At 41.7% G+C, this 115,343-nt stretch carries 112 protein-coding genes, 8 pseudogenes and 1 riboswitch; of the genes and pseudogenes, 86 read left to right on the top strand and 34 right to left on the bottom strand.

All coding sequences use genetic code 11. The features are described from left to right. Positions 1 to 929 precede the first annotated feature (929 nt). The gene (locus QFZ78_RS04870; protein WP_307545891.1) at positions 930 to 1,796 is read right to left on the bottom strand and encodes an AraC family transcriptional regulator; all 867 of its coding nucleotides are present in this window, start codon (positions 1,794 to 1,796) and stop codon (positions 930 to 932) included. Between the two features lie 193 nt (positions 1,797 to 1,989). Here QFZ78_RS04870 and QFZ78_RS04865 point away from each other — a divergent pair, with 193 nt between their 5' ends. Then, on the top strand, positions 1,990 to 4,737 hold the full coding sequence (locus tag QFZ78_RS04865) for a family 78 glycoside hydrolase catalytic domain (protein ID WP_307545890.1): 2,748 nt from the start codon (positions 1,990 to 1,992) through the stop codon (positions 4,735 to 4,737). Between the two features lie 163 nt (positions 4,738 to 4,900). On the opposite strand, the gene QFZ78_RS04860 is transcribed toward QFZ78_RS04865, so the two are convergent. Then, complete coding sequence (locus tag QFZ78_RS04860; RefSeq protein WP_307545888.1) at positions 4,901 to 5,983, bottom strand: stalk domain-containing protein; 1,083 nt, start codon at positions 5,981 to 5,983, stop codon at positions 4,901 to 4,903. 277 nt (positions 5,984 to 6,260) lie between these two features. On the opposite strand from QFZ78_RS04860, the gene QFZ78_RS04855 reads away from it, so the two are divergent. The 10 genes from QFZ78_RS04855 to QFZ78_RS04815 all read left to right on the top strand — a co-directional run bounded on the left by QFZ78_RS04855 (position 6,261) and on the right by QFZ78_RS04815 (position 15,906). Then, on the top strand, positions 6,261 to 6,464 hold the full coding sequence (locus QFZ78_RS04855) for a hypothetical protein (protein WP_307545886.1): 204 nt from the start codon (positions 6,261 to 6,263) through the stop codon (positions 6,462 to 6,464). A 117-nt stretch (positions 6,465 to 6,581) separates the two neighbouring features. Then, a riboswitch (cyclic di-AMP (ydaO/yuaA leader) is annotated at positions 6,582 to 6,718 on the top strand. A 689-nt stretch (positions 6,719 to 7,407) separates the two neighbouring features. Next, positions 7,408 to 7,992, top strand: a complete 585-nt coding sequence (locus QFZ78_RS04850) for a GNAT family N-acetyltransferase (RefSeq protein WP_307545884.1) — start codon at positions 7,408 to 7,410, stop codon at positions 7,990 to 7,992. A gap of 314 nt (positions 7,993 to 8,306) precedes the next feature. Beyond that, positions 8,307 to 9,299, top strand: a complete 993-nt coding sequence (locus QFZ78_RS04845) for a S41 family peptidase (RefSeq protein WP_307545882.1) — start codon at positions 8,307 to 8,309, stop codon at positions 9,297 to 9,299. Between the two features lie 232 nt (positions 9,300 to 9,531). Beyond that, positions 9,532 to 9,936: an NUDIX hydrolase gene (locus tag QFZ78_RS04840; RefSeq protein ID WP_307545880.1), complete on the top strand. Its 405-nt coding sequence runs from the start codon at positions 9,532 to 9,534 to the stop codon at positions 9,934 to 9,936. Between the two features lie 91 nt (positions 9,937 to 10,027). Then, positions 10,028 to 10,567 (top strand): reverse transcriptase domain-containing protein, encoded by a 540-nt coding sequence (locus QFZ78_RS38395; protein ID WP_373461101.1) that lies wholly within the window; start codon positions 10,028 to 10,030, stop codon positions 10,565 to 10,567. Beyond that, positions 10,489 to 10,845: a group II intron maturase-specific domain-containing protein gene (locus tag QFZ78_RS04835; protein ID WP_307555486.1), complete on the top strand. Its 357-nt coding sequence runs from the start codon at positions 10,489 to 10,491 to the stop codon at positions 10,843 to 10,845. Before QFZ78_RS38395 ends, QFZ78_RS04835 begins: the two co-directional genes overlap by 79 nt. A 331-nt stretch (positions 10,846 to 11,176) precedes the next feature. Then, positions 11,177 to 12,556, top strand: coding sequence for an ABC transporter substrate-binding protein (locus QFZ78_RS04830; RefSeq protein ID WP_307545878.1), 1,380 nt, complete (start codon positions 11,177 to 11,179; stop codon positions 12,554 to 12,556). 69 nt (positions 12,557 to 12,625) lie between these two features. Next, a complete protein-coding gene (locus QFZ78_RS04825) occupies positions 12,626 to 13,507 on the top strand; it encodes a carbohydrate ABC transporter permease (RefSeq protein ID WP_307545876.1) in 882 nt (293 codons plus the stop codon). A 16-nt stretch (positions 13,508 to 13,523) separates the two neighbouring features. After that, positions 13,524 to 14,369 carry a carbohydrate ABC transporter permease gene (locus QFZ78_RS04820; RefSeq protein WP_307545873.1) on the top strand — a complete coding sequence of 282 codons (846 nt, stop codon included), beginning with the start codon at positions 13,524 to 13,526 and terminating at the stop codon, positions 14,367 to 14,369. Positions 14,370 to 14,406: 37 nt separating this feature from the next. Continuing rightward, positions 14,407 to 15,906, top strand: coding sequence for a glycoside hydrolase family 32 protein (locus QFZ78_RS04815; protein WP_307545871.1), 1,500 nt, complete (start codon positions 14,407 to 14,409; stop codon positions 15,904 to 15,906). Positions 15,907 to 15,981: 75 nt separating this feature from the next. On the opposite strand, the gene QFZ78_RS38390 is transcribed toward QFZ78_RS04815, so the two are convergent. After that, entirely contained in the window at positions 15,982 to 16,134 is a 153-nt protein-coding gene (locus QFZ78_RS38390; protein ID WP_373460998.1) for a helix-turn-helix domain-containing protein, read from the bottom strand. 202 nt (positions 16,135 to 16,336) lie between these two features. Between QFZ78_RS38390 and QFZ78_RS04810 the strand changes: the two are divergent. Both QFZ78_RS04810 and QFZ78_RS04805 read left to right on the top strand, forming a co-directional pair. Beyond that, a pseudogene (locus QFZ78_RS04810) lies at positions 16,337 to 16,537 on the top strand (fructokinase); the annotation flags it as partial. Between the two features lie 322 nt (positions 16,538 to 16,859). After that, complete coding sequence (locus QFZ78_RS04805; RefSeq protein WP_307545869.1) at positions 16,860 to 18,203, top strand: NosD domain-containing protein; 1,344 nt, start codon at positions 16,860 to 16,862, stop codon at positions 18,201 to 18,203. Positions 18,204 to 18,352: 149 nt separating this feature from the next. Here the strand turns inward: QFZ78_RS04805 and QFZ78_RS04800 are convergent, their stop codons facing one another. Continuing rightward, positions 18,353 to 18,577 (bottom strand): integrase core domain-containing protein, encoded by a 225-nt coding sequence (locus QFZ78_RS04800; RefSeq protein ID WP_373460087.1) that lies wholly within the window; start codon positions 18,575 to 18,577, stop codon positions 18,353 to 18,355. A gap of 220 nt (positions 18,578 to 18,797) precedes the next feature. Here QFZ78_RS04800 and QFZ78_RS04795 point away from each other — a divergent pair, with 220 nt between their 5' ends. The 3 genes from QFZ78_RS04795 to QFZ78_RS04785 all read left to right on the top strand — a co-directional run bounded on the left by QFZ78_RS04795 (position 18,798) and on the right by QFZ78_RS04785 (position 20,923). Continuing rightward, positions 18,798 to 19,373 (top strand): dihydrofolate reductase family protein, encoded by a 576-nt coding sequence (locus tag QFZ78_RS04795; protein ID WP_307545868.1) that lies wholly within the window; start codon positions 18,798 to 18,800, stop codon positions 19,371 to 19,373. Between the two features lie 178 nt (positions 19,374 to 19,551). Beyond that, positions 19,552 to 20,142 (top strand): hypothetical protein, encoded by a 591-nt coding sequence (locus QFZ78_RS04790; RefSeq protein ID WP_307545866.1) that lies wholly within the window; start codon positions 19,552 to 19,554, stop codon positions 20,140 to 20,142. A 211-nt stretch (positions 20,143 to 20,353) separates the two neighbouring features. Then, positions 20,354 to 20,923, top strand: a complete 570-nt coding sequence (locus tag QFZ78_RS04785) for an RDD family protein (protein ID WP_307545864.1) — start codon at positions 20,354 to 20,356, stop codon at positions 20,921 to 20,923. A gap of 4 nt (positions 20,924 to 20,927) precedes the next feature. Here QFZ78_RS04785 and QFZ78_RS04780 read toward each other — a convergent pair whose 3' ends face one another. After that, positions 20,928 to 21,311, bottom strand: coding sequence for an alpha/beta fold hydrolase (locus QFZ78_RS04780; RefSeq protein ID WP_307545862.1), 384 nt, complete (start codon positions 21,309 to 21,311; stop codon positions 20,928 to 20,930). A 149-nt stretch (positions 21,312 to 21,460) separates the two neighbouring features. Between QFZ78_RS04780 and QFZ78_RS04775 the strand changes: the two genes are divergently transcribed. The 5 genes from QFZ78_RS04775 (at position 21,461) to QFZ78_RS04755 (ending at position 25,347) form a co-directional block, all read left to right on the top strand. Next, entirely contained in the window at positions 21,461 to 21,760 is a 300-nt protein-coding gene (locus QFZ78_RS04775) for an Lrp/AsnC family transcriptional regulator (RefSeq protein WP_307545860.1), read from the top strand. A 179-nt stretch (positions 21,761 to 21,939) separates the two neighbouring features. Beyond that, entirely contained in the window at positions 21,940 to 22,446 is a 507-nt protein-coding gene (locus QFZ78_RS04770; protein WP_307545858.1) for a GrpB family protein, read from the top strand. A 520-nt stretch (positions 22,447 to 22,966) separates the two neighbouring features. Further along, the gene (locus QFZ78_RS04765) at positions 22,967 to 23,752 is read left to right on the top strand and encodes an RNA polymerase sigma factor (protein ID WP_307545856.1); all 786 of its coding nucleotides are present in this window, start codon (positions 22,967 to 22,969) and stop codon (positions 23,750 to 23,752) included. Positions 23,753 to 23,761: 9 nt separating this feature from the next. After that, on the top strand, positions 23,762 to 24,745 hold the full coding sequence (locus QFZ78_RS04760) for a lysozyme family protein (RefSeq protein ID WP_307545854.1): 984 nt from the start codon (positions 23,762 to 23,764) through the stop codon (positions 24,743 to 24,745). 263 nt (positions 24,746 to 25,008) lie between these two features. Continuing rightward, positions 25,009 to 25,347 carry a hypothetical protein gene (locus QFZ78_RS04755; protein ID WP_307545852.1) on the top strand — a complete coding sequence of 113 codons (339 nt, stop codon included), beginning with the start codon at positions 25,009 to 25,011 and terminating at the stop codon, positions 25,345 to 25,347. A gap of 486 nt (positions 25,348 to 25,833) precedes the next feature. Here QFZ78_RS04755 and QFZ78_RS04750 read toward each other — a convergent pair whose 3' ends face one another. Next, entirely contained in the window at positions 25,834 to 26,151 is a 318-nt protein-coding gene (locus tag QFZ78_RS04750; RefSeq protein WP_307545850.1) for a hypothetical protein, read from the bottom strand. Between the two features lie 645 nt (positions 26,152 to 26,796). Here QFZ78_RS04750 and ltrA (QFZ78_RS04745) point away from each other — a divergent pair. The 7 genes and pseudogenes from ltrA (QFZ78_RS04745) (at position 26,797) to QFZ78_RS04715 (ending at position 35,270) form a co-directional block, all read left to right on the top strand. Beyond that, entirely contained in the window at positions 26,797 to 28,125 is a 1,329-nt protein-coding gene (gene ltrA / locus QFZ78_RS04745; protein ID WP_307545848.1) for a group II intron reverse transcriptase/maturase, read from the top strand. Positions 28,126 to 28,323: 198 nt separating this feature from the next. Continuing rightward, entirely contained in the window at positions 28,324 to 29,277 is a 954-nt protein-coding gene (locus tag QFZ78_RS04740) for a prenyltransferase/squalene oxidase repeat-containing protein (RefSeq protein ID WP_307545846.1), read from the top strand. Positions 29,278 to 29,488: 211 nt separating this feature from the next. Next, complete coding sequence (locus QFZ78_RS04735; protein WP_307545845.1) at positions 29,489 to 29,938, top strand: GNAT family N-acetyltransferase; 450 nt, start codon at positions 29,489 to 29,491, stop codon at positions 29,936 to 29,938. A gap of 506 nt (positions 29,939 to 30,444) precedes the next feature. Beyond that, complete coding sequence (locus QFZ78_RS04730) at positions 30,445 to 31,935, top strand: glycoside hydrolase family 43 protein (RefSeq protein WP_307545842.1); 1,491 nt, start codon at positions 30,445 to 30,447, stop codon at positions 31,933 to 31,935. Between the two features lie 373 nt (positions 31,936 to 32,308). Then, positions 32,309 to 33,172, top strand: coding sequence for an SH3 domain-containing protein (locus QFZ78_RS04725; RefSeq protein ID WP_307545840.1), 864 nt, complete (start codon positions 32,309 to 32,311; stop codon positions 33,170 to 33,172). Positions 33,173 to 33,396: 224 nt separating this feature from the next. After that, positions 33,397 to 34,149 (top strand): hypothetical protein, encoded by a 753-nt coding sequence (locus tag QFZ78_RS04720; protein ID WP_307545838.1) that lies wholly within the window; start codon positions 33,397 to 33,399, stop codon positions 34,147 to 34,149. Positions 34,150 to 34,912: 763 nt separating this feature from the next. After that, a pseudogene (locus QFZ78_RS04715) lies at positions 34,913 to 35,270 on the top strand (hypothetical protein). 178 nt (positions 35,271 to 35,448) lie between these two features. Here the strand turns inward: QFZ78_RS04715 and QFZ78_RS04710 are convergent. After that, positions 35,449 to 35,781, bottom strand: coding sequence for a YnfA family protein (locus tag QFZ78_RS04710; protein ID WP_373460997.1), 333 nt, complete (start codon positions 35,779 to 35,781; stop codon positions 35,449 to 35,451). 12 nt (positions 35,782 to 35,793) lie between these two features. Next, a complete protein-coding gene (locus QFZ78_RS04705; RefSeq protein WP_307545834.1) occupies positions 35,794 to 36,090 on the bottom strand; it encodes a MerR family DNA-binding protein in 297 nt (98 codons plus the stop codon). Positions 36,091 to 36,643: 553 nt separating this feature from the next. On the opposite strand from QFZ78_RS04705, the gene QFZ78_RS04700 reads away from it, so the two are divergent. The 5 genes from QFZ78_RS04700 to QFZ78_RS04680 all read left to right on the top strand — a co-directional run bounded on the left by QFZ78_RS04700 (position 36,644) and on the right by QFZ78_RS04680 (position 40,905). Then, positions 36,644 to 38,089: a spore germination protein gene (locus QFZ78_RS04700; protein WP_307545832.1), complete on the top strand. Its 1,446-nt coding sequence runs from the start codon at positions 36,644 to 36,646 to the stop codon at positions 38,087 to 38,089. A 12-nt stretch (positions 38,090 to 38,101) separates the two neighbouring features. Further along, positions 38,102 to 39,247, top strand: a complete 1,146-nt coding sequence (locus tag QFZ78_RS04695) for a Ger(x)C family spore germination protein (RefSeq protein WP_307545830.1) — start codon at positions 38,102 to 38,104, stop codon at positions 39,245 to 39,247. A gap of 7 nt (positions 39,248 to 39,254) precedes the next feature. Beyond that, positions 39,255 to 40,358 carry a GerAB/ArcD/ProY family transporter gene (locus QFZ78_RS04690; RefSeq protein WP_307545828.1) on the top strand — a complete coding sequence of 368 codons (1,104 nt, stop codon included), beginning with the start codon at positions 39,255 to 39,257 and terminating at the stop codon, positions 40,356 to 40,358. Further along, positions 40,355 to 40,558: a hypothetical protein gene (locus QFZ78_RS04685; protein ID WP_307545826.1), complete on the top strand. Its 204-nt coding sequence runs from the start codon at positions 40,355 to 40,357 to the stop codon at positions 40,556 to 40,558. Before QFZ78_RS04690 ends, QFZ78_RS04685 begins: the two co-directional genes overlap by 4 nt. Positions 40,559 to 40,758: 200 nt before the next feature. Then, positions 40,759 to 40,905 (top strand): hypothetical protein, encoded by a 147-nt coding sequence (locus QFZ78_RS04680; protein WP_307545824.1) that lies wholly within the window; start codon positions 40,759 to 40,761, stop codon positions 40,903 to 40,905. A gap of 524 nt (positions 40,906 to 41,429) precedes the next feature. Here QFZ78_RS04680 and QFZ78_RS38770 read toward each other — a convergent pair. Both QFZ78_RS38770 and QFZ78_RS04675 read right to left on the bottom strand, forming a co-directional pair. Continuing rightward, a pseudogene (locus QFZ78_RS38770) lies at positions 41,430 to 41,704 on the bottom strand (IS66 family transposase); the annotation flags it as partial. Continuing rightward, positions 41,656 to 42,303, bottom strand: a complete 648-nt coding sequence (locus QFZ78_RS04675) for a TetR/AcrR family transcriptional regulator (protein ID WP_307545822.1) — start codon at positions 42,301 to 42,303, stop codon at positions 41,656 to 41,658. The gene QFZ78_RS04675 and the pseudogene QFZ78_RS38770, both read right to left, overlap by 49 nt. Before the next feature lie 270 nt (positions 42,304 to 42,573). Here QFZ78_RS04675 and QFZ78_RS04670 point away from each other — a divergent pair, with 270 nt between their 5' ends. The 3 genes and pseudogenes from QFZ78_RS04670 to QFZ78_RS04660 form a co-directional block, all read left to right on the top strand. Beyond that, positions 42,574 to 42,810, top strand: a complete 237-nt coding sequence (locus QFZ78_RS04670) for a hypothetical protein (protein WP_307545820.1) — start codon at positions 42,574 to 42,576, stop codon at positions 42,808 to 42,810. A 452-nt stretch (positions 42,811 to 43,262) separates the two neighbouring features. Continuing rightward, positions 43,263 to 44,009 (top strand): SDR family NAD(P)-dependent oxidoreductase, encoded by a 747-nt coding sequence (locus QFZ78_RS04665; protein WP_307545818.1) that lies wholly within the window; start codon positions 43,263 to 43,265, stop codon positions 44,007 to 44,009. 1,091 nt (positions 44,010 to 45,100) lie between these two features. Further along, positions 45,101 to 45,536: pseudogene (locus QFZ78_RS04660) on the top strand (AAA family ATPase); the annotation flags it as partial. A gap of 411 nt (positions 45,537 to 45,947) precedes the next feature. Here the strand turns inward: QFZ78_RS04660 and QFZ78_RS04655 are convergent. Then, the gene (locus QFZ78_RS04655) at positions 45,948 to 46,424 is read right to left on the bottom strand and encodes a hypothetical protein (protein ID WP_307545816.1); all 477 of its coding nucleotides are present in this window, start codon (positions 46,422 to 46,424) and stop codon (positions 45,948 to 45,950) included. Positions 46,425 to 46,517: 93 nt separating this feature from the next. On the opposite strand from QFZ78_RS04655, the gene QFZ78_RS04650 reads away from it, so the two are divergent. The 13 genes from QFZ78_RS04650 to QFZ78_RS04595 all read left to right on the top strand — a co-directional run bounded on the left by QFZ78_RS04650 (position 46,518) and on the right by QFZ78_RS04595 (position 53,776). Further along, positions 46,518 to 47,129 (top strand): ATP-dependent DNA ligase, encoded by a 612-nt coding sequence (locus QFZ78_RS04650; protein ID WP_307545814.1) that lies wholly within the window; start codon positions 46,518 to 46,520, stop codon positions 47,127 to 47,129. Positions 47,130 to 47,136: 7 nt separating this feature from the next. Beyond that, positions 47,137 to 47,337 carry a hypothetical protein gene (locus QFZ78_RS38380; protein WP_373461099.1) on the top strand — a complete coding sequence of 67 codons (201 nt, stop codon included), beginning with the start codon at positions 47,137 to 47,139 and terminating at the stop codon, positions 47,335 to 47,337. An 11-nt stretch (positions 47,338 to 47,348) separates the two neighbouring features. After that, positions 47,349 to 47,495 (top strand): hypothetical protein, encoded by a 147-nt coding sequence (locus QFZ78_RS04645; RefSeq protein ID WP_307545812.1) that lies wholly within the window; start codon positions 47,349 to 47,351, stop codon positions 47,493 to 47,495. A 560-nt stretch (positions 47,496 to 48,055) separates the two neighbouring features. Continuing rightward, positions 48,056 to 48,529: a GNAT family N-acetyltransferase gene (locus QFZ78_RS04640; RefSeq protein ID WP_307545810.1), complete on the top strand. Its 474-nt coding sequence runs from the start codon at positions 48,056 to 48,058 to the stop codon at positions 48,527 to 48,529. A 190-nt stretch (positions 48,530 to 48,719) separates the two neighbouring features. Continuing rightward, positions 48,720 to 48,995, top strand: coding sequence for a hypothetical protein (locus QFZ78_RS04635; protein WP_307545808.1), 276 nt, complete (start codon positions 48,720 to 48,722; stop codon positions 48,993 to 48,995). 224 nt (positions 48,996 to 49,219) lie between these two features. Further along, the gene (locus QFZ78_RS04630) at positions 49,220 to 49,429 is read left to right on the top strand and encodes a hypothetical protein (protein WP_307545806.1); all 210 of its coding nucleotides are present in this window, start codon (positions 49,220 to 49,222) and stop codon (positions 49,427 to 49,429) included. A 42-nt stretch (positions 49,430 to 49,471) separates the two neighbouring features. Beyond that, positions 49,472 to 49,663, top strand: coding sequence for a hypothetical protein (locus QFZ78_RS04625; RefSeq protein ID WP_307545804.1), 192 nt, complete (start codon positions 49,472 to 49,474; stop codon positions 49,661 to 49,663). Between the two features lie 259 nt (positions 49,664 to 49,922). Beyond that, the gene (locus QFZ78_RS04620; RefSeq protein WP_307545802.1) at positions 49,923 to 50,276 is read left to right on the top strand and encodes a hypothetical protein; all 354 of its coding nucleotides are present in this window, start codon (positions 49,923 to 49,925) and stop codon (positions 50,274 to 50,276) included. Positions 50,277 to 50,462: 186 nt separating this feature from the next. Then, the gene (locus QFZ78_RS04615) at positions 50,463 to 50,921 is read left to right on the top strand and encodes a hypothetical protein (protein ID WP_307545800.1); all 459 of its coding nucleotides are present in this window, start codon (positions 50,463 to 50,465) and stop codon (positions 50,919 to 50,921) included. 207 nt (positions 50,922 to 51,128) lie between these two features. Then, positions 51,129 to 51,551, top strand: coding sequence for a hypothetical protein (locus tag QFZ78_RS04610; RefSeq protein WP_307545798.1), 423 nt, complete (start codon positions 51,129 to 51,131; stop codon positions 51,549 to 51,551). Between the two features lie 89 nt (positions 51,552 to 51,640). Continuing rightward, positions 51,641 to 51,958, top strand: a complete 318-nt coding sequence (locus QFZ78_RS04605) for a hypothetical protein (RefSeq protein WP_307545796.1) — start codon at positions 51,641 to 51,643, stop codon at positions 51,956 to 51,958. A 784-nt stretch (positions 51,959 to 52,742) separates the two neighbouring features. Then, a complete protein-coding gene (locus tag QFZ78_RS04600; RefSeq protein ID WP_307545794.1) occupies positions 52,743 to 53,168 on the top strand; it encodes an EamA family transporter in 426 nt (141 codons plus the stop codon). A 137-nt stretch (positions 53,169 to 53,305) separates the two neighbouring features. After that, positions 53,306 to 53,776 carry a hypothetical protein gene (locus QFZ78_RS04595; RefSeq protein WP_307545792.1) on the top strand — a complete coding sequence of 157 codons (471 nt, stop codon included), beginning with the start codon at positions 53,306 to 53,308 and terminating at the stop codon, positions 53,774 to 53,776. An 87-nt stretch (positions 53,777 to 53,863) separates the two neighbouring features. On the opposite strand, the gene QFZ78_RS04590 is transcribed toward QFZ78_RS04595, so the two are convergent. Then, entirely contained in the window at positions 53,864 to 54,412 is a 549-nt protein-coding gene (locus QFZ78_RS04590; RefSeq protein ID WP_307545791.1) for a CBO0543 family protein, read from the bottom strand. A gap of 1,104 nt (positions 54,413 to 55,516) precedes the next feature. Here QFZ78_RS04590 and QFZ78_RS38765 point away from each other — a divergent pair. Next, positions 55,517 to 55,732, top strand: a pseudogene (locus QFZ78_RS38765) (multicopper oxidase domain-containing protein); the annotation flags it as partial. A 313-nt stretch (positions 55,733 to 56,045) separates the two neighbouring features. Here the strand turns inward: QFZ78_RS38765 and QFZ78_RS04580 are convergent. The 3 genes from QFZ78_RS04580 to QFZ78_RS04570 all read right to left on the bottom strand — a co-directional run bounded on the left by QFZ78_RS04580 (position 56,046) and on the right by QFZ78_RS04570 (position 57,862). Beyond that, on the bottom strand, positions 56,046 to 56,615 hold the full coding sequence (locus tag QFZ78_RS04580) for a hypothetical protein (protein WP_307545788.1): 570 nt from the start codon (positions 56,613 to 56,615) through the stop codon (positions 56,046 to 56,048). Beyond that, positions 56,612 to 57,067 (bottom strand): hypothetical protein, encoded by a 456-nt coding sequence (locus QFZ78_RS04575; RefSeq protein WP_307545786.1) that lies wholly within the window; start codon positions 57,065 to 57,067, stop codon positions 56,612 to 56,614. The genes QFZ78_RS04580 and QFZ78_RS04575 overlap by 4 nt, the downstream gene beginning before the upstream one ends. Before the next feature lie 474 nt (positions 57,068 to 57,541). After that, positions 57,542 to 57,862, bottom strand: coding sequence for a CBO0543 family protein (locus tag QFZ78_RS04570; RefSeq protein ID WP_307545784.1), 321 nt, complete (start codon positions 57,860 to 57,862; stop codon positions 57,542 to 57,544). A 471-nt stretch (positions 57,863 to 58,333) separates the two neighbouring features. Here QFZ78_RS04570 and QFZ78_RS04565 point away from each other — a divergent pair. The 16 genes and pseudogenes from QFZ78_RS04565 to QFZ78_RS04490 form a co-directional block, all read left to right on the top strand. Beyond that, positions 58,334 to 58,549, top strand: a pseudogene (locus QFZ78_RS04565) (NUDIX domain-containing protein); the annotation flags it as partial. Between the two features lie 545 nt (positions 58,550 to 59,094). After that, entirely contained in the window at positions 59,095 to 59,535 is a 441-nt protein-coding gene (locus tag QFZ78_RS04560; RefSeq protein ID WP_307545781.1) for a hypothetical protein, read from the top strand. A 46-nt stretch (positions 59,536 to 59,581) separates the two neighbouring features. Then, on the top strand, positions 59,582 to 60,184 hold the full coding sequence (locus tag QFZ78_RS04555) for a GNAT family N-acetyltransferase (RefSeq protein ID WP_307545779.1): 603 nt from the start codon (positions 59,582 to 59,584) through the stop codon (positions 60,182 to 60,184). Positions 60,185 to 60,250: 66 nt separating this feature from the next. Next, entirely contained in the window at positions 60,251 to 61,048 is a 798-nt protein-coding gene (locus QFZ78_RS04550; protein ID WP_307545777.1) for an ABC transporter permease, read from the top strand. Positions 61,049 to 61,057: 9 nt separating this feature from the next. Then, positions 61,058 to 61,873 carry an ABC transporter permease gene (locus QFZ78_RS04545; RefSeq protein ID WP_307545776.1) on the top strand — a complete coding sequence of 272 codons (816 nt, stop codon included), beginning with the start codon at positions 61,058 to 61,060 and terminating at the stop codon, positions 61,871 to 61,873. A 20-nt stretch (positions 61,874 to 61,893) separates the two neighbouring features. Further along, entirely contained in the window at positions 61,894 to 62,874 is a 981-nt protein-coding gene (locus QFZ78_RS04540; protein WP_307545774.1) for an ABC transporter ATP-binding protein, read from the top strand. A 236-nt stretch (positions 62,875 to 63,110) separates the two neighbouring features. Next, complete coding sequence (locus tag QFZ78_RS04535; RefSeq protein WP_307545772.1) at positions 63,111 to 63,647, top strand: AAA family ATPase; 537 nt, start codon at positions 63,111 to 63,113, stop codon at positions 63,645 to 63,647. A gap of 457 nt (positions 63,648 to 64,104) precedes the next feature. Continuing rightward, positions 64,105 to 64,677 (top strand): beta-class carbonic anhydrase, encoded by a 573-nt coding sequence (locus QFZ78_RS04530; protein ID WP_307555484.1) that lies wholly within the window; start codon positions 64,105 to 64,107, stop codon positions 64,675 to 64,677. A gap of 253 nt (positions 64,678 to 64,930) precedes the next feature. Then, on the top strand, positions 64,931 to 65,494 hold the full coding sequence (locus QFZ78_RS04525) for a hypothetical protein (protein ID WP_307545770.1): 564 nt from the start codon (positions 64,931 to 64,933) through the stop codon (positions 65,492 to 65,494). A 521-nt stretch (positions 65,495 to 66,015) separates the two neighbouring features. Further along, complete coding sequence (locus QFZ78_RS04520; RefSeq protein WP_307545768.1) at positions 66,016 to 67,044, top strand: aminoglycoside phosphotransferase family protein; 1,029 nt, start codon at positions 66,016 to 66,018, stop codon at positions 67,042 to 67,044. Positions 67,045 to 67,414: 370 nt separating this feature from the next. Beyond that, a complete protein-coding gene (locus tag QFZ78_RS04515) occupies positions 67,415 to 67,681 on the top strand; it encodes a CD3324 family protein (protein WP_307545766.1) in 267 nt (88 codons plus the stop codon). Between the two features lie 133 nt (positions 67,682 to 67,814). Next, entirely contained in the window at positions 67,815 to 68,606 is a 792-nt protein-coding gene (locus QFZ78_RS04510) for a class I SAM-dependent methyltransferase (protein ID WP_307545763.1), read from the top strand. A 127-nt stretch (positions 68,607 to 68,733) separates the two neighbouring features. Then, the gene (locus QFZ78_RS04505) at positions 68,734 to 69,012 is read left to right on the top strand and encodes a hypothetical protein (protein ID WP_307545761.1); all 279 of its coding nucleotides are present in this window, start codon (positions 68,734 to 68,736) and stop codon (positions 69,010 to 69,012) included. Positions 69,013 to 69,269: 257 nt separating this feature from the next. Then, positions 69,270 to 69,758 carry a GNAT family N-acetyltransferase gene (locus QFZ78_RS04500; RefSeq protein ID WP_307545759.1) on the top strand — a complete coding sequence of 163 codons (489 nt, stop codon included), beginning with the start codon at positions 69,270 to 69,272 and terminating at the stop codon, positions 69,756 to 69,758. Positions 69,759 to 69,828: 70 nt separating this feature from the next. Next, the gene (locus QFZ78_RS04495; RefSeq protein ID WP_307545756.1) at positions 69,829 to 70,158 is read left to right on the top strand and encodes an NAD-dependent epimerase/dehydratase family protein; all 330 of its coding nucleotides are present in this window, start codon (positions 69,829 to 69,831) and stop codon (positions 70,156 to 70,158) included. Then, on the top strand, positions 70,155 to 70,838 hold the full coding sequence (locus QFZ78_RS04490) for an NAD-dependent epimerase/dehydratase family protein (RefSeq protein WP_307545753.1): 684 nt from the start codon (positions 70,155 to 70,157) through the stop codon (positions 70,836 to 70,838). Before QFZ78_RS04495 ends, QFZ78_RS04490 begins: the two co-directional genes overlap by 4 nt. 430 nt (positions 70,839 to 71,268) lie before the next feature. Here the strand turns inward: QFZ78_RS04490 and QFZ78_RS04485 are convergent, their stop codons facing one another. Continuing rightward, entirely contained in the window at positions 71,269 to 72,552 is a 1,284-nt protein-coding gene (locus QFZ78_RS04485) for an IS110 family RNA-guided transposase (RefSeq protein ID WP_307545751.1), read from the bottom strand. A gap of 215 nt (positions 72,553 to 72,767) precedes the next feature. On the opposite strand from QFZ78_RS04485, the pseudogene QFZ78_RS04480 reads away from it, so the two are divergent. Further along, a pseudogene (locus QFZ78_RS04480) lies at positions 72,768 to 73,298 on the top strand (IS110 family transposase); the annotation flags it as partial. Between the two features lie 286 nt (positions 73,299 to 73,584). Here QFZ78_RS04480 and QFZ78_RS04475 read toward each other — a convergent pair. Further along, entirely contained in the window at positions 73,585 to 74,850 is a 1,266-nt protein-coding gene (locus QFZ78_RS04475) for an IS110 family RNA-guided transposase (RefSeq protein WP_307545747.1), read from the bottom strand. Positions 74,851 to 75,510: 660 nt separating this feature from the next. Here QFZ78_RS04475 and QFZ78_RS04470 point away from each other — a divergent pair. The 11 genes from QFZ78_RS04470 (at position 75,511) to QFZ78_RS04420 (ending at position 90,911) form a co-directional block, all read left to right on the top strand. Continuing rightward, positions 75,511 to 77,250, top strand: coding sequence for a sensor histidine kinase (locus tag QFZ78_RS04470; protein WP_307545745.1), 1,740 nt, complete (start codon positions 75,511 to 75,513; stop codon positions 77,248 to 77,250). A gap of 17 nt (positions 77,251 to 77,267) precedes the next feature. Then, on the top strand, positions 77,268 to 78,875 hold the full coding sequence (locus tag QFZ78_RS04465) for a response regulator (RefSeq protein WP_307545743.1): 1,608 nt from the start codon (positions 77,268 to 77,270) through the stop codon (positions 78,873 to 78,875). A 142-nt stretch (positions 78,876 to 79,017) separates the two neighbouring features. After that, positions 79,018 to 80,520: an ABC transporter substrate-binding protein gene (locus tag QFZ78_RS04460; protein WP_307545741.1), complete on the top strand. Its 1,503-nt coding sequence runs from the start codon at positions 79,018 to 79,020 to the stop codon at positions 80,518 to 80,520. 103 nt (positions 80,521 to 80,623) lie between these two features. Next, positions 80,624 to 82,915 carry a glycoside hydrolase family 2 protein gene (locus tag QFZ78_RS04455; RefSeq protein WP_307545739.1) on the top strand — a complete coding sequence of 764 codons (2,292 nt, stop codon included), beginning with the start codon at positions 80,624 to 80,626 and terminating at the stop codon, positions 82,913 to 82,915. A 188-nt stretch (positions 82,916 to 83,103) separates the two neighbouring features. Beyond that, the gene (locus QFZ78_RS04450) at positions 83,104 to 84,036 is read left to right on the top strand and encodes an ABC transporter permease (protein ID WP_307545737.1); all 933 of its coding nucleotides are present in this window, start codon (positions 83,104 to 83,106) and stop codon (positions 84,034 to 84,036) included. Positions 84,037 to 84,047: 11 nt separating this feature from the next. After that, complete coding sequence (locus QFZ78_RS04445; RefSeq protein WP_307545736.1) at positions 84,048 to 84,938, top strand: carbohydrate ABC transporter permease; 891 nt, start codon at positions 84,048 to 84,050, stop codon at positions 84,936 to 84,938. Positions 84,939 to 84,962: 24 nt separating this feature from the next. Beyond that, positions 84,963 to 87,233 carry a beta-glucosidase gene (locus tag QFZ78_RS04440; RefSeq protein WP_307545734.1) on the top strand — a complete coding sequence of 757 codons (2,271 nt, stop codon included), beginning with the start codon at positions 84,963 to 84,965 and terminating at the stop codon, positions 87,231 to 87,233. A 287-nt stretch (positions 87,234 to 87,520) separates the two neighbouring features. Continuing rightward, complete coding sequence (locus QFZ78_RS04435; protein WP_307545732.1) at positions 87,521 to 87,643, top strand: hypothetical protein; 123 nt, start codon at positions 87,521 to 87,523, stop codon at positions 87,641 to 87,643. Between the two features lie 233 nt (positions 87,644 to 87,876). After that, on the top strand, positions 87,877 to 88,584 hold the full coding sequence (locus QFZ78_RS04430) for an MOSC domain-containing protein (protein ID WP_307545730.1): 708 nt from the start codon (positions 87,877 to 87,879) through the stop codon (positions 88,582 to 88,584). Between the two features lie 257 nt (positions 88,585 to 88,841). Then, a complete protein-coding gene (locus QFZ78_RS04425) occupies positions 88,842 to 89,462 on the top strand; it encodes a hypothetical protein (RefSeq protein WP_307545728.1) in 621 nt (206 codons plus the stop codon). A 246-nt stretch (positions 89,463 to 89,708) separates the two neighbouring features. Then, entirely contained in the window at positions 89,709 to 90,911 is a 1,203-nt protein-coding gene (locus tag QFZ78_RS04420; RefSeq protein ID WP_307545725.1) for an extracellular solute-binding protein, read from the top strand. Positions 90,912 to 91,089: 178 nt separating this feature from the next. Here the strand turns inward: QFZ78_RS04420 and QFZ78_RS04415 are convergent, their stop codons facing one another. Further along, complete coding sequence (locus QFZ78_RS04415) at positions 91,090 to 92,427, bottom strand: cation:dicarboxylate symporter family transporter (RefSeq protein ID WP_307545546.1); 1,338 nt, start codon at positions 92,425 to 92,427, stop codon at positions 91,090 to 91,092. Positions 92,428 to 93,701: 1,274 nt separating this feature from the next. Between QFZ78_RS04415 and QFZ78_RS04410 the strand changes: the two genes are divergently transcribed. From QFZ78_RS04410 to ltrA (QFZ78_RS04400), 3 genes are all read left to right on the top strand, one after another. Continuing rightward, positions 93,702 to 94,109 carry a hypothetical protein gene (locus QFZ78_RS04410; protein WP_307545548.1) on the top strand — a complete coding sequence of 136 codons (408 nt, stop codon included), beginning with the start codon at positions 93,702 to 93,704 and terminating at the stop codon, positions 94,107 to 94,109. 441 nt (positions 94,110 to 94,550) lie between these two features. Next, positions 94,551 to 94,883 carry a GNAT family N-acetyltransferase gene (locus tag QFZ78_RS04405; RefSeq protein WP_307545550.1) on the top strand — a complete coding sequence of 111 codons (333 nt, stop codon included), beginning with the start codon at positions 94,551 to 94,553 and terminating at the stop codon, positions 94,881 to 94,883. 686 nt (positions 94,884 to 95,569) lie between these two features. Continuing rightward, positions 95,570 to 96,970 (top strand): group II intron reverse transcriptase/maturase, encoded by a 1,401-nt coding sequence (gene ltrA / locus QFZ78_RS04400; RefSeq protein WP_307545723.1) that lies wholly within the window; start codon positions 95,570 to 95,572, stop codon positions 96,968 to 96,970. Positions 96,971 to 96,986: 16 nt separating this feature from the next. Here ltrA (QFZ78_RS04400) and QFZ78_RS04395 read toward each other — a convergent pair whose 3' ends face one another. The 4 genes from QFZ78_RS04395 to QFZ78_RS04380 are packed head-to-tail and all read right to left on the bottom strand — an operon-like array spanning position 96,987 to position 102,058. Continuing rightward, positions 96,987 to 98,291 (bottom strand): hypothetical protein, encoded by a 1,305-nt coding sequence (locus tag QFZ78_RS04395; RefSeq protein WP_307545721.1) that lies wholly within the window; start codon positions 98,289 to 98,291, stop codon positions 96,987 to 96,989. Positions 98,292 to 98,302: 11 nt separating this feature from the next. Next, positions 98,303 to 99,295: an ATP-binding protein gene (locus tag QFZ78_RS04390; protein WP_307545719.1), complete on the bottom strand. Its 993-nt coding sequence runs from the start codon at positions 99,293 to 99,295 to the stop codon at positions 98,303 to 98,305. 13 nt (positions 99,296 to 99,308) lie between these two features. Then, entirely contained in the window at positions 99,309 to 101,249 is a 1,941-nt protein-coding gene (locus QFZ78_RS04385) for a hypothetical protein (RefSeq protein WP_307545717.1), read from the bottom strand. After that, a complete protein-coding gene (locus QFZ78_RS04380; protein WP_307545715.1) occupies positions 101,231 to 102,058 on the bottom strand; it encodes a TnsA endonuclease N-terminal domain-containing protein in 828 nt (275 codons plus the stop codon). The genes QFZ78_RS04385 and QFZ78_RS04380 overlap by 19 nt, the downstream gene beginning before the upstream one ends. Before the next feature lie 714 nt (positions 102,059 to 102,772). Between QFZ78_RS04380 and QFZ78_RS04375 the strand changes: the two genes are divergently transcribed. Beyond that, complete coding sequence (locus QFZ78_RS04375; RefSeq protein WP_307545713.1) at positions 102,773 to 103,039, top strand: helix-turn-helix domain-containing protein; 267 nt, start codon at positions 102,773 to 102,775, stop codon at positions 103,037 to 103,039. Here QFZ78_RS04375 and QFZ78_RS04370 read toward each other — a convergent pair. Then, the gene (locus tag QFZ78_RS04370; protein ID WP_307545711.1) at positions 103,036 to 103,359 is read right to left on the bottom strand and encodes a hypothetical protein; all 324 of its coding nucleotides are present in this window, start codon (positions 103,357 to 103,359) and stop codon (positions 103,036 to 103,038) included. The genes QFZ78_RS04375 and QFZ78_RS04370 overlap by 4 nt on opposite strands. Before the next feature lie 153 nt (positions 103,360 to 103,512). Here QFZ78_RS04370 and QFZ78_RS04365 point away from each other — a divergent pair, with 153 nt between their 5' ends. Next, entirely contained in the window at positions 103,513 to 103,851 is a 339-nt protein-coding gene (locus tag QFZ78_RS04365) for a helix-turn-helix domain-containing protein (RefSeq protein WP_307545709.1), read from the top strand. 558 nt (positions 103,852 to 104,409) lie between these two features. Here QFZ78_RS04365 and QFZ78_RS04360 read toward each other — a convergent pair. Beyond that, complete coding sequence (locus tag QFZ78_RS04360) at positions 104,410 to 105,252, bottom strand: tyrosine-type recombinase/integrase (RefSeq protein ID WP_307545706.1); 843 nt, start codon at positions 105,250 to 105,252, stop codon at positions 104,410 to 104,412. A 260-nt stretch (positions 105,253 to 105,512) separates the two neighbouring features. Here QFZ78_RS04360 and QFZ78_RS04355 point away from each other — a divergent pair, with 260 nt between their 5' ends. Next, a complete protein-coding gene (locus QFZ78_RS04355; RefSeq protein ID WP_307545704.1) occupies positions 105,513 to 105,710 on the top strand; it encodes a hypothetical protein in 198 nt (65 codons plus the stop codon). 136 nt (positions 105,711 to 105,846) lie between these two features. On the opposite strand, the gene QFZ78_RS04350 is transcribed toward QFZ78_RS04355, so the two are convergent. From QFZ78_RS04350 to QFZ78_RS04340, 3 genes are read right to left on the bottom strand one after another with little or no spacing between them, the layout of a single operon-like run. Next, positions 105,847 to 106,500 carry a carboxylesterase family protein gene (locus tag QFZ78_RS04350; RefSeq protein WP_307545702.1) on the bottom strand — a complete coding sequence of 218 codons (654 nt, stop codon included), beginning with the start codon at positions 106,498 to 106,500 and terminating at the stop codon, positions 105,847 to 105,849. Positions 106,501 to 106,558: 58 nt separating this feature from the next. Further along, positions 106,559 to 107,026, bottom strand: coding sequence for a hypothetical protein (locus tag QFZ78_RS04345; protein ID WP_307545698.1), 468 nt, complete (start codon positions 107,024 to 107,026; stop codon positions 106,559 to 106,561). 40 nt (positions 107,027 to 107,066) lie between these two features. Then, positions 107,067 to 107,633: a hypothetical protein gene (locus QFZ78_RS04340; RefSeq protein ID WP_307545696.1), complete on the bottom strand. Its 567-nt coding sequence runs from the start codon at positions 107,631 to 107,633 to the stop codon at positions 107,067 to 107,069. A gap of 423 nt (positions 107,634 to 108,056) precedes the next feature. Here QFZ78_RS04340 and QFZ78_RS04335 point away from each other — a divergent pair, with 423 nt between their 5' ends. Beyond that, positions 108,057 to 108,326, top strand: coding sequence for a hypothetical protein (locus QFZ78_RS04335; RefSeq protein ID WP_307545694.1), 270 nt, complete (start codon positions 108,057 to 108,059; stop codon positions 108,324 to 108,326). A 45-nt stretch (positions 108,327 to 108,371) separates the two neighbouring features. On the opposite strand, the gene QFZ78_RS04330 is transcribed toward QFZ78_RS04335, so the two are convergent. From QFZ78_RS04330 to QFZ78_RS04300, 7 genes and pseudogenes are all read right to left on the bottom strand, one after another. Continuing rightward, entirely contained in the window at positions 108,372 to 108,668 is a 297-nt protein-coding gene (locus QFZ78_RS04330; RefSeq protein ID WP_307545693.1) for a hypothetical protein, read from the bottom strand. Between the two features lie 193 nt (positions 108,669 to 108,861). Next, a pseudogene (locus QFZ78_RS04325) lies at positions 108,862 to 109,137 on the bottom strand (VOC family protein); the annotation flags it as partial. A gap of 415 nt (positions 109,138 to 109,552) precedes the next feature. Further along, positions 109,553 to 110,872 (bottom strand): MFS transporter, encoded by a 1,320-nt coding sequence (locus QFZ78_RS04320; RefSeq protein WP_307545691.1) that lies wholly within the window; start codon positions 110,870 to 110,872, stop codon positions 109,553 to 109,555. Between the two features lie 963 nt (positions 110,873 to 111,835). Beyond that, positions 111,836 to 112,012: a hypothetical protein gene (locus QFZ78_RS04315; protein ID WP_307545690.1), complete on the bottom strand. Its 177-nt coding sequence runs from the start codon at positions 112,010 to 112,012 to the stop codon at positions 111,836 to 111,838. A 138-nt stretch (positions 112,013 to 112,150) separates the two neighbouring features. Further along, positions 112,151 to 113,005, bottom strand: coding sequence for an SH3 domain-containing protein (locus QFZ78_RS04310; RefSeq protein WP_307545688.1), 855 nt, complete (start codon positions 113,003 to 113,005; stop codon positions 112,151 to 112,153). Between the two features lie 273 nt (positions 113,006 to 113,278). Continuing rightward, positions 113,279 to 113,818, bottom strand: coding sequence for a GNAT family N-acetyltransferase (locus tag QFZ78_RS04305; RefSeq protein ID WP_307545686.1), 540 nt, complete (start codon positions 113,816 to 113,818; stop codon positions 113,279 to 113,281). Between the two features lie 139 nt (positions 113,819 to 113,957). Continuing rightward, on the bottom strand, positions 113,958 to 114,470 hold the full coding sequence (locus QFZ78_RS04300) for a DUF6886 family protein (protein ID WP_307545684.1): 513 nt from the start codon (positions 114,468 to 114,470) through the stop codon (positions 113,958 to 113,960). Positions 114,471 to 114,682: 212 nt separating this feature from the next. Here QFZ78_RS04300 and QFZ78_RS04295 point away from each other — a divergent pair, with 212 nt between their 5' ends. Next, entirely contained in the window at positions 114,683 to 114,952 is a 270-nt protein-coding gene (locus QFZ78_RS04295) for a transposase (protein ID WP_307545683.1), read from the top strand. The last annotated feature ends 391 nt before the right edge of the window (positions 114,953 to 115,343 follow it).

Here is a 115,343-nt window from a genome sequence, read left to right as displayed (position 1 = left end):
CTCTGTATTGTTTGGATGTTTATTTTGGGTTTTATTGTTACGCTAACGGAAAACGATAGCTGAGTAATCTGGGAGCAGATCGCTGCGGCCGGCAGCTGTTCTCTTTTTCAATGAAGTAGATACTCTGTGAGGTATTAAGCCAAAAAAAATCAAAGGTGAAAAATGAACAAGAAAAAATCAATATTTTATTTTATCTTAGCATCATTTTTATTCGGCGGAGCCATCTGTCTATTCAAGAGCTTCTTTTGGACTTTATTCTTTTTAATATTTATAGGTTTTCTATTAACAATCAAGATATCAGATGAAAGAAGAAGTTTCGGGAAACAAATGTTTAGTGCGTGTTTAGGTCTTTTCTTTTTCGGATGGCTCGCAGTTTTGGTCATTTTGCTGATTAAAATATTCATAAGCTACTTATATTACTCGTTAATCTAACGGGGAACATTAGTTTAACAAGTCGTCTGATTTCTGATTTTATTTAATTTGTCGGAAGTACTTCAAAACTAATTTGTAATTGAGGCAATTTGGCCGAAAATCCACTTCAAAACTTTATTTGTCATTTTGTTTTCACCAAAAAAGCCAGAAAACCCTTGAGTTTACTGGATTTCTGCACTTCAAAACCAATTTGTCTCCCAACAGAAGGATATCTTTTGTTGAAGGACAATAAAGTCTTGAAGTAAACAATAAAGTTTTGAAGTAATAAGGCGTTCACTCTACTGGGTGAGCGCTTTTTTTAGCAGGGTGGGGGGAGGCGATGGAAAGGATACACCATACCCTTTCTAAAGCCGAATGTCGTTCCTGGTTTTATCATGGTCTGATAAAGTGGTTGATATTAGAGAGCAATACCCACTTATTCCGATAGAAAGGAGCATCGAGATTGCTGAGCAATTAAATAAAGGTGGCGCAGTAAAGGGATAGATCGAAAGATCGATCTATCGGTAAAGCTTGCGATATGTGCTTGGTGTTTGACCAACTATTTTTTTGAAAATGGTATTGAACGAATCGATATCACGGTACCCGACTTGCTCTGCAATTACAGTGATTTTGTAATCGGAGTCTCGAAGCAGTGTACAGCTCCTTTGGACGCGACAATTTTGCAGATAGGAACCGAAGGATTGGCCGGTATGCCGCATGAATATGCGCTGCAAATTTCGACTGCTCCACTGTGATAATATCGCCAAATCAGAAAGCGTAATTGGCTCGTATAAATGGTTCTCAATGTACTGGAGTACTCTAGAAAAGTCGGCAGCTTCTGTTGTCGGCTTATCTACTTCTCCGAACTTCTGTCTGTAAACGGCAACGACTAACTGGGCTAAGAGTGTTTGAAGCATGGTAGTAGAGCCAATACAGGGAGCAGAGACTTCGCGGTAAAGCTTCATTATGATGTTTTCAAATGAATTATCGCTATCGAAGATAGAGAAATAGGTTGAAGTACCGTCCGCGAGAGAGCTGAGATGTTCCCTGATTGGAGAATCATGAAGTAGGAGATATAGATGATCCATCATTTGGGTATCAAAGAGACAATTATAGACGATCAATTGATCGCCTGAAGATTTGGGAGAGGACGGCCGAAATACATGTGACACCCCGACAGGGATCGCAAAGAGTTGACCTTTATGTACAGGAAAAGTTTCATTTTCAATATGGTGGAAGCCCTTTCCCTCAGCCACATAACAATATTCGATAAAGTCGTGAGTGTGGAAAGGAACACTAAAGTCTTCAACAAAGCGATTTACATGTAGATGTAAGTTACTCTGAACGAAACTTTCACTTTTAAAAAGTTGAACGGATTTATTCATTAAAGTTCCTCCTCTTCAACGTCATAGTCATGATTATAAAATAATAAATGGTTTGAGTCTAATGAATGTTTTTAAGAAATGGCATTATTTCAGGGTAATTATGACCGAATTGCCGGGTATTTCTTACAATCAGATAGATATAATTATGCTAGAGGACACATTTTATATATTGTTGAGAGGAAGGCATTCACAAATGAATATTACGAATATGTTGGTACAATATTTGAAAAATCCTTTAGGAATAGAAACAAAAAATCCATTATTGAGTTATACACTCGAGTCAGAAGATCAGAATCAGTTTCAAACCGCGTATTGTATTTTGGTATCTTCAACGAAAGAGTTGCTGCATAAAAACATTGGAGACTTGTGGAATTCCGGAAAAGTATCACATGAAAATAACTACGCCATTGCGTACGGTGGAGCTTTACTTTCATCAAGGCAGGAACTGTTTTGGAAGGTGAAGGTATGGGATAAGAACGATCTAGAGTCGGAATGGAGCGATATTGCTTCTTGGGAAATGGGGCTTTTAGAACAGAATGATTGGAAAGCACACTGGATTGGACAGGGAGATACGGCAGATTGCAACAAATCAGCAGCACCACAAGTAGCCAGAGATTTTCAGGTATCCGATGTGAAAAATGTTGTCAAAGCTCGTGCTTATGTGAGTGGATTGGGCTTATTTCAGGCAAGCATGAATGGCGTGCAATTAGATGATACTTTTTTTAATCCAGGTGAGAGCGATTATTCCAAAACCGTCTACTATGTCACGTATGATATAACCCAGCAGTTGAAGAGTGACACGAATGCGTTCGGTATCCTAATTGGGAATGGGCAGTATGTTAATTTTAGAGTTAACCCTACGATGATGCTGGATGAAACAACCGAGGCTCCTGAACATCGTTACCAAAAAAATGATTCAAAATACGTCAGACAAGGACTTTACGGTGAAAAGAAAGTCATCGCTCAGATCGAAGTTATCTATGAGGATGGAAGTGTAGAAATAGTTGCAGCGACAGATGATGCTTGGCAATTAACAGACAGTCCCATCACCTTTAACAACTGGTATGGCGGCGAAGATTATGATGCAAGAGCGGAGTTACGCGGTTGGAACGAGCCTCTTGCTGATCGCACAGGCTGGCAGCAGGCTGTCATCATGGAACAACCGCTGGGAAGCTTGAAAGCTAGAGAATTTATTCCTGTTCGGATCATAGAGAAATTATCAGCAGCTTCTGTCACAAGACTGGAGAATGGGAATTTGCTCGTGGATATGGGCATCAATGTTGCGGGATTCCCCGAAATCATGCTCCCTGGCATGACAGAGGCGGACAGAGGAACTGTCATTGAGATGTATCCTGCAGAGATCTTGAATGATGAAAAAACGTCCGTCGATCAGTCCTCCTGCACACAGAGCTGGAGTCAGAAATATCATTGCAGTATTAAGAATAGTTATACGGTAAAAGGAGATGGAGATGAGAGATGGCATCCTTCATTTTGCTATCAGGGATTCCGGTATGTCGAGGTTTCCGGCTTTATGTGGGATGCAACAGTCGATCAATTTTATTGCTGCATATTACGTGTTGCGAATGAGAAAACAGGGATGTTTGAAACCTCGAATCCGGTATTGAATCAAATTGATGAGATCACCAATCGTGCCATTGAAAGCAATATGTTTTTCTCATTTACGGACTGCCCGCAGATTGAGAAAATAGGTTGGCTAGAAACCACGCATTTGATGTTTCGGTCCATGTCAGCGGGATATGATATCCGTTCATGGATCCCAAAAATCGTCCAAGATATGATTGATGCTCAGACCAACGAAACAGATAACGTGAATGGGGATACCGAAGAGCTTGGCTATATGCCTGCCATTGCACCTGAATATTTTCGAATCGACGGTTTGAATCGTGACCCGAACTGGGGTGGGGCCTGTATCTTGACACCTTGGGAATATTATCAGATCTATGGCGATTGTTCCATATTACAAAAGGCTTACCAGACGATGAATAAATATATCATGTATTTAGAAACTCAAACCCAGAACGGCCTGTTAGCGGGCTACGCCCAAATGGGGGACTGGGGGCAGTTACATGAAAACACCCCAGTAACACTGGTAGAAAATTGCGCTTACTATTACTTACTGAGCACGATGGCTAAGATTGCAGCATTGACAGGGCATTTCGGGGATGTAATGAATTTCGCCGCTAAGGCTGAAAAAGTAAAGGAGCAGTTTCATCTGCATGCGGAGTGCTACCAACCGGAAAGCCGCATTTATGGTAATGGTAGTCAAGCAAGCTATGGATGTGTTCTATTCAGCGGCATCATTTTAGAAGAAAATAATGAGATTGCGGTTAATCGACTTGTAGAAGCCGTCCAAATCCGTGATTATCACCTTTCGTCAGGCGAAGTGGGCTTAAAGCAAGTGTTTGCTTCGCTTGGGAAGTATGGGAAAAACGATATTGTGTATAAAATGGTTATGAATGATACTCAGCCAAGCTATAAGTTCTTTGTTGATAATCACTTAACTACATTGCCTGAATACTGGAACTATGAGGAATTATGGATGGGTATGGTAAGATCAAGAAATCATGCCATGATGGGGCATGTAAAAGAGTGGCTTACCTCCAATGTATTAGGAATACGAATGGCAGAACCAGGGTATCGAAAGATTATAATTGAACCAACTTTGACACAGACAGTTGAAAAGGTTAAAGGATGCGTATTAAGTCAATACGGTTTGATAAGTGCGGAGTATTGCCGGAATGGTGAGGAAATAGGTTTGGAAGTAAAGATACCGGTTGGAGTTGCCGCCGATATTGGTTTGCCAATCGTAGGTTCTGGAGAGTTAACTACGAATTGTAGCGAGTATCGTATTCAGAGAAGGGGGCAGACGTATTGGATTCAGTCTGTAGGGTCGGGCAATTACACATTTACATTAAAATAGAAGTAAGCTAAGCAGAAATGCCTGTTTTCATTCGAAAACAGGTGGGGGGGCTCCTTACTATATGGGCTACAAATATGTAGTGGTCCGTTAGGGTTCTATGCCCTTAGAAAAAAAAGCCATGGAATTCAATGGAAGCTGAATTTCATGGCTAATTAGAAATCGTTTATCTTCTAGCGTTAAAGCCGATAAAAGCTTTTGTGTTGAAATCGAATACGACTGTCAACGGTCCAAGCAGCTCATCTTGGTCTGTGCTGTAAGTAACCGTCACGAAATTGCCGTTCGCAGCTTGAACGTCTGCGAGCAATTTCTTCTGCTCGTCTGTGGAAGCCAATACGCCTACCTCATTAGAGGAGACGATTTGAACGGCTGCTTCGTCTTGCTTCGTTGTAATATGGGACGCTTGCTCCTTCACTTGCGCCCATGCCAAGTTTCGGTATCCCTGCGCTGTCTCAGGCGACATTTTCGGAGTGCCTGTTACAGGCGCTTGAGCCTGAACAACGAGGAGGAACACAGGGCTTTGCGGAGGTAGGCTTTTCGTTTCAAATGGACCGTAGTAGGCTTTTACTTTCGTGCCGGCTTTCAGGTCCTCCCATTTCACGGATTCGCCTTGAGACGTCATGACGCGAGTTTCTTTACCGCCGTTAAGTACCAAATTGTCGCCTAATTGAACTTGCCAGCCATCATCCGTATGTTTTACTTCTTTGATTGTATCTTCTTTGACTGAGCGGTCTGCGTGAACGTTAATGCTTACAGCTTGCGCTTGGCCCGGATAGCTCATCGCCATTGCTGGTCCGAACTCGGCGTCGATTTGAGTACCGGCTTTAAGATCGGCTGCAGTTAGCGTTTTACCGTCTAGGCTCTTGATGGCAGTCGATTTGTCTACGGTTAAAATGACCCATGTGCTGCCAAGCAGCTCGATGCGGGTATTACCGTCTTCCTTAGCCTGTACGCTTACGATCACACCGGATGCAGGCATCAGGTCAGCCGCTTCGTCCAGCTCGATCTCTTTGTTCGCTTCATCGTAATTTACCGTATATCCAAGCTGAGTCGCAGCGTCGCGTACTGGGAGGTACGCTTTTCCATCGATGTAGACAGGCGTTAGCTTGCTGTCTTGTCCATTAACAAGAATCTTTACGTCTTTTTGTAAGTAACCTGTAACCTTTTCTAGCAAATCCTCAGCTCCGACTGCAGCTGTTGTGCCGAGTATCCCAGCCAAAGTTAATATTACAGTTAGTTTCTTCTTCATATCATAAAGCTCCTTCCGATGTTTGAAATTTAGCGTCAATCATGTTGACAATCCATCAGACGGAGATCGGTTCGAATAGGTTGCAGTTGTCCAAAATTATGTTGTAATATTTACTCACTCTGGAGCTGTAAGGCTGCACATCTCCATTTTCCATCCCCATGATCTCGCCTGGCCACTCAATCATTAGTTTGATAGGCTGATCAGCCTGTAAACGGGATTTCCGAAAAGGTCGGTAATCTGAATTTCTTGAACTCGAGACGAACGAATTCGCGTTGCGGTGGTTGAAGATCCCGTTGGGCTATGGAAGCAATATGATCGTCAAGTACCAGTACTGGATGTATGCAGGGATGCTTCCGCTTCTGATTTATTAGTTGTTACTAATCCGTGTGTGACGGCGATTCGAGACGGAAGAATTCTCATGATTTTATTGGCGATGGCGATTCTTTCCTCGGAAGAACGCATCGCGAGCTGCTTTCATTAATAAATCAGTTAACCACAGTAAAATTGAACTATTAGTTGAAAATAGACATAATAATTATAAGTAAATATTACTATTGTTTCTATATATGTATTGGGGTAAATTGATAAAATAAGAATGAATCATACTACGCTTAATTCTTTAGATTAAAGAAGCGGGGGAACCAAGTTTTCTGGGGTGAGTACACTTTGTAAGTGTTAGGGTTAACTTTCAACCCGAATCCGTCAGCTAACTTCGTCAGCGTAGAAAGAAAATGAAAGAAACATTAAATGGGTTCTTTATTTTTAGGGCTCTATTCCCTCGCTTCCTTTTTTCGTTCAAGAGAAAAAAGGAGGAATTAAACATGCTTTCGAAAAGATCAAACATTACAACGTCAAGAAGAGATTCTTCACTTAAAGCGACGGCTGGAGGAGTTCGACATTCAATTTTCCAATTTGGTGTATCGGCCATCAGGCTTCGAAACACAGACTTTATTGGAAATAAGCAAAACGGTCGGACAAAACAATGACTAAACCAACTAAGTTTGGAAAGGGAATTAGCGGTTCAACAATTACTAGCCAATCGCATCGGTATTTCCAAAAAAAAATTGAAGGAACATCACAAATTTATCGTAACAATGGCTCATATTTTTGGTTGTCCGTATCCTTGCCTCAGAGAGTACATTAGAAGCAGTATTTTATGAGCTTCGTTGAAGGATAAAGCTATTTTTCGGTTTAATTCTACATTAAGCCCATCATAACCAACTTTTTGATCGTATGTTATGGAAGTCCTTCACATTTACTTCTTAATTCAACTAACAGAAAATGATACTTGAAATACGGCAAGCAGCTAAGGTAGCCTGCTTTTTTCATTGAACTAAAGGATAGGTTAATATTATGATCGGCCTTGCAGAGAAAAATGGTGGCTTATATAATTAAAATATGTTTAGGGGGGGATGTTTAATAGTATGAATCTTCCAATACAGGGAAGTAGACTTCTTTTACGCGATCTCACGGAGCAAGACATAGAGCGTATATATTATTGGGATTATTTAGCTGAAGATCGAGAACATTTAAATTGGAATGGTCCCTATAAGCCGTTGGAACCTCTAACACTTGAGGACTACTACGAGAAGTATAAACGCGATCTTGGTATTACCCAAACTGGAGAGCCCCGCTATCGATTAGTCATTGAGATTGATGGAGAATTAAAAGGAATAACGGGGCGTTATTGGGTTGATGAGAGCACCAATTGGTTCGAAATAGGAATTGCGATATTTGATTCTCGATATTGGTCCGGTGGTTACGGAACGGAAGTTTTTCAAATGTGGATCGACTACCTTTTTACTCAATTAAAGACGGTAAGATTAGGAATTGGCACTTGGTCAGGGAATGAACGGATGATTCGCTTAGCTGCAAAATGCGGCATGATTGAAGAAGCTCGTGTTCGAAAGGCGCGTATAGTTCGGGGGGAATATTACGATGCAATTAAAATGGGTATTCTTCGTGAGGAATGGGAACATCGAAAGCATTCATTGGACACTATAATTTGAAAACAGGCACCATTTATTAAACTAACGAGGAACGATAGTGAAGGAGCTTGCCTGGCGGCAGCTCTTTTTTTTTGTCCATTCAAGTAACGGGCAAGTTATGCGTGGCGATATTACCTTTTGGTCTAATCAGGCTGTATCTGTTATATAAAATTTCTTATCTGTTTCATTGCACATTATCAATAAAAGCGTAGTATTTAGGGAGATTTTTTAAAACTGTTATATACATTATATTTTTCTGTATTATATAATAAAAAAGGTAGATATTGGCGTTAATAGTACTTCATAAACTGCCGCTGCGGAAAGGAAGATGCGGGTTGACTACAATTAAACTGGATGATGGTTTTATTAATAATACTGTTGAATCTCTTGCAGTCCTGTTGCTTGATTATTATGTTTTCCCAAACACTGCTGAAATCACGAAGACGGTTCTGCTTGAAAAGCTTTCTGAAGGTGACTTTTACAAGGTGGAGAGCGGCTTAGCCTTATCGCAGAAGATTACGGGTTATATGCAAAAAATAAGTAATGACAAACATTTGGGTCTTCACTTTAGTGAACTTCCGTTACCTCTTCAATTGCACGAATCAATCGCTAATGATGACATCAAATTACGCCAAAAACTTAATAACTACGGCTTCGAAAGGGTAGAGAGATTACCAGGTAATATAGGTTATCTCGTTATTAATGAATTCGTTTATCCAGAGCTTGCAGGTGAAACGGCAGCACACGCTATGAGTTTTTTAGCGAATACAGACGGGTTAATCATTGATCTCCGAAATAATAACGGCGGCTCTTCATTTATGGTGACGTTAATCGCCAGTTATTTGTTGGATGGTTCCCCACCAGTGCATTTAAATGATCTTTATTGGCGATTTTACGATGCCACACAATCATTTTGGAGTTTGCCCTTTGTGCCAGGGAAAAGATTCGGCTCGAGTAAGCCTGTTTATCTTCTGACCAGTCAAAAAACAGGGTCCGGCGCTGAAGAATTCGCCTATAGTCTACAAGCAATTAAAAGAGTTAAGATTGTTGGCGAAAAGACTGGCGGAAAAGCAAATCCAGGCAGTATCCATCGCATAAATGACCATTTTCAGGTCTTTATCCCCAATGGACGTGCGATTAACCCGATAACCAAAGATAACTGGGAGGGCATAGGAGTTTTACCGGATATCGAGAGCAACAGTGATGAAACTTATGAGAAGGCATATCAATTGCTCCTCCAACATATATTGCAACACTTTAGCGAGAATTCGGAACCTGGACGAGAGCAGTTAATGGCCGATATCAAAAAAATATTGAACCTTAGATAGGTTAAAGTCCTGCTATTAAAGATCAAGAATAGTTGGTGGATAGCACCCTGATACACAGGTTTTTGTCCAGTTCATTGCGTTAACGGTGAACGATAGTTCAAGTTCAATAGATAATACTAAGAACGGCAGTCATTATATGAACTGCCTTTTCTGTATTAACAGTCTGATTAGTTTGATGCTGCTAAAATGGGAAATGCGGTAAATAATTATTAAATTGAGGTGGGTAATACAATTGGGATTTAATGATACTTTTAGGTTTGGCGTTCATGCAATAGTATCTAACTCAGAAGGTCATGTACTTATATTAAAGCGAACATATGGAAATATGGGTTGGAGTTTACCTGGTGGTGGTGTCGACCCTGGTGAAACCATTCATCAAGCGTTACTTCGTGAGTGTCATGAGGAACTCGGGATAGAAGTTCAGAACGTAGTATTAACAGGATTTTATTATCATAGTAGTATCAATGCACAAGTTGGAATATTTCGCTGTTACATACCAGAGAATGAGGAGATCAAACTTAGTTCTGAGCATTCCGAATATAAATGGTCACACTTATCTGAATTAAGTGAGGTTCAGAGGATACGGGCTATAGATGCTTTGGAATATCAAGGACAAGTAATAAGTCGTGCCTTTTGAATTATATGTATATAATTGATTAACCTACCGAGAAACGAGAGTTAAGTAATTGTAACAAAATTGAAATCTTATATTCATGCATCATTAATGAATCAAGCCTATAATAAAACTTAACCCCCTTTTAAATATATATACTCAGACCTTCAGCCCATTGCTGTGGGTCTCTTTTTTACTAGCTGGCGTGATGAAGGAAGGGATTTGGCACAAAGCGGAAATCGGAAGTCCGCAGGGCGGAGTGATATCTTCGTTACTCGCCAATATCTATCTGAACTACCTTGATACAATTTGGGAAAAGCGGTTTTCTCATCTTGGAAAACTAGTTAGGTATGCTGATGATCTAGTCATTCTATGCAGGTTGAAACCGCAGGCACTCGAATCAATTCGAATCCTTAAGTCCATCTTTGGGAAACTGGAACTAACCATAAATACTAGCAAGTCGAAGTTAGTACGTCTTTGGAAGAACGAAGACGGGTTTGACTTCCTTGGTTTTCACCATCGAAAAATGCCGTATCTTCATAAAAACGGAGTTATGTATAGGCTTCGAAGTTTTCCATCAAAGAAAGCGATGAAGAAGATGCGTCTGCGCGTGAAGAAGAGACGTCTCCAAGAGGCCGACTCCAATGGTCACTAAAATTGATGGAGGAAAAACTTAATCCGATGATTCAGGGATGGCGTAACTATTACGCTCATCTGGATGTCGATCGGAAGAAGACCAATGGCTTCCTAGCCAAGGTAGACTGGTACATCCTTAGGAGAATGAGGCTTTTCTGGAATAAGAAGCACAAGAAGCACAGGCTAATTTGGAGTGAGATGCATCTGCTGCTTCAGCGTTCAGGCTTGAAAACTGTAAGTACATCATGGGAAATCCGTACTGCCCTGGGTGAAGAACTGTGTATGTTCAAGTATTAACCTCCAACCAAAATATTTGACAAATTAATCATAATTTAAGCCAACGACAATGTTTCATTATTAGTATATCATTGGTTTTGTGGAAAAGAAAACGTTTAACTGAGAAAAGAAAACGTTTTTCTGCGAAAATCAAACGATTTTCGAGAAACACAATTTTGGATAATCTTTTCTGTTTACTTGGGGGGATTGCCTGGGGATATTTGAGGGTATTGGAAAGCATAATGACAAAACAAATGAAAATGATGGAGGAACTTACTATGAACGCTTGGCAACCTAATAGTCCTTTAGGGGGACTACCATTTGTTAAATAATAATGAGGGGGTAACTTTTTATGAAATTAAAAGGTAAATTATTATCTGGTGTTCTTGTACTATGCATGTCTTTTTCAGCGATTTTGGTTGGATGTTCTAGTAATGAAAAGAACCCTGAAAGCTCTGCGTCCAATAAAGGACAACAAACTTCTGAGAAAGGAGCGTCTAACTCGTCGGATAAATCCATTACGGTTCTGGTTGAGGGAGGAAGTCCGGCTAATACGGTCGCCACCCAGACGGCGGAAGAATTCAAACAAAAAACCGGATATGATGTGAAAATTGAGACGGTTCCCTACATCGGTGTCTACGACAAATTAAACATAGAAATGAAAGCGAATTCAGGAGCGTATGATGTCGCCACGATTGATATCCTGTGGTTTCCTGCTCTTGCTAAAAACTTGGTAGCCATGGATGACATCATGACGGACGAGGTCAAAAATGATTTTGTGCCAAATGTAGTCGACGGCGGTAAAGTAAACGGTAAGATTTTGGGTATGCCGCTGTGGACGAATTCAAAAATTTTATTGTATCGAACGGATCTGTTTAATGATCCGAAGGAGCAAGAGGCATTTAAGGCTAAATATGGATATGATTTGAAGCCGCCTACGAATTGGCAGCAATACAGGGATGTCGCTAAGTTCTTTACTCGTGATACAGATAATGATGGGAAAATTGAACAATATGGTACAGGCATATTAGGAATGAATAACGGTGATTCGGTTGCCAGTTGGTTGGACCATGCAGCGCAAGCAGGAGCCAAACCGCTCGTTGTAGGCAAAGATAATAAAGCCTTAGTTAACTCGGAGCCATATGTAAAAGCGCTGGAATTTGAAACAAAGATTTTGCGGGAAGATAAATCTGCGCCAGAAGGTGCTCTGAACATGGCCTCTTCTGAAATTTCTGAAATGTTTTGGAATGGAAAAATGGCGATGATGTTAGAGTGGGCTCATTTCTTTATCCCTTCTAACGATCCAGGTAAATCAAAAGTAGCGGGGAAAGTGGGAGCGGCGCCAATGATAGCCGGAGATTCCGGGGTAGGGGTAGTACCTGGGCCTTGGTATCAAGTGATCCCGAGCACGTCCACAAAACAAGATATCGCCAAACAATACGTGAAATTTATTTATGAAAAAAATGAATTGTTTATGAAAGCATTAGGAGTGGCTGCACGAAAATCGGTCTTTGAGAATTACGGCCAAAAACCTGAATATGCACACTTGAAAGCGCTTGAAACTACACTGGCTGCCAGTCAGACACAGAATCGTCCAATATTGCCTCATTGGAACGAAATCGAAAATGAAGCATTAGTCACTGCGATTCAAGTAGCTCTCTCAGGAAAGGAAACACCGCAAGCAGCATTAAACAGAGCAGCAGCAATAATTAACGAGATACAAGGCAGATAAGCGGAATAAGGGGCTGAGGTTCAAGTCCCTTTTTTAACCGCATTCAATTCTCGCAGAAGGATGATGGATATGTCTTCAAGGGATCAGAAGCTTTCTTTCCTATTTTTTTTACCGGCTTTCGTTTTCATGATCTTGTTTTTTGTTTATCCGATGCTGTTGCTTTTTAAAGACAGTTTTTTTGACGATGACGACCCTTCCAAATTTATAGGTTTACAGCATTATACGAAGGCACTTACTTCGGATACCTTCTATCAATCCTTGTCTAATACGATCGAATATGTGATTGGTGCAGTAGCCATTGAGTTGATATTGGGCATGATCCTTGCGCTTTTGCTGAGTACAGGGTTTAAAGGCGCCAACATCATTCGTACTTTACTATTGAGTCCGTTAATGATCTCGCCTTTAGTTTGCGGGTTAATATGGAAGTTTATGTTGAACGACCAATTTGGCATTTTAAATGTCATTTTATACAAAATCGGTTTGATCAAGAATCCTCAAAGTATCTTATGGTTATCTGACAGCAAGTACGCGTTAATCTCCTGTATGATTGCCGACGTATGGCTTACCACACCCTTTATGATGTTGATATTATTAGCGGGTATACAAGGAATTCCTGAAAGTTTATATGAAGCGGCGCGCATTGACGGAGCCAATAAGTTTCAGAACTTCTTGCATATCACGCTGCCGAGTTTAAAACCGGTCATTGTCGTTGCCGTTATCATACGTATTATTGATGCCGCAAAATCATTTGACATTATTTGGGTTATGACACAAGGTGGTCCTAGCGGATCCTCTTCGTTAGTAAGTACATTAATTTACAAATCGGTAGCCAGATACAATCAAGAAGGTTATGCAAGCGCAATGGCTGTAATCTTTATGATTATTTTGCTGGCAATCTGTTCATTCTTTTTTAAACAATTCTGGAATCCAAATAAGAAAGCGGTTCGATAGAAAGGAGATCAGCAAGATGGTTATAACCATGAGTAGACAAAAATCCAGAGTTGCCGGGTTATTTGCCCTCATCATCTCATGTATCTTTTTGATAGTTACTTTATTCCCTTATGCGTACCTTGTGTTGTCTTCATTGAAACCGCCAAGGGAAGTGATCTCCACAAACCCGTCGTTGTTGCCTTCTGTATTTACTTTAGCCAATTATAATGCCCTGTTTCATCAACTGACCATCGGCAAATATTTTGTTAACAGTCTTTTAACCGCATTGGCAGGTACATTGTTGAGTGTTTTTCTGGGATCATTAGCTGCTTATGGCTTAACCAGGTTTTCATCAAAACTCGGGAATATGTTTCTGTTGTTTACTTTAGTGGTTCGCATGACGCCTCTGATCAGCGTTGCAATACCCATGTACCGTATTATTGGGCAATTAGGTTTAATGGATACAAAAATAGCACTTGTATTAGTCTACACCAGCATTAACATACCGTTTGTCATTTGGATGATGATTGGTTTTTTCGACAATTTGCCCAAAGAGCTTGATGAATCCGGGCGTGTCGACGGATGCGGGATGTTTGGAACATTTATGCGTATTATTTTGCCGATCTCGCTGCCTGGATTAGCAACTACCGCAATTTTTAGCTTTATGCTTTCTTGGAATGATTTCTTGTTCGCATTACTTTTAACAAGCACTTCGGCTAAGACGGTGCCAGTGGGAATTTCAGAGTTTTTAACAGCATACGGTTTGGATCTAGGCCCCATGACGGCTGCGGCGACCCTATTTAGTGTGCCTGTCATGCTGTTTTCTTTCGTCATGCAGAAATACATTGTTAGCGGAATGACGATGGGTGCCGTTAAAGAATAGAGACTAAATACTGCAAAAAAGAGTGGAGGAAAGACGGATGCTTTACGATCACCATACGTTTCATAATCTTATGCTGGCTAAAGCCGAACAATCGGCTGCAAATATGAATGACCATGTGGGTAAAGACCCATTGCGCTTAAAATTTCATTTTATGCCGCCTGCTTATTGGATGAACGATCCTAACGGACTCATCTATTATCGCGGAGAATTTCATATGTTTTACCAGTTTCACCCGTATTCGGCCGAGTGGGGGCCGATGCATTGGGGCCATGCAAAAAGTAAAGATTTGGTTCACTGGGAACACCTTCCTATTGCACTTGCGCCAAGTGAAGTCTATGATCTTGACCAAAAAGGCGGATGTTTTTCCGGAAGCGCCGTCGATGACAACGGGATATTGACTTTGATCTACACCGGCACGATTATGAAGGAAGGGCGTGTCATTCAAACCCAATGTTTAGCTTCCAGTACCGATAGCGTGACATTTCAAAAATATGTAGGAAATCCGGTTATCTCTGTTCCTCCAGAAGGGAGTTCCTCTGATTTCAGGGATCCGAAAGTATGGAAACACGAAGATAAATGGTATATGGTCGTAGGTTCAAGTAAAGATGGAAAAGGAAGAGCTTTGCTTTATCGCTCGAATGACCTGTATGTATGGGAGTATGTAAGTGTATTGGCTGAGAGTGACGGTACGATGGGTACGATGTGGGAATGTCCGGATATTTTTCAGCTTGGCGATCGTTATGTACTAATGTTCTCCCCAATGGGAATGGGTGAAAAAAAAGCGAGTTATTTAACTGGTTCATTAGATTATAGTAGTGGGAAATTTACTTGGGATTATTGTGGAGAAGTGGATTGCGGGTTCGAGTACTATGCTCCTCAATCTTTCCTTGATGATAATGGAAGACGAATTATTATAGGTTGGTTGAACGCTTGGGATTGGATGCCGTGGTTTAAGTCGTTCGGTCCGACAAAAGCAAACTATTGGTGCGGGGCCATGTCTCTTCCGAGAAAGGTTGAATTGGATACAGGCGGACGTTTGAAGTTTCTTCCGGTTGAACAATTGCAAACTTTGCGTAAAGAGCATTACGTAGTAGAGAATGTGTTGGTTGAGGAAGGACGAAGACCCGTTCCCAAAGAAATGAATGGCGATTGTTTGGAGATCATGGTGAAGTTTTCATTGGAAGATTGCGATGCGGAAGAATTCGGATTGCGATTGAGATGTTCTGAAGACGGTAAAGAAACCTTGATATCCTACGATGTCAACTCCAAGGTACTCCGGTTTGATAGATCCCGTTCAGATTCGTTTAGTGAAGGCGTGCGAACGTGCACGCTCGAGACAACGGCTAATGGTTTGGTAGCATTGCAAATTTTTGTTGATACTACATGTATAGAAATCTATGCAAATGAAGGGCGCTCCGTGATGTCAAACAATATCTATCCTGATCCAGCGAGTACGGGGATTGATATTTTTTGCCGTGGAGGAAAGGTTAAAATGCTTTCATTAAACGTTTGGAAACTCGAATCGATTTGGCGGTGATCATAAGTAGTATGATGTGTATGGAATTCTTCTGATCCCAATGTGAGACAGCTTTTATGGGATGTTAGCGAACACCTAACTACGGTAGAAGGATGGGGTTGTTCCTTCTACCATTTTAAAAAATCTGCTGCTGAATGCATGAATGCTTGGAAAGCCCATCTTCTCGGCGATGATGGTAAGCGGGTCGGTGGTAAATTGGATCAAATGGCGTGCTGCATGCACACGCATGGTATTGAATCGGACTCATACTAAACGCTTTTTGAAAGAGACGAACCAAGTAATGTTTGCTAATTTAGATGGCCGTGTAATCTTTGTGGAAACTGGTTACAGCCGGATTTAATAAAGCTGCAAGCCGAAGGCGTTCAAACCCGGATTTTCGTCTGCTTCGAACGGCCATTGATGCACCGAAGAAAAATACTTACACACTTTTGGCGGAGGCGTTATGCAACAGAAGCAACTGCTTCCGATGATACGAACCGAGGTGCAGAGAAATTTAAACGGATACGTTAGTGCGGAAGCCATTCTTACGAATATCGATAAATACATCCTTCCTCCGGGATTAGGGGATAATGCCGGACTGTGCGGGGCGTTGGCGCTTGGTTTGAAGGCGTTGAAAACATCTAATGAATAAACCGAAGGGCCTATTGTTTCTGTGAAAGTAAGAAAATCGCCTCATCCTGCCTTCTTGGCAAGGATATTAGCGATCTTTTTGACCATATAAGAATTTATAACTTTCCGAGTCTACGGAATCGACCAATAAACCGAAACGTTCTTCCAAGGATAGTTCATTCATTCGTGGATCTTGAAGCTGCCGTAAGTAAGCGTCGGCTAGGCCCTGCAAGCGCAGTTTGCGTAGGCAGGAAAAGCACGAATTCGTAAGGCTTTACTTCCAGCTATATCAAGGAAAAAGTAGTTTATGAACAAACACACTAAATTGATAGGAGAATTTATTTATGGCTAGTAAAAATTATTATGACGTAACAGAGTGGCCTGTCGGTAATCCGTATGAGGATATTGGTGAGGTAATCAATAGCATTATAGCAGATATTAAAAGTAGGCAAACGGACACTGATGTGAATAAAGGCGGAAAGCCGGGTGCGGTTATCTATATTCCACCGGGAGATTATTATCTTGGCAGTCAAGTAGTTATAGACATCAGTTATCTTAAAATTATGGGTTCTGGACACGGGTTTACATCTTCGAGTATTCGTTTTAATACTTCTGAGAATGAATGGGCGGATTTGCATGAATTGTGGCCGGGAGGAAGTCGCATACTCGTAGATATTCTCCTAGAAGTAAATGACGAGGAATATAAAGGAGCTGCATTTTATGTTGAACGAAGTGGAAATCCCCGAATAAGTTCGGTAGAGTTTTCTGACTTTTGTATTGATGGTTTGCATTTTATTGAAGATGGTTCAGGAGAAACAAATCCGGAAAACACATACACTAACGGGAAAACGGGTATTTATGTTGCAAGTGCTTGTGACTCATTTCGGATTACAGGCATGGGGTTTGTGTATTTAGAGCATGGAATTACTATTTATCATGCAGATGCACTGACTATACATGATAATTTCATAGCTGAATGTGGTAACTGTATAGAACTACGAGGTTGGGGACAGGCTTCAAAAATAACCGATAACTTGATAGGAGCCGGTTTTAAAGGATATTCAATTTACGCTCAAAATTTTGGTGGACTTTTGATTACAGCGAATAATGTTTTTCCACGAGGTGCGAGCAGTATCTATTTTGATGGTGTGACACGTTCCAGTATCACAAATAATAGACTTCATTCATTTTATCCAGGAATGGTGGTATTCAGGGAAAATTGTTCGGAAAACTTGGTTTCTTCAAATCACTTTTTACGTGACCATGAACCTTGGACCCCTTTTCTGGGAATAGACAATGGTTTAGATGATTTGTATGGTCTCCTATATATCAGTGGCAATAATAATTCTGTAATTGCTAATCATTTTTCTGAAGGAATTAATACTCAGAACATCAAGCCGGTAGGTGCAACACCTGTAATCATACGTATTGTTTCGGGTAATGGAAATTATATTTCTAATAATCATGTTGTTGCCACGGAGGTTCATGCCAAGATAAGTGATTCTTGTTTCTCTGCGCAAGTAGACGCTTTGTTGACTACCGAAGCATCAGAGCCGCTTACCGTAACAACAGTATTGGTAGAAAAAGAATCGCTTCAAAATACGATTCTTGATTCGGGAAGTGATGCACAGGTTGTTATGGACAAGATTGTAAATGCATTCAGAGCCACTCCAACGCCAGGAGCATAAATAATATATTCAACTATGTTTTTGTGGTAGTTTTTGTTCCAAAGTTTCTAATTTTTGGGGTGCTTCCTAGCGATGGAAGTGCCTCTTTTATAGTGTTTACCATATTTGGATAAATGCCAATAAAGTAGACAGAAAAAAGGAATGTTTCTTTAGGAAGACTGCCAGAAAATGTATTCTTTTATGTTTGGAGAAAGCATGACAATGGCAGAATGAGGTCTTCTAGGAGTATAAAACCCTTCAATATATTCGAAACAAGCCAGTTTTACTTCTTTTAACGAAGTACGATTCAGTTCTTCTTTCTTCATATATTTGAAAAAAGGTTCTATTACTGCATTATCCCAGGGATAAGCGAGCTTTGAGACGTGATAGTTCAATCAATAAAACTAGCATGAAGGCAGCCGGCAAAACGAAGGCTGCCTTTTTGATGTCGGGTGACAAGAACTTTATCTCATTCCCGACAGATGACCTAGAAAGGATACCTATGATTGAACTAACGGGCAGTTTAGCTTAGCAATCCATAAGAAACAATCCAAGCTGTAATGTGCTAAACTGTAACTAATGTAGACATCCCTCATGAACAAAGGAGCACTGAAAATGAGAAAACTCGTTCTATTTTTGCACGCATCGCTTGACGGTTTTGTAGAAGGGCCAAACGGTGCAATGGACATTGGCTGGATTTCCTACGATGGTGATTTAGAGAAATACGCGAAAGAAATTCTAAGTACTGCCGACACCGTCATTTGGGGACGAGGGACTTATCAATTAATGCACGGTTATTGGCCATCTGTGCCTTCGAACCCATCAGCTTCGCAGCATGAACGGAATCATGCCGAGTGGATCGATAAGACAGCCAAAATCGTTTTTTCCACGACGCTGGACAAAGTCGAATGGAACAATTCCAGACTGGTGAAAGAAGATGTCGAGGAAGAGATCAAGAACCTCAAACAGCAGCCAGGCAGGGATATGGTCATCCTCGGCAGTCCTAGGATCGCACACCACCTTATGCAGCTTGATTTAATCGATGAGTATAAAATTACGGTTTCTCCCGTCCTGATCGGCAGCGGGTTGCCGTTATTCCAAGGTCTCAAGGAGAAGGTCAATCTTAAACTTATCGAAAACAAGACCTTTGATTCTGGAGCCATAGGTCTCGTTTACCAGTCGGTTAGATGACCTTTGTCTCCTAAAATAGATTACGCTAACGGGTAACGATAGTTCCATACCGAAAGGGCTGCCGCGTGGCAGTCCTTTGTTCCGTTAACGGGCAGTTTTGTTACAAATAAAGGAAGATCAAGTTTGGTGACGAATTAAATGTATCGACAGAAACACTGTAATTCATCAGGGGGAATCCATGATGCTTAAATGGTTTAGAAAGAAAACAACTACTGTTGCATTTGATAATCAATTAAATACGCTTTACGAAATAGGTATTAAATTAAAGCCTTCACTTAATAGGAAACATTTATTTGAGCATTTCTCTCAAGAAGAAATGGAACTGGATCCCTATATTATGCTACTGGTTACTCTTGGTTCCGAAGTAGAAATGGATAATAAATTTGACTTCATCTCCGACGATATCTGTCACTTAGACACAGAGTGTATAGAAGATCATGGAGACTATCAAAGAATAGTGCAAAGACTTGTCCAATTAACTAAGGGATCATTTAAGATTACAGAAATTAAGGACTATATCGATATAGATAATGAAGAAGTTTGGATATCTTTCAATGCAGACGGCGAATTATTTAAACATGACCTTAGAGTTGAAGATGATTGGCTAGATCTTTCCATATTGAGCATTTTAAATTCAATAGTTGCGAAGCAAAATCTTGAAAAAAAATATTATTATGCAGTGTTAGGACAGGATGTTTTAATAGGGTTTTATACTGAGGAGCAGGTTATAAAACTAAACAAGCTTATAACAAAGATTCATTTTGAATGAAATGGGTTAAGGAGTTTGTTCCACTAACGGCGAATAATAGTTGAGGGGCTTGCTTCGAGGCAGCTCTTCTTTTGTTTATTAAAGTAACGCGCAGGATAGTTCAACGATTTCACGAATACTTCAAGAATTGAATATTATCGAAATTCGCAAAAAAGACGCAAGAGGAAATAACTTGAAATAAATATATTAATAAATATTGGGGGACTATTGCATGGAAGATGAAGTCAAAATACAATATGTTGGATTTGGGACACGTATTTTAGTGAATATTATTGATTTTATTTTGCTTATTCCTATTATTTTTGTTTATCAATTTATAATGAAATTATCTTTAGAGAGTCCAAGCGTACTACCAATTACCATATATTATATAATCCTTTATTTATATTTAATATTTATGGTAGTTAGGTTTGGGGGAACTCCAGGTAGACTGATATTAAAGACTAAGATTATTAATGTTAACGGAGAAAAATTATCAGTGATGCAAGCTGTCTTAAGATTAATAACTTATACACCAAGTTCAATTGCATTTATTTTATCAATTCAAATAGTCATAAACCAAATCAATATTGAGGGATTACAAGGAAAAGAAATAGTGGAATTTTATAAACTTAATAAAGAGAGTAATATATTTAATTCTGTTGGAAGTGTACTACTTTTAATTGATATATTTTGGATTTTGTTTAATAAGAAGAAGAGGGCATTACACGATTATTTAGCTGGAAGTTATGTGGTCTACAAGAATAAAACTACAGATAAGAAACAAATTAATTTTTGTTAAAAATTCAAGAAGTAGCGTAGATGCCGAGCCATTGTCCGATGGCACCGCCTAGCGACAGACCAAGGAAATGCACACGGTCGATATGAAGTGCGTTGAGCAGTTCGATTACATCCCGTCCCAGTCTGTCGAACGAATACGGACCGGCGGGCGTATCCGAATCGCCATGCCCTCGGTAGTCGTAGCGAAGCACGCGGAAATGCCGAGAAAGTACAGTTAGCTGGCCATCCCACATGTTCATCGAGGTGGCGATGGAGTTCGCAAGCATTAATACCGGCTTGTCGGCTGATCCATCGATTCGATAAGCAATCCGAACTCCATCACCGGTAGTGAAAAATTTTAACCCATCAGTCGCTCTATTTTCATTTAATGTCATTGTCATCGTTCTCATTCTCCCTCGTTGGTTATTAGTGACATTTTACTGGAATTGGCCTACAATTTAAATGAGATTATTAAGGAGTTTGGGTCCTAAAAACACAGCCGGCTGTAACGGAACGACTTCGGAAGCTGGAGGAGCAGGGGATCATAACTGGCTATCGGGTGGAGCTTTCCACATCTAAGCTTGGCAAGCATACAACCGCGTTTGTACTGTTTAAATCGAATAACTGCAAGGAGTTCGAAGCTTTCGTTGGAGCGGCCCCTGAGATAGTCGATTTTTACAGAACCAGCGGAGAGTATAATTATTTATTAAAGGTTGTAACCGAAACAAGTGAAACCTTGGAAACCTTCCTTGAAACTTGCAACATATTCGGATTTTCATCGACCCACGTTGTTCTCTCCACGCGATTCGAGGATAGAAGTCTTATCGCAAGTATGATGGACTTGTATAAATCAAACTGAGAATGCATCACATTAGATAGTTGTATTTTAAAAGACTAAAGAATGTAGCGGAATATTTACTGTGTTACGCAGAACGATAGTTGAACACCGAAAGGGCTCCGCGTGGTAGCCCTTCGTTACGCTAACGGTCTCCTACGAATTGATATGTAACCATGTTGTTACAGTCAGGAGGAGTTTTAATGGGTTCAAGTGTAATAGTACGTGAATATGACCCTAGTTGGGTTCAGTTGTTTGAACAGTTACGAGGCTTCGTACTTCCTGTTTTAAGCGATTTTGTAGTCACAATAGAACACGTTGGAAGTACATCCGTTCCAGGGTTAGCAGCGAAGCCGATTGTTGATATCGACGTGGTGGTGTCTACGCAGTCTGATGTCATACTGGCTATTCAAAGGCTAGCCACCATTGGCTACGTTCATGAAGGCGATTTAGGAACTACGGGACGAGAGGCTTTTATTCCTCCCGCTGATGTAACTTGGCATCACCTATACGTCTGCACCATTGAAAACGCCGAATATAAACGTCATATCCTCTTTCGAGATTATTTGAGAAACTATCCAGAGGATGCCAAACAATATGGTGAATTAAAGTTGGAACTTGCACAACGATTCCAGAATGACCGTTTGGCATACACGAATGCTAAGGGAGACTTTGTTAGAGAGATACTACAACGTGCAGGTTGGAAATGATGTGTATTTTCAGCCTGTGTTATTACGCTAACGGAAACGAGAGTTCGATAAGGGGGAAGATGATACTCTTGAATGATCTTGCTCATTTTATATTGTTTGTAACTTTCGGAATCCCAATAATTGCTTTAGCAATTGTTCTATTGAGTATGTCAGGTAGAAATAAAAGATGAAGTTCATGTGAAAGGTAGCAACTTTGATACAGTTCAGAATTTCATTCGGTGGATAGACTCTGGCAATCAATACCTTCGTTATGCTAACGGAAACTATAGTTGAACAAACCTAGAAAGGCTGCCACGTGCAGCCTTTTGTCAACTGGCAGTTTTGCTCAGGAGGTTATCGATCGGATCTATCGAAATAAATGAAAACAAGATACAATTGCCGGCGGAGTATCCGGTTACATAGAGTAAAATTGAGGATAATCATCATAAAAACTTTGTAACAACATTTTTTTTTGGATGTTCGATAGAAATTGGTTGTCATTGGCATCTAGATTAAAGAACCGGGAAAGGGAGCGAGCGATTTGCAGGCAAGAAGAGAATCCGCAGGGTTTGCGCTGCCGATGGGGCATCAGGTGCAAGATGAGCCAATTGAGGCTTCTGCTAGCGAGTCGGAACTAATCGACAGAGCGCGAACAGGTGATCCGGATGCATTTGGCGAGTTAGTCCGTAGAAACCGCGCTAAGGCGTTGGGTCTTGCTTACACAGTAACTCAAGACCGTCATATGGCGGAGGACGTTGTACAAGAAGCGCTTGTGCGCGCGTTTCTTCATCGCGGTACGCTGCTGGACGCCAATCGATTCCGGCAGTGGCTGGCGAGAATCGTGCGGAACGAAGCCTACATGAAGATGCGGCGCGGAGGGCCGCATCGTAAGGAACGCCCTCTCACTAGTTGGGAAAGTATGTACGGCGGCCATGAGAGGAACGATCGGCATGATATCGATATCGTCCTCTTCAACCTGAGCAAATCGTCGAATGAACAGCTGAAGCAGATGCAAGATCCTTCGCAAGCGCTGTTGCAGAAAGAGCTGGTCGACGGTATTCGTAGCCTGCTGTGCTGTTTAAGCGCGCGCGAGAAACGGGTTTTTGAGGCTTATTTCTTCGACCAGCTTCCTCCGCAAAACATCGCTGTATTGCTCGATACTTCTGTTGCAAATGTATATAACTGCATCTCACGCGCCCGCATCAAGATTCAACAACAGCGAATACATGTTCATGTCAGCCTATACGTCGAGCAACGGAAGAAGTCTGGTAAACCGACCAAAAAGCTGCTCGCTCCGCCGGTATTTAAGCCAAACTGGATGGAATGAGGAACAAAAATGGGAAAACGGAAGTCAAGCGAACTAACATGGAGCCACAATTCGGATACGACAGCGATTCATTCGATCTTGCAGTATACCGATAGGGTCGGCTTAACATTAATTGAAGTGATGGGATACACGGCGCATGCGTTTCGTATGATTATCGATCGCCAAGAGGTAGAAGTCGGCAGCTATTCTTTCTTCGATTGGAAGTCGAATCATGCCGCAGCGTTCAGCAATCTCGGCTTGACGGTTAAATCCACCGGACAACAAACGAATGAGCCGCCGACGCCGGAGGAGTGGGAGGAAGGTCTGCATTTTATTCAAGAGAGTATCGACAAGGGAGTCCCTGCGCTCAGTTGGGATTTGTTCATTCCAGAATGGGGCGTTATTTATGGATACGATGACGACAAGAAACTGCTTCGCTGCAGAGACGTCCGTAAAGACGGCGAGTTGCCATACGAGAAACTCGGGCGCGGGGAAGTGACTGAATTATACGTGATGACCGTTACGGGGAGTCGGCCGGTCGATCGCAAAACGATGCTGTCCGGAGCTTTGCGGATGGCTGTCGACCATGCGCGAAATCAGGCTTTTCCTTCGCAGAACTCGCATCGCAATGGGCTTGCAGCATACGACGCTTGGACCGAAGCATTTACGAACCGATCCGTGAACGCATTCGGTAATTGCGTGAACGCTGGCAAAATAAGCGATTCGAGAGAATTCGCTTCTGCCTTCCTTGCGCACATCGTTTCCGGGTGGGAAGGTAATTCGTTAGCCGACCAAGAGCTTCGTGCGGCGGCTCAGGAGGCATCCTATCATTACGGGAAGGTCGCCGACCGGCTTTGCGAGGTGTTTACGATGTTCCCGTTCCCGCGCGGGGGCGAACCTAACGTTGACGAACAGGCTAATCAGGCGCTTACGCTGCTGAGAGAAGCGAAATCGGAGGAAGAGCAAGGCGTCCGAATCTTGGAGCGGATGTTGGAGCTGTTGGAACAAGCATAAGGTGGGAGCACTTACTTGCGGTTGCATTCTTTTCTTGGTTTCGATCATAAGGATGGTATTAGAATTGACATGCTAACTGAGCATATATTTAACCGGCAGATGCCCCTTATGATTGGATCCTTTACTAAACTAACGAGGAACGATAGCTCAATTAACCATTTAAATGAAGCTACGCTGTGTGTGGAATCTTTATTACGATAAGATACCGGGCTGTATTACTTTAGATGTTGAACGGCAGGAAATGCTATGTAAGGAAGCAAAGGTTGAGTGAGGATAAAATGAAACTAATCAAGAAATTGCTCATTGAAGCTGGAATAATCGCAGCTCTAACAACGGCAGCTATTTGCCTATTCATCAATATTGACGGGGTTCCTCCTGTCTCTACAATTGAACAAGTAGAAGTGCAAACCCAGCCATTGCAGCAACTCGATGTAGAAAGGCTAACTGATACGGATGGCCATGCCGAACTTATGTGGGTAAAGCCACTAAATTGGCCGAAAATCATAATGACCTTTTTTTGCGTATTTTCGATTTATTTACTCGTTCGGTTAGTTATTGTTTGGTTGTTGTTTAGGAACCGAGTAAAATTACCTCGAGAATGAAAATAATGAAGACTGAAATGACTGGTCGTCAAAAACTACATATGTTTTAAGTTAACGCAGAACGATAGTGGAGCAGCTTGCTTCGTGGAAGTACCAGGACGAGGCGGCCAGCATGGAACGGCAACCTCGTTGAGCTAACGGGAGACTAGAGTTCGATAAGGGAGAAGATGATACTCTTGAATGATCTTGCTCATTTTATATTGTTTGTAACTTTCGGAATCCCAATAATTGCTTTAGCAATTGTTCTATTGAGTATGTCAGGTAGAAATAAAAGATGAAGTTCATGTGGAAGGTAGCAACTTTGACACAGTTCAGAATTTCATTCGGGGGATAGACTCTGGCAATCAATACCTTCATTACGCTAGCGGAAACGATAGTATAACAAGTCAAGTCAGGCTGCCGGTCAGCTGTAGCCTTGCTGTATTTACGAGCAGAGTAGTATTTGATCAATATCGACAATCGGATTGTTGTAGGTAGTTTTCCATTTCAATTGGATGAAGAATTATCTTCAGATAAAGCCTGTTGTTTGTAAAATGATTTATAGTATTGCTGAACCTTGCTATCATAATAACGACTGACTTCGCAATCAGGTATCCAAATTCCCTTTTGCTCAATTGCAATTAAAGTCTCCTGTAATATCCGTTCGCGCTCTGGACGTTTTAATTGTCGTTGATGCTCGAGCATCAGAGAGATCGTTTTACTTCTGAGTAAGGAAGCGATCCACTCTTTTTGTCTCAGCTTTAAAGCGGAAAACTTCTTGTTGGTTTGAAGCAATCTTCCATTTACTCGTATATGATTTTTCAACACTTCAACCCCCCAGTTTTTTGATGTTCATGGTCTGAATCAACGATACCATGACTTTTTTCTATTATAACTGACATTTCGACCACGGCAAATGGAGAAGAGCTATTCTACGCTAACGAAGACTCCAGCCAGTGACCCGTGATGCCGTTAAACGATTGGGCAGGATAGTTTAAGTGCGTCAAGTTAAGTCATGTCATTTAGCAGGTGGAAATCCTGCTTGGAAAGACTCTAGCCAAGTCACCAATAGCGAGTCTTGGAGCGGTAAGGGTAACCTTGCGGTTTAAGCGTAGACAGCCAGATAGTAGGCCGTGTGATTGAGCCTCGAAAGAACTGCAAAGATGGGAAGGTCGACGGATTTTAAACTCTCGGAAGACCATAGGACAAACAACGTTACTGGCGAGTTGCATGCCCCTTCCCCGGGGTTTTAGAGAGCAGGGCATGCTAGACAATGATGACATGGGATCTTGAGAGATCCTATCGGTTCTGCGGCAGACGAGTACTTGTTAGGAAAGGAACCGCAGTATGAACAAACAACCCGGAAAGGAAGGATGTTCAAACGACACGATAGGAAGTCGGATAACTTCATAGTACAAATTATCACTCTCGCTAAGGAAACATGAACTACACACAGGGGTAGGTGCAAACATGGAAACAAAATTAGCAAGAATAGCTGAAATTGCGAAAAGACAACCCAGAGTACAATTCACATCGATGTACCATCTGCTAAATAAGGAATTGTTGCGACAGTGTCATGGAGAACTAGATCCGAACAAAGCGACTGGGGTGGACCAAGTGACTAAGGCAAAGTATGCCGAACAGCTGGAAGAAAACCTCGAGGATTTGGTAGGACGACTCAAGCGGAAAGGATATCGACCGCAACCCGCGCGCCGAATGTACATCCCGAAGGATGAGAAAAGCAAACGACCGTTAGGCATAGCAGCATACGAAGATAAAATCGTGCAATCGGCGTTAAATAAGCTGCTGCAGCAAATCTATGAGCAAGATTTCTTAGACTGCTCTTATGGATTTCGCCCGCAGCGAAGCTGCCATAGAGCCCTAATCCATTTAGATCAGATCATTGATAAACAATCGATTCAATTCATCGTGGATGCGGACATCTCCGGTTTCTTCAATTATGTAGATCACGAGTGGCTCCTAAAGTTCCTGAAACTTCGCATTGGGGATCCAAACATCCTCCATCTCATCAGCCGAATGTTAAAAGCGGGTGTACAAGAAGAAGGACGCCTGGAGCCGACGGAGGAAGGAACTCCGCAGGGTTCGATTATCTCTCCACTGCTTGCGAACATTTATCTACACTATGTACTCGATCTATGGTTCGAGAAACGAGTGAAGCGGCAAAGCCGTGGAAAAGCATTCATGGTACGATATGCTGATGATTTTGTTTGCTGCTTTCAATACGAGACGGATGCGAGGGAATTCTACGAGGCATTGATCCAACGATTAAAAGAGTTCAACCTGAGCATTGCGGAAGAGAAAACAAAGATCATGCGTTTTGGAAGCAATGCGGAAGATTGGTACAAAAGAAATGGTGGCGGAAGACCATCAACTTTTGACTTCCTAGGCTTTACTCATTATTGCAGCAAGAATGCAAAGGGGACATCCTTCCGGGTAAAGCGCAAAACAAGCGCGAAGAAATACAAGAACAAGATCAAGGCATTCGGAAATTGGATGAAGCAGCACCGACATGAAAAGTTGGAAATCTTGATGGCAACGATTCGCAGGAAATTAATCGGGCATTACCAATATTATGGGATCACGGATAATCACCCGAATCTAGTCAAATTCAAGAGAGAAACGGAAAAGGCGTTGATGAAATGGTTAAACCGAAGAAGCCAGAAACAAAGCTTCAATTGGGAAAGCTTTAACCAATTCCTTAAACGAAATCCTTTACCAGAACCCCGCATTTATGTGAATATCTATGGAAAACGCAAGGCTAAGGCCGGTTTTCAGTAAGATGATTTGAAGAGCCGTATGCCTTAATTGGGCACGTACGGATCTGTGAGGGCTTGCAGGTCAAACCTTCTAAACGGTAGGCCTGCATTCTACTCGACTTACGTCGCGAATACAAAATTATAAATATTTAGCGATGGTCGAAAACAACCAAGAAGGATACGTGGAATGAACTTGACCAAAGTAAGGAGGAACTATTAGATGACAACCAAAAATCCCGAATGGCAAATTCCGAAGCCAAAGAAATCAGTATTAGAATGGCTGCTTGACGGCGACCCTGCGTTCCGTTGGCAGGTGATGCGTGACCTAACCAAAGATCCAGACGACTGCGTTGCCGCAGAGCGTTCGCGGATTGCCTCGGAAGGTTGGGGTGCCCGGGTCCTCGGCCTGCAATCTTCCGGGGGCAACTGGGGTGGTGACGCCGACGCTCGGAACTGGTTATGCACGAGCTACACCTTGCTGCTTTTGAAGGACCTAGGCTTGGATCCATCGGGTGAGGAAGCCCGCAGATCGATCGGCCTAGTACGTGACCACATCACCTGGCCGCAGCAAATGGGTGGCCAGCCCTACTTCGACGGCGAGACCGAGCCATGTGTCAATGGTTGGATCCTTGGAGTGGGTGCCTACTTCGGAGAGGCGAGCGATCGGCTAGTCGACCGACTCCTCGGTGAGCAGCTTGAGGACGGAGGTTGGAATTGCGACACCCCTCAAAGTCGACGATCCTCTTTCCACAGCACCATCTGCATCCTGGAAGGACTATTAGAGTACGAGAAGGCTAAGGGTGAAACTGCTGCGGTGACGGAAGCCCGCGTCCGGGCACAAGAGTACCTTTTGGAGCGTCGCATGTTAAGGTCCCTATCATCCGGCGAGGTGATCGATCCAAATTGGACGCGGTTGTCGTTCCCGACCACGTGGCATTACGACGTGCTGCGGGGTCTGGATTATTTACGCAGCGCCGGTGTCGAACCCGATGAACGGGTCACCGAGGCCGTCGGTCTGGTGGCGGAGAAACAAGACCAAAACGGAAAATGGCCGCTCGAGAACTCTCACCCCGATCGAGTTCACTTCGACATGGAAGGTGTGGAAGGCGAGCCTAGCCGCTGGAACACTCTCCGCGCCTTACGAGTACTGGACTGGTATTCTACACGACACTAATGCATCCGATGGAAGAGGACTCGCAACTTGGTTTCGGAATGTATTTTATCTCATGAAGCATTAAGCTCTAACGGAGAACGATAGTGAGGAGCTGCACAAGGACAGCTCCTTTTTGATGTTCGTTAAACTAACAGGGCAGGATAGTTGAAAAGGAACTAGAACAAATTTGACGAAAATAATAATTAAATATCTGGACCAAGGAGATTTATGTATGACTGAAATACGTTGGGCTCAACTGGAAGATACCCAAGAGTTAGGATATGTCCACTCAGAGGCTTACCTAAACACTTATCAAGGAATAATGCCTGATGAATACCTTAATCAAGTTACCCCCAAAGTTAGGGAGAGGTACTTTTATACTGCTCTAGTTCAAAGGGTAGAACGTGTAGCAATTGCGCTAATTGATAAGAAAGCTGTAGGTTGTATGGTCCTAAAAGCCAGTAGTGACGATGATTTAAACCATAGTGGAGAAATATCTGCAATATACCTTCTTCAAAATTATAGAGGCGTTGGTCTTGGAAAGCAGCTCCTAAAATGGGGAATGGATAGATTAAAAGACTTTGGATTCACAACAGTTGTAATATGGGTGTTAAAAGAAAACCGAAATGCTATCAGGTCTATGATATGTAAGGCTTTGTGCACGACGGAACAGAGAGATTAATCCATAGAGGTAAAGAATTAATTCAGCTTAGATATTTAATGAGTCTGCACCTTAGGCAGGCATTACGCTAACTGGAAACGATAGCAATAACGAGGGTTGCCACATGGTAGCCTTTTCTCAGCTAAACACGATAGTTAAACATAAAGGGTTTCACATATTAGCCATGCATAATATGTGAAACCACTTATTTCATTTGATTTTCTTAAAATTAGGTCTTGATAAGCGATGGTTTAGCCTGCGAGTGATAAAGTTTTAGACTATCGAGGGACGAGCAGATTACGCTAATAGTTGGCAATGAATGCATTGATCCGGCCATCGTTCGACGTTATGGGTAAAAGCGATTCTTTATCAAATATAGATATGATTTTTATACTGATTTTAGGGGTTTTATTGTTTGTTTTTGAAAGGTATATTCTAACAATGTACACCCAAAATGCTACAACTGTTGCGTGCTAATCGTTGCTTTTCAGGTTACTTTTGACTATACAGACACAGAGGTGGAAGAAATGAAATACAATAACCCGGTCATAAAAGGATTTTATCCAGACCCCAGCGTTTGCAAGGTTAACGATACCTATTATCTTGTCTGCAGTTCGATGCAGTATTTCCCCGGTGTGCCTCTTTTTGAGAGCAAGGACATGATAAATTGGACGCAAATCGGTCACTGTCTGACCAGAGAGAGTCAGATCCAACTTGACAAAGTGAACAGTTCGGGCGGTGTTTTTGCCCCTACCATCCGGTATAACGACGGACGATTCTATATGACGACCACTAACGACACGAAGCGTCAGAATTTCTATGTTTGGACGGACGATATATACGGCGAATGGTCTGAACCGATTTATGTTGATCAAGGGGGAATTGACCCTGATTTGTATTTTGAAGACGGAAAAACCTATTTTATGAGCAACGGAACAGACGATCATGGCGTTGGAGGTATCGTTCAGTGTGAAATTGATATTGAAAGTGGCCGCAAGCTGACCCCAAGCCAGGTGATTTGGCAAGGAACGGGGGGACGTTATCTTGAAGCGCCGCATCTGTACAAAATAAACGACTGGTATTATCTTGTAGCGGCTGAGGGAGGAACCGAATTCGGCCATATGGTAACCTATGCCCGGGGAGGTTCTCGTTCCGGACCGTTCGAAGCGTATCCCCACAACCCCGTACTGACTAATCGCAATTTAGGCGGCTATGAAATACAGGCTATCGGTCACGGCGACCTTATTCAGGACGACTTCGGAAACTGGTGGATGCTTCATCTCGGATTCCGTCAGATCGGCAAATGGTTTGCCTATCATCACCTTGGACGCGAAGTATTCCTTGCTCCGATTACTTTCGGCGAGGACGGCTGGTTTACTGCAGGACATAACGGCACCACATTATCGAGCTTTGACACCGACCGTATTCCGAATGGTGTCGTTCAGGAAGAGAAAAAATGCTATACCTTCGAAAATACGGAATGGGACAAGGAATGGTGTTATCTTCGTCTGCCTTCTATGGAAAATTACGCGTTTGAACAAAACAAGCTGAAGCTTAAAGGAACTGAAGTTACGCTTGATCAAGCGGATTCGCCTACATTCATCGGCATTCGTCAAATGGATTTCAACGCGGAAATTTCTTGCGATGTATGCCTCACGAATGGCGAGGCAGGCATTACACTCTATATGGATGAGCATCATCATTATGATTTTGCGATACGCAAAGGCGACAGCGGGCATGAGGTCATTGAACGCCTGAATGTCGGCGATATTAAATCCATCGAAAAAGCTGTGGATCTACATAATGACAATCACGCTTCCCTCGTTATACAAGCCAGCCCGACCTACTACCGTTTCCTTCTTCGTGCAGACGGCGAGGACATTCACCTGGGCACCGCTCAAACGAAATATCTGTCCTCCGAGGTAGCGGGAGGATTCACAGGCGTTGTCATTGGGTTGTATGCTTGCGGTGAAGGCTCTGTTGCGGAATTCTCAAACTTTAAATGTGAATATCAATGAATTTCGATCGATGGGGAGGACCGCAAGGTTCTCCTCTTTTTATTGATCCGGAGCTTCCTCATCTCTGCATTCTGCGCGCTTGCAAGCATATTTGCTAAAATGTCATGTGGTGAACGCCGTCCTGCATAACGACTATTCCGCTAACGGGGAGGATATTTACAAATTATCAGTAATCATTTTCTGTAGTTAGGTAACTATTCCCAGATTAGAGCGTCTATACATAAAAGGAATGCGTAGTAATAGGTGTAAAAAAATTGACACAAACCAAAAAGAAACATCGAAACAAACAACCGAACCAGTAATCGGTCCATCACAGAATGTACTACCTTTAAAGCGTGAGACTAAAAGAAAAGAAGGGTAAGGAAATCGAAAGATGAGAATACTTTCCGTTCTGCTACTCCTTTGTGGAGTCATCATGGCCTCTGGTTGCCAGCAAGAGAGAACTCCGTCCAAGGCTGCATCGACCTTCGAAGCTATCCCGGAAACAATCCAGAAAGAGCAGAATGCCTCCACTAACGAGGTTACGGACGCAACTACATCCTCAACTCAAGTTTCAAAGAAGGCCCCCGAAGTATCTGTCCCGGCATATGGCCTGCAAATCAGTCAAACCTATACCGCGCAGGCGGATATTGGCGCTCGGTATGATCCAACCGAGGTTTCAGGGGTTGGACCGGTGTTTGAAGTGAACAAAGGTGATGCTTTTCGCATATTAGCGGCACAAGACGATTACGTCCAAGTCGAATCCCAAGATCTAAGAGGCTGGATTCCCGCGTTCTATTTCAGCAAGGAAGCCGCCAATATTCATACGGAGGCACCTTATGACATGATCGTCGCAAAGGAAGTGCCAGTGTCTTCTGCTCCTGGACAGCAAGCAAAGGAACCGCATTTGGACTTATGGGCTGGCAAGGTGGTCCTTATTAAAAAATCCTATGCGGATTGGGTGGCTGTGCGTATCGTACAGTATGATGCGGAATATGGTGCAGATATGTGGGTGCCAAAGTCCTCCTTACACGTTTACGATCCGGCCAATGCCAAGGAGGGTAGACTTGCGGTGCATTCGACCATCTATGATGAACACGGTCAGATTAAAGGTGAAGAGTGGGTCAATTCGGTCTTTATTCAGGCAGAGACGCAAATAGATAAGATTGGTACTGTATACCAAATTATTGGTCCAGGAGGACAAATTGGGTATATTCGGGTAAAAGATTTTATCCCGAATCCTTTCATTGATAACTAAAATCCTGTTGAATCTATCAAATCTGCCTAAATCTCCAGTTGAAATGCTTGATAACAGGCTGCCAATAATGTCGGTAGCCTGTTAAGTTAACGGGAGTTTTGCTATAAAATTATATTTTTTACGCCTTTCATTTGTGCGAAGTTATCAAATTAATCAATGGATTCAGTATTATAATTTCGCATGCGTTAGAAAGGCTATCTAGTCGCGAAAAGGAGACTATCTATGTGAAAAACATTATTCCGCTGGGGGTATTATTACTCGTTCTAGTGCTTACGGGATGTGGTCATAGGATGGCGAACCTTGATAATGGTACCTCTTCGATAGTAATGTCGGATACCCCAATGCCATCTGTCTCTAAGTTTCCTCCCATCTCAATGCCAGTTCCGTCTCCAACAACTACAGAGGCAAACTTAGTAAAAGAAGATCAATCAATAAGAGCAATAGGGACGCATTCGGATGGGCGACTTCTCGTCAAACCTGCGAAAAAAGCGAGCGTAGCCCCTCTAGGGGCACCTAGTTGTTATGGGGTTGAAACTGATCTCCGTTGGTCAGGGGACTATGAAATTGTATGGGAATCTGGGGAAACCTTAACACAAATTATGACATTTCCAATTGACTTCGAAATTGTACAACAAAAAGATTCGCCAGTCATCATGCAGTCATTTACCTTTGAAGATACGGATATATTTGCCTATGTTCCTCGTTATACAGATTGTCATGGTCTCGAAACTTACCTATTCGGAGTGAGTAATGGGAAGGCTTTTCCGATATCGCTTGAGATAAAACCCGGAGTGAATTGGATTGCTATAAGCCAATTGCCGCACCGGCCATTAAAGGTTGCCAATGGAGAATTTATCGTTACCGGTGGATATGGGGAGGGACAGGATTTCATTAACGTTTATCACTTCAGATATGATCCGACGAAAAAGTCAATGATTCTGAAAAATACAGATCAAGTGATGCCGAAAGATATGTAATACAACATGAGGTGCGTCAGTGAGAAGTAACAGGAAATGGACAGAGTTCACTCATGAGCTACTCAAAAGTGGACTTTTTGATTGATCTGCTGATACTGATTGAGCTAACGGAAAACAATAGCTTCATAACAAAGATCAAACAGGTTGCCGGTGATAAACTCGGTGGCCTGTTGTGCTAACGGGCAGAATAGTTCAACACTCAAGATCTTGGTGAAAAGGGAAATAAAGGATTACCGATGCTGTAAGAGGGGTATAATAAGCGAACTATTGTGCCAGAGGGGTAAAATGTTGAATGATAAGCAACCTCTTTTATCGTCTAAAGAACGTGATTTATTTCTTTATTGTATGTTTTCTAGGGCTTGAAATACTGGACGGACGACCTTACCCATTTTTCATATTGGGCACTTGGTTTGCACTAATGAGCCTTGCTGTTTATCTAGATAATCATGTTTTGATGCTAATTTTGATTCCCGAATTTAAATCAGAAAGTAACAAACAAAAAATCTTTGCCCAAATCAAGGGAGCTATCATAATTTCTATATTTTTGTTTATCTGTGGCATTATAGAAATTTTAACTTAGACGATTTATGAACTAACGGAGAATGAGAGTTTAATAACAACACAACAGGCTGCCGATGGTTTTTACGCGGCAGCCTTTGCTAAGCTAACGGGCAGGATAGTTCCAATATGTGGTATAATTTTTGCGATCTAAAAAAGTGGGGTTAGAGGAGGATTTGTAGCGGTGAACAAAGACGATATTGTAATTAATCAAATTACAGAGTTAGATAAATTGGAATCAACAAAATCATTACAATCGACAATCAGTAAACTTGAGAATGCCTTGTCCCAGATGACTCAAAATGGTGTAAATACTACCCTAGTAAAGAAACGACTCAAAGCTGTTTACATCGGCTTAGCCATGCTAGAACACGTTTGGAATCAAAGACCCCATCATTACACCCAGGAAGATTTAGCAGAAGCTCGCAATGTGATTACTGGTTTATTTCCATCAATTGAATACTAAGTCAAAGGCAGGTAGTCCCCAAAGAACGCTTTTAGAAAGAAGAATTAAAGCGTTGGAACTTGCTGTTCAAGCGATTGACGATCTTTCCACTAAATAACTCATAATGTAAACGAAGCCCTTTTAAAATATGATTCCGGAGTTGTAAAGCCACTAAACTAAAGGGAGACGATAGCTTCATTACTAGATCTAGCAGGCTGCCGGTGATCGGTGGCCTATTCCGCTAATGGGCAGATTAGCGTGGTAGTAACTTGAGATTTTGAATATTTATGAATCTACTAACTTCTTGGAGCCCATAGCATTATAGATACGCCTACAACGCAAACAGCTGCGCCTATCCAATCGTACATATCGGGTGTTTTTTTATCGACGAACATACCCCAAAGTACAGCAAGAACAATAAACACGCCGCCGTATGCTGCGTAAACGCGACCAAATGTTGGGAAACTCTGCAACGTTGGAATGATACCATAAGCGACAAGGATGAGGCTTCCGATGATACCATACCAGAGGGGCTTTGATTCGCGCAGCCACAGCCATACCATGTACCCGCCGCCAATTTCGGCAAGTCCTGCAATAATAAAAATTATGATAGTTAATAACAAAATCATTTACTCCTTTCGCTATGAACAAGTGCCGGTAGTTTTTATTTTATCAAAACATTCAGACCAGGTAAGGCATTTGCAGTTTAAACCATCGTCTAAAATTTGAATCATCGAATTGATTTGTTTCTTTTTTTCTTCAAGCTGAGCGCGTTTTTCTCTCGCCATTTCTTCCCATCTTTCCGATGGAGGGATTGTTTCAAATCCTTCAAGTAACACCGCAATTTCTGGGATCGTAAACCCAGTATGCTGTGCTATTTTTATAAATGTAATTCGCTCCAGAAGACTCTCAGAATGCGCAAATTTAAATAATACCACCTATTGTCGACAATAGGAGGGATGTTCCGTCTCATTTGGAGAAGTGTCGGTTCTTAAGAAATTAGACCGATAAAAACATGGACATTAGCACTTTTTTATTTAAAGGGTACATTTTCTTGAGATTCCGAATTTCAAGAATATGTATCCTTTTGTATTGTCATGACAGTTCCACTTCTAGAATGGCTTGCTATCATCCCATAGTTTTCTTATCGCTCGTTATAGTGTTTTGTTGTGTATTGAAATCTTTGCTCTGAGTGGTGCATGGTGACTTGGAGATCCGTAGCGCTTGCCGACGTTCCAATCGAAGAGTAATACGATCTGGGCTGGCTTCAGTGGTATATTTTTCTAATGTTTATACACAATAACTAAAACTAATGATGGAGGGTTCAACAGTGCAAAAACTTTTCGTTGCCGTGCCGATGCAGGAGTAAATCCGAAATCGTATGCAGGGGCCCCTGACTTCGTCATTCGAGGGAATACGATCTGGGCTAGCTTCAGTGGTATATTTTTCTAATGGTTGTACACAATAACCCAATGATGGGGGGGTTCAACAGTGCATAAACATTCCGTTACCGAGCCGATGCAGGAGCAAATCCGAAATCGTATGAAGGGGGCCATTGACTTCGTCATTCGGCCGTTCCCTCTCCGTGGATCTTCGGCATTCACCTGCCTCTATCTATCCTCGATTGTGGAATCGGCTCTCGTAGATGAGTTTGTCGTCAAACCCATGCTTGCCGCCGTTCCAATCGAAGAGGAAGAGGAATACGATCTGGACGACCTGGGCTGGTTTCATCGCCACATTCCCTTCGTCCAAAACAAGGAATGGACAGATGCCGATGAGGGTGTCCGCCTGCTACTGGAGGGCCAGTGCCTGCTTATTCCAACGCTCGTTAACCATTTCCTAAGCTTTGACGTCAAACGTAGTGACTATCGCAGTATAACCGAGCCTCAGTCGGAAGCCACAGTACGCGGACCACGGGAAGGTTTCGTCGAAGACATCGGTCGGAATGTGGCTCTCATCCGTAAACGGCTCAAAAGTGAACATTTAGTTTTTGAACAGATGACCATCGGAACTAAGACGCAGACCAAAGTGTATTTGACCTATTTGCCCGACGTAGCCCCCACTGACGTCGTAGAAGAATTCCGTCGTCGGCTGCAGGCCATCCAGGCTGACAGCATTCTGGAAAGCTCTTATATGGAAGATTGGATCCAAGACAAAACGTTTTCACCGTTCCCGCAACTCATCGGGACAGAACGGCCGGACGCGGTGACTGGCAAACTGTTGGACGGGCAAGTAGCGCTTCTCACCGACGGCACTCCGATTGCATTGATCGGTCCAGTGACATTTTTTCAACTCTTCTCTTCACCAGAAGATTACTACCAGAGGCCGGATATCGCCACACTTTCGCGATGGTTGCGAATGTTCGCTTTCATGCTCTCGATCTTTATTCCTCCTTTATACATAGCGGTGGTCACATTTCACCAGGAGCTACTACCGACTTCGCTCTTGATCAACCTGGCCGCGCAGCGGGAAGCTGTGCCTTTCCCGGCGTTCCTGGAAGCAATGATTATGATGGTCACGTTCGAGATTTTACGTGAAGCCGGTTTGCGGATGCCTCGGATTGCCGGTCAATCGATCTCCATCGTCGGCGCGCTAGTACTCGGCATGACTACGGTCGAAGCAGGACTCGTCTCGGCGGCTATGGTGATCGTCGTTTCTATCACGGCAATCTCCAATTTTGTGTCGCCAATTTACGGCTTTGGCATTGCGCAGCGGGTCCTCCAGTTCGTGTTCATGTTCCTGGCCGGCTTTATGGGATTATACGGTATTCTGTGCGGAACACTGTTTGTTTTGATCCATCTAGTCTCATTGCGTTCCTTCGGTGTGAAGTACATGTCTCCCATTGCGCCTTTGATACTGTCAGACTTCAAAGACACTATCCTGCGCGTACCTCGGTTCTGGATGAATCGAAAACCTCAGATGTTCTCTAAAAAATAGGGGGGGCGAACATTGCGAAAATTATGGCTCTTGAGCTTAATCGCATTACTTCTCTGTTCAGGTTGCTGGGACAAGAAGGAGATCAACGAACTGGCAATTGTCACCTCAATCGGCATCGACCGGGAACCATCGACTGGCATGTATATTGCTTATTATCAAGTAATCAACCCACCGGCCCTCTCCTCGAGGCAAGGTGGCGGATCCAAGGCGTCGGTTTACACGTATCGTTTCAAGGAATATAGCTTGGGCCGGTTCATTCAGAAGTCGAGCACGATGATGCCGCGTTTGCTTTTCACCTCACATTTGCATTGCTATATATTATCCGAAGAGGTGGCCCGTCATGGAATCATTGATATTCTCAACTACTTGGAAACGACTCCCGAATGGCGCATGAACGCTTATCTGTTTGTGACGGATTCCCCTCTACAGGCTGTAATGAACAGCTTTACGACACTCGAAAAGATGCCCGGTCGCCATGCCACCTCGCTTGTTCGCGTTCTTTCGCGGGGGTCCTTTGCGGGGGGCGTAGAGCCGATCCGTGTCAAAGACATCGTGACAGGTATGGAATTCCAATTGCCGACACTTATACCGATGATCCACTACCGCGGCAAACCGGCGGAAACTACCGAGAGATTGGAGCAGATTGACGCCAGCAAACAAGCGCCGTCCTTTTTTGAGGACAGCGCGGTGTTCTTCAAAGGACGCATGGATGGACGCTTGGACAGTCAGAATAAATACTATTATCACATCCTGAACACGAAATATCGGAAATTCACAGAAACGGTTAAAGTAGGCGGAAGTTACGTTGACGTCGAGACGAATAATGTCCAAGTGAAACGGAAATGGGACCGATCCGCTAACCGTCTCAACATCCTCATTCATGCTGATCTCCGCATATTGAACAATCAACAAATTACCAAATTAACGTTACAAAACGTACACAAGATCGAAAAGGCGTTTAATCGCGTCGTAGCGGACAAAGCGGAGAAGATGGTTGTGTTGGGAAGGCTAAATAACTGGGATCTATTGGGCTTGCAGGATGAAGGGGCTACTTCGGATTCATGGCGGCGGACGTCGGTGAATTTCTCGGTTACATCTGACGTTACGACGACCGGCAACAAGAGTGATCCCTATACCAAGGAAGGCAAGGAGGGGTGAAGAGCATATGGAATCCGTCCGGCTCAACGCGTGGCAGTTTCACTTGTTGACGCAAATCTATGTCATCGGTACTGCGTTTATTTTGCTCCCCGGCCCGATCATCGCGAGCGCAAAACAATATGGTTGGATTGTCGTCATTTGGGCGACCTTGTATGGGCTGGTGCTTGCTTTCGGCTACTTGTACCTTGCCAAGCTGTATCCAGGAAAGACACTTGTCGAGATCGCCTTGCAGGCATTCGGCAAGTGGGCCGGCGGCCTCGTCTCGTTACTGTATATCGTCTTTTTCATCCAAATCGCATCGTGGGTAACCCACAATCTTGGCGATTTCATGCATATTAACCTCATGCCACTCACACCTATTTCTGTATTCCATATCATGATATTGCTCGTCAGTGCGTACGCCGTGTCGAAGGGGATCGAATCAATCGCCTTGGTGAACGAACTTCTGGTGCCTTACCTCTATTCAGCGTTCTGGGTCCCGATAGTCATCATGCTGCGGGAGTGGAAGTGGCGTTATTTTCACGTCGCGTACCCTTTCCAGCTGAGCGACGTCGTTATTCAAACTCGATATGTGTTGGCGTTCCCCTTTATGGAGACGGTGGCGTTCTTGATGCTTATTCCATTCGTGCAGAGGAAAGTGAAAATCGCATTTATTACGGGAATCGCTGTCGCCGGCGCAATGTTGACCGCTTGCGTTTTTATTTCGATTGGGGTTCTAGGCGTGTATCGCGGCCAACAATTGGTTTACCCAATCTTTTCGATGTTCCGCGAAATGAGATTTACCGGCTTCATCGAGCATTTGGAAGCGATTCTGGCTGTGAATATTGTGCTGGTAGTATGTATTAAGCTGTGCATACTATTCTATTGCGCTGTTTTGGGCGTCTGCCAGCTGTTCAAAATTGAGAAGCGAAACAGCGTCATTTATCCGATGGTGTGGGTCATTTCTGCGTATTCGATGCTGTTTATGAATAACGTCGAAAATCTCGATTGGATAAAAAAATATTTGTTCGAATACTACTTCTTATTCGCCGTGGCTCTTCCCGTCCTCTTCATCGTCGCGGCCAAATGGAGAAATAACGGTCGGCGGATGAAGAAGGACGGCTCTGCATGACGATTTTGGTCGCCGTCTATGCCTTAACCATCGGAGTCGGTTATGTGATGCGAAAATTCGGCACCTACAACGGCAAAGAGACTACAGTTTTCCTCTCAATCGCAACTATCGGAGCCGTTTTGTGGCTCAGTATCATTCTGCGTCAACCGTTAGACTTGAATGATGCGATCGCTTTCATTATTGAGCGGGTCCTGCATTAAATCTACATTATTTCGTCGGGATGAGAGAAATGTCTAAGTGAGGCGTAAGGCGCGATGCCTGAAAATTAAATTCGTCAAAGAAACCATCCCGCCAATACTCCTGCGCGCCTCATGTTTAACAGAATAACGAGGTGTGAAGCACAGGTAGATTCGACAGAACGAAGGCTAGATCATTTTGAGGAAAAAAAGAAGAAGAAGGTATGCCAACGGATATGTCGCGCGGCAATATGGGATGGTTCTATTTGACATCGAAACAAAATAAGAAGATGGTCGATATTGTAGAAATAGCTTTACGTGAATACTTATCTGCTTACAAGCAGAGTGTGGGGTTCGGGCCCATAAATTAATCATAAAGAGGGGCGTCCGGGCTTTAAGTGTACGAATAAGCTTACTATAGGCCAAACTTGCAGTTGGTTGCAATTAATATGGACGATGGTAAGCAGCTTAAAGGAACAATTGAAGGAGTGGACGCTAACATTGCGGCATTTTGAGGGAATCATGTGGATACCGCTAATAGATGTCCATATAGATATCTTATCTGTTTGTCATTAAGGGGTCCCGCCAACATTTTAACGAAAAACGCCCGAACAATTCAAGAGCATTCTCGCTGGTTACTTCGATAAATAGACTTTCCCGTCAATAGGTAGTACCAGCGTTGCTGATACCACACATAAATATATGCAAAAATATGTAATGAAAATATGGTGGGTGTCCTTTTGTAGAGAAATCATTTCGGTCAACGCAGCTTCAGGAAAATGTCCAGAGCTGCTTTTTTTGTACGCTGAATTTTTGAGTATTGTGGAGTCGCTATGTTTATGGTGAGCGTCAAATAGCCCCCACCTAGCGGCGGGAGCGGACTTGGGATATACGTCTATGAATTCTGCTTCATCCGACAATCGGAGGGGAGCGAGGCTGACCAGGGCAGGAACAATTCCAGTAATTCGGCATCGAGCTGATCGGAGAGCTGCGTCAACTGCTTAAAGAAGTAATTCGAGTCGTTATATTTTCTCCTTCGTGGTCTCGATTACGCTATAGATCGTCGCACTCGCTTTTGCGCCGCCGCGGTGTGTTGGTGAACAGCCAGGTCTTTCTCAAGATTACAAATGGCTTGTTCGACCGCTCGCCCGATTCGTTATGATCGCGCTCGCGATAATACCGAAGAGATGCTCAGCTCGTGGCGCGGACGAGGGCTGGTCACCGAGCCACGCGAGCGCAGCAGCTAGTGAGAACAAGTCATCACCATTCATGTCGATACGCGCTAGACCCTCGGCCTGAGTGCGAGTGAGAAGCCGCGTGCCTGCCGTTCGCAACGTGACGCACGAAGCATGGAGTGCGGACTCCGTGTCCTCGATTGCTGCAATCATAGCTGCCACAATACCTTGATAGTTACCCGTGAATGTAACGACGTCGTGTAGCCACGACACAAGTGCATCATCGGGTGAATTCGCAGTTTCGAGCTCACGTGCCTTTGCCGTCAGCTCGTCGAAGCCTGCGCGGAGCAATGTATCAAGTAACGCCTCTCTGGTCGGGAAATGACGATACAATGTGCCGAGGCCGACGCCAGCTCTGCGAGCGATATCGCGCAGCGATGCATCGGCGCCGTGCTGGGTTACAACTACGTTCGCGACTGCCAGTATGTGCTCATAGTTTTTCTTCGCATCGGCTCGCATATTCTTCCTCCTTGACAATTGGAGCGGTGCTCCGTATAATCGTAAACGGAACAGTGATCCATTTGTGTGGAACACTGCTCTGGTAAGTATAACTCATCTGCATGTAAGGAGAAAGCAAGATGTCTACAGATACAATGAAGGCGATTCGTTTGCATGAATTCGGCAGCCCTGAGGTACTGCGTTACGAGAGGAGGCGCAGCTTCCCGAGCTGAAGCCAGGTGAGGTGCTTGTCCGCGTTCACGCAGTTGGAATCCCCCCCCAACCGGCTGGGGTCGGACGTGTCGGGCGTCGTCGAGGCGGTAGCCATGGATGTACAAGACTTCTCCGACCGATGAAGTTTTGGGCATGGTTCGCTTTCCTAGCATGGGGGAGAGCTGCTTATGCCGAGTACGTCGCCGCGCCAGCGTCGGATATTGCACTCAAACCGGCTGGCATCGATCTTACGTGCACGCCGCAGGGACGCTGATGGCTGGTCTCATCGGATGGAAGTTCCTGATTGAACTAGTCGAGTCGAATGCCGCTGGGATGGACTCATTTGGAACGGTACGTTTCCTGGGTAGGAGGCAAAACCGCCATCTTTAAATTAAGCACAGTCACTTTGGTGGCCAAAGAGAAGGCAGAAATGCGGCTCGTATGTTCTATGAAGGTAGATCCGTTTCAGAACGACCGGGAGTAACTCTTCTATTTAAAAAACCGCTTGAGATAACCGAAACGGTTGTCGTGGGAAAATCAGATTTCAGGTGCTTCACAAATCGTAGTAACATCCAAACTTGCCTAAGTTAGTTACTTACAAGCCGTCGCGATTCGTGATATAGAATGTCACCTATATTGTCCCAATAACCTTTCGTTGAATAGAAAGAAAAGTACAATCGCTTCTTCTTATGAAGCATGGCTGACAGGCGAGAGAATCAACGCTTCCGGCCGCATCCATTGAGCCCATACATGGCAGTTCCTGTATTATATGGATTATTGGGCGAATTAAACGGAAAATTACAAAAAACATATTTTTTTAATTATGAGAGGAGAATATAAAAATGGCAAATCTAACAGGTAAAGTGGCAATAGTAACGGGTGCTTCGAAGGGAATCGGTGCCGGCATCGCGAAGGGATTGGCGGAGGCCGGTGCGGCCGTCGTCGTCAATTATTCCTCCAGCAGGCAGGGGGCGGACCGTGTCGTAACCGAAATTACCAAAGGAGGAGGCCGAGCAATCGCGGTTCAGGGCGATATGTCCAAAGCGGCGGACGTCGAGCGGCTGTTCGAGGAGACGAAAAATGCTCTTGGTACGCCGAACATCTTGGTCAATAACGCCGGCATCTTCGAATTCCAGCCATTAGAGGACGTGACGGAGGAGTTATTCCATCGCCAGTATAACATTAACGTGCTTGGGCCGATTCTGACCACGCAGCAAGCGTTGAAACATTTCCCTGCGGAAGGCGGAAGCATTATCAATATCGGCACGATCGCAACCAAGAACCCGGTTCCGACTACCATGCTTTACGCGTCGAGTAAAGGCGCGGTAGATACGATGACGATGGCACTCGCGAAGGAGCTCGGTCCGCGTAACATCCGCGTCAATACCGTTGCACCGGGCTTTACGGATACGGAAGGGAACGCTGGTTTCGTCGCCAGCGAGGCCGGAAGGGCTCTTGCTGCTGCTACGCCGCTAGGCGGCAGGTTCGGGAAACCGGAAGATATAACCCCGACAGTGGTCTTCCTCGCCTCAGATGACGCCGCATGGCTGACGGGTGAGAGAATCAGCGCATCCGGCGGTGTGCATTAAGCACGGCCTTAAGGGCACCGAAGCAGTCAATTCGTTATAACTTGTATCGAATGGAATGAAATAGTTGCCAAGTCGACAGAACGCGGACCGCTTGTCAAAGTTCTCGAATCACGTCCGGTGTCAAACAAGATTGCGAGGATTTGAATGTTAAACACGAATCCCCGCAAATGATTTTCATCAAGGGACAGCGAAACGAGAAGTTTATGAGGAAACTGGTTTGGAAGTGAACATCTTAGAGCCGTATAAAGTATTCTCTGGAGCAGAGTTATTTTATGAATATTCTAATGTGGATACAGTGTACAATATAACGGCGTCTTTTACTTGCAGAGAGTTCACTGGGGAGTTAAAGGTCAACTCACAAGAAATAGGGCTTTAATGTTTGTTGATTTATCAATAATTCCATGTATCGATGAGAAATTTTTGATAATCCAACAGATGACAATAAAGCACTTAGGTAAATACGTTGATCAATATGTAAGCAGGTTAACTATATAAATAACTTGACTAAGATTTCTAAAAACAAACACATCGTCAAAAGGGCGGTGTGTTTGTTTGGATGAAAATGAATGCGGGAAATGGGATGAAGTTCTTGTCATCCGTCCGACATTGACATCTTTGTTCAAGGACACAAAAGTGGGGACATAACTGATCGCAACAAAGCTTTATTTCTCAAGCTTTGTTGTATATTATCCCGACTTTTGTGTCGTTAGAAAATGCACAAATTTAGGGACATTGTGCTTAAACGAAACAAATCCATAGACATTGTCTCATTGAAAAGTAAAAGGCGTGTTTGAATACCGAATTTACTGAGGACGAAAGCACCACAATAATTAAAATAAATAACAAAATTTATCTCTAAACGGGAAACTTTAGCTCAATAAAGATCAGAAGAAGGCTGCCGATAGCAATAGATCGGCAGCCTTCTCAGCTAACGGCAGTTCTAAGTCATGTTTTTGTTATGTGATTATAAATTACAGTTTTCTTTATGTTAAGATTGAAAAAAGAAACAAAATTCTTAGTAAAATAAGACTGAACTTGAGTGTTAAGAAATGAATTTTCATAACTCCTACTTAAGGCAAATTCAGCTTAAGAGAGCCGAAAGTTATTATAATCTTGCTACAAATATTGATGATCTCGATAGCCAATTTTCATTTGGTCCACCACTTAAAGAATCTTATGGTGGGAAATCATTACATGAGCAGTCACACGGTGAGTCGTTTTTCTTCGCATTCGTACATCGTTTTGGAGGTAGAGGATTATATATTTTGGATGAACCCGAAGCCGCATTGTCTTCCTCTGCGCCAAATGGCGATGCTTACTCGAATACATGAATTGGTTCAACAAAACTCCCAGTTTAGTATTTCAACTCATTCGCCAATTCTTATGGCATATCCGGATTCGATTATATACAATCTGAAGCCAGATGGTATAGAAATCAGTTCTTTGGAGGAAACAGATCATTACGTGATTATGAGAGAATTTATAAATAATAAGGAAAAGATGCTTAACCAGTTATTTGAAGCCTAAACTGAAAAAAATGGATGAAATTAAATACAAGTGCATTAAACTAACGGAAACGATAGTTCAATGAAACAGCGACAGTCTAGGACTTTATTTTCTCGTCCTTGGCTGTCGCTGTTTCAATTTCTAGGGTCAGTCTAATACTTATTTTATGGAGTCTGACGGATGGCGATTCGAAAAGCCGCGTGGAATAAAGAGATCAATACTTTATTTTCTGCTGACACTAAGGATTTATCTTCCCTTCATAGCAAAGTAAACTGGAAATGATACGACCGTTGCAATACCCAACGAACAAGCAATGAAACGTGACGATATTAATGACTTCTTTTTCATAGTGCAGACCAACCTTCTTCTGAATTCCTTTGATCTCTTGAAAGCCTGGGGGAGGAGTCTCGGGCTTCTTCCTTCAAGTCCCATTTAGCGCAAGTTTACTTCTTTTTTTGAAATCATTCTTAATAACCACGGAAAGAAAAAAGCAAAAAAAATAAAATAAACAGGAATGCTATATAAAGTATTCCAGTTTTTATTTCTCATATACCCGACTTTAACTAATACCCACTCTAATCCAAATGACAACAGAGTGAAGAAGAATGCATATACCCATTTTCTTTTTAAATCGAGATAGTTAACGTAAACAGTGACAATACAAGCTGGCACAAAGGTAACCAAAATAGAATCACTTAGTTCTACAGCGTTCGTTTTAGATAGATCAAAAAGATCAAATGCGGAACCTATCAAGGTATCACAAAACCAGGTAATTGAACTAGTCACCCCGAATGTTACTAATACTCCAACCCATGTTAAATTTTTCTTGGGCATAAGCAAGACTGTTAAAATCCAGAAAACAAATAGAGACCATACATACCATTCACCTTTATAAAGCGTGATTTCCATTGGATAAATCTCCTCCTAACCTTGAGCATACCTTCAAATCCCATTAGTCAAGCAAAGCTCTAAGGTGTAACATTATTATGGGTGATGAAGATAATGTTTATTCCTACAATGCTTCTCCAATATGCCAAAAATAATAAACCGTTTGACGATTCTTCCACATTTGCCGAGTTAAAGTGGGACGGCATAAGATTGATCGTTTCTAATTTAGATGAACTAAATCTATACACGAAAAACACTAATGCTACATCCAAATATCCTGAGCTGCACAATCCGCCGATCCCAAAGGGAACTATCCTAGATGGTGAGGTCGTGGTGTTAGATGAACATGGGAAAGCAGATTTCGAGGCATGTAATGCTCGGTTCAAGTCAAGCAAGGTGAAGCACAAGGTTATCTACTTCGCTTTTGATATCTTGTACCACCGCGGCGTGGATGTGACTGGATTGCCTTTGGAAGTTCGCAAGGGATTTTTTGAAGAGGTTGTAAAAGAAAATGACCACTTTAGAATTGTCAGGCCAATCAATGGCAACGCGACAGATTTCTTTAACATCGTTTGCCAACATGGATTAGAAGGCATAGTCATTAAGAAGAAAAACTCCAAGTACGAGAAAGACACGCGCTCCTGGTCATGGCAAAAGGTAATCAACTACCAGAAGGCAGAGGTCTACATAACAGGATACAGCTTGGCTTCTTGGGTATTCAGATGATGGCCGTATTCGACCTATCGGAGCTTTAGAGCTAGGGATTTCCCAGTCTGCTCGCCAATCGATGTGGCCTGTATTTCAGGCGTATAAGAGTGGAGAGAGCAAGGATCATGTCTTTGTGCAACCATTAGTGCGTTGCAAAGTGAAGTATCGGGATTGGTTTAAGTCGGGAGCAATGAGGCTACCGGTGTTCGAGGAATTTATTGTTTAGGGGATGACATCGTGGAATACTGTGTAAAGCATAAGGAAACAGGCGAAGAGAGAACGCTGAGTCATACAGAAGTGAACGACATGGATTATGGCGATGATGGACAGATTATCGTTTTTGATACATGCATGGAAGCTTATGTATTACTTGACGACGAATAAAAATTCCATGGGGGACTTCCGATCTATAAATAATTGGCACAAAGTGGCTGCTTATATTACTCCTTAGATGAGTACAATATTTATGTTTTAAATTACTCAAAGGAGTGGGCTAATATCATGACGAATCAAAAGAAAAGTATAAAATCTGAAAAGCAAAAAAACCAAAAACCAAATCAAAATAGTGGTAAGAAAAACACCAAAAATGGTATTGATGATTCAAATATTATTATTTGACATCTAAAGGACAAAAAAGCCCAGGGATGCTTTCCCTCGGGCTTTCACTTTGTCCGGTGCTTCCGGTACGACATTCATCTTACCATCTATTTCCAGACTAGTCTATAAAGCTTGAAAAATCAGGTTTTTTTATTTTTATGTAGGCACATTTGTGTCATCTAAAAATGCACAAATGTGCCTACATTGTCGTCCAGTGACACAAATCAACCTACATTGTACTTGCAGATTGAACTAACGGGCAGGATACTTCCACTATATGGTATTATTAAAGGTGCAACAATTGCATTAAAAGAAAATTATCTCTCTTGAATTTAAAGGAGTTTTTTATGAAAGTTGTGAACGCTACAAAGGATGATCTGAACGTATGGTTGGAACTGGCCTCTGAAGTTGAGTACTTATTTGGTCCAATGGTAAGTGATCCAAAATTTATTCAGGCAATAGAGAAAAATATTAATCAACGCAGTGCATTTTGTGTGAGGGAAAACGATGGATTGCCAGGATCAGGCTTACTCGGTGGAGTTTTATTTTCGTCAGCAGGTGCCTCAAGTTACAAGATTGGGTGGCTAGCTGTTTCATCTCGAGCGAGAAACAAAGGTATAGCAACGGCACTACTGAGACATATATTGAAACTTGTTGATGTCCCAGCAGAAGTATTAGTTACTACATTTGGCGATGAAATTCCAGACGGACGACCTGCAAGGAAATTATATCAGAAGTTCGGATTTGTGCCTCAAGAGGAGTCAATTCCAAATGGTCCAGAAGGCGGCAGTCGTCAAAAATTCAAACTGCTCATTAAATAGAGGCTTAAACTAACGGATAACGATAGCTCAATAGACAGCTGCCAGTCTCAGTCTAGGAATGTATTTTCAAAGGGATATTATGAATAGCGAACAGATAAGTGAGGGGTTAAAATGACTCTAGAAAAAAAAGTAACCGGATTGTGGTCAGTTGACAATTTATATGCTCCAGGTGCCATGGAAGACATATTAGTTGTTTTCCTGCCAAGTGGTGAAGGCTGGTTATACTTTTGCCCACCCATTTTATTATGATGTAGATGAAGATCACGAGCTAGCAAAGGATGGTTATTTCGACAAAAATTCTGATGTGGTAATTCATGAAATTAAAGTGGAAGTTTCCGTCGAGTTTACCCCTCGAGGAGAGAATGAGGTTATTTCATTTTCTAAACCGTTGTGGGGTTCAGACGATAAATTTGCACTTGTACATAGAGACTTTGATCGAATTATTCCGCCTTCATTTGATCTGTAGGTATATATTTAAAAATGATCATTGAACTAGCGCAGAACGATAACTTCATGACGAAGAGCAAACAGGCTGCCGGTGATACACTCGGTAGCCTGTTGTTCAGAGAATAAGGGCAGGATAGTGGAATAAGGCGTTAATGGAGATTGGGAAAATAATAATAATAATAATAATAACAAGTTTGAAACAATGATAGATTTTTTTCGTCTGATGGAATAGGGGGGATGAAAATGAGAATTACAAAGTTGTCTTTATGTTTTGCTTTATTCTGTATTATGTTAGCTACTGCATGTTCGAACACCAAGTCCACAAAAGATATGGGAGAACTGTATAGCTTAGCTTTAGATACGTATATGCCAATTGATGATGGTTTAAATGGTGATATGAAATATATTGCAATTGACATGAGTAACTTTAAAGACCTTGATGAAACAGATTAAGAACAAATTCTAAAGCATTTTGATAAATACAATGTTGAAGTAATGGAAGCGACTTATGAGCAACTAGAAACGAAAGGATTACTTGACCCCGAGACTTTGGTTCTAAATGGTGTTTTGTTACGAATCGAAAAAACTGAGATTTCAAATAAGCAAATTGTTGTTGAAGGCTCTAAGTACAGAGCTGGTGATGGAGCTATTGGAACAAAAGTCATTGTTGAAAACATAAAATGGTAAATGGCAAGTAACAAAAGCAGACGTTACTTGGAAAAGTTAATTATTGAACTAACGAGGAACGATAGTTTAATCAATAAAAGCTTGAAGGCAGCGGGCCAATGATCGGCTGCCTTTTCTCAACTAACGCAACAGCAGGGAAAGGAATCCAAAACCCGAACTGTTAAAGGGAATGGTTTTATGTCTGATCACGATTTCCCTATCGTGCCATTGATTATTATGAAAAACTGAGGTGATTATTGTGGGAGAGTTACTTTCACGAATGAAGCATAAACACGGAAGGATAATTGACGGAAGGAGACATTTCTGGGACGTAGAAAAACTGTGGGAGTTATCTAAGAACTTACCAGTTCATAAAATCAAGATTGATTCAATAAAGGAACTTGATCAGGATTGTTGGTTTACAGATAGTAGGAATACACCAATTCCAACTATACGCAATGTTTCGCTTCATTGTCAGCGGATTATGAACGCAAACATGGAGTACCCAATATTAATATGTTCAGATGGACAATTAATTGATGGGGGACATAGAATTGCAAAAGCATTAATTGATGAAAAAATTGAAATTGATGCCATCTATATTACATTGCCGACGGCGGATGTGATTCAATAAAGTACTCTTGTTCTGTAAAGTAGCCTGTCCAAAAAACTGAATTTAGCTTTTGACATCAGCAATAAACCGTGACATCGAGATTTGATAATGAGAACGATAGTGGAGGAGCTTGCCGCGATGTAGCTTCTCTTTTTTCATTGAAGTAACAGGCAGATTAACGTAATTGAATTATTGGAGGAATATTCGATGTCTCCGTTCACGAAGCATTATGGAGCAATGTGGATTGTATTTGTTATCTTGGTATTCGTCGGTGTATTGGGATTAGAAATTATGGAAGGGCTAAAAATCACGACTACGGAATATTACGGACTTACAAATTTAGGAAATACGTATTTAGTTATAATTTTCTTTTTGATCTGCTTTCCATCATCAGTGCTGTACTTTGTGGCGGTACTTCCTTTGTCTGTCCTCTTACGAAAAGGGACATTTGCGATGTTTTTCGTAAGGACGAACATTTTTATTGTTCTGGGGGCAGCTGGAGGGAAGTTGCTTTTCCACAAGCTATTCATGGATCATTTAATTAAGGGATATGATTTAAACGAATTCACGGCGATTATCATCTTCGGGGCATGCGGGCTTGCATACAGCCTTATCGACACTTTTTTAATGAAAAAAGCGGATTGGGTTATACACAAATCTCAATAAATCAACTCGGAGAAACCACGAGGCTGCCGCAGATTGATCGGCACCCTCGTTCTGCTAACGGGCAGGATAATGGAGTAATTTTCAACTAAATGAAACATAATCATAAACGTATCGTCTGTAATAGAGTAAAACAACTCGTTATAACGAACCCTTTGGAAGTGTTTTTGAGAATAGTTAATAATAACTTTTTAAAAGGATGAAACAACAATGAACCCCTTTTTCAAGATCATGTTCGTTTGCATTTTGCTATTAATAATAATTGGATGCTATAAAGACCCGAAAATTGAAGGGGCAAATAAGATTAGTCAAATGGAGAGAACCTCCACATCAGAGAAGATATTTAAACAGAACAAAGACGCGGACATTCTATGTGTCTATGGTGCACGTTTTTATAAACGTGCCGAAGATCAGGAGCAATATAAACAAATGGATTTGAAAATAAATCATGAGTTAGGCGAGGTAAGAAAAGAGTACAAAGATGGAAATATTTTTGAAGATTACATGGCAACTAAACTCCAAGTTGGGACAAAGATATTTACGATTCAAGGTCATATGCAATCTGAATTGCTTCTTGTAAAAATGGGAGAAAAATACGTTGTTTATGTATATTTGAATTCAAAAGATTTGTAAAAGCCCCCTCGTGCGTTTCAAAAAAATCAAAGAAGAGTTCCAAGCTAATAAAGGGTCAGTAAAGAATCATATTTTGGGAGTTGTTTCATTTGTATTATCTAAGGCATTCAGCAGACGGGCTCATAAGTCTGATTGTTGGCTTGTTTGTATCCAAGTATTTAAATGGTCTTTGGTTTACGTTTTGGTTGAAAGGAAGAGAATTTGACGGATTAAGACATGCTTATTTCATTCATATCTATATGGCAGCAGGTTTAATGGTTGGCTTGATAACGGGTGTTGGACTTAAACTTAAAATTGGCGCGGCTGCCAGAACGATCGGTAGCCGCGTTAAGCTATCGGGCAGAATTGTTGAATTTCCCAGCTTAATAAACATACTTAACATAAAAAGGTGGGGATCCTCTAAATAAGGTTTCCTACCTTTTTCTTTTTTGAAGTTCCGGGTTACGTTGCGAATGTAATAAAACAGCTTGCTACCCAAACAGGCTTTAGGGGGATTTTTGCTCTTTTTTAAAAGGTGGACACAAGGTTATACGTTGCTTTAATTCTCTTTAATTTGGTTAACAGGGGTCAGACACAGGTTATACGATTTGGCTCCGTCCGACCGAGCTATTTTCAGCCACTGTTACACCACTAAGACTGAAAGTCGCACAGAGAGGTTACTTGGCCAGCCGATAAACCCCCGTACAATTACTATCCCGTCGTCATGTGGAACGACGTTATGGACCTCCATGCTAGCAGCTCCCTGAAACGGCAACACTCGACCATTGAAAAGACCTATTTCGCAAATCGATACAAACACCTTACTCGAGGAATTAACAACACCACTCAGGTTCAAGCGCCTCTCGAACCCTTGACTGCCGATAGTATGAAAAATGAATGAGCGGCCTTGACGAGAGAAAAAGCGACCCACAGGCTTCAGAGGCGTCTTATTATTCTGTTTACGAATCCTCGCTTTTCGACTGATGGTTGATTTTGAAGTATCTTTTTTCAATTGTCATCTCTCCTTAAAAATTTTTAACTTACCTGATAATATATGTATCTTTTAAATAAGAGAAATAGATAGATCTACTAATGTATTTGGATCAATTTTTCATCAAGATTGTTAAAGTTACTATTATTTTTAAACTAAACATTTCAGTCATCATGGGAATTCTGATTTGATCCCGGTTTTAGAGATTTGGGGAACTCGAGGTGCTAGTTTGTGCTTTAGCGGGCATGCGTTTTTTGCTGTGTGCCGTGCCTTTGATTATTTTTATCAAGAAACCTACTGTTTCCATGAAATTTATCGTATCCTACGGATTAGTTTTTGGAGTTGGATTGTGGGGACTTGTCTCGTTGGGAATCTATTTCGGCGCCTCCGCAGGAGTAGCTTCTTTGGTGCTACAAATGAGTGCATTTCTCACCGTGATTATGAGTTACTTTGTTTTACGCGAAAATATGGATGCAGTTAAAAAGATCGGATTTCTTTTGGCATTGGCAGGACTTGTTTGTATCATAGGGGTGGCAGATGGTTCAGTTACTTATGTAGGTCTCAGTTTAGTTCTTGTGGGGGCTTTTAGTTGGAGCATTGCTAATATCATTGTGAAGAAGTCGGGGGTCAAAGAGATATTCTCCTAGGAATTCACTCTATTAGGTGAATTCCTGTTGAAGAGTAGTGCAGTTATATACCTTCAAGCAAGTTAAAAACTGCTTGAAGGATTTTTTATTATTGTTATCTTATTCTAACGATAAATATTATTTGGGAGTTGATGACCTTGGCAGTTATTAAAGAAAAAGAAAATAGTCTAGTGACTGAGTATGATAATGCTAGAGTTAAACTAAGAGGTTTACTATTAAAACCGAGACTAATTATTGGAGCTGGTTTGTTAAGTGGAATTATAGCCATGATGATACAAATAATAATTGGAAATCAAGATCTATATTTGTTGATTATCATACCATTGGTTATATTTTTGTATGGCATATATCAGTACTATGAAGTATTGAGAAAAAATGGACACCTCGTTCACAAATCGAGTGACATTATGTTAAGTGGTATAGAAGGTGAACTACGCACGTTTGACTATCCTAATTTGTGGAAAAGTATTTGTTTTTGTGAAAAATATGGGCGGTATAAGTTATCGCCGTTGTTCAGTGTCCCCCGATTCGCTGCTGCTGCAACTCCGGAGAACCGATTTTTACTGGAAGATGTTCTGGGTATTATTTCCATTCACATGTCCTATTAGCTTTATGTATAAGTTGATCAACAAAGGAGCTGTGGCGGATGCTGTCCAGTGTAAAGCCGATTTCCATCGTATAGGCTTCATATTCATTTAAGATCGGGAAGATCCACTGCACTGTTTTGGTGTCCAGTAACTAACAAATGCCTTACTGAAAGTGCCAGTGAAGATATAAAAAATGAAAGAATAAAAATAGGTCCAGCCATAATAAGTAACAGCATCGACCCAAACAGAAAACGGTTCTCCAATAAATGCAAAAATAAGAGCCTGAAGAACCAAAGCCATAGAGAAGGATTTCCATTTTGTAAAATATTGGAAAATCAACATCTGCGCAACTGGAACTGTAGAACAATCAAATGGGAACTCAATAAGAGAGAAAGGGAAAAATTCAATTGGATAGACCCAAATACCAATATCTGAACCAATGTCGTCCGTAAATGAAGTAATAATCATTACCATTAGTCCAAAAAGCCAAATTGAATGAGTTCTTTTCCGATCGACTAACTTAAAGAAAATGCACCATGGAATCACAAGTACACAGAATATGTACCACCAAGTCCAAGTAAATACACCATCATTTAGCCATCTTTGAAGTTCAAAATTTGCAATATTTCGTTGCATTTCGTGTAATTGATCGCTCATAGTTCCTCACCTCAACCCTGAAATTACCCCCTTGGACTCGAATTGGCTGCGGTCCCAAAAACCAAGATTGATTGGAGTTCAATTTCCTTAGGATTTTCAAGGAAAACGCAGTTGTTAGTATCAGACCGAAAGTGCTAAACCACAGAGCATGAAAGTTAATACGTTCTTTCATGGTAGTTGAATCATGGATGAGAATTAACATGTAGTGCTAACTCTGAGTATTGCGGTATTGCCTGCAAACATTTACTTTTCCCTCCTTTTTGAAAATCGAACTAATATTATGATGTTTTAGTTTGGCAATATTTATACAAACTTATATATCGAGCTCTGGTTCGTGGTTTGCAAAATATAATTGGTGCGCAGGAGAAATCCGCAGGGGATGGTGAAAGAAGGTAAAAAAGTACTAGATTGAGAAATAAAGTTTAGACCGAGAGAAAAAAGTTTTAGACTTGAAAGGAGAATAGGTAAGATCCATTTTTTCTTTGATTTTTTCTTTGATTTTTTCTTTAAGATTATTAGCTCTGTGAAGTAATCGATCATGAATAGTCAGGGGTCTGACTTCCCAAACTTTTTTATATTTATTCAATGTAATGATTAGATCTGCGCAAGGAGCAATCCTATTGTTAAAGTCGAATATGTGAAATGTCATTTTTGTCGTTAAAGGTTGCTAATACAGCTTGTGGATAGTCTAGATAAAATTCAAGTGGTTGCGGGCCCTCATCAACCACTAAATTAGCGCCCCATGGTGATTTTGCGATTTTTTTATTCATTAAGTAGCGCTGTTTTCCCTGAACTTTCTCCACCAATAATGACTATTTTTTTATTTTCTTCGATAGCCTGAACGATTTTTTTGCATCAATTTCGGTAACATTCCATTCTAAGAATGTAGCCAATCGTAAGAAGAATCTCTAAGTTTTGAAGTAGACAATAAAGTCTTGAAGTAACAAACAAAGTCTTGAAGTGACAAATTAAGTTTTGAAGTGCCAGAAATTCCGATCTGACGATTATTTAAAAGACTGGCAGAAACTAAATCAAACGACACCTCCCGGAACCCCACCTTATTTTGTTAAGCCCAAGGTACCGCCGATTGACCCGTATTTGCAAGGTCAGCCTATTGCCCCACCACCCAATGAGAAAGGCTGGAAGGACACTATACAAATGAATCCTGGAGAAGTAACGACGATAAGAGTTCGGTTTACGTCCCAAGATGGAAGTCCCTTTCCATTCGACCCTAGCCTTGGGCCTGGATATGTATGGCATTGCCATATGCTCGAACATGAGGATAATGAAATGATGAGACCGTTAAAGGTATTGCCTTAAGATGAGTCCGTAACTTACGTGATTCCGCTAACGGGACACGATAGTTCAATGGGTGAACAAATCAAGCTTATTTAAGAAGATATGGTTGTAGCGAAGAAGTCCTTGAATACCAAGGACTTTTTCATTTTGGAAGCATAAATTTGCGGTGGTGATTTGGAAAACAATTTCAGGTTCGGAAAGGCAAAAACCCGCTCACTGAGCGGCTTTTAGTATGGAGGGGCGAACACCTGTCCGAAAACCGCCACACAGGCTTCTACGGGGTGTAGTCACAGTTTTGATGTCACCGAGCGCTCGCCCCGTCTCGTCCACCAGATTAAGCGGGGGGGATTTTTCTTTCAATCGAACGTAACTGCTGACCTTCAAGTTTGGCAAGTGAGCTCCCTTTTTTTGTGTAGTAATCAACGATGAGAAAAAAAAATGTTTGCAGGGAGTAGAAAATAAAATAAGCGAGCGCGGAAAAAGCGAGGTTCCAACTCTTATACTGGAACACCTCGAAAACAACGGCAAGCCTCTCAAAGAACACGGACATCCCGACCCACATTAGTAGATATGAAAGTAAAGCGGCAGACTTATGCTTAAGCTCGAATCTCACAAAAAAATGCGCAAAAATATACCCGTAAATCCCGTAAATAACCGTATAGATCAAAAAATCGTACAAATCATACTTCGGCGTATCCATCGTATCATACAGGTCATACGGGTATTTTATACCAAGCACTTTGTCGGCCATTTTTCCAATCATGATGTTGAAAAGCATAGTCAACACGATCTGATGAATCGGTAACTTTTTAGGAAGGCAGGCAAAAACTAGGGACAGAAAAACGAGAACGATATTTACGAACCATTCGTTGGCGTTATAATGTTCAGGCAGTTTGAGAATCATCGATGCTTAACCTCCCTGGGCAAATACCTAACAAATACATGCTGCGCAGCCACACATACCGCAATAAAAGAACTCCATAATAGAAGTGCTTGCCATATTACCCAGCGCTCATGCTTCCATACCCCTGCCCAGTCTGCTCCATATTCCGCCCCTGCCAGCAACAGGATAACGCTTGCACTGGCTACGACTTTGCTGACATGTAAAGCGACATTGCGATATATATTGATAAAACCGATAGTAATCACAGGAACAAATACTACTTGGAACAGCATAGAGCACCAGAACATTTGGAGTTGCTCAGTCAGTTTTATTCGATTCAGATTAGAAAAGATGATACTAACCGCATCCATTGGAAGAATCGCTGCGATTAGCGAAAGAAAAATGAAGAGAAGCGGATCTAATCGGTTAAATTTTACGACTACAACAAGCATAACTAACACAAGGATAAGCATAATGGTAAGTACCAGGGTAATCCCCCCTTTTTAAAAGTCATTATAATTCCACATTTATATTATTGGCTTTTGCATCTTCCTACAGAAAAATGAAAAAACGGACACGCTTGAGGTGCCCGTTCGACATGAACTCCATTTCCTGCACACGGACTGAACCTCGGAGTTCTCTTCCCCAGCTCCATAGAGCAAAAGAGCACCAACCGTAAATCCCTGTAACTTGAAACAGTTCTTTGCCAAAGTTTGAAGCATAATATTGCCGTAAAACCGATTGGTTTTACGGCATTTTCTTCGTTTTATATCAAGTCAAAGGTACCTTAAACCACCACATCAACAAGCAGGTTATACCAACGGAAAGTACATAGGCCAACAACGGCTTTACTTGATGTAAGCGCAGCACGGGAAACATCATTACATCAAAGAGGACAGAATACCAAAATGACCAGCCATTTTGATATGAAATTCTTCCTGTAATTTCTAATATCCATTCTCCACGCCATAAACCGCTATCCACATGGCTATAAATGTAATTTGTTTTTTCCACGGCTGGGGGTAACGTGATAGAAAGATAAGCACCTTCAAAGGCATGGTAACAATAGCATAAACGATTACTGTCATTTCGTGATTGTAGAGGAAATCTGGGTGGAACACCCACATTGGGAAATCTTTTGTTAAATATTCATAAAGAAATCCGCCAGCCATGATGAAGAACATGGAAGCATGATACTGTTTCCAGTTTCTCCAGTCGGCCCATTTCCAAGTAGCATAAATGATGAGTAAAGCGATCGCTAAGTGCACTAACTTAACCTCCGCCTAGGAAAATGTAGTCTCAGCTATAATATCCAATTTCCCCCAAATGGGGAATTACATTCATTTTTTTCTAAAATATTATTAATCGAACAAAGCGATCGGCAATTAGCCACTATGAGGAGCACCTCGGTTGGCTTTGCGTTAAGCTAACTGAGATAGCATAAGTGAACCCCGAGATTACTTTATCTCACTTTTAGCCGAAGTAAGACAAGATTAACTCTCGAAACGATAAAGATCGGTGAAAAGGAAACCAACGATGTTTTCTCAATTGATATTGATTACACTTTACCTCTGATTAAGTTGGAATTTGAATGGTATATCGGATATTCGATTAGAAACGAAAGTTTTACGGTATTTAGGGCATATGGGATTTGCTTTTACAAAGAGAAGCTATTAGTCATCCAAAAGGGGAGTGGTCCGTACATTGGGCGGTACGATCTTCCTTGAGGTACAGTTGAAGCCAATGAGTCGTTATCAGATGCTGTAAAGAGGGAGTTCATTGAAGAAGCAGGAATCAACGTTGACATTAAAAGGAATGTCGGTGTTTGTGATTATTTAATTCCATATGAACTACCCAAAAGGGGCACGACGCATATTCATCATGTAGCTGTTTTTTATTTGGTTCACTATATTGATGGAATGTTGACAAAGGATCCAGAGAAATTTGAAGGATAAGATTCTTTAGGTGCTTTATGGGTGTCAATTAATGATATCGCACCTGGTAATTCCTCACCTCTTGTTATTCAAGTAATAGAATGGTTAAAGACGGAACAATTATTGCTTGAAGTTCAACGATTGGATGATTGGGTCGTATTAGAAAAGTAACACATTCAACTACCCTGAAAGTAGTCAACCAAGAATCTAATTTTCATTATTCCGTGGTGCCCCGATAGGGGCATGGATGGCTAACGGAAAACGCTAGTTGAGTAAAAGTAACAAGATTGAAATCTTATATTCATATGGCTTTAATGATTTTAGCCTATAATACAACTTGACCCCCTTTAAAATATATAAAATTCAGACCCATAGCCCGTTGCTGTGGGTCACTTTTTTGATTATTCAAGTAACGAGCAGGATAGTTCAATTACTGTACGGAATATTAGTTATAATGGAAAGTACTCTTGTTGAGGCTTAATTAATTACTTATGCTGGTTAAATGTGGGAATTGTTTTTTGCCTTTACAGGGGAGGGCACACAACAAAGATTATGAGCATCAGAGGATGATTTGCGCAGTCAACGAGGACGGAAAATTAATCGCTGTGGGATATTTGCGTCAAGGAATAGCAGATGATTACGATGTAATGGAAATTCTGATGCAAGTAAATGAAAACGCTTTTGATCGAATTTCTGAGATTAGAATGGTTTTGTATCCTGCTTTAATTGACATCTGCGAAGCTATTCGTAATCCCGTAAAGAAAACGAAGTTAGTTGGGTGGGATGAATTTGATGGCGACCAAGAATTTTACGTAGAACAAGGTTTCTCCCCTAATCAAACGTATTATTTTGCAAAGCGATCGCATGATAAATCCATTCCTGAGGTCAACATACCAATTGGTGTTGATGTTCGTCATCATCCAATTCAGCGAGTTACATACACCACTGTTGAAATCAATATTTTCAAGGCGTTGTATATAGAAGCGTCAATATGTTGGAATGGATGATGGGTGGTCCAGATCATTTGTTAGATAAGATGTAAAAGGGAGATATATGAAGAACACAAATACACATTCCACTTCCGAAGAAAACATTTTTACGATTGATTGTAAGGATATTATTTTAAGAGAATTCATAATTGATGATTTAGATGGGTTTCATTCTCTAACCTGGCAACCTGAAATACATAAATACTTACCAGGTTGGAACGTATCTAAAGAACAACGGAAAGATTGGTTTATAAACTACGAGATTAAAGGGAACAAACAGTTTCTAAACGCTGTATCGGAAGGTGGGGACATTGGTGAACTCAGTCTTCGTATGGGAATTATATCGAAAGAGTCGGGTGAGTTTATCGGTTGGTGCTGTACGGGAATAAAAGACAAAATGCCGGCTCCAAATAGAGAGATCATGTATGCAATATCAAAGGATCATAGAGGCAAGGGTTATACCACGCAAGCTGCACAAGGGATGATCAAGTATTTATTTGAGAATACGAACGTCGAGGTGCTTAATGCTATAGCTCTTTTACGTAACGAACCGTCGAATAGAGTAATACAAAAATGCGATTTAAATTTTCAAAGTATTATCGAGATTGATAAGGAGAGATATAATTATTACAAACTTAATAAAAGTGAGTGGGAAATCAAGGTGTAGTAGTCTTTCATCGTTAAGCTAACGGATAACTTTAAAGAAGTTGATTTTGTGATGAGGTGACGCCGAATGATACATGCTTACCTGTATATTACCAAAATGCGAATACTAACGAACCTAGCTTATCGATTCGAGGTATTCGCATCGATTGGGACGAACCTGATCTTATTGATTACCTCGGTGTTTCTATGGAAGGCTGCATACGGTGGCGGAATCGTCCAATCGAACACGTTGGAGCTGCAGGACCTGATCACGTATACGGTCATATCTATTATGCTGACCTCCATCTTTGCATGCGGCGTTCAGGATACGATTTACTCCAAGATTCGCGAAGGCCAGATCGTGACCGACTTCTACCGTCCGATTCCTCTTCTGGCCAGTTACTTGGCAGATGACCTCGGTAGCATGCTCAGCGCACTTGTCAACCGAGTTCTGCCGCTCTTCCTGTTCTCCTCGCTGTTTTTCGGTGTACCTCTGCCAGATTCCGTGACGGGGCTCCTGTTGTTTATCCCCAGTTGCCTTCTCAGTTACGCCATCTTGTGGTTGCTTAGTGCGTTCGTGGGACTGATCGCCTTTTGGGTGATGGAGCTAGGCAATATGGGCATGGTGAAAGATGCGATCGTCCGCGTGCTGTCGGGCAGTTTGGTGCCGCTGTGGTTCTTTCCGGATTCGGTGCAGTCCGTATCGAAGTATCTCCCTTTTCAATATACCTACCAAACGCCTATTGGCATATACATCGGCGAGAGCGGAGCATCCGAGGCTTTGCAGGCAATGCTGGTACAGGTCGTCTGGGTTGTCATCTTAATCGTGGCAGTAGCGCTTTTCTGGAAGGTAACGAAAAAGAAAACACTGATCCAAGGAGGCTGAAGCTAACAGATGATTCCCACCTTGAAACATTACGGCTCGGTAGCGGTCTGCTTTGCACGGCTCGCTATTCAACGTCAATTGGAATATCCACTGTTTTTGTTCAGTTGGCTGATTATGATCCCAATCCAATACTTCTCCGGCATCTGGATGCTAAAGATTATCGTCGATAGATTCCAACCGCTGAAGGGCTGGGATTTTCCCGATCTTGCCTTCATCTATGGATTGGGTCTCCTCAGTCACGGCATTCTTGTCGTCTTGTTCATCAATACGTGGCATATGGACCGAATGGTGATCGACGGTGTATTCGACCGGCTGTTACTTCGGCCGATGAATGTGTTCTTCCAATTAGTAGCCAGCTACTTCAACTTCATCGGGCTGATCGATCTCATTCCGGGAACGATCATCTTCATATATGGCTGCAATCTTGTCGGATTTGACTGGTCCATTGCGAATTTCAGCAAGCTCGTTCTCGTGCTGATCGGAGGCGTCCTGATTCGTGCGGCGCTATTTATTAGCTTGGGAACGATTGCATTCTGGACGAAACGGAATTCGTCCATGGTTGGCTTTGCCCTGTCGATGCTCGAACGGGCGACGATGTACCCGCTGAGTATATATCCCTATGCGATTCAGGTTTTGTTTACGTTCTTCATTCCGATTGGGTTTATCAGCTTCTATCCGGCGGTTGAATTTCTCGATAAAAGCAGCGGGTTTCGAATCCCGTTCGATCTGGCACTCTGGACACCGGTGATCGGTCTTATATGCTTCATTCTATCGCAGCAATTGTTCAAATATGGCCTTAAAAATTACGAGAGCGCGGGCTCCTGAGCGAATATGGGGGATGAGGGATGGCAGCAGTAATTGAAGTCAAGGATGTAGTGAAGGAATACGTAGTCGCAAAAAAAGAAAGCGGATTACGGGGCTCGATCAAAGGGCTTCTTTTTCCGGACAAAAAAACGGTCCGGGCTGTAGATGGAATCAGTTTTTCACTTGAGCGCGGCGAGATTCTCGGTTATATCGGACCCAACGGCGCTGGCAAAAGTACAACGATCAAAATGTTGACCGGCATACTGCACCCGACTTCCGGTTCGATCCGGGTATGCGGCGTATCACCGCAAGAGGACCGCAAAGGGGTTGTCAAGCAGCTTGGTGTCGTATTTGGGCAGCGGACACAGCTGTATTGGGACTTGCGGCTCGGGGAATCATTTGAACTTCTGAGGCGAATCTATCAATTGGACAAATCAGCATACGAGGAAAATTTGAAGGAGCTTACCGAAGTACTGAAGCTTAGCGAGTTCATCGACACGCCGGTTCGGCAGCTTTCGCTAGGTCAGCGGATGAGGGGGGATCTGGCGGCGGCGATGCTGCATGCACCTTCGATATTGTTTCTCGATGAACCGACGATAGGCCTTGATGCCGAAGCCAAACATGCCATTCGTAAGTTTATCAAAGAGATGAATCGTCTGCGCGGGATTACTGTTATCTTGACTACACATGATCTCGACGACGTGGAGCAGCTTTGCAGCCGGCTGGTCATCGTCAATCACGGTAAGGTGGTCGAGGATGGCCCTATCGATGAGTTGATCGGCAAGCTGACACCGCGTCGGCTGCTCGTCATCGAGATGCAGGAGCCTAGGGAAGACATTGCCCATCCGTCTGCGGACATTATTCATCAAGAAGGGCTGAAGGTGTGGTATCAGTTTGAAAAAAACCGCATCTCTGCCGCTGAGTTGATCGCAGACCTTTCGCGCAAACTACCGATTCAGGACTTGAGCGTCAAGGAGCCAAACATTGAAGATGCTATTCGGGAAGTCTATAAGACTACATAGTCTATCGACGAGAGGCGTACGTTTTGAAGGTACGAAAAGTACATAGGTGTGATAAAGTGAACTTGTGTTAATTCATTTATATAAACAAGGTTGGACTAACGGAAAGGATAGCTGAATAAACATCAAGAAGTGGCTGCCGGTATGATCGGCAGCCTTTCATTCACCTATCGGGAGTTTAGCGACAGATAGACATATCCAATATATTGTGCTTATCCAGTTGAATGGAGGGTCTAGCCATGGGCATTAGGAATTATCTGATTGAAGGCGTTTCCGGCACCGGCAAAACTTCGGTCTGCAAAGAATTGCAGCGGCGCGGCTACTATGCCATTAATGGTGACCGTGAATTGGCTTATCAAGGCGATCCGGAAACTGGTACACGGACGGATGGCGTCACGCACGAGCACCACATTTGGCATGTAGATAAAGTAAAAGCTTTGGTCGCCAACCAGGATGAGGCGGTAACATTTTTCTGCGGTGGTTCTAGGAACTTTTCGAAATTCATAGATCTATTTGACGGCGTGTTTGTCCTCGAGGTCGACATTGACACATTGAATCGGCGGCTTGACGAGCGACCGGAAAATGAGTGGGGCGGAAAGAAAACGGAACGGGAACTCATTGCGCGATTGCACCAAACGAAAGAAGACATACCGAAAAACGGAATTATAATCGACGCCACCGCACCGATCGAGCACGTCGTTGACGAGATCGTCCGTCAATGCGAAGAAAATAAACGCCAACGACACAAAAACAAAAACGCAGGGAATATTTTATAACTTATTTTTTCAACCCATTAAAATAGGGATATATAATGTATGACACTAAATAGATGTCGGGTGACAAGAACATTATCTCATTAATTACCGCGTAAATCGGTTTTTTTATTTTATGGGATCAAGTTCTTGTCAAAACCCAATGACAAGAACTTGATCCCATTCCCGATTTTGACAAGAACATGATCTCATTCCCGACAGAGCCATTGTAAGAGCATTATTGTTACGCTAACTGGCAGCTTGGACAGGGCTTCAAAACCATACATTACCAATCATTACGACAGTATCATCAGTTGCGTACTGGTAGCGCTTCTGATGGTTCTTTTGCTTTGCATGGATGTTGCAAGACTAGATTCATTTATCGAAACCATCTAATAAGAATAAGGTTTGGCATGTTGAGGGTACTTCGTAGGTTATGATAAGATTATTAGATATCAAGAGAGAAATTGAGGTGAGAAGCTTGGACCGACTTTATGATATGTTACACTTTAACTCGGAGTTTGTAGAGAAGAAGGAATTTGAAAAATATAAAGCATCTAGATTCAAAGATAGAAAGATGGTTGTTGTAACTTGTATGGACTCAAGGCTTACCGACCTTCTTCCCCGAGCGTTAAATATTAAGGATGGAAATTCCAAAATCATTAAAGATGCTGGAGCGATTGTTTTGCATCCATTTGGCAGCGTTATGCGTAGCGTTATTGTTGCTGTATATGAATTAAATGCCGATGAAGTGTTTGTGGTCGGACATCATGATTGCGGGATGAGCTGTATTGACCCTAGCGAAACCATTAATAAAATGAAGGAGAACGGCATATCTTCCGATACTATCGACACCCTCGAAAGCTCCGGAATTAATTTGCAACAGTGGCTACACGGTTTCGATAGTGTTGAAGATTCCGTCAAAGGAAGCGTGCAAACGGTCAAGAACCATCCCCTCCTGCCAAAACACATTCCAGTTCATGGCCTTGTAATCGACCCGGAAACAGGAAAGTTGGATTTAATAGTTGACGGTTATAAACATAAGGAATCGTAGGGAAATCCGAATTGAATGAAGCCTTCCTAGATCACGAAACGCTATTCTGGGGAATACTGAGCTATCGAGAAACGTTAGTTACATACACTATCAAGATAAGGCTGCCGGCAAAATCGGCAGCCTTTGCTCAACTAACGGGCAGGATGCTTATACACTTTTCCACTATTTGGAGTATGTAATTACGCAACATATTGATTCGTTTTGAGTCTAATATCGATTGATAGGTATTTGGATGGAATGAGGTAAGATAAAATTGACGTTTAAAAGAACGATATGGATATTCTTGTTGGTGTTGATGCTAACCGCTTGTAGGGGAGAAATTGATACAGAATCTTCTGTGTATCAGGAGAGTCCAATGGGAGCATTCCAAAGAGAGATTACGCCAATATTGGAAGCTGCTATAAACAAACAATTTCCGAATAATGAGAATGGAGATGCGCTTGCCGAGCAGGCAGTGATTTATTACGAAGATGAAGACGAAAATAACCCCAGAATTGTCTTCCTTGCTTATAATGAAGATACAAAAGAAATGATAGAAATTCGCAAAGAGCTAAAAGAAAAATTCGGTAAAAAAGTAGTTTTTAAGAAAGCAAAATATAAACCGAAATTTCTTCGTGATATGGCAACAGAAATAAGTATTTACTTATTCTCTATACGGAACAATAAGGATATAAACGGTGCCTATTGGAATGCAAAAGAGGAAGTAATCGTGATTGAAGGCAAACTATCAAATAATCAAATGAATGCCTTGAACAATAGGTTTGATCCTAAGTTATTGAAGATCAAAAATAATGAGTTGCATCCTGCGGCATTTTAGAAAAGCAGATCACATCAATCGCTTCTCAGATTCAGCTATTGGAAAACGAGACATAAAGGATCATGGCTACATCGCAGTCGATAATCCCTTTTTACTAATCATTAACAATGTATTTTGTTCTCGCTTGAATGTTAATTCATTAAGAAAAGTTTCAAATTGTACTTTGTGCTTAGATACATTACGGTTATCCTTACCATAGATGACAGGTGAGGTCATTACGCTAACGGGACACGTTAGTTGCATGCGTTACAACGATGAGGCTGCCGGCAAGATTGGCAGCCTCATTACGTTAACGGGCAGAATAGTTATAACAAAAGTCTTCCCAAAATTAGGGATTACATTTGATATAATCATCTAAGCAGCTGGTTTAACGGCTGTCGTCTTCTCAATAGATGAGTTTCTATGCCCCGCAGCATGATAACGAGTATATCCAGGATAATACGAGCTACCTCATCGACAAGAGAACTCGAAACAAAACTCTCGCCATGTGGAGTAAGCAAACGGAGAAAACGGAGGAATAAATGAATATTGAACTTGAAAAGCTGATTTACGCTTTAAACCAACGGTTCAAGACGGATATCATCTATGCCGACTGCCAAACTATGCCGTTACAGGGCGGAACTGTGGGAAATGTGTACCTGGTAACGGGGATCGCCGAAAGCGTGGATGGCAAAAAATTGCCGTACCGTATAGTGCTGAAAATCCAGAATAAATGGGAGCGTTACGGCGATCCGGGCTCATGGCGTCGGGAATATGATCTCTATTCGTCTGACTTGGGAGCGACGTTCTCGCAAGCCCTCCGCTGGCCGACATGTTATCACGCCGAGCTCAATGCCGAAGAAAATGAATACCAGCTGTGGCTGGAATATATCGATGGCGTAACCGGTTTAGACTTGACCGGTGACATGTATGAAAAGGCCGCGCTGGAGTTAGGGCGCTTTCAAGGCAAGTTGTATGCGGAGCAGCCCGCCGTGCTGCAGAGCCTGACCAACCTGAGCCATGCGGATCTCATGAAGAATACGTACCTGCATTATCGGTCATGGCCGGTCGTCTACGATTATATACGCTCGGAGGACTGCGAATTCCCGTTGCACGTGCGGCAAATGCTCATCGACATCGATGAGCAAGCAGACGAGATATTCGCTCGTATCGAAAAATTGCCCCTCGTGCTATGCCACCGGGACTTTTGGGTAACCAACCTGATCTATGCTGAAGGGAATATCGCGCTCATCGACTGGGATACCAGCGGATGGGGCTACCTGGGCGAGGATCTCGCAAGCCTGATCGCAGATGAACCGGATATCGATCACATGGTCGAATACTACCAGCGATGCGTCCCCGCGTATTACAAAGGCTTTTCGGAGTATGCACATGTATCCCGAATCGCCGATCATTGTGTCTATGAGATAATTCTTCTCGTATTCGGGTACAGGCTTGTAGAGGGGTATCTCCACACACAGGCTGATGACGAGAAGACGAAGCATGTCCATACTCTCCAAAAAATCTATGAAATGAAGACAAACCCTGGATGGTCACATCTGGTTACATAGCCTGAATAACGGGACACGATAGCGCAAGAAATCAGGGAGCAGCTCGCCACGCGTCGCTGCTCCCTGGTTTCGTTAAAGTAACGGGCAGGATAGTTGATCAATACTAACGAAATAATTAAGTAATAAAGAGTTAAGAGAAGTTTAGCTTTTAATCACGTAAAAGGAGGTTTACGGCGGTACGATGATAATGATTGGCTTCGTTCAAAATCTAAACGATAAGAAGTGGCTCCGTGCAAAGTCTAAACTATGAACAACGGCGGTTGTTTGTATGGAGCTGGAAATAAGTTGCCGCCATAGTGAAATGATTCTCTTTTGTTTATAGTATAGACTTTGCCCCTTAAAACCAAAATTTTTAAGGAGCAGAGCTAAAATGAAATATGCGAATGCAGTTACCGTCTTTCCAGAAAAATTACTAAAGGAAATACAGAAGTATATAAAAGGTGGAATAATATATATCCCCTCCCCCGAGGAAACGCATAAGAAGTGGGGGCAAAATTCAGGAAGTAGAAAATATTTGGATGATCGAAATGAAGAAATCCGCGAAGGATATTTAAACGGTTCTTCGATTGATGAATTATCAGATACATTCTGTCTTTCTTGCCATAGTATAAGAAAAATCATTTACTCTAAAAAATAATGGATACTAGAAGTCGCATCGGATCCGGTGCGACTTTTTGTGTAAAATTTATTTTCTAGTTGATTATTAAACATTCAAAAAGTTCCGACCTTGCTATAATCTTATTAACAAATTATTGAAGGTGGGTACCTAAATGGATAATGTAAAAGGAATATGGAATGAATGGTCTGAAACATGGTATCAAAGGTATAGAACAGATAAGGCGATAGCAAAAATAATACAAACCCCTGAATCGGCATTTCATCGTACAACATATTCAATGATTAATAAGGCCTTGCCGAATTTGGATGGAAAGAAAGTATGTGTTCCTTCAAGTGGAGATAACCATGCAGTCTTCGCTTTTCATTTAATGGGGGCAAGGGTTACATCGTGCGACATATCGGAAAGACAAATAGAAAACAGCTCGAACTTGGCTCGAAAAAATGGATGGGACATTGAATTTATATGCGATGATACTATGCAACTAAGTAACATTAAAAGTGATGAATATGATTTTGTATACACATCGAATGGAGTCCATGTTTGGATTAATGATTTAAACTCCATGTACAACAATATAAGAAGAACTCTTAAAAGCAATGGTGCGTATATCATGTTTGATATTCACCCATTTAGTCGCCCTTTTGCTATAGAAAAAGAGAAAATAACTGTAGTAAAGCCATATGACTCAATTGGACCTTTTTTTATAGATGAGGTTCCAAGACTTCATTGGCGTATGCAGGATATAGCGAATGCTATTATTTCATCAGGTCTATGTGTTAAGCATATCGAAGAAATGTATGCAGAGGATGGCTCATTTTGGATCGATGAGTCAAAAGATGAAGGGAAATCGCTCTCAAAACAAGAACTAAATGACTTGTGTAACTGGAAAATAAATCCCATGGCAGCCCTTCCTCAATGGTTTTCGATACATGCAGTTAAGTAAACCGGTTCAGGTAACCCATTAACCTAACTGGGAACAATAGTTCAATATCAATAGGGCTGTCTCGTGCAGACCCTTGCACAGACTTTAAAACCAGGATAATAATGTACGAGAGGATGATACAATGTCGATGTCGAAGAGAAAGCATAATTGGGTTATATCTATCACGACATTGTTGGTGATTTATTTGTTTTTCTTTCCCACTCCAACGGCGGAATTAGCGGTTAGGAAGCATTTATTCTTCTCTCTCCATCCGATTAAGGTTTTCAGTGCTCAAGTTAAAGGGACGGGAAGTACTTCTTTTGGGGGAGCGAAATTGTACTATGTAGGTGATGTATCCCGATCGTTTATTTGGGTGAAGAAAAATATGTTAGGTTATCGTGTGATTGCGGATGGAACTGGACCATGATTTTTACGAACGCACTGCGGTCCAATGCCGACAGACAACAGTGGGGGAGGAAGTTTTGAGTTTTTGGGGTAATAGGGTTAATAAGGTTTAATGCCTGTTGAACTAACGGGAGACGATAGCGCAACAAACAAGGGGAGCAGATCGCGGCAGCTGCTCCTTTTCTCATTGAAGTAATGGGCAGGTTTCAGCAAAACAAGGAACCATCCCTTGTTCTAGCGAATTGATAACAGGGCATCTAATTCGAGGAGGAAAGATAAGTGGTTCAACTAACCCCTGTTTCGGAAGATAATAAGGAAGTTCTTTATAACCTTTATCAGTTATATCATTATGATTTTAGTCAATTTTCTGCGATAGACATAAACGGCTCTGGGTTATATGAAATCAGTTTGGAACACTACTGGCAAGATCCTAGATGGAACCCATTCTTTATTTATTGTGCAGACAAAATTGTTGGTTTCCTTGTTGTTTTATTTGAAAATTATGATGTTGATCCAGATCCTACACACGTTATTTATGATTTTCTGGTTCTTAGGAAATTTAGAAGAAACGGAATAGGAAAGGAAGCCGCAGTAAGGACCTTTGATTTATATAAGGCAAATTGGAAAGTTGCTCAAAAGAGTTCCAACGAGCCTGCTATTCTATTTTGGCGTCATGTAATTAGGGAATACACGGGTGATAGATACACGGAATTATTTAGGCAAGACCTAAATAAGTATGTTCAAACCTTCAGCACTAAAGGATCATAAATAACGAACGTTCATTGAACTATCGGGAACAAGAGCTCAAACTGTACATTCGGTTGGGAGGGATTGTAAGATGCGGATTCTGATTATTGGAGTCACTCGGTTTATTGGACCTTTTCTTATTAAAGAACTGATTAATAAGGGACATGAGGTTGCTGTATTTAGTCGCGGAAATAATAAACTCGATCCTTCTTTCTCGAGCAAGATAACTTATTTTGTTGGTGATACAAGCCAACTGATGGATTACAAAGATAAATTTAAAAGTTTCGCACCGCATGTCGTGGTACACATGATTGCTTATACTGAAAAAGACGCTCGGATGGCAATGAATACGTTTGAGGGTATCACGGATCGGATTGTGGTTTCCAGCAGTATGGATGTTACCAAGCCTATGGTAATTTGATTCGTCTGGAAAACGTTCCGACCATTCCAGTACCGTTTAATGAAGACGGTCCGTTAAGAACGGAACTCTATCCCTACGGCGGTGATTATGAAAAGCAATTGGTTGAAAACACTGTCTTAAGTAAACCCCTTCAATTGCCTGGTACTGTCCTAAGGCTTCCGATGGTATATGGCGAGGGTGATTCATCCAATAGACTATATAAATACGTAAAGCGCATGCTTGATAATCGAAATGCCGTTATACTTGATGATCTATATGCCAACTGGCGCGGCACTCGCGGACATGTTGAAAACGTAGCGCATGCTATAGCGTTGGCAGCAACAAATGAAGTTGCCAAAAACCGCATATATAACGTTGGTGAAGAAGTGTCTCTTTCAGAAAAGGAATGGGTTCAATTGATTGCAAAGGTTATGAAGTGGGATGGGAAAGTTCACAGCATTCCCAGAAGCGATTTACCTGAGCAACTGATCTATTCGTTGTTGGATTTACGACAAGATTGGGTTGTGGACACTTCGCGCATACGGAATGAACTAAACTATAGCGAACTGGTATCTATAGAAGAAGCGGTTTCTCGAACTGTTGACTGGGAAGAAAACAACCCTCCGAAAGAACTTCACCCCAAAGATTTCCCGAGATTTGATTATGAATCAGAGGATTTGGTGTTGACAAAGATAGTCTGAATGATTGAGCTAAACATTCCTCCCTCTGTATGAAAGGTTTTTCTCGCTAATGCTCGCTCATTCGCAGGATATCTGCCCCTTTTATGGAGGATACCGATTGAATTTCTAGGATAGTTACTAGACTCTATGAAATTTAGGCATGCGGGAACAGAGGGAAAGTACCATCTCCCATATTCATCCAGTATGAGCGCTATTCTCCACGATGCCCTTGGAGGTTCACCCTCCCATGTCTCAACGGGTCTATGCCCTTACATTCCTTCGTTATACCTGTCCAAGAGGTGGAGGCCGGTGATGCTGTTAAGCAACGGGTCTGTGCCCTTTTGAATGTTTCACTCGGTACTGCCAGCGCTATTTATAGCTGTTTATCCTGCGAATGAGCCAACATGCAAAAACAAAGATGTGTTACGACGACTTAGCAATTAAAACGACTTTAAGCTGCCTCCTGCAGAGGCATCGCAATTGTAGGATCAAAATGATCCTTACTTCGTGAAATCCCAATCAGAATACGGGCGAGCTTGCCAATGAGTTTAAAAATGGAGCGGTTCTTCTTCATTTTCTTCACTTGAACGTTGTGGTCATGCCATGACCGGAAAGCCGGATTGTTCGTAACTAGATGCACTACGGCGAGATACAGGTACTTGCGTAACTGACGCCTTCCTCGTTTGGAGATAACGATTTTACCCTTATGCTTACCAGAGCTGTCCTCTGCAAGATTTAGACCGGCATGAGAAAGAATTTGGTTGCCGTGTGTATAGTTACGTAGGTCTCCGGTTCCGGCCAAAATGGCGGCGATGAAGAGCGTACTGAGCCCTTTAATGGAGCGTAGAGGAGTAGTGATGTCGGGAATCATATCCAGCAACTTCAGGATCTCCTGCTCAATCTCTTTCAGCCTTGCTGCAAGCTTCTCGTAATCTTCAAGGAGGTACTTCAGGTTTTGCCTTTCTTCCTGCTCGCAAGTGGTACGTCCAATGGAACGACGGGATACAGCAAGAAGTAGAGCCGCTTTCTGTAGACTGCTGGAACCGCCGGCACGTTTCATATGCTTCCGCCAACCTGTAATGATCTCCTCAGCGGATAGAGCCTTGAGATCTATCGGTAAGGGAAAAGACTTGAGTGTTGCAATCGAACGCGGAATTGTCCAATCCTTAAATATTTTTCCATATTCAGGGAAGTTGATGTCTATCCAGCGAAAGATTCGATTTTTTATGTGGGCAAGGTCCTTCGACCAGGACTCCCGATTGTTCATGATTGTGCGTAAACGCTGATATATCGCTTCATTTGGGGCGTAGAGAGAGTAAAATCCGCGACATACGGCATCTGCGATCACCAGAGCGTCTTTCACATCATTTTTGGACTGGGAATTATCTCGATTTTCCTTGTTTCGCTTCGTTGTTAGCGGGTTCACCAGCACCAGTTCGATTTGCCTGGCAGTCAGCCAATCCGCTAAGTTAAACCAATAGTGACCTGTTGGTTCAAGTCCAATAAGCACGGAAGTGTAACCGTGACTTTCTTGGAGTTTCTGATACCAATGTAGCAGTTTCGTAAAGCCGTCATCGGAATTTCTAAAGGAAATGTATCGTCCAATCTCGATTCCACGAAAATTGACCGCACGTGCAACGTGTGTTTCCTTAGCAATATCGATGCCGATTACAAGATGCTGAGTTGTAATTCTCTCAATACGTTGATTTTCCGCGTAACGTTGTTTAAACTTCATAGTAAAGCGTCCTCCTCAATATGGGTCTGTAAGTCACTGGCGGTGACATGATCCATCATACAGGGACGCTTGTACTTTTTTCAAAGCCAAAATCTTAGCATCTACAGGAATGCTGTAAGTACTAAGATTTGGACTTTGTCAAAAAAGGAGCGCCTCGGTATGATGGGTTTGTGCACGGGTTAGAAACCCAATACCATCAAGGAGGCGCTCTTACTATGAAGTTTAAACAAAACGATGGACAAAATCAACGTATTGAACGAATTTCCACCTCTCACCTTGTAATTGGCATCGACATGGCGAAGGAAATTCATGTAGCGCAAGCCACTAACTTTCGGGGTATCGTTCTTGCCAAGCGACATCTATCATTTACAAACGACTTAGAAGGATTCGAAAGATTACAACGTTGGATGGCTGAATTACAACAGAAGCACCAATTGAAGACCCTAATCATCGGTATGGAGCCAACCGGACACTACTGGTTTAACCTGGCCAATTGGCTTTCAGACAAGGAAATAAATGTTGTCATGGTGAATCCTGCAACCACTAAACGAAACAAGGAGAACCGGGATAATTGTCCTTCCAAGAGTGATCCTAAGGATGCACTTGTCATCGCAGACGTTGTCTGTCGAGGCTATTACTATGAATACACAAGACAGGCTACCGTCTTTCAAAGGTTGCGGACGATAATGAGTGACCGGGAATTTTGGGTGACAAATAGTGTCCGGATGCAGAACCGGATCATCCGTGATTGCTAGGCTAATCTGTTAGAAGGCGTGCGGGAACAGAGGTGGAAGTAGCCTCACCCAAATTGTTCCAAATGCTGCACGTATTCTCCACGTAGCCCTTAGTGATTGTCGCTCCCATGTCGGGGCGGGTCAAAGCCCTTTCATTCCTTCGTCACACCTATCTAAGGGGTGGAGGTCGGTCTTTCTAACGGAACGGGTCAGAGCCCTTTTGCGTAACGTATCCCGATACTCCGTGCTTTCTTTTGTCATCCTGCGAATACACCAAATCACGTAGAATGTGCTTGGATTAAGCGGCTAAAGTAAAGACTTTATTGGGGTTGTAGACTTCGTTGCTGCGAGTCAAACCGACTAAAAGGCGGGCCAGCTTGCCGATTAGCTTCATAATAGACTTCATTTTTTTAAGTTTCTTAACCTCGACATTTTGTTGATGTATCGACTTAAACTCAGGGTTCGTCATAACCATACACATCGTGATTAAATAGAGGAAGTGCCTAAGACGTGGGCGGCCCCGTTTACTTAGTTCCATTTGACCCTTCCATTTTCCAGAGCTCGCTTCAGCTAAATTTAAACCTGCGTGACGCGATAGAGAATTCCCGTGAGCATACCCGCTAAGGTCACCTGACTCTCCTAGAACGCTTGCTAAAGCAATAGCACTTATGCCAGTAATGGCAAGGATTTTGCCTGTATAGGGGATCCGTTCGAGAACGCTTTTGACCTCATCTTCAATCTTCTGAAGCTGTTTATTCGCTAAGTCGTATTCCTCAAGAAGATGTTCAAGGTGGAGTTTGTAAGCGTGTGTTGCTTGTTTGGAACCAACAGTTCGCTTGCCAAGATCGATGAGCGACTGAGCTCTACGTACACCTGAGTGCCGTTTCATGGAATTCTTCCATCCTGCAATAACATCAGCCGTATTTAGCTTACATAAATCCTCGGGGAGAGGAAACAGTCGAAGAGTTGCCAAAGCACCCTTACAAGTTAAGATCTTAAAGACTTGCCTTAGTTCAGGAAACACAATGTCGACCCAACGATGGATCTGATTCACTGCACTTACAAGCCGTTTAATGACGGTTTCTCGATTTGCCATTAGGACCCGCAGTTCTTCGTATTCTGTGGAATGGAAGCGGACAGGGGAATAGTAGCCGTTTTTCATCATATCTGCGATAACGAGCGCATCCTTTTTGTCACTTTTAGATGGTGTATTGTCGCGGTTTTCCTTGTTCTTTTTAACTAAGTGAGGGTTAACGAGTACTGCTTCAATTGCTTTTTCCTTCAGCCAATGGGCGAGGCTGAACCAGTAGTGTCCTGTGGGCTCCATACCGACGATTACCTCAACTAACTTGTACGAGGCTAACAAGTCACTAATCCAGCGAGAGAAAGATGTGAAACCCGACTCATCATTACTAAATTCCAATGGATTACCAAGAGCAATACCGCGGAAGTTAACAGCTCTGGCAACATGAGTCTCCTGAGCGATATCTACACCAATAACAAGGTGATTAGCAGTAATGTTTTCAATGAGTTGATTTTGCTTTGCTTGTGCTTTAAATTTCATAGTAGAGCGACCTCCTGATGTGGGATTTTAAGGGCTGTAGACCCGTTGTATACTCCCATCGTATAGAGGCGCTCTTTTTTATTCAAATTCCAAATTTTTCGTTCCACAGGAATTCTAACGGTGAACGTTAGTTGAAAGAGATCTATTGATGTTTGTAAGAAGTACTTCAAAACTTAATTGTATTTTAGCTTAATTTTTCAACATAACCACTTCAGAACTTTATTTGTACTTTATATTTCACAAAAAAAGCCAGTAAACCCTTGAATTTGCTGGCTTCTTGCACTTCAAAACTTTATTGTCTCCCAACAAAGACCTTGTTGGTTTACAAATAAGTTTTGAAGTAGACAATAAAGTATTGAAGTGACAAATAAAGTCTTGAAGTAAAACTCGGAAAACTGCGCATCATATTTTTGGTTTCCTCAACTACTGGCAGTGGTTTTTATTTAGCGAAAGGGCAGCTTACTATGATATGTTTGTGGTGTTAATCATAGAAGCGAAAGACGGCTTAAGTCGTTATATGCATAACAATATGTCGTCAAAACGGTAGCGAAGACGGTTGGAATCCTATATGATTTGCGTTGGCATACTAAGAATATGAAGTTGGACTGCAGAGAAGACTCTCGGCGGTCCTTTTAGACTTCCAGAAGGGAGAAACATTGGATGGGACTGCGGCTTCCGCATATATCATGGAATTCCATTCGGTTCAAGCTGGTAGCCGGGCTGCTCTTTGTGATAGTTCCTCTCATTACGCTGCTGATCTACAATAATTTCTACAGCATTCATGTCGTACACAATCAGGTGGCGTCGTCAATTAAAAATTTAATCACTTTGTATCAGGGGCAAATCGATACCCAACTGAAGGATGCGGATCGCAATTTGATCAGCATGGTGACTTCCGATTATAGTGTCCGTTCCATGAATACTCCTAATTCGGAGGACGAATATCAGCTGGCCAAACATAGCGTTTCGGATAAACTAACTAACGATATTGTTCTTTATAAATCGGTCGATGCTTTTTTTGTGTATTCACAGTCAAGGAAGGATTTGTTAGACGTTTTTAAAGCATCGGTTTCATTTCCAGAGAGGGATCAGGTTGAGCAATATTTACAGCGTTTGCTGAGCGAACGTACTAATCTCGCGGAGTTCCGCGGTAGCGGCTGGTTCGTTAAAAAAATCGGACAAGACTATTACATGCTGCGCGTCATTCAATCGGGTGATCTCTATATTGGTGCCTGGGTGAACGCTAGAACGCTTCTCATCCCATTGAATTTGATTGATTTGGGCAGCGAAGGGAGCGCACTATTCGTAACAAATCAAGGGGAGCTGATGGTCAGTACCAATCCAATACCGGTTGAAAACATTGATTTTACGAAGAGCTTTCAGCAGTTTTATATGTCGGGAAGCAAGAATAACTTGCTAATTGTCGGGGAGCCATCTCAGAAAGGCGACTTTAGCCTGGTTGCAGTTATTCCGGACAAACAAATTTTGCAAAATTTGCCAATTCTGACACGTGTCATAGAAATGATTTCACTTGCCTCCATTGTACTTTTACCGATAAGTCTATTTTTTCTCCGCCACATTCTACTCGTACCGCTTAAACGGATGATTGCAGTTATGAGAAGGATCAATGATGGATACGTTAACGTTCGAATCGAGTCATATCCGGCTTCTGATGAGTTTCTATTGGTCAACCAAACCTTTAACCGAATGATGTCGCAAATTGAACAATTGAAAATCAATGTATACGAAGAACAGCTTAGCAAGCACAAAGCGGAGCTTCAGCACTTGCAGTTGCAGATTAACCCGCATTTTTTCATGAATTCTTTGAACATCCTGTTTAATCTGGCTCAAGTGAAAAACTACGAATTAATTCAGGAAATGACGTTATGTCTTGTCCAGTATTTCAGATTCATGTTTCGAAGTAATTTGACGTTCGTTACGTTGCGGGAAGAATTGCAGCATGTCCGAAACTATATCCGGATTCAGGAGCTCCGGTTTCCAAACAGCTTAACTTGTACGATCGATTCACCCGATTTCCTGGAAAATATTCCGATCCCCCCCTTGGTGATTCAAACCTTTTTGGAAAATTCAATCAAGCATAGTGTCACGCTGGAAGAACCCGTGCATATTTCGGTTGCTATCGATTTGATGGAAAACGGATTGGAACCTTATATCGAAATCATCATTCGCGATACTGGCAAAGGATTTTCGGAGGATGTATTAGCTGAGATTCGTTCCGGAAACCGAGTGGTCGACGAACAAGGCGAGCATATTGGTATTTGGAACGTACGTAAGCGATTGCAACTGTTATATGGGGAGCATGCGGACATTTCCTGTTACAATGGTTTCCCTAGCGGCGCTGTTATAGAAATCAAACTTCCATATCAATCGGAAAGATAGGAAAGGGGTTCCCTTGTATGCTTCAATTATTGATTGTAGATGATGAAATTCATGCTGTAGAAGGAATCCGGTCGGGAGTCGATTGGAAGAAGCTTGGTATAACCGCTGTATTCTCGGCTTTTACCGTAAAACAAGCCAAAGAGCTGTTCGAAAATGAGCGAATAGATATTATGCTGTGTGATATCGAGATGCCACAAGCTACGGGACTGGAGCTGGCGGAATGGGTTAGGGAGCGATATTCGAGCACGGCGACGATATTCTTAACCTGTCATTCCGATTTCAAATACGCCCAGCAAGCTCTCCAGTTGGGCAGTTTGGACTATATTCTTAAGCCAATTCCATTCAGCGAGCTGGAAAAAACGATCCTAAAAGCGATCGAGAAAATCAATAAAGAATCGGAATTAGCCCAATTCAGCCAATACGGCCAGTTCTGGTTCCAGCATCAACCGATGCTCATTGAGCGATTCTGGCTGGATATCATCAATCAGACGATTCCTCCCAGAGCGGAGTCAGTGAGTCGAGCCGCGGCAGAACGCAACATTCCTTATGCCGATAAAATGACATTTGTTCCGGTACTCATTAGCGTTCAGAGATGGCACAAGCAACTGACGCTGCGCGATGAGAAGATCATGGAATATGCACTAAAAAATTCGGCTGAGGAAATCATACTGGGCAGCAGTCAGAACGGACAATTGATCACGCTGAGCAGCGGAAGATTGCTTGCTGTCTTGTCTACCGAAAGTTATTCCGAAATCGAATCGTCGTTGAGGCAATCGTGCGAACGTTACATTGATGCCTGCAGGCAGTATTTTTATTGCGATCTTTCCTGTTATATCGGAGAAAAAGTACACGGTCACGAGATGGTCGAGACGGTAACCCGGCTTCGTGATTATGAGAATAACAATGTGGCTTACAACAATAAGGTTTTCCTGCTTACCAGGTTTCAGAAACAACCTATGATTAAACAGCTCCCCGACATGAGCACGTGGTCGATTATGCTGAAGGAGGGGGGATACGCGAAAGTATTAGAGGAAGCAACCTCTTTTTTGGACCTGCTGCTGAGGCAGGATGGTTTGGATGCGAAACTGCTTCGACAGTTTTATCAGGATTTTCAACAAATGATGTACTATATGCTCCAGACGAAAGGAATTCAAGCTCATCAATTGTTTAGCGATACCATCTCGCTGGAGTTTTCTGCAAACGCGACCCGCTCTGTAACCGATCTCATCGCATGGATGAATTACGTGGTAAACAAAGCGATGGAGTATGCGAATACAGTTGAACAATCCTTCAGTGTTGTCCAAAGAGTTATCAGTTACATTAAGCAGCATATCGCAGAAGACTTAGCGAGGGAAGAAATTGCGAGTCACGTGTTTTTGAATCCGGACTATTTGACCCGGATCTTTAAAAAGGAAACCGGGATGGCCGTTTCAGATTATCTGTTTCAAGAACGTCTTAAGCTTGCAAAGGAACTGCTCACGAAAACCGATATGCCGATCAGCGCTGTGGCATCGCATATTGGGTATGCGAATTTCTCCCATTTCTCCCGGATGTTCAAGAAGCATACTGATCTGAATCCAGTCGAATACCGACAGGTTCACCAACAAGTCCAGAGTGAAAGGTAGTCGGCAAATGCACAGCGAAAAGTCGTGAGCGGAGCAGAGCCGAATCTGCAGCAAAAGTAAAATAAAGATAACTTCGCTGAAGATTCCAGGTTACCTCAAACGGTTTCATAAGCGAACAACAAATTGTAAATGGGGGAGTACCATGAAGAAAAGATTCATGTCGGCAAGCGCACTCATCATCGGGTCTATGCTCTTTCTATCCGCGTGCGGCGGCAGTAGCGGAGGAGCGGCACCGGCCGGGGATAAAGAGGTTAAGCCAGAGGAAAAACCGACGGAACTGAATGTCGCCTTCCCGATTTTTGGTGCAGTGCCTAAGGAGTTGTCCATTGTTGAGGATTCCATTAATCAAATCGCACAGAAGAAAATCAATGCTACGGTGAAATTGACACCGATCAGCTTCGGAAGCTGGGAGCAGCAAATGAACCTGATGCTAAGCAGCAACGAAAAGCTGGATTTAATGTTTGTAGGAGGCAACGGCTACAGCAGCTATGTCGCGAAAGGTCAAATTGTTGCGCTTAACAAACTGCTTGAACAGCATGGCAAAGACATAGCAAAAGCGATGGATCCGGCTTATCTGAATGCAGCCAAAATTGCCGGATCGGTCTACGCGATTCCAACCGTCCGCGACTTTGCTGCCTATAATGGTCTGACAATGCGGAAGGATTTAGTTGACAAATATCACATCGATGTCAACAAAATCCGTACATTGGATGATGTAGAATTGGTATTGAAAACGATTAAGGACAAAGAACCGAATGTGACACCGTTGATACCAGGCAATATCGGCAGAACGATGCTCGATTCGTACCGTACGTTTGACATGCTCGGGGATTCGCTCGGCGTTTTGCCGAATTTCGACAATAACCTGAAAGTGGTCAATTTGTACGAAACCCAGGAGTATGCCGAGTTCATTAAGAAGATGAGGGGCTGGTACACGTCTGGCTTGATTCTGAAAGATGCGGCAACGAACAAAACTTCCCAGTTCGATTTACTCAAGTCGAATCGAGGATTCGCTTACTTCTCAAATATGAAGCCAGGGTTTGAGCAGCAGGAAACGAAGAGCAGTGGCATTCCGGTGGTCACAGCAAACTTGCTTCAGCCTGTTTCTACAACAACGAACGTCACAGGTGTCATGTGGGGAATTCCGATTAATTCCAAGACGCCGGAAAAAGCCATGGATTTCCTGAACCTAATGTATTCAGACAAGGATATCGTCAACCTGTTCGATTGGGGTGTGGAAGGCAAACACTATGTGAAATCGGACAATGTCATCGACTTTCCTCAAGGCGTTGACTCCAAAACTTCGGGCTACAACTTGAATATGGGGTATATGTTCGGCAATCAGTTTCTCTCTTATGTATTTAAAGGCGACGATCCGAAAATATGGGAGAAAATGGACCAATTCAACAAATCGGCGTTGAAATCTAAGGCACTCGGCTTTACGTTCGACGCAAATGCGGTCAAGGCGGAATATGCCGCGGTGACCAACGTGGTTACACAGTACAAGCTTCCGCTTGAGACGGGGAGTGTCGATCCGGAGAAGGTCTTGCCGGAGTTTATCTCCAAGCTGAAATCCGCCGGAATTGATAAAATTATCGCTGAGAAGCAAAAGCAGCTCGACGAGTGGGCGAAAAGCAGTAAATAATCAGTTCGGCTCCTATTCATTTGCCCCGGTCAATATCACAGTTGACCGGGGAATTTTTTGACTGGGATCCAATCATCTCAATCGACACCGAAAGGGGTAAAATATGATGCTAAATATCATGCCATTAAACGATCAATGGACATTCACGAAAAATAATAATCCCTCCTACGTACTTGAGTCCATCCAAGACGGCCAGTTTGTCACACTGCCTCATTCCTGGAACGATACCGACGGTCAAGGCGGTAGTGAACAGTACTACCGGGGGCAATGCTGGTATCAGCGGATTTTGAACATTTCCCAAGAGGATTTGACAAAACGCATCTACCTGGAAATCGGCGCTGCCGGGAATATGGGTCATGTTTATGTCAATGGCAGCTCGGTCGGGGACAGCCGGTGCGGATATGCCATGTTTAGAGTCCCTTTAACCCCCTACTTGAAGGAGGGGGAAAATCTTATCGCCATTATGGTTGACAACAGCTACGACAACACAGTGTTCCCCCTAATGGCCGACTTCACCTTTTATGGCGGATTGTACAGGGAAGTGAAACTTCTTGTTATGGACGATATCCACTTTGACGTCATGGACAATGGACGGGATGGTGTCTACTTGACGCAACGGAAAATCGCACCAGAAACGTTTGAATTAGCCGTCCATGGTCAAATCGTGAATGAATCTTCTGTCTCCAAAGAGGTAATTCTTCAAATACAGCTCAAGGATGAAGTAGGAAAAACAGTCATGGAGGAAAGTTCAGAACTTGCTCTTGGAAATGAAGCAAAATTCAGGATAAGAAGTGAAATCGCAAATCCGATTCTTTGGGACGGCGTAGATCAACCCTATCTGTATACGGTAGAGGTATCCGTCGTCATCGAGGGACAGGTCTGCGATTTGCGGCTTGTCGCGATCGGCTTTAGAACGGTTGAAGCGACAACGGAGCAAGGCTTGCTCTTGAATGGCAAACCAGTCAAGATCAACGGCGTATGCCGACATCAGGACTTCGCTGGTGTGGGCAATGCCATTACGAAAAAGCATATGGATGAAGATATGGCCTTGATCCGGGAAATCGGAGCGAACAGCCTTCGTCTTGCCCATTACCAGCATGATGACTATTTTTACAGCTTATGCGACCGTTACGGACTGTTGGTATGGGCCGAAATTCCATTTATCAGCATTCCTTCCACCAAGGACCCGGAAAATCATAATGCGGAAGAACAGCTGGAAAAGCTTATTAAGCAGGCCTATAATCATTGTTCTATCTATTGTTGGGGTATCCAAAATGAGATTACAATTGCCGTAGAGACGGAGCAAACTTATAAGACTATCAGAAAACTGGAGGCTCTGGCCAAACAGTGTGACCCTAGTCGCTTAACAGTTCAAGCTAATATTAACGGTGTCGAGAATGAAAGTATTATAAATAGCTTTACTGACCTGATCGGATACAATTTATACTACGGCTGGTATTATGGTGAAATCAAAGACTTGCAAGTACGCCTTGATGAGTTTCATCAAGCTCAACCTAAAATTCCTGTATTCGTATCCGAATACGGTGTAGATACTAATACAAAGTACCACTCCTATACGCCGCAAGTCCAAGATTATACGGAGGAATACCAGCTCTTATTCCATCATAATGCCCTGGAAACCTTCGATAAGCGAGTGTTTGTATTAGGCGGTTATGTATGGAACATGTTTGATTTCGGCAGTGCAAACAGAAATGAAGGCGGTGAAACAGGAAAGAACTTGAAGGGACTTGTTACCATTGACCGGAAAATCAAAAAGGATGCCTTTTATCTTTACAAAGCTTTCTGGTCTAAGGCTCCCTTCGTTCATTTAGCCGGCCGCCGATTTGTGAATAGACACCAAAAGCTCAATGATATCGTGATCCTGTCTAATGTGTCTCATGTCAAAGTTTATCTAAATCAGACTCTTCTTACCGAAATAAACAGCGGCGAACCGATGAAAATCGTGAAGGATGTTTCGTTTATCGAAGGGGAGAATTGCGTAAGAGTTGAAGGTACGGACGAGCATGGCGTCATCCATACGGATGAGATTGTGCTTCGTTATGCAGCGGAAATAGATCAAAGTTATATCCACGTTAAACCGGAAAAAGCAAAAAATGTCGTTAACTGGTTCGAAAAGTTTGATCTGTCCAATGCTGAGCCTATCGAATTGAGAGACGGGTATTATTCTACATTTGACACGATCGAAGACTTTTATGCCAATGAAGAGGCGAAAGCGGTATATCTTAAATATTTCGGAGATATGACCAATAATCCGTTCTTTGAGGTGATGAGAGGGGTCATGTCTATTCAGAAAATGTCCCAACTGGTGCAATTTAACATTGTCCCGGAATTGTTGGTAGTCATCAACAAAGAACTGAATGTGATAAAAAAATGATTACTGTATTGTCCCTGTCAACTTTGCCTGTTGACAGGGACAATTTTTTGAATCAAAGGTGGAAGGCTAGTCGGCAAAGTGCAAACGAGAAGTCGTAGAAACGGTAGTGGGACGAACGGGATTTTATTACTATGAGAGTACAGCAAGATACCATACAAGGCGATAGAAATGGAAAGGGGAACTTCGGAATGACAAAACGTACGCATAGCAATGCCAGGAAGAGAATATGGAAATACAGTCCGCTCTATCTAATGATGATTCCGGGAATAGCATACTTGATTATCAATAACTATTTACCGATGTTCGGTCTCACGATTGCTTTCAAGGACATCAATTTCACAAAAGGAATATGGGGGAGCGATTGGGTCGGTTTTCAAAATTTTAAGTTTCTGTTCCAAACGTCTGACGCTTATATAATAACCCGCAATACGATACTTTATAACGTGGCATTCATCTTGATCGGCCTTATCGTTGCGGTTGGTTTCGCCATTCTGCTGAACGAAATCAAGAGCAAGATTGCTTCTCGTCTGTATCAAAGCATTATTATTTTGCCTTTTTTGATTTCGATGGTATTGGTCAGTTATCTCGTATTTTCGATGTTAAGCATCGAGAGCGGATTTATGAATAAGACGCTCCTGCCGGCGCTAGGCATCGAGCCAATTTCCTGGTACAACGAACCGAAATACTGGCCGGCCATTTTGACCTTGGTCCATACCTGGAAGGGTGCAGGGTACGCATGTATCATCTACCTGGCTGCAATCATCGGTATTGATCCGGAATATTACGAAGCGGCGAAGCTGGACGGGGCATCCAAGTGGCAGCAAATCCGTACGATTACGATACCGCTGATCACTCCCGTCATCATCATGCTGACGCTCCTTGCGATCGGGCGCATTTTCTACTCAGACTTCGGCCTGTTCTATCAAGTCCCGATGAATGCAGGAGCCCTCTTCAGTACTACGAACGTCATCGATACGTACGTGTTCCGCGGTCTTTTGCAGCTTGGTAACATCGGCATGTCATCAGCCGCTGGTTTCTATCAATCGATAGTCGGATTCGTGCTCGTTATCGTTTCCAACTATGTTGTTCGAAAAGTCAATAAAGAAAACGCGCTGTTCTAAGGGGGATATACATGAATAATGAAAATCGTGTTTGGCAGTGGGCCGCACATCTTGTGATGATCTTGTTTTCACTCAGTTGCCTGCTCCCGTTTGTTCTTTTGGCAATGTCGTCTGTAACGGATGAAAAGACAATCCTGCAGAATGGGTATTCTTTTTTCCCAAAACAGTTCAGTTTAAGCGCATACGAATATTTGTGGCAGCAATCGTCTCTCGTTTTTAACGCTTACGGGATTACAATTCTCATAACCATAATAGGGACAACGGTAAGTCTATTAATCACATCGTTGCTCGCTTATCCTTTATCGCGTCGCGATTTGCCGGGCGGAACGTTCTTCGCCTTTCTGCTGTTTTTCACTTTGTTGTTCAATGGCGGCCTTGTTCCAACGTACTTGATTTATACACAACTATTCCATATCAAGAATACGCTGTGGGCGTTGATTGTTCCGGGACTTTTAATGAATGGCTTTAACGTGCTCCTCATGCGAACGTTCTTTATGACGACAATTCCGGTTCCGGTATTGGAATCGGCCAGCATAGACGGTGCAAGCGAATTTAAAATGTATTACAAAATTGTACTCCCCCTCTCGCTGCCGATTCTGGCCACCGTCGGCTTGTTTCAGGGATTGGCTTACTGGAATGACTGGAATAACGGATTAATTTATGTTACCAATCCTAAATTGTTTAGTCTGCAGAACGTACTCAACCGGATTATGAGCGACATCCAGTTCTTGGCTAGTAACAGCGAGATCGGCTCGCAAGCTGGCGAGAGCATTGCGCAGCTGCCCAGCGAAACGTTCCGGATGGCGATTGCGGTGATTGCCGTGATCCCGGTTCTGATCGCATATCCGTTCTTCCAGAAATACTTCGTTAAAGGTATGACCATTGGTGCTGTTAAAGGTTAATTTTATTACATTAGGAGGGTAACCATGAAAAGAAATATTCAAGAATTGATTTCACAAATGACTTTGGAAGAGAAAGCATCTCTCTGCTCGGGACTTGACTTTTGGCATACGAAAGGGATTGAGCGGCTCGGCATTCCATCCGTCATGATGACGGATGGGCCTCATGGACTTCGTAAGCAGCGCGCGTCGGCAGATAATTTGGGACTGTTCGATAGCGTTCCTGCTACGTGCTTCCCATCTGCAGCGGGGCTTGCTTCTTCGTGGGATCGTGAGCTGATCGGCAAGGTCGGTGTGGCGCTAGGGGAAGAGTGCCAGGCTGAAGACGTCGCCATTTTGCTTGGCCCCGGCGCCAATATCAAGAGATCGCCGCTATGCGGGCGCAATTTCGAATATTTTTCGGAGGATCCGTATTTGTCATCTGAAATGGCTGCTGCTCATATTCAAGGGGTACAGAGCCAGGGTGTGGGCACGTCGCTAAAGCATTTCGCCGTAAATAATCAGGAACACCGTCGGATGACGACCAATGCGGTTGTGGATGAGCGTACGCTGAGGGAGATTTATTTGGCCAGCTTCGAGGGAGCAGTTAAGAAAGGTCAGCCGTGGACGGTCATGTGCGCATATAACAAGCTTAACGGAGAGTACTGCGCTGAAAATGAGCGTCTGCTTACGGACATTTTGAAGGACGAGTGGGGACATGAGGGTTTTGTCGTTTCTGACTGGGGCGCAGTGAACGAGCGTGCAGACGGTTTGTCGGCAGGGCTTGAACTGGAGATGCCGACAAGTAACGGCGCCGGTGACTGTAAAATCGTCGAAGCAGTGAAAAGCGGCAGGCTGTCAGAGAAAAAGCTCGACGCGGCTGTTGAGCGGATATTGAGCATTGTCTTCAAGGCGGTCGACAGCAAGAAGCCGGATGCTTTCTTCGATCAGGAGGCGCATCATCTACTGGCACGGGAAGTCGCGCGTGAAAGTATGGTGCTACTTAAAAACGAGGACGGAATCTTGCCATTGCCGAAGTCCGGCAAAATCGCTGTCATCGGGCAACTTGCCAAGCAGCCGAGATATCAAGGCGGAGGCAGCTCGCATATTAAGCCAACCAAGCTCGAGGATATCAGCGAGGAGCTTGCCAAATCGGCTGGAAGCGGTGCGGAGATTGAGTACGCCCAGGGCTATGTGTTGAGCGGAGATCAAACTGATCCACAGCTTTTGAAGGAAGCGCTCAAGCTTGCAGAAGATGCATCGGTCGTTATTCTCTTCGTCGGATTGCCGGATCGTTATGAATCGGAAGGGTTCGACCGTGAACATATGAATCTCCCAGCCAATCAATCGGAGCTGATCGAAGCGGTGACGGCCGTGCAGAAACGGACCGTGCTCGTGCTAAGCAATGGAGCTCCGGTGGAAATGCCTTGGATCGGCGGCGTAAAGGCTGTGCTCGAGGCTTACTTGGGAGGACAAGCGCTGGGTGGAGCGATTGCGGATCTGCTGTTCGGCGATGCCAATCCTTGCGGTAAGCTGGCCGAGACGTTCCCTATTCAGTTGAGCGATAATCCATCATATTTGAATTTCCCGGGTGATGGAGACCTTGTGGAATATAAGGAAGGTATTTACGTCGGTTACCGCTATTATGAAAAAAAGAAGCAGCGTCCGCTCTTTCCGTTTGGCTACGGGCTGAGTTATACAAACTTTGAATACAGCGGACTTGTCTTGGACAAAAACGCAATGAACGATATAGAGACTTTGAACGCCACGGTTAGCATTAAGAATGTGGGTAACCGCGCAGGAAAAGAGATCGTGCAGTTATATGTGCGTGATGTAGCCTCAAACGTAACGCGTCCGGAAAAGGAACTGAAAGGTTTTATTAAAGTGGCTCTCAATCCGGGGGAAGAGAAAACAGTCACCTTCACTCTTGAAAAACGTTCCTTTGCATACTTTAATACGGAACTTAATGACTGGCATGTTGAGACAGGTGAATTTGATATATTGATCGGTAAGTCTTCTTCAGATATCTTGCTCAAAGGGACACTACTGGTGAACTCAACAGTGCAAATCACTAAAACCTATACGCGTAATTCGACGGTAGGAGACTTGATGGAGAATCCGCAAGCTGCTGCAACCGTAACGGATTTGCTGAAGCATTCGCCGTTTGCCGCTTCCGGTGGCGGAGAAGAGGGCATGTCCGAACTGATGGCTGCGTTCCTGAAGTATCTGCCACTGCGTGGCTTAGCTGCATTCAGTGGAGGCGGACTGACGGAGGAGACTCTCGATTCATTGCTTGAGCGGTTGAATGAAAAGAAGTAGCACGAAGGTGACTTGCGGAAGCTGTTCTTGTAAGTAAAGAATTTCTTAAACAGCTATATGTAAATTTCTAAATAACTGCTAAATAATTTATCCTGAGCAATCTAGTTTTACCTATAACCGCCTAACCCTTGTTTATCGGGTTAAGGCGGTTATTGATTTACTCACATACCTTCATGCTAGCTTTAGCATTCTATGGATCTTGAAATAGGTTAATGGGAAGGTAATTGAGGGTGTGGTGTAATGACATTCAAGCTTTCTAAGCAATGACCTTCGAGAGGGAGAACTTTATGAGAAAAGTTCAAAGTTTTTCCGTTCCGGTTATGATCGGAATCATAGTTTATCTGAAAATTGAAGATATCATGGTGCGCAATGCCTACCGCGCCAATTCTGTCATGGAAGGTTATAAATAAGTTGGGACAATATTCTTCTAAGTCCATAACACTAAAAGATACAATCGAAATTATAAGCTCATTAAACTAAAGGGCAGTTATCTGCAATAAAAAAGGAAATCTAATCCACGAATAGAAAATAGTAATTTAAGATTATTGAGTTAGGGGATCGATGTTAATAAGAGGGAAAACCACTTTTCCAGGCTAACTTATCAGGAAGCCACAAACGATACCCATATAAAAGAGGTGAAGTTGTGAGGTCCAACCTTGAAGGGAGAATCAAGGAAATTCGTAGGTATCCAATAAAATCTGTTTTAGGCGAATCATTATCAAATGTGTTAATTGATCGTCGTGGTCTTTACGGCGACCGCATGTGGGCAATCCGAAACAGTAGTGGGAAGTTTGGGAGCGGGAAAACAACCAGACGATTTCAGAAGATGGACGGGCTGTTCAAGTATAAAGCACGATACGATGGTTCTATTCCGATTGTAACGACACCTGATGGAGTGGAGTATCGAGGCAATAGTGAAGATGTTGACGAGGTATTGAGTAAATGGCTCGGATTTCCTGTAACGCTGGCACGAGAAGAGTCAATATCTCATTTTGACGAGGGTCCAGTAAGTATCATTACAACATCATCATTACGAATGTTAAGCAAGCAGTTGGGGGATTTTGTGGATCCTCGACGTTTTCGAGCAAACATATTGATAGATATCCATTCAACAGGGTACATCGAAGATGACTGGTTGGGGCGCACTATCAAGATTGGTAATACTGTTAGCCTAAAGGTTGTTGCACCTCTACAGAGGTGTGTGATGGTGAACAATGCCCAAGAAGCCTTGAGTGATGATTCTCGGATTCTCCGTGCATTGACTCAAAATCATGACGCAACATTTGGCGTGTGGGCAACGGTTGAAACATCTGGTGAAATTGCTGTTGGTGATGCAACGCTGTTGTTATGAAAAAATAGAAGAATACCAAAAAAATGAGAAGACCGTAAATCAACTCCGTAAAGAACTCGATCTTCCTGTACAATAGTTTATTTTTCTCCGCACAACTAAGCTAACGGATACGTTACTTCAATAAACTACAAAATGAGGCTGCCTCCGCGAAGACGAGTGGTAGCCTCATTAAGCTATCGGGCAGCAAAGCGGAAACAATTCAAACTTTGTTTTGTCTATATCTGAAGAGAGAATAAAAGTCAACGGAGTTGAAAAACGTGAATGCATATAAAATGACTGATATAACTAATACAATGCGTATCCATATAAAACGTGGAATGCGTAATGTATTACTTTTTCTGTTGTTAGGTTTAAACGCTGCTGCACCCGTTTATGCGACAAGTTGGGTCGACTTGCCAGCCGAGGATGTTATCTCGAAGGCGTCGATCGTCGTGGAAGGCACGTACGATTTTTCCAAGAGACGCGGCGAACCTAAGATGATGTGGGTAGGTTACGACTTCAAAGTGAGCAAAGTCTACCGAGGGGACGTTGCGACTAGTTTGGTGGCAGGGATTGACGGCTTCGATACCGGGTGGGCGGATGAGTATCAACGGGAAAACGGAAAATTTCTGTTGTTACTGGAGAAAGCGGAGCAAGTACGTTACCCGACGCCTATCGCTGGGCCGAACGGGATGGTCCGAATCAAAGACGGAAAAGTACAGCATCATGATGAAAAAGAGCGTGAGGCTTTCCAGGCGTTTATCGACTCTACGGTACATACAATGCCTAAGCAATCCACTGGGGTGACTGGGGATGCCGGATATCTGTGGTGGATCGCTGCGCCGCTCGTGCTGATTGTAATTCTTTTCTATCTTATCTACCGTTTCAGGCGTACCTGAAGTTGAGCTAACGGTGAACTATAGTTGAGAGGCTTGCTTCACGGCAACTCCTCTTTTGTTTATTAAAGTAAACGGGCAGTAAACTTTAGTTAACAAAATTTGTATATTTTACAAATTTCTATATGTACCGTTCGTACTGCTTTTAAAAAACGCGAACATATTTTCTTTTTTAGTAGGAATAATATGGATACTAGTAGAATTATTTAACTCGGAACCAAACACTTAATAAAAGAAGGGAGAATATTGATGGAAAGTATAAGCCAAATCACGATTACAATAAATACTTTTTATCCAGAACAGTATTTCGAAGAAAGAATCGCACAACCAGTTCAAATGAAATTCCCATGGGTTAAACTTATTTATGCGAGTGAAGAACCATTTTTCAATAACAACATTGAGAAATGGCGTTCAACCAATACTTCACCAGATATTCTGTTGATGTTTGGTCCAAGATTTGAAATGCCGCAAATAATTAAAAATAACTTTCAATACGATTTAAATGATTTGATAAGAGAAAATCAATTTGATTTAAGTCAATTTGATTCAACAGCCTTCAATCAAATTTTATGTTTCGGAAATAATGGAGAGGTTTTCGCATTACCATATAACAAAACAGATCATCCACTATTTTACAACAAGGATATTTTTGATAAATTCGGAGTTTCTTACCCACATAATGGCATGAATTGGGATGAAACTATTGAATTAACAAAAAAAGTGACTGGTGAAATTGACGGTGTCTTTTATAGGGGACTAGATATAGCTGACTATGTTCTACTAAGAGAACAATTATCATTGACATGTCTCGACCCTGTAACAGATTACGCCATAGTAAATAATGAAAAATGGAAATTGCTTGCGGAAACTATAAAGGATATCTATACGATTCATGGAAACCTTCCCGATCCCCAAAAGTTATTTAAATTTAATAGTGGTTTTTCCAGAGATAAAAATGTCGCAATGGCTGTAATATGTGCGAATTGTTTAAACGAACCTGAGATAAATTGGGATATAGTGTCGTATCCGACGTTCAGGCAATATCCATTGATAAAACCAACAGCACCTAATAGTTCCTTTTTAATACTAAGCCCTTTTAGCAATAATAAAAAAGTAGCGTTTGAAATCATTTCTTATTTGGTTTCGGAAGAACATCAATTGTATAACTCTAAAAAAGGAGAGGTTTCCTCGTTAAATCAAAGTGTCATTAATGATGCGTATGCTTCTGAACTACCTCATTTTAAAGATAAGAATATTAAAGCATTGTTTGTAAATGTGGGTGCTACACCTGTAGTCGGAAAAAGCATCTTCGAACAAGAAGTGGTTGGTTATGTAAAGGATTCGTTTATTAAAATGGTTTTAGAAAATAAAGATGTTGGTAGCACACTTCAAGAACTTGAATTAACCATTAATAATGCTGTTGGTAAATTGAAAGAAAAACTATATGCCTAAAGAAATACAAGAACCCCAATTGCTATAACGGTGTTATTGATTGTGCTAACTGGGAACGATAGCTAAATTACAAATAGGCTACCGGCAATATGCGGCAGCCTATTGAACGGGCAGATTAGCGGAAATTACTTAAAGTGAAATTATTACATGTTCAAAGGACTCCGTTAGTAATTTGATTTTAAGCATTTAATTGCTGTTTATTCGCAGCTAAGACGTTATTTTCAACCGAAATATATGGAAGACTGCCATCGAGGGCGCTTTTCGCGCGATTATGGTCAAGCAAACCTTCCCAACGTGCAATGACGAAGGTGGCAACAGCGTAGCCGATAATATTCACTGTCGTACGATAATTGCCCATGAATCGGTCCGGTGCAAGCATTAGAGCAACTGCTGCCATAGAGATCGAACCTGTTGCCGCCGCAGTCGCTGACAGGGCCACAAATGCAGAACCCGGTATACCAGCCATCCCCTTGGACGTTAACAAAAGGACTCCCAGAATCATAAGCTGTTCGACAAGACTCAATTCGACGCCGGTTGCTTGGGCAAGAAATATCAGAGCGAGTGATAAATAGATTGACGCCCCGTCTAGGTTGAATGAATATCCGGTCGGAACAACCAGACCGACAACAGCTCGGTTGCAGCCGGCATGTTCAAATTTATTCATGAGCTGCGGCATTGCTGCTTCCGTCGAACCTGTTGCAAACGCGAGAATGATCTCCTCTCGAATGTAGAGGATTAACTTCCAAAGGCTGATGCCAACGAATATTCGTGTGATGATAGCTAACACAAAGAGGAATGCAAGACAAGCGATCGTCATGGCCACAAAGAGTTTACCGAACGACACGAGTGTGGTAACCCCATACTGACTAACAGCGAACGCCATCGCGCCGAATGTCGCTATAGCCGTAAGCTTCATGATATAGCTCATAATTTGAAACACGACTTTATTGAAATGCTCTAGAAGATCGACAACAACCTCCGCTGTTCGTCCGCCTACATGGATAAGCGCAAAACCGAAGAAGCAGGAGATGAGCAGTACCTGCAGCATTGTATTATTCGCAAACGCTGAAACGGCACTATCCGGGATGATATTCAGGAAAAATTGCGCTCCGCTTGGAAGTGTAGAACTCTTAGTGACATTATTGACAGCTTCCGTTGTCAAGGTTCCAGGATCGATGTTCATTCCCGCGCCGGGATTGAATAAGTTCGCCACTACCATGCCTATGATTAGGGCAAAGGTTGTAATAACTTCGAAATAAAGGAGGGTTTTTCCGCCTATCCTACCAACTGATTTGATGTCGCCGACCTTCGCAATACCAACGACGACAACACCAAAAACAAGCGGTGAAATGATCATTTTGATAAGCTTGATGAAACCGTCGCCGACTGGTTTAAGCGTGACACCAATTGTCGGCCAAAGATAACCGACTAAAATACCCCCGATGATTGAAACCATAATCTGAAAAAAAAGGCCTTGATAAAAAGGTTTCTTTACAGTTGCCGTTTTTGGATTCACTATGCATCCTCTTTTCTTCATTTTTTTGATATCAATAGACCTAATGTAATATTTCTTTTCTACTCTGTTCATTATTTTATGTTAACTTATATTACATGAATAGTTTATTTTTATAACATTGTTTGAAAATACAAAATAAGAATCCCCCGTTGTTAACACTGCATAACTGCCGACATCATTGAGATGAACATAATTATGTCCAATCCTCAAAGTAGTTTTTATGTTGTGTTGTTATTTGAATGAGGGGAGGGACAGGAATGTAATAATGTTCTTGTCATCAGTTGTCGGGTGACAAGAAAATAGTCCGATTAATATCCGCCTAAATGGTCTTACCCCCGTCAAGTAGACAGTCAAAAAAGTCGGATTATGCAACGACCGTTTCCTGGTACTCAACCGGGGGACGGTTATTTAGTTTTTTTGAAATCTGTTGTGGTTGTAAAACTCTATGTATTCTTTAATCGCTATAAGTATTTGGATTAATACACGGAGACCTGAACCCATCTAATATCCATGTTATTACTTAGAAAGAGCAAAGATATTTTAGACATGTTGGAAGCAGAAGGAAGTTCAGAAGGGAAAAAGAGAGAAGTTGTTATTAACGCAATAGATATATTGATTTCTAATGGACAGATCTTTCAACTAACGAAGAACGATAGTTAAGAACTTGCTTGCGGCAACCCCTCTTTTTGTTTATTGATTAACTGGCATAATAAAGCAATTACCATCTCTTACTAACTCCATTGTCAGGAGTGAATTGTTGCTATATTTCCAAAAAAAGAACCCGGTCAAGTAAACCGGGTTTGTTGATGCTTTGATAGTATTTGACCTGGTTAACAGCTTTACTTTGATTTCTTTTGCTCTCCAGTTTTACCAGATGACGTGGCATGCTTTGGGTTGTTAGTGTCTTTAGTTTTGCTCATGTTTATTGTGCACCTCCTGTCTTATTCCATAAAAGTATTTCTCCAAAGCGCAATCCTTATTAGAAAAATGGTTGGATTTCGGAATACGGGTTTTTGTATCCCCCCATGCTGATTGAAAAAAAAGGGCAGCCTCTTGCTCACCTAACGGGTAGCATAGTTGAATAAGTAAATTGTTATATTTCTTGATTAGTTAGGCATAATATACTCTAAAAAAAGGGGTATTATTGCTGTGAAAAAAATATCACTGCTCTGTATTTTTTTGTTTTTATTGAGTTCAGAAACACTTTATGCGTAAATCCATCATTTGAACAACCGTATTATGACGGTGGATACAAAACGTTAAAGGAATCATTGATGGAATGTGAACAAAAATTTCAAAGAGAAATTAAATTGCCCAAAATCGAGCCGCCAGTTGATTTTACTCATCGCTTCGGGAGATGTAACTATTCAAAAGATGCGCAATTAGAGATTAATAACCATTATGAAGTTGAATATCTCAATCAAAATAAAGCTGAGAATCATTTTATGATTCGGGTTAATCCGATAAAATATAAGATAAAAAGATTTCCACGGTTAAGTGATACAACACAAACTTATACCTTAAACGATGGAACCGAAGCTATATTTGGTACAACACCTAGGAGGATGTTATTTAATGTATTGGTTTTTGAGAAAGACGGTTGGCAGTATATCATAAGTAGCGATAGACGTTCAGTGACAATAACTGGAGATGTTTTGGTTCAGGTAGCTAACTCGATTTGAAGAGGATTCCTATCAGTTTCTCAAATGGTGGGGCATTATGAACGGACAAGAACAAGAAAGAGTTTCGCGAGGAAGGGTTCGTTGAACTAACGGAAACGTTAGCTTCATAACAAGGTTCAAACAGGCTGCCGGAGATAAACTCGGTGGCCTGTTGTGCTAACGGGCAGGATAACATGGTAGATAAACAGAAAAATTATAGTAGAATTACCGTTGCCGAGGTGCCTTTGGTGAGGAGTCGGAAATGTGAAAGTATTAGATGTAAGGCAAATTAACAGCTTATTTATCGGTAAGATTACATCATTATAAAAAGACATTTACTGAAATTATTAACAAGTAAAACTGCACTTATATTTGATCTGCTATTTGCGGTGGTTTATACTTGGAGCAAGCTGTAGGTAAGCTAAACTAAAGGAGAGTAGATCGGGATGCAAACAAGTACCAATGGTACTTTGGAAGGCAATCGAAATAGGATGGACGTGGCTGTCTCCCGATTTTTGGAGAACAAGTGTAAATACAGAATGTAAGTATCTGCTGCTTAAATATTGCTTTGAAGAACTGAAGGTTATCCGAGTGCAGTTTTCTGTTAGTGGCCAAAATTTAAGATCACAAAGAGCTGTTGAACGGATAGGGGCCAAAAAGGAAGGAGTTTTTCGCAATCACAGAATAAAATCGGACGGTTCAATTCATGACAATGTTTTTTATAGCATTATTGATTCAGAATGGCCAAATGTAAAAGAAAATCTCCACTACTTATTAGCTAATAAATATTCATAAATATAGTAGTAATTAGTAGAGGTAACTGCTTGATTCAACTAACGAGGAACTTTAGCTGAATAAATGTAACAAGAATGAAATCTTATTTTCATATAGCTTTAATGAATCAAGCCTATAATAAAACTGACCCCCTTTAAAATATAAATAATTATGACCCCCAGCCCGTTGCTGTGGGTCACTTTTTTGTTCATTGAAGTAACGGGCAGGATAGTTTAAGTGCGTCAAGTTAAGTCATGTCATTTAGCAGGTGGAAATCCTGCTTGGAAAGACTCTAGCCAAGTCACCAATAGCGAGTCTTGGAGCGGTAAGGGTAACCTTGCGGTTTAAGCGTAGACAGCCAGATAGTAGGCCGTGTGATTGAGCCTCGAAAGAACTGCAAAGATGGGAAGGTCGACGGATTTTAAACTCTCGGAAGACCATAGGACAAACAACGTTACTGGCGAGTTGCATGCCCCTTCCCCGGGGTCAGAGAGCAGGGCATGCTAGACAATGATGACATGGGATCTTGAGAGATCCTATCGGTTCTGCGGCAGACGAGTACTTTTTAGGAAAGGAACCGCAGTATGAACAAACAACCCGGAAAGGAAGGATGTTCAAACGACACGATAGGAAGTCGGATAACTTCATAGTACAAATTATCACTCTCGCTAAGGAAACATGAACTACACACAGGGGTAGGTGCAAACATGGAAACAAAATTAGCAAGAATAGCTGAAATTGCGAAAAGACAACCCAGAGTACAATTCACATCGATGTACCATCTGCTAAATAAGGAATTGTTGCGACAGTGTCATGGAGAACTAGATCCGAACAAAGCGACTGGGGTGGACCAAGTGACTAAGGCAAAGTATGCCGAACAGCTGGAAGAAAACCTCGAGGATTTGGTAGGACGACTCAAGCGGAAAGGATATCGACCGCAACCCGCGCGCCGAATGTACATCCCGAAGGATGAGAAAAGCAAACGACCGTTAGGCATAGCAGCATACGAAGATAAAATCGTGCAATCGGCGTTAAATAAGCTGCTGCAGCAAATCTATGAGCAAGATTTCTTAGACTGCTCTTATGGATTTCGCCCGCAGCGAAGCTGCCATAGAGCCCTAATCCATTTAGATCAGATCATTGATAAACAATCGATTCAATTCATCGTGGATGCGGACATCTCCGGTTTCTTCAATTATGTAGATCACGAGTGGCTCCTAAAGTTCCTGAAACTTCGCATTGGGGATCCAAACATCCTCCATCTCATCAGCCGAATGTTAAAAGCGGGTGTACAAGAAGAAGGACGCCTGGAGCCGACGGAGGAAGGAACTCCGCAGGGTTCGATTATCTCTCCACTGCTTGCGAACATTTATCTACACTATGTACTCGATCTATGGTTCGAGAAACGAGTGAAGCGGCAAAGCCGTGGAAAAGCATTCATGGTACGATATGCTGATGATTTTGTTTGCTGCTTTCAATACGAGACGGATGCGAGGGAATTCTACGAGGCATTGATCCAACGATTAAAAGAGTTCAACCTGAGCATTGCGGAAGAGAAAACAAAGATCATGCGTTTTGGAAGCAATGCGGAAGATTGGTACAAAAGAAATGGTGGCGGAAGACCATCAACTTTTGACTTCCTAGGCTTTACTCATTATTGCAGCAAGAATGCAAAGGGGACATCCTTCCGGGTAAAGCGCAAAACAAGCGCGAAGAAATACAAGAACAAGATCAAGGCATTCGGAAATTGGATGAAGCAGCACCGACATGAAAAGTTGGAAATCTTGATGGCAACGATTCGCAGGAAATTAATCGGGCATTACCAATATTATGGGATCACGGATAATCACCCGAATCTAGTCAAATTCAAGAGAGAAACGGAAAAGGCGTTGATGAAATGGTTAAACCGAAGAAGCCAGAAACAAAGCTTCAATTGGGAAAGCTTTAACCAATTCCTTAAACGAAATCCTTTACCAGAACCCCGCATTTATGTGAATATCTATGGAAAACGCAAGGCGCGAAAGCGCATATGTTTGTGTCGCGAAAGCGCATATGTTTGTGTCGCCGAACACCAACGTACCAATCATGCTGACCAGCTAGAGGCCTAGCTATTCCGATACTTATTCACAAAACCCGTATTTTATACATATGTACGACAAGCCTTGGATACATATGCAATATGATACATGGCGCTTGAATTAGTAATGCTTTTGACAAGGAATCTCTCCCGAGAGTATTCTTGTTCTCTCTACTTTCTATTACAGCGTTTTGACAAACTCGCCAGTATGCAATTAATAGAGCACCTGTAATTCTACCAATCATCCACTTGAGCGCTGTAACATCTTTTGTGGTTTTGATCTCCTTATTCATTCTCCAGTAATCTACAAAATGATCTATTTGTTCATGAATCATTAAAAAAGGAATCGCAAACCCATGATTGAATTTTGTGGGGCGCACCCCGAGATGTATGTATTCCCAGTATTTCGGATCAGCTACCAATAATGTATTACGCCAGGTCATATAAGCAACCGAGCATTCACAGTTTTTTTCAACATTGCGATTATAAAAATACTTTCTAGTCTTATTTAGGCAATATTTATGCTCAGATTTAAGTGATTTTTTGATGTGTCTATCAATAGATTTAAAGACATCTATCACTAACGCATAAAGCTTATCATTCAATTCCCAACCGTATTCTACTTTATTTATACGAGTATTCAGATTTCTATTTGATTCTTCCGCAATATATGACTTCTCAAGAACTTCAAGGCACATTTCCAAGCCTCTTATATTTTCCCATATTTTATTTTCATAAAAATACAGCCTTCTCCCCCGATTTGAATGGTTCAGCCATTCTAATAGCAATGGATCATTAATAATCCTCTTGGTAGACCATAAATTAATCCAACCAACTGAGCGTCTAAACAATAAATGCCCGCAAATACACATAAATGGCTTAAGTTCTTTATCCCTCAATAACATGTAACGTATTTTATTTTTACAGTTGGGGCAATTATATATAAGCTCACACATATGGAACGGACATTTTCGTAATAATTTGAACTGATGAAATAGGCTATGGTGTCCTTCACTCATACATATCTGACAATAAACAAAGGTATCATGAAAAAAACATTCATAACCAAAATACTTACGTTTTAAAACATCGACGATTGTCTCAAGCGAATAAGTATTATGCTCTATAACATTAAATGTAAAAGCCTTCGTTAATAGATTTATATCAAAACCCTCCATTGAATACAGATTTCGAATTTCACTACCATCTAGTACTTTTAGATTTTTAACCCTTTCTGTTCCAAACTCGCAAAGAATTTCGATGGAATTAACCTGATTAGCAAATTTAAACTTTTCAAAGATAGACCACATAGACTCAAAGGGGTGTATCCATTCATTTCTCCAGCAAAACATCCTTTCTCCCCCTAAACTAAGGCCATGTAGATTTCAGACTCAACATATCCTGAACTTAATATCGCTTCCCTCCAGTCATGGATTGTTAACCAATCCTTTGCAAGTCCATGTGAACCTGCTGTTTTAAGTGCAATTTCAATGCTAAGAGTAAGGTACTGCATTGGAATTTCAAATGTTTTAGACAAACCATGTTCCCGCCTTATGTCGATGAATATATTCATAATCGTATCAGCAAATTGAGCTAATCTTTCACCATTGTCAAAAGCTTCTGGGAAGAAATATCTTGTAAATGACCACCCACTGTTCTCTGGAAACTCGGAAAATTTATCATATCCAATTAAGCATGTCTTAATTTCCTCGATTTTCTTTACACCAGAGAATTCATATTCTTTCGTCATGAACCTTCCAATTATTTGAGCTTTTTTTTGTTGCAACATCGATGTCCTTATAGAGAGCAACTCTTTTTGGCCAATTAGTATGACGGTCATTGAAATGCCAGCCTCATTTAGGTCATTGTAAATATCCATCAACCAATCATATTGTAGCTCTACGAGTCTTTGGGCTTCGTCAATGAAGACAATAACACGTCTCAAACCTGATTTTTCGCCTTTTTCAATTAAGAAGTTGGAAACACGAGCTCTTTTCCTAATTGCTTTTCCAGTTGAAGGAAAACCATGATCAAAATCCTCTAGAAGATGTTCGAAGAATGTGTCTTCTGAAGGTATTTTGTACTTTCTGCAACGTGTTTTTAATATAGGTAAATTGTCCCCAAGCTCTCTAGGAATGACCTCCATCATATATTTCAGAGCTTGTGACTTTCCAATCCTCGGTCGACCGAAAATGATTCCACCTGACGCTCGCTTAGTTACCCAATCTTTAACTACGGTATTTGCCTTAAGTATTTCCTTTGTTGGAATCACATATTGGCCCGTTTCGATGGGATGGTGACCAATTGAAACTATTGGACGAATCTTAGTTGGGACTGCAGCATTTATTTCTGACATGTTGAATCTCCTTTTAAAATATTATTGTATGGTGTTGCAGATCTTCATCATCATTAATATCAACCATCGATAGATCAGATGTATTTTCAAAAAGTAAATCCAATGTTGTTGCAGCTTGAGCTTCTTCTGCTTTTTGCTGTTGTAATCTTCGTATTTGAGCCAGCCTATTAACACTTGACTTGTCTTTTTGAAGTGCCATGTTAGTCATATATATCTGGTACACTGAAATAGGGTCATCATATTTTGAATAATGTATGACCTTTTTTTCTTTAAGGCGGTGTATCTGTTGACGCAATTTTAGCGAGTGAGGCATTTCTGACCATTTACCTGCAACAGTAAGAATTCCAAACTCTGTACCATCAGGTAAAAAGGCGCGAAGGAATCGAATGTCATCGACGTTTACATGTATGTTCAGTTTCGATCCAATAAGCTGACCTGAGTTTGCTAAAATGTCGTTACGGTACTCCTCATTTGCAAAGTTGATGTGTGGACGTTTTCCTGTCTTAAGATTTCCTCTTACTTCCCTGAATATCTCTATTTGCATAAACGCAACATCTGACCTCTTGTTTTCTTCTAAATTGGTTGGTAACATGCCTCTACCAAGTCTTTGTTCCATTGCTTCGAGAGGTGTTAGATGACTAATTCCCCCATGTGGAGTGCCATTATAATTGGCTATTAAGACTTCCGCTAATTCCTCTAAGTTCTCCAATGTTATGTGATATTGGATGGCCTTTTTTTCAGGATTGTTTCTTCTCGGATCTTTCGGATTGCTGCCAGTAGTGCTTGGCAAACGGTGGAACCCATACTCCTCAAGTGTTTGGAAAAATCTTTCTATATATGGACGTCGCATGGGGAGTGAAACGGGACCTGCATTAACACTACAACCAATAAGATGCTTTAACTTATCTCTCACCATATTAGCCAGGTTTGCTTTGCCGTTATCAAATGATAATTCTTCCCACACTGCCCATTCGCAGTCTTTCAATTTATCTGATGGAAATCCACCATCATCTATAATCTTTAATCCAGGTATGGTAAAATCTACAGTTTTATGAGGCATTACTGCCTTACGAATACAAGTCATAACATCAACTGCAGAAATTTCTTTGTTAAGACTGATATAATGTGATAAGACAGTTCGGGTGCCAACATCTATTAACGACAAGATCCATATCCTTTCTAAAATTCGATTTACTTCATCCCCATCGACTGTAGTAAAAGATATAGAAAATACAGCGTCAATCCGGTGAGCATCAAATTGTACCCTTTGATAAGGTCTAACAATATTAGGCTCATTTTGTTCACTGATACCTGTATTATTCGATTTTTTATGAGCATCTTCTCCATACCTGCTGCTAGCTATTCCAAAATGTTTTAACTCGATTTTTTTCAAGTATCTTTGAAGTGACCGATATCCTTGGCTTTCAGTATTGAATGGGTATTCATCGAGTTTTATCCCTTCTTTACGACATGCTTCGGTGAACTTGCTAAACAAATGTACGGGTTTTATTACCGGTTCAGTTGGACTTTTTGACCTTCTCTTCAAATACAAGTCGTGTATTAAGTTACGTATCGTTGGATATCGATCTAGTAAGAGTTCGAACTCCCCAGTACGTTTATGCTCATGAAAACCCTTCTCAGATTTCTTTTTCTTATAAATCCGAACATTTTTTTGTGGCCTAAGAGCCCGAAATCCCCAGAGGTATCCATCCGCGTCAAAACTCAAGCAACGCCGAACAAGTCTTCGTAGCTCGTTTCGACTTATGCGTGTCTGAGCTACTATTTGTTTTTCACTCAATATACCCTTCAGGTACTCCTCTACTGCTTGTTTCCGCCTAAGGTAGGTATCTTGATCAGTATCATGTAAGGCATTGACATCTACTTCTGGCCACAAACCGTAGTTTAGATACTGAGCATCAACAACTTCATGTTCAATTAATTTTCTTCTAGGCATTTTATTTTCACCATTGTATTATTCCCATAGGGATGTTTATCTAAGTTGTGAGTTAGCTTTCCATTATAAATTAACCAGGCGCAGGCAAGCTGAATATCGTTCGGTCGTAATTCCGGGAACACTTGATTAATTTCAAAAAAGCTGCATTCTTCCTTTAATATTTCTGAAATCAGTTTGAGTCTGTCTTCAGAAATACAAATACATCTCGATTTGATAAGTGAAAGGATTTTCTTTTTATTTGAAAGAAGCAATGGATTTTGCCGAATTTGTTTCTCAGTCATTACTTCGTGATGGAACCCATTTTCCTTACACCATTCTTGTTGAGCTTTTATTTGTCGTCGTGCTCTCTCGCCTTCTTCGTTTTCAGCCTCCAGAACATCGAAATACTTTACCTCAACGAAAGTGTTGATTCCATTCTTGGTATACCACATGTCCACAACAGTTTTGGTTAATAAACGATCATGAATATAGGGGATCTTGAACGCTTGTTCACAATAGTTACTAATAGTGGGTTCTGTTTCTACAGTTACCCAATGGTCATACTCCAAATTACTAAAAAAGCAAACATCTCTATTTAATTTAGGAGCATAACTTTCCCAATACTCACTTCCATACTTTAAACCCCTGGTCATTTTTATTGGTTGAAATTGGAACGTAGCATGGTTCTGCTCTCCTTCCCCTGTGTTTCTTGCACGCTGCTCAGAATCATGCCCAGCAGTTAATGAAGACTCATCAACATTAGGCCAAATGGCCGGATTGACATGTACTGAACGGAATCCATCTTGCTCAGAAATTCTTATTCTACTCACAAATTACACTCCTCGTTATTGATATACTTCTGAGTCTGACATTGGATTCTAGAATCTCGCCCGATTCGACATTAATTAATGTATGAATCCAGGGTCTAGCATGAAATTTAAACACTTCATCAGAAGAGCTAACTTCTAATGCAACTAAACAGTCAAATACGTTTGAATCAATTTGAACCGACATGTTGAAATGGATATTACTCATAGCTCCACACCTCCATCTTTTCCCGAGATACATGTATCGAGGGCTGCATCAATCTCCCCTTCGTAGTAATGCTTGGAGCCGAAGACCGCGAGACACTTCAGCAGTTTCTGGAGAACCCATACTTGTCCAGGGTTGCAGAAGCGGTTTTCGCCGATCAGATTTTACCGTAATCATGGTAGCTTGTGAACTGCTATGCTTAAACAGGAGGCTTTGGCACCCCAATTGAATCGTTCAGCAAGCCCTACTAAATGTAAACTCTAACATGTCACAAGTGTTCCTGATTGTAGATATTCCCATTTTGTCGATGAGATAGACATGAATTATAAATTTTTTTCTGTTTATCTTGGCTCTATAAAATACCTTGGATAATGGTATATTAATCAATTAATTAATATATATATATATAAATATATGACTATATTAAATTGTACTATTTTAGTTTTAGAGAGCTTTGAATTGGAAATAATAGATTTATAGAAATAATATTTTATGGTTGGAGGTAATAAATCATGAGAAAAAAAGTAGTTGCTAGCTTGAAATTTGATGCAATTCTATATGAAGAAATTGGAAGGAAAGTTAAAGATGCTAGAGTAATGAGGGGATTTACACAGCAAGAACTGAGTGATCGTATTAGGCTTTCAAGAAGTTCAGTAGCAAGTATTGAGATTGGTGTTCAGAAAATTCCGTTGCATACACTATATGAAATATGTTTTGTGCTTGGTATAGAAGTACATCAGGTGTTGCCAAATAACAATAAAGATACTTACATAAGTTAATCGAATTTTTTAGGCTTCTTTTGTTCAAAGTAACGTTTCTTCATTTCTTGTATTTTTTGATAGTATACTTGCTTCATTTCAAATGTAAAACTGGACTCTGGACACTCTTGACTAACAGGTAGTGCTATATCAAATACTATGATTTCTTCATAATTTGATGGGTGAGTCAAAATAGGGATACTCCACTCCCCTACCTTCTCAGCTAGTTCAAACCATTTATTTTCTAGACACTTTGAACTTGTATAATATGTTTCACCGTATTTAATCCCCAGTGGTGTAACAATTCCTTTTTCAAAAGTATATTCGTTTAATTTATCCATCTCTATCACCTCAACAATAGTATTAATCTACTAGTAGTTATTATCAAATTAACTATTTTTTATACTTATAAGTAGTATTTTAATTTTTACTACTTATACGTTCGTGTTTCATTAACTATCCTTTGTCTACACTCTTATTGAGGTGTATTATACATGGGCGACATTTTAAAAATTGTTGGTGCTAGAGTTAGAGATATTCGTAAAGATCGCGGATTAACTCAGGAACAATTAGCTGAGGTGTCTGGATTCCATTTTACTTACGTAGGTGCAGTAGAACGTGGTGAAAAAAACATAACTTTACTTAATCTTGAAAAAATGGCTGAAGCATTAAATACCGAAGTTCAAGAACTGTTTAGATATGCTGAGCTTGACTTAGGTCAAACTAGCAAACAAAGAGATCTTCAAGAAGTCCTTAATTTACTCATGCGTCAATCAAACGAGGAGATAAAAAGGGCAAAATTGATTTTATCTGAGTTTTATAGAAGTAAATAAGCATAAAACTAAAGAGGTTATCCCTATTGTGGGATAACCTCTTTTTCGAATATTTGAGTCAACTATACGAATTATTAATTTTAATAAAAATTTGAAAAAGCTACTCAGAATTCAGAATTGGAAATTTGGATGTTTCTTGTTGTCTACAACCTCTTGATGTTGTGGATATGAAGCAATGTAAATGTTTTATTGCCATGATGGGCAACCTTGATAAAGTCATTATTTTATATGCTTTTTTGTAACTTAACCCATAAGTTTGCCGCTTTGGAAAGCTTATGCTTCCAATTTACCATGGCAAACTTATGCTTCCTAATTTAAAAAAGCCCTTGAAAAACAAGGACGATTGATAAAGCAAAAACCAATTTATGATGATAGCCGCTCGCATTCTGCGAGTTCAAATTGCCATGCTATAAAGGAACTTCTTACAACAGCAATCGGAAAAATGTTGATATTGATGTAATCATAAACGGATTAAAAAAAATACCTATCTTCCTTTGAAATCAAAACAAGGCCGTTTATACGCATCATAGCTACTCTTCCGTTAGCCTCACATGGATCCTAAAAATAACGTCGATACAATTCTCTCCGTCGTTCACCCCGCAACTGGGCATATATCTGAGTAGTTGATGCTTTTTCATGCCCAAGCATACCTTGTATAAACTCCAATGGTGCACCGTTATCTAACAGTTGACAAGCATAGGTATGACGAAAACGATGTGGGTATACATTTGCAGCTACTTCACCTCGCGCCGCCAACAGTTTTAATGAGTGGCGGATCGTTGGGATACTCAAACGGCGGATAGGATTACTTTCGGTGACGAACAACGCTTTACTGGAATCCTCACGACTCTCAAGGTATCTCTTTAACCACACCTTGCATTCTGTCGTAAAATATACTTCCCTCTGTTTCGAACCCTTTCCATTTACAATGGCCGAGCAGTTTTCCCAGTTGATGTCTTCAATATTTAATTTCTGTACTTCTCCGACACGGCAACCCGTACAATACAGGAATTCTAGAAGAGCATGCTCACGTGGTGAATGACAGGAAATCTTGAGATGGATAACATCTTCTTCTATCAGAAATTTGGGAATTCGTTTATCCATCTTTGGTTCTCTCAGCTTAAGGGATGGATTTTTAGGAATATGACCTTCTTCAAAAGCAAAACGAAAAAAAGAACGTACAAATCGGATTCGATGTCCTAAACTGCTTGGTTTTAATCGCTCTGTTTGTTTGGCCAAATAATCTTTTAGCAGATTTATAGATACCTCCTCGATTTCGAGATTACCCAAATCGCGGATCAACATCTTTAACTGGAGAGAGTAAGCTTTTAATGTGTGAGGACTGAATCCCAATATTCGTTTATCAGCTTCATACAGCATCCATAACTCTTCTAATTTCATAGCAAACCCCTCCCAATATATCTAATAATTCTAGCTTTACTAGAATCGGGAGGATTTAATCTGTCTAAATTATCTTTTTCAAAATAATTAAGATAACATGCTTATTAAATTTGTGTACCCGGGAGCTTAATAACAAAAACTTAGCAAAATAGTAGAACGGACTGTTAAAATTCTTTCATTAACTTCTTGAGTAGTACTGTAAATAATTTCATATTTATGTAATAATGTAACATATAATTATTTTATTAAGGGAGATAAACATGCCAAAACAACGTCAACTGACAGAACCTTCAGATTTTGAACGGATGCGTGTATTTCAACAACCAATCTCGATTTTTTTACAAGGTGAACTAATAGGTGAGAATGTAATAATTCAATCTCATGATGACGAATTAGTATTAAGCACCATTGGAGAACGGTACGTTAAGGCAAATTGTCAATTTCTTAGTAAAAGATAATTCCAATACCATTCTCATAATCATAGAATATAGTTATCACTAAGAAGAATTAACGTAAATAACAAAGGCCAGTTTGCTGAAGCAAACTGACCTTTGTTATTTAACTATAGTTCCCTGTTAGCTGAGCGAAGGTATCTTACTTTGTTTGTTCTAGTAACCATGTATATAACTCTTGGTTACTCAATGTTTCTCGCATTATGTCATGTCCCAAATCTGGATAAATAGTAAGTCTAACATTCCCTTGATGCTTTTCTATAGCGGATACCATATCCGTCATTTGTTCTAATGGGACAATATCATCTTTAGCCCCATGAAAAGCCCAAATTGATATATCTTTGAGCTTCTCTGCTTTTGATACTTGCCCCCCTGAACTCAATGGCACAATTGCTGCAAACATTTTTGGATTATGTATAGCTAAATCCCAAACGCCATATCCTCCCAAACTATATCCAATCAAAAAAATACGTCTACCATCTACGCGATGATTAGCCGAAAGCTCTTCTATTAAAGCAGTAACTGCGTCACGCTCCATATTCCAATATGACTCACTCGGACATTGGGGAACCGCTACTACGAAAGGCAGTGATAAATTACCTTCGTTAGCCGCTTCTAGCAATCCATAATTCAATAATTGAGTTACATTATCTCCTCTCATATCCATACCATGTAAAAAAACGATTAGTCCCCATTCTCGAGTTTGGTCTGCATATCCGTCAGGAAAAGAAATGAGATAATCAATTTGTACTTTCTTGGTTATTTCCACACTTAGTGTACTTCGTTTTATTGTCATTTAAATAATCCTTTCAAAAGCTAATATCGTTTCTCATTTCACTAACGTATCCGTTAGCTCAACGGTCCCCCTCAACAATCAATCCCTTTAACAACAGAAACTGTTTCATTGGAAATTCATGATTTATCCATTTTTCTTTATATCCATCGACTCCGTGCTTCTGCAATATTAAATCCAAAGTGTTTATAACTGCGTGAACAAACTCTAAGAATGAACATGTTTCATTTAAATCCGTACCTAACTCCTTTTTCGAGTACATATCTTCATAGGAAACAATTTTCACATTTATGTTTTTACTGTCAATTCTTTCTAACGTCCAAACTATTCCACCAGGCTCCTCTAACCATTCGAAAGTCGCATGCCTCACAGGAAAGGAAACCAATTCAGGTGTAATCGAAATCAAAGACTTCAATAGCTCGTACAATGCATCTGATAAATAACTTGGAGAAAAATAAGCTTCTTGCGAGTTAATCTCAATTGATCCAAGTGCCCAGCCTGCATCATCTAACTTATAAATAAATTCCATATTCTATCACCATTTCTCATTAGCTTACTCTGCCTTAAAATTAAGTAGCTATGACTCCTTCAGAAATAACCCTACCGATGTTATAAATATCACCATCGTCAAAGCCTGTCGCAATGAATAATTTGGGTCTATAAAAATTAATGAATTGGTCTTTGTTATTCTTGAAAAATTCAATCAAGTACAACGCTGCAATACTTAGTGCAAGAAAAACATAAGCATCATAGTTCTCTTCTGTTAACTCATCTATCTTATCGTGTATCAATAAATCAATGTACCTTTGCTCTGGAAAATAGTCGTTGTTACAAGCCCAATCTGTACCTTCCTTATTCCACTCAGATGAACCAGATATGTAATAGCTTATTCCTTCATTACTTTCAAAAATACCCAGATTAAGAGATATTATTGTAATTGGAAGAGGATCTTTCTTGAAAATAGAGCTAAGAAGACTCTGAAATTCGCTGAAAGACCCAGCAATTATTCTTGTCAACTCATCTTTCTCTAGTTCAAATTTAGTAAGCTCGCTCAATATTAACTCAATTCCGCTGTGTAGATCTGGCTTCTGATCAATAATTTTATTTAAGGAGTGCTCTATTTTTTCAAAGTCCATACGCCTCACCATCCCTTTAGTCATACTTTAAAGTTATTCGGAGTATAGATCCAACTTCCTTTTTCACATAAAACAACTGACTGTAAACGCAGCAAAAGCTACCGGATCCGATCTACCGGTAGCCTCATTCTGATGCCATTCAACTAACGTTTCCCGTTAGTTTAATGATTAATGCCATGCAGAATTCATTTTGGGAAATGACGAGTTTCTCTACTTAACTGATATAAGGTGAGCTCAAATATCACGTGAAGATTAAACGTGATAATAACGGTATTGCTTGTGAGAAGTATTTATATGATAATTTAAATGTAAGATCCTTTTTTTGAGGAGTGGATTTCATGCTAAATCCCAATACCTTCTTCCGTTAGTTGCGTTGGTGCCATGGTGCAAACCATAATCTAACCCCACGCAGCGGGGAAGAAAATGTTCGATCAAGAAGAAATCTTGGCTTGGGAAAACGAAATTACTGTTAAAAAGACATTTATTAAGACAAAACGCTATAAGGACCCACGAATTGAGAAACTAAAAGAGGTTCGAAAAGGTATTAAAGCAGTGCATTACAACAAAGAAATAAAATCCTGTCGAAAAGATCATTACAGGCTTTACAGAAACAAGATGACTCAATTGGTACGCTCAGAGAATTTTGATATGATTGTTAGCTACAAAAGAACAAGCGGCTGGCTAACTTGGTAAATATTCATTAAACCGTGAACCCGGTGTCAATAGACCCGGGTTTTCTTAATTTGCTTTCAATGGGAATAATTCCGAAAATGTCTTATACCAACTAATCCTTTTGGATTTAATCAATGACAATGCTTCGTTCAAGGCAACCTCGCTCAGACTTCCTAACTGTTTAAAATCAATGCTAGATTTTCGTAACCAAATTTCTGCTAATGATTCGCCAGCACTGGCTCTAATCATGTCATCGAACGAAACGTCATTGGCGACTTTCATAAGAATGTGTATCACATGATCATCATCAAATTTAGATAAATCCATAACTGCATCATCAATTTCATCTTCTCTTGATGTCATGTCATAAACTATTCCAATCAAACTTTCTATTTCTGTTTTCGATGTCCTCACTCCTCACTAAAAATATACCGTAGTCATCATATCACATTGAGCATAACTGCCCTGTTAGTGCAATGTCGGCTGCCCCGCGGCAGCCGTTTTGGTGTTGAACTATCGTTCTGCGTTAGCTCAATAGCAAATGAATTACAACTCGTTATTTCTCCCAAAGCTCGACCAGTCGACCTTCAGGATCTTCAATCCAAATAAACTTTCCAAATTCACTAATCTCTTTTTTCTTTGCAAGAGGTACACCAATATGTTCAAGATGCTTAATAGTCTCGTTTAGATTATGTACTTGGAAATTTAACATCACTTGTTGTTCTATTGGAAAATAACTGTCATTCTCGGTAAAGAAAGAAAAGATAGTCTCATTTCCTAATTGGGGTTTTATCACAGTCCCATTCCAATTTTCTATTTCAATCTTCAATACACATGGGCTGGCAAAGCCTACCAATCAATAACTTTTGTAAAATACCAATAGCCATGGTATTTAAAATCCACAAAAAAATCGAAGGTATCTTGAAACGCCGTTGTAAATGTTCAAATATGAACAATTTGGTTTACTGTGAACCACTTGTTGATCTTAAAGGCTATGAGATTAAACACGAAAATTGCAATAATAAGTCCGACCATAATTTTTCCTTTTTTCTTTTGGCATACCCAATTCGAACTACTATAATTAAAAAGAATTCCTATCTCAATTCTTCTACCCCGTTAGTTCAATAAAAAGAGCAGGCTATTAATTAATTGCCGTCTCTTTCCTATTTTTAAATTTTCATCTTGTAGAATAGCAAGTCAAATTATGACCGCCTCTTCCACATTTCCCTCTAGTTCAAATATCAATATTATTTCTTCTTTTTATTAGCGTCGAGTTCTGCTTCGATTTGGGAGACTTTTGAAGACTCCCCCATACGCCAGTAGACGAAAAAACTAATGGCAATGCAAGCAGCTACGTAAAAGTAGAAAAGCGACTCAGCTCCAATGCTCTTGAACCATAATGCAATGAACTCCGCAGTCCCACCGAATACCGCGACGGTGAGTCCGTAGGGAAAACCCACGCCAAGAGCACGGACTTCTGTCGGGAAGAGTTCGGCTTTCACGATTGCATTGATGGAAGTATATCCTGTGACAATAATGAGACCCACCAGCATGAGCAAAAAAGCACCGATAGGGTTCTTCGTATCCTCCAGGATCAGGAACAGTGGCACTGTCAACAATGTTCCAAAGATTCCGAAACAGAGCAATAACGGGCGCCGTCCAATCCGGTCGGATAACATGCCAGCAAGCGGCTGAAGTACGACGAATACCAGCAGGGCAATAAAGTTGATCCAACTGACAACCTCCTTTTGGAGCCCCACAGTATTTACCATGTACTTCTGTAAATACGTCGTGTAGGTATAGAAGGCGACGGTTCCGCCGAGTGTTAGTCCAATTACTGTCAGCACCGCCTTAGGGTGCTTCATCAAAGCCCGAACCGTTCCAGCGCTAGCCCGGCTTTCAGAACTCATTTTTGAAAACTGCTCCGATTCATCCATCGTTCGGCGCAGCCATAATACGGCCAAAGCTCCCAATGCTCCGATGACGAAGGGAATACGCCAGCCCCAAGACCTCATATCAGGTTCACTGAGTATTTGCTGGAGGATGATCTGCACCCCCAGTGCCACCAGCTGTCCGGCAATAAGTGTGACGTACTGGAAGCTCGAGTAGAAGCCTCGGCGGCCACTGCTGGCCATCTCGGACAAGTACGTTGCCGAGGTTCCATACTCTCCACCTAGCGACAACCCTTGGAGCAGACGAGCAAGAACCAGAATAATAGGAGCCAGCACGCCAATGGTGCCATAACTCGGGGTGCAGGCAATGATCAGGGAACCACCGGCCATGACGGAGATGGAAAGCGTCAGCGCTGCACGCCGGCCATTACGATCAGCGTAGCGGCCTAGCAGCAGGCTCCCTATCGGGCGCATTAAAAAGCCGACGGCAAAGATCGCAGCTGTGTTTAGCAGTTGGCTAGTCGGATCTCCCTTGGGGAAGAACTGGGACGAGAAATACACTGCGAAAGCAGTATAGACGTACCAGTCGTACCATTCTATCAGATTTCCAACCGAGCCTTTGAAGATGTTGCTTGTGATGCTTCGTGTCTTTGCGCGCTCAATGGATTGAGTCATAGTTATACTCTCCTCCTGAATTGTCGGTATTAGATCAAGAGCCTTATGAATTATGTTGCTCAAATTGTAAAAAAGTCATGTTTCCTAATTTAAATAGAACGCTGGTCAGACATATGATTCATAAATGGAAGCATAACCAATTAACAAACTGTCCTAATGAGCTCATTATAACAAGGTTTTAATCAATTGGAAGCGCTTTACATCCAAGATGTATGATAGTTAACCTAAGATGTTATAGTTCGATCCTAAAACGCAATTCCCTTACTTTAAACTTAACAAGCATTCATACGGTACTTTAGACAATTCAGATAGTTCTTGCCAGAAAAACGGCGAAAAATTTGTAGCTAGGACTCCTGCAATATGGAGGACTAATTCGCTTTAAATAGTCATATCTGCATCCCCTCTTATTTAACATTGTGAGACAATATTCCATTCCTTCGTTGAAAACACCTCCAACGCTCTCTTTTACTCAACATTCCTGCCCTTTACCTCAATAAACAAAGCAGGTCGCCGTGGCGGCGCCTGCTTGTTTGTCTGTTTTCATTTCAACTAACGTTCTTCGTTAGTGAAAGAATTTAGGTGGTGTGAGCGTCATTGTTTATTATTCTTGCTTACATTTGTGACGACAAATCCTATACAGGATATCGTGTTCATTGCCGTGGAACAAAAAAGCAGCCGTTTCAAGCAACCGCTTTTTTGCTATCGTTTTCCGTTAGCTTAGAAATTCGGCTTCACGGAGTCGACCTTCAATCGAAAATTCTAACTCTGGGATAGCCCTGCTTATAAGTTATTAACTCCACATCATTTTTCAACTCTGTTTAGACTTAAGTGTAATCTGAAGAACTCGAAACACGATGATTCTAATTGCAGATAATAATGGAAGCTGAAGGACGACGAATCGGGAAAATGCCACTATTTCTCGAAAAAATGGGCGCTGAACGTCAAAAACTCGTTCTGTATACATTAAGGCTTCACCCACACGTCTCCGTCAAAACCTTGGATCAAATACCAATCAGTACCGTTCGGAGCGATCCACTTGGCGATACTTTGCACTTCTTGGGGAGCGTAGAACCCGCTGTCATGGGCTAAAATCATACTATCAGGCATTTTGTAGCTTGCCGTATCTGCTGTAATCTTCACGAATTCCTCGCTAGAAACGGTTCCAATCGGTCTTACTTTTAAGGCCCATTCAGGATTAACCCATATTGCGCCTGAAGAGGTCCTAACATGAAACCAACCGAGCCATTCTTCGAAAGCCTTTACCGTTCCCGGTTCAACCTACGAAGACTCTCCTTCAAAATCTGGATGTTCATATCCTTTTGCGCCAGTCGGAAGCTCAATGCTTTTATCGATACTACTTACGTTAGCTAGCGTAAGATGACTGGGATAGATCCAGCGAGATCCTTGATCGGTTTCGATTTTGTACCAAATGACCGGATGGAAGCGGTAGGCCATCTCTCCCGTGTCCCAAAGGCTCACGACTTTGACCTTCTGCGGTTGAAGCTTGGTCGTTATATGCTCCTGATAAGGTTGTTCGTAAAGCAGTTCTTCGTCGGTAAGGGTCAAGGTAAGATCAACCGTCTCTTCCTTGATAAGCTCTTTAAGCTTTGGCTTATACAGCCATTTCTCGCCAAGCCAGGTCTTGATTCGGTACCACCCAGGCTCGCACGTTTGCGTGCCGTCGCTTAACAGGTAACAGAACTCATTCAGTCCTGTCACTTGAATCGGTTGTGCCGCCAATTGTCCATTTCCGAGGGAATCTAAGCCATATGGGTAAGGGGTAGGGGTATCGAAGAAGGTTACCGTTTTTAGTGTGGTCACACTCATGTCAACATCTGAAAAGCTGCCGTGCATGACCGATTCGTTACCATAAATCCAGCTATCCCCTAGCCATGTCTTGATTTTATACCAGGAAGTGCCCTCCATACTATTTTCCAAAATGACCTCGACGGTCTGATTCGCTGATAGTTTACCGACAATGGTGCTATTGGCTGCTTGCTCGGCGTACAGGGTTTTCTCCTCCAACAGTGTTATGACTGATGCGGCATGAGCCTGATGGGTCGGCATCCCTAATACGACAATCATCCACAAGCCGAAGCAAATCCAAATTGCATTTGATTTCACTTTGTTCATAAGCAATCACTCCTCTGATAAATAGACGATCATAAATGGAAAAGGTTGCTTTTTTAGTCAATCTATCCCTATAGAACTTTAGTCTTCTCTATCAGTTTTGCTAGGCCAGTTCCCAAATTCAAGCGAAGAAGCCTCCAAAGCCACTTTCAAAGTGGGTGGAGCCTTTTTATTTTCAAATCTCATAGGAATGCTGCCCGTTACTTGAATGTAAAACAAGGAGCAGCTGCCGCGGCAATCTGCTCCCTGCTTATTGTGCTAACGTTCTTCGTTAGATCAATAAAGATAGCCTAAAAAATCTAGATCTCCCTCGCTCCAATCGATCTTTCCTACTTCCTTGATCATTAATTCATCAATTGCCTCAAACCCTATGCCATTTGTAATCTGAGTTTCATTATCTATTTTTAACCATTTACATTGGTTCTTTACTAATTTATAACCATTTCTCAAATACAAGGTCCTGTTATCTGCAAATAAAAGTATAAAGTCAATATTTCTTCCCACAGAAAACTTATCGATTTCTATAAGCAGCGTTGAAGCAACTCCCTGAGAGCGAGTGTTTTGTGAAACACATAAATCAATTACACCCAGTATTCTCAGAGGTTTCCCATTTAGATTCATCACCCTATAATCTAATCCAACCTGTCCTATGAGTTGATTTTCTCGGTTAAAAGCTAGAAATCTAAAATGAGGAAGTTGCTTGAAATAAATTCTATTTTTAGGATAAATTTCTGGAAAACTGGCGTTTAATAATTCTTGTATATTTGCTGCTAATTCATTACTTATATCATATTCAAATACTTTATCTATCTTCAAATTATTTCTCCAATATTAATATTTTTGTTTTAAGCCTTTTCTACATCCAGATGCTACCTTGAACTATCCCCATTAACTCAGCAAGGACTGCCAGATCAATCAGCTGCAGCCTCATTACTCTCGTTCTCCCGTTAGTGGATTACAGTCTTTTTGCGTTATTAAATCTATGTATGCCAAATCCTTTGAAGTCAGAAGCTAATATTGCTTCTCTAAGAGGATATAAATTCGTTGTGAATCTTAATTCAATTCCTTTTTGGATAAATCTCTCTAACAAATTCCCATACGTATCAACTGACTTAGGCTTCACTACTTGACGAGAAATATAATAACCAGCAGTCTTGTCAAAAAGCTCAAAGCCCTCATCATCAAAGCAATATCTAAAAATGGTCTGCTTTGAAATCCTTGGATACCAATCACTTTCTACCGTAACTATGGTGTCAGCAATTGTATTGTTAAAGAAAAGTTGCAAATTTTGGTCCGCTGTCGCCTCGTCTCTCCTACACACAATTCGGGGACAATCCCCCGGGAAATAGTATGTAAACTCATGCTCTTCATCAATAGCCCAAACTACCGCAGGAAAATCCGGACGATTTTGTTTCTCTTTAGGTACAAATATTTTGATACTATCGTCCTCGCTAAAATGAAAAAGCACGTAATCCCTCCTTATTTTATTTACCTTTATATTCCATATGAGCATTGAATTATCCTGCCCGCTAATCGGTTAGGAGGCTACTCATTAGTTGAGTAGCCGACCTCCCACACCACCGTACGTCAGACTATCTAACAATTATTAATAAGTTTTTGTTGTTGGCATGGAAATGAATGGTCTTTGTCGAATCTCTATATAAAAGGAGATGAGCGTTCATGCCTTTCATCAAAGGTGAAGATAGAAACCAAATCCATTTACTTCCAAATACATTGGATGACTTTGTCGAAGAAGAAAGTCCTGTACGAGTCATCGATGCTTACGTCGATAGTTTGGCTCTGGAAGAATTGGGGTTTCAAGTGTATTCGGGAGCCAAAGTGGGCCAAAAACCGTATCGTCGGGAAGATCTTCTCAAGCTCTATCTTTACTGTTATATGAATGGTATCCGTTCTTCTCGTAAAATGGAAACCGAACACGAACATATTTAATAGCCTCCGTCTTACCTCTTCTTTGAAAGCCATAAATAATCCCACCAGGAGACCTATCTTCTATCCATTCAACTACTTTCTTATATAGTTTCATTATTTCGTTAGAAGGTACCAGATACTTATCTTGTACAAGTTTATGTGTGCCAGATGGTATTACCGGCCATCGTTATTCTCCATACTCATGATTTATCACCTCTCCTAAAATGACATGGGTTTAAAAAATTCATCCCAACCATCATCATGTTCATCGATGATAGCTTCTTCTCTCTTACACCGCTTCTTCTTGATAACTTCCAGTTTTGGAAACTTCAGTAACCTCTTCCTCTTCCTCTACATCAGCATTTGCTTCCGATATCATGTTTTCCATTTGTTTGCTGATACCTTTCCTCAT

It is taken from the genome of Paenibacillus sp. V4I5, assembly GCF_030817255.1.
Lineage (GTDB): Bacteria > Bacillota > Bacilli > Paenibacillales > NBRC-103111 > Paenibacillus_E.
Note: the sequence above shows the minus strand (reverse complement) of the source record. Positions and strands in the feature narration are given on the sequence as shown.

Coding starts and splice junctions, on each gene's coding strand:
- QFZ78_RS04805 (WP_307545869.1), top strand. CDS start 16,860: ATGGCTAGTAAAAATTATTATGACGTAACAGAGTGGCCTGTCGGTAAT.
- QFZ78_RS04310 (WP_307545688.1), bottom strand. CDS start 113,005: ATGAACAAAGTGAAATCAAATGCAATTTGGATTTGCTTCGGCTTGTGG.
- QFZ78_RS04650 (WP_307545814.1), top strand. CDS start 46,518: ATGTTTATTCCTACAATGCTTCTCCAATATGCCAAAAATAATAAACCG.
- QFZ78_RS04830 (WP_307545878.1), top strand. CDS start 11,177: ATGAAATTAAAAGGTAAATTATTATCTGGTGTTCTTGTACTATGCATG.
- QFZ78_RS04520 (WP_307545768.1), top strand. CDS start 66,016: ATGAATATTGAACTTGAAAAGCTGATTTACGCTTTAAACCAACGGTTC.
- QFZ78_RS04820 (WP_307545873.1), top strand. CDS start 13,524: ATGGTTATAACCATGAGTAGACAAAAATCCAGAGTTGCCGGGTTATTT.
- QFZ78_RS04670 (WP_307545820.1), top strand. CDS start 42,574: ATGGTTCGCTTTCCTAGCATGGGGGAGAGCTGCTTATGCCGAGTACGT.
- QFZ78_RS04790 (WP_307545866.1), top strand. CDS start 19,552: ATGATGCTTAAATGGTTTAGAAAGAAAACAACTACTGTTGCATTTGAT.
- QFZ78_RS04420 (WP_307545725.1), top strand. CDS start 89,709: ATGGAAAGTATAAGCCAAATCACGATTACAATAAATACTTTTTATCCA.
- QFZ78_RS04340 (WP_307545696.1), bottom strand. CDS start 107,633: ATGGACTTTGAAAAAATAGAGCACTCCTTAAATAAAATTATTGATCAG.
- QFZ78_RS04690 (WP_307545828.1), top strand. CDS start 39,255: ATGGAATCCGTCCGGCTCAACGCGTGGCAGTTTCACTTGTTGACGCAA.
- QFZ78_RS04470 (WP_307545745.1), top strand. CDS start 75,511: ATGGGACTGCGGCTTCCGCATATATCATGGAATTCCATTCGGTTCAAG.
- QFZ78_RS04685 (WP_307545826.1), top strand. CDS start 40,355: ATGACGATTTTGGTCGCCGTCTATGCCTTAACCATCGGAGTCGGTTAT.
- QFZ78_RS04680 (WP_307545824.1), top strand. CDS start 40,759: ATGCCAACGGATATGTCGCGCGGCAATATGGGATGGTTCTATTTGACA.
- QFZ78_RS04375 (WP_307545713.1), top strand. CDS start 102,773: ATGAGAAAAAAAGTAGTTGCTAGCTTGAAATTTGATGCAATTCTATAT.
- QFZ78_RS04335 (WP_307545694.1), top strand. CDS start 108,057: ATGTTCGATCAAGAAGAAATCTTGGCTTGGGAAAACGAAATTACTGTT.
- QFZ78_RS04550 (WP_307545777.1), top strand. CDS start 60,251: ATGATACATGCTTACCTGTATATTACCAAAATGCGAATACTAACGAAC.
- QFZ78_RS04575 (WP_307545786.1), bottom strand. CDS start 57,067: ATGCTTATCCTTGTGTTAGTTATGCTTGTTGTAGTCGTAAAATTTAAC.
- QFZ78_RS04860 (WP_307545888.1), bottom strand. CDS start 5,983: ATGAAGAAGAAACTAACTGTAATATTAACTTTGGCTGGGATACTCGGC.
- QFZ78_RS04770 (WP_307545858.1), top strand. CDS start 21,940: ATGGGTTCAAGTGTAATAGTACGTGAATATGACCCTAGTTGGGTTCAG.
- QFZ78_RS04365 (WP_307545709.1), top strand. CDS start 103,513: ATGGGCGACATTTTAAAAATTGTTGGTGCTAGAGTTAGAGATATTCGT.
- QFZ78_RS04710 (WP_373460997.1), bottom strand. CDS start 35,781: ATGATTTTGTTATTAACTATCATAATTTTTATTATTGCAGGACTTGCC.
- QFZ78_RS04655 (WP_307545816.1), bottom strand. CDS start 46,424: ATGGAAATCACGCTTTATAAAGGTGAATGGTATGTATGGTCTCTATTT.
- QFZ78_RS04445 (WP_307545736.1), top strand. CDS start 84,048: ATGAATAATGAAAATCGTGTTTGGCAGTGGGCCGCACATCTTGTGATG.
- QFZ78_RS04330 (WP_307545693.1), bottom strand. CDS start 108,668: ATGACATCAAGAGAAGATGAAATTGATGATGCAGTTATGGATTTATCT.
- QFZ78_RS04795 (WP_307545868.1), top strand. CDS start 18,798: ATGAGAAAACTCGTTCTATTTTTGCACGCATCGCTTGACGGTTTTGTA.
- QFZ78_RS04355 (WP_307545704.1), top strand. CDS start 105,513: ATGCCAAAACAACGTCAACTGACAGAACCTTCAGATTTTGAACGGATG.
- QFZ78_RS04475 (WP_307545747.1), bottom strand. CDS start 74,850: ATGAAATTTAAAGCACAAGCAAAGCAAAATCAACTCATTGAAAACATT.
- QFZ78_RS04625 (WP_307545804.1), top strand. CDS start 49,472: ATGGAAGCGACTTATGAGCAACTAGAAACGAAAGGATTACTTGACCCC.
- QFZ78_RS04385 (WP_307545717.1), bottom strand. CDS start 101,249: ATGCCTAGAAGAAAATTAATTGAACATGAAGTTGTTGATGCTCAGTAT.
- QFZ78_RS04760 (WP_307545854.1), top strand. CDS start 23,762: ATGGGAAAACGGAAGTCAAGCGAACTAACATGGAGCCACAATTCGGAT.
- QFZ78_RS04870 (WP_307545891.1), bottom strand. CDS start 1,796: ATGAATAAATCCGTTCAACTTTTTAAAAGTGAAAGTTTCGTTCAGAGT.
- QFZ78_RS04615 (WP_307545800.1), top strand. CDS start 50,463: ATGTCTCCGTTCACGAAGCATTATGGAGCAATGTGGATTGTATTTGTT.
- QFZ78_RS04460 (WP_307545741.1), top strand. CDS start 79,018: ATGAAGAAAAGATTCATGTCGGCAAGCGCACTCATCATCGGGTCTATG.
- QFZ78_RS04640 (WP_307545810.1), top strand. CDS start 48,056: ATGAAAGTTGTGAACGCTACAAAGGATGATCTGAACGTATGGTTGGAA.
- QFZ78_RS04825 (WP_307545876.1), top strand. CDS start 12,626: ATGTCTTCAAGGGATCAGAAGCTTTCTTTCCTATTTTTTTTACCGGCT.
- QFZ78_RS04545 (WP_307545776.1), top strand. CDS start 61,058: ATGATTCCCACCTTGAAACATTACGGCTCGGTAGCGGTCTGCTTTGCA.
- QFZ78_RS04555 (WP_307545779.1), top strand. CDS start 59,582: ATGAAGAACACAAATACACATTCCACTTCCGAAGAAAACATTTTTACG.
- QFZ78_RS04535 (WP_307545772.1), top strand. CDS start 63,111: ATGGGCATTAGGAATTATCTGATTGAAGGCGTTTCCGGCACCGGCAAA.
- QFZ78_RS04485 (WP_307545751.1), bottom strand. CDS start 72,552: ATGAAGTTTAAACAACGTTACGCGGAAAATCAACGTATTGAGAGAATT.
- QFZ78_RS04725 (WP_307545840.1), top strand. CDS start 32,309: ATGAGAATACTTTCCGTTCTGCTACTCCTTTGTGGAGTCATCATGGCC.
- QFZ78_RS04390 (WP_307545719.1), bottom strand. CDS start 99,295: ATGTCAGAAATAAATGCTGCAGTCCCAACTAAGATTCGTCCAATAGTT.
- QFZ78_RS04540 (WP_307545774.1), top strand. CDS start 61,894: ATGGCAGCAGTAATTGAAGTCAAGGATGTAGTGAAGGAATACGTAGTC.
- QFZ78_RS04785 (WP_307545864.1), top strand. CDS start 20,354: ATGGAAGATGAAGTCAAAATACAATATGTTGGATTTGGGACACGTATT.
- QFZ78_RS04610 (WP_307545798.1), top strand. CDS start 51,129: ATGAACCCCTTTTTCAAGATCATGTTCGTTTGCATTTTGCTATTAATA.
- QFZ78_RS04665 (WP_307545818.1), top strand. CDS start 43,263: ATGGCAAATCTAACAGGTAAAGTGGCAATAGTAACGGGTGCTTCGAAG.
- QFZ78_RS04345 (WP_307545698.1), bottom strand. CDS start 107,026: ATGGAATTTATTTATAAGTTAGATGATGCAGGCTGGGCACTTGGATCA.
- QFZ78_RS04370 (WP_307545711.1), bottom strand. CDS start 103,359: ATGGATAAATTAAACGAATATACTTTTGAAAAAGGAATTGTTACACCA.
- QFZ78_RS04455 (WP_307545739.1), top strand. CDS start 80,624: ATGATGCTAAATATCATGCCATTAAACGATCAATGGACATTCACGAAA.
- QFZ78_RS04730 (WP_307545842.1), top strand. CDS start 30,445: ATGAAATACAATAACCCGGTCATAAAAGGATTTTATCCAGACCCCAGC.
- QFZ78_RS04295 (WP_307545683.1), top strand. CDS start 114,683: ATGCCTTTCATCAAAGGTGAAGATAGAAACCAAATCCATTTACTTCCA.
- QFZ78_RS04735 (WP_307545845.1), top strand. CDS start 29,489: ATGACTGAAATACGTTGGGCTCAACTGGAAGATACCCAAGAGTTAGGA.
- QFZ78_RS04630 (WP_307545806.1), top strand. CDS start 49,220: ATGAGAATTACAAAGTTGTCTTTATGTTTTGCTTTATTCTGTATTATG.
- QFZ78_RS04450 (WP_307545737.1), top strand. CDS start 83,104: ATGACAAAACGTACGCATAGCAATGCCAGGAAGAGAATATGGAAATAC.
- QFZ78_RS04850 (WP_307545884.1), top strand. CDS start 7,408: ATGAATCTTCCAATACAGGGAAGTAGACTTCTTTTACGCGATCTCACG.
- QFZ78_RS04360 (WP_307545706.1), bottom strand. CDS start 105,252: ATGAAATTAGAAGAGTTATGGATGCTGTATGAAGCTGATAAACGAATA.
- QFZ78_RS04435 (WP_307545732.1), top strand. CDS start 87,521: ATGAGAAAAGTTCAAAGTTTTTCCGTTCCGGTTATGATCGGAATCATA.
- QFZ78_RS04350 (WP_307545702.1), bottom strand. CDS start 106,500: ATGACAATAAAACGAAGTACACTAAGTGTGGAAATAACCAAGAAAGTA.
- ltrA (WP_307545723.1), top strand. CDS start 95,570: ATGGAAACAAAATTAGCAAGAATAGCTGAAATTGCGAAAAGACAACCC.
- QFZ78_RS04510 (WP_307545763.1), top strand. CDS start 67,815: ATGGATAATGTAAAAGGAATATGGAATGAATGGTCTGAAACATGGTAT.
- QFZ78_RS04815 (WP_307545871.1), top strand. CDS start 14,407: ATGCTTTACGATCACCATACGTTTCATAATCTTATGCTGGCTAAAGCC.
- QFZ78_RS04410 (WP_307545548.1), top strand. CDS start 93,702: ATGGAATGTGAACAAAAATTTCAAAGAGAAATTAAATTGCCCAAAATC.
- QFZ78_RS04320 (WP_307545691.1), bottom strand. CDS start 110,872: ATGACTCAATCCATTGAGCGCGCAAAGACACGAAGCATCACAAGCAAC.
- QFZ78_RS04495 (WP_307545756.1), top strand. CDS start 69,829: ATGCGGATTCTGATTATTGGAGTCACTCGGTTTATTGGACCTTTTCTT.
- QFZ78_RS04440 (WP_307545734.1), top strand. CDS start 84,963: ATGAAAAGAAATATTCAAGAATTGATTTCACAAATGACTTTGGAAGAG.
- QFZ78_RS04580 (WP_307545788.1), bottom strand. CDS start 56,615: ATGATTCTCAAACTGCCTGAACATTATAACGCCAACGAATGGTTCGTA.
- QFZ78_RS04780 (WP_307545862.1), bottom strand. CDS start 21,311: ATGAGAACGATGACAATGACATTAAATGAAAATAGAGCGACTGATGGG.
- QFZ78_RS04395 (WP_307545721.1), bottom strand. CDS start 98,291: ATGTTTTGCTGGAGAAATGAATGGATACACCCCTTTGAGTCTATGTGG.
- QFZ78_RS04515 (WP_307545766.1), top strand. CDS start 67,415: ATGAAATATGCGAATGCAGTTACCGTCTTTCCAGAAAAATTACTAAAG.
- ltrA (WP_307545848.1), top strand. CDS start 26,797: ATGGAAACAAAATTAGCAAGAATAGCTGAAATTGCGAAAAGACAACCC.
- QFZ78_RS04465 (WP_307545743.1), top strand. CDS start 77,268: ATGCTTCAATTATTGATTGTAGATGATGAAATTCATGCTGTAGAAGGA.
- QFZ78_RS04620 (WP_307545802.1), top strand. CDS start 49,923: ATGAAGCATAAACACGGAAGGATAATTGACGGAAGGAGACATTTCTGG.
- QFZ78_RS04865 (WP_307545890.1), top strand. CDS start 1,990: ATGAATATTACGAATATGTTGGTACAATATTTGAAAAATCCTTTAGGA.
- QFZ78_RS04740 (WP_307545846.1), top strand. CDS start 28,324: ATGACAACCAAAAATCCCGAATGGCAAATTCCGAAGCCAAAGAAATCA.
- QFZ78_RS04590 (WP_307545791.1), bottom strand. CDS start 54,412: ATGAGCGATCAATTACACGAAATGCAACGAAATATTGCAAATTTTGAA.
- QFZ78_RS38390 (WP_373460998.1), bottom strand. CDS start 16,134: ATGCGTGTGCATGCAGCACGCCATTTGATCCAATTTACCACCGACCCG.
- QFZ78_RS04505 (WP_307545761.1), top strand. CDS start 68,734: ATGTCGAAGAGAAAGCATAATTGGGTTATATCTATCACGACATTGTTG.
- QFZ78_RS04560 (WP_307545781.1), top strand. CDS start 59,095: ATGATTTGCGCAGTCAACGAGGACGGAAAATTAATCGCTGTGGGATAT.
- QFZ78_RS04405 (WP_307545550.1), top strand. CDS start 94,551: ATGGTACTTTGGAAGGCAATCGAAATAGGATGGACGTGGCTGTCTCCC.